Consider the following 111292-nt stretch of genomic DNA (forward strand, 5'->3'; position numbering starts at 1 on the left):
AGCGTCGCACGACATGGGGGACAGCAGACTCATCCACGGCCGGTACCGGCTGCTGGACCTGATCGGGCGCGGCGGCATGGGCGAGGTGTGGCGCGCACGGGACGAGTCCCTGGGCCGGCACGTCGCCGTCAAGTGCCTGAAGCCGCCGAGTCCGCACCACGACCACGCCTTCACCCGTGTGCTGCGGGAGCGGTTCCGCCGTGAGGCCCGGGTGGCCGCCGCGCTCCAGCACCGGGGCATCACCGTCGTCCACGACTTCGGCGAGTCCGACGGTGTCCTGTACCTCGTCATGGAACTGCTGGACGGCCGCAACCTCAGCCAGCTCCTGGAGGACAACGGGCACGATCCCCTGCCGCTCGCGGACGTGGTCGAGATCGCCGAGCAGGTCGCCGCCGCCCTCGCCTACTGTCACGAGCAGGGCATCGTCCACCGCGACCTGAAGCCCGCCAACATCGTGCGGATCAGCGACGGCACGGTGAAGATCTGCGACTTCGGCATCGCCCGCCTCGGCCACGACATCGGCTTCACGTCCCGGCTGACCGGCACCGGCATCACCATGGGCACCCCGCACTACATGTCCCCGGAACAGATCAGCGGCACCGAGGTCGACCAGCGCAGTGACCTCTACTCGTTCGGCTGCGTGCTCTACGAGATCGCCACCGGCGCACCGCCGTTCGACCTCGACGACGCCTGGGCGGTCCTCATCGGCCACCGCGACACCCCGCCCCGCCCGCCGCGCGAGCACCGGCCCGAACTGCCCGAGTACCTCGAGCGGATCGTCCTGGACCTGCTCGCCAAGGAACCCGGACGACGTCCCGGCGACGCCCGCGAGCTGGCCCGCCGGATCAGCGCGCACCGGGCCGCGCCTGCGTACGTGCCGACCGTCCCGGCGGTCCGGCACGCCCCGCAGGTCATGGCGCACGAGGGACGTCTGCCGTCCTGGACCCGCGGTATGACGACCGGTCACAAGGCGGCCGGGGCCGGGTCGCTCACCGGTCCGCCGGACCCGGGCGCCGGACTGTCCGGCGAGTGGATCGCCCGGCCTCCCGCCGGCCCCGTCCAGGACCCCGTTCCCGAAGTCCGGCCCGCACCGTCACCGCAGGTCCTGACCGCCCTGGCCGGGCGGCACAACGCGGGCCTGAGCCTGGGCCGCCTCGGCCGCTGGGCCGAGGCGGGGGAGGTGCACCGGGCGGTCGCCGCCGAGCGCGGGCACCTCCTCGGACCCGATCACCCCGACACCCTCGCCAGCCGCTACGAGGTCGCCTTCGCCCTCAGCCGTACCGGCCGCGCCCAGGACGCCCTGCGCGAGTACAAGCACGTCGCCGAGGCGAGGATCCGCACGCTCGGCGCCGACCATCCCGACACCCTGGCCGCACGGCAGGAGATGGCGTACGTGCTCGGACGGCTGGGCCGTCCCTTCGACGCCCACCGGGTGTACACGTCGGTGCTCACCGCCCGTGAACGCGTCATGGGCGCCGATCACCCCGACACCCTGCGCTGCCGGCACAACCTCGCCTTCAACCTCAGCCGCCTCGGCCGTCTGGAGGACTCCCACCGCATGGCCCGCGAGGTGGCCGCCGCCCGTGCCCGGGTGCTCGGACCCGACCACCCGGACACTCTCGTCACCCGCTTCGAGGTCGCCTACGCGCTCGGCCGGCTGGGCCGCTGGGCCGAGGCCCTGGAGACCTACCGCGAGGTCGCCGAGGCCCGCGCCCATGCCCTCGGACCCGACCACCCCGACACCTTCGCCGCCCGGCACGAGATCGGCATCAGCCTGGGCCGCCTGGGCCGCAGCGCGGAGGCCCTGGACGTCTACGACGACCTGACCGAGGACCGTACCCGCGTCCAGGGCCCCCGCCACCCCGAGACACTGCGCGCCCGCCACGGCCGCTGCGTCAACCTGGGGCGGCTGGGCCGCTGGGAGGAGGCCCTGGCCGAGTCCCGCGAGGTGAGCGAGATCCGCGAGCGGGCCCTCGGCTCCGACCATCCGGACACCCTGGTCAGCCGTCGCGAGGTCGCCGTCGGCCTGGGCTGGCTGGGCCGCTGGGCCGAGGCGCTCACCGCGTACCGGCAGGTGGCCGCCGCTCGCGAAGACCTCCTCGGCGCCGATCACCCCGACACCCTCGCCAGCCGCGACGACGAGGCGCACTGCCTCCAGCGACTGGGCCGCAACACCGAGGCGGCGGCGCTCTACCGCAGAGTGGCCGACCTGCGCCAGCAGCGCGCGTAGCAGGCGCCGCGCGGCCGGTGGGCGCGCCGGTGGCGGGTTCCCGCGAGGGTGGGGGTGAGGTGCCGGTGGGGCGGGTGCGCTGGGCTTCGTCGGTAGGGCGCGCCGGTGGTGATCGTGTGGAGGCTGCCGACGGGGCGAGCGCCTGGCCGCCGTCTGTCCGAGCGGGATCACCCCGTGCTACGAAGAACCATGACCGCACCCGAGGGACCCCGCGCACACCGGACGTACGACGCCGTCATCGTCGGCGGCGGCCACAACGGCCTGGTCGCCGCCGCCTACCTGGCCCGGGCCGGGCGCTCCGTGCTGCTCCTGGAGCGGCTGGACCACACCGGCGGCGCGGCGGTGTCCACCCGGCCCTTCGCCGGGGTCGACGCCCGGCTGTCCCGCTACTCCTACCTGGTCAGCCTGCTGCCGAAGAAGATCGTCCGGGAGCTCGGTCTGGACTTCCGGGTCCGCACCCGGACCGTCTCCTCCTACACCCCGGCCGAACGCGACGGCCGGCCCACCGGGCTCCTCGTCGGCGGCGGTGAACGGCGGACCAGGGAGGCCTTCGCCCGGCTCACCGGCTCCGACCGCGAGTACCGGGCCTGGCAGGAGTTCTACGGCATGACCGGCCGCGTGGCCCAGCGGATCTTCCCGACCCTCACGGAGCCCCTGCCCACCCGCGAGGAACTGCGTCGCCGCCTCGACGACAAGGAGGCCTGGCGGACGCTGTTCGAGGAGCCGATCGGGGTCGCCGTCGAGGAGCGCTTCGCCGACGACCTGGTGCGCGGCGTCGTCCTCACCGACGCGCTCATCGGCACCTTCGCCGACGCCCACGACCCGGCCCTGAAGCAGAACCGCTGCTTCCTCTACCACGTGATCGGCGGCGGCACCGGCGACTGGGACGTGCCGGTCGGAGGCATGGGTGCCCTCACCGACGCGCTGGCCGACGCGGCGCGAGCGGCGGGCGCCGTCATCGCCACCGGCCACGAGGCGCTGCGTGTCGTCACGGACGGCCGGACGGCAGAGGTCACCTACCGCACGGCCGACGGCGAGGGCACCGTCGCAGCCCGGCACGTCCTGGTGAACGCCTCACCGCAGGCCCTGGCGGAACTGACCGGCGACACGCCCCCGGAGCCCGCCGAGGGCGCCCAGCTGAAGGTGAACATGCTGCTGGAGCGACTGCCCCGGCTGCGCGACAGCGCCGTCGACCCGCGCGAGGCGTTCGCCGGCACCTTCCACATCGCCGAGGGCTACGAGCAACTGGCCGCCGCCCACGCCCAGGCCGCCGCCGGTGAACTGCCCGCGGCGCCGCCCTCCGAGATCTACTGCCACTCGCTCACCGACCCGACCATCCTCGGCCCCGGCCTGGCCGAGCGCGGCTACCAGACACTCACCCTCTTCGGCCTGCACACCCCGGCCCGCCTCTTCGAGCGTGACAACGACGCCGTACGCGAGGACCTCCTCAAGTCGGTACTCGCCCAGCTCGACGCCCACCTGGCCGAACCCCTCGCCGACTGCCTGGCCACCGACGCGGACGGACGGCCCTGCATCGAGGCGAAGACGCCGCTCGACCTGGAGCGGGACCTCGGGCTGCCCGGGGGCAACATCTTCCACCGTGAGCTGAGCTGGCCCCACGCCCAGGACGGAACCGGCCGCTGGGGTGTGGAGACCCGGCACCCGAACGTGCTGCTCTGCGGGGCCGGTGCGGTGCGCGGCGGCGGTGTGAGCGGGGTGCCGGGGCACAACGCGGCGATGGCCGTGCTGGAAAGCGGAACCGGCTGAATCACACCCCCCTGGCAGGGGCACTCCGGCAGAAGGAACAAATCCGCACAAGCCGGTCGCCCCGCGCGGACGGCCGCACCACCCCCACGGGAGGCTCTCATGGCCGAGCTCAGCCCGACCGACCTCCAGAAGGCCCTCAAGGGCATGGACTACCCCACGGACAGGCGGCACCTGGTGGAGCGTGCCCGCAGCAATCACGCCGACGAGAAGGTCGTCAGCACCCTCGACCACCTGAAGGAGGATCGTTTCGACGGACCGAACGAGGTGCAGAAGGCCGTCTTCAACCAGTGACCCGACCGCCTCAGTCGGCCGACGGGGTCCACCCCACCGCCTCGACCCGCGACGCGTCCGCCGGGCGCGTCCCGTCGAACAGGACACCGTCGGCCGTGGTCACACGCAGCCCGTCCACGTAGCAGCCGCGGCCCACGTACCGCTGGTCCGTGGCGTACCGCCAGCGCAGGGTGAGCCCGCGCTCGGCGGGGAGTCCGGCCGTGAGCAGGTGCCAGACGCGGCCCGACCAGCCGGTGACCGAACCCGACGGGTGCTGCCGGGGTTCCTCGTCCGGGCGGGACGTGGTGAAGGGCACCGGGCGCCAGGCCGCGCCGCCGTCCGTCGTCGCCTCAAGGACCAGGGCGTCGGCCTTCGGCTCGGTGTCCCACCACAGCGCGCACCGCAGCCGCGCCCCGCCGGACGAGGTGTCGAGCGCGGGCAGCGTGAGCGTCGCCACCGCGGAGACGGCCATCCCGGAGAACCAGGCGGTGCGTCCCCGTACCGGCCGCACCGGCACGGCGCGTGCCAGATGGTTCGCCGCCGCGACCCTGGGAGCGGACCCGGAACGCCAACTTCGCACCGGGTGCACGGAGTTCCCGAGAAGCACGAGAAACGAGTCGGTCGTCGGGTCGAGCACCAGGGAGGTCCCCGTGAAACCCGTGTGGCCGGCGCTGCGCGGCGTGGCCATGGCGCCCATGTACCAGTGCTGGTAGAGCTCGAAGCCGAGCCCGTGCTCGTCACCGGGGAACGCGGTGTTGAAGTCGGTGAACATCAGCTCCACCGACTCGGGCGCCATGACGCGGGTCCGGCCGTAGACACCGCCGTTGAGCAGCGTCCGGCCGAGGACCGCGAGGTCCCACGCGTCGGAGAACACGCCCGCGTGCCCCGCCACCCCGCCCAGGCTGAAGGCGTTCTCGTCGTGAACTTGGCCCCACACCAGCCCCCGGTCGAGACCGGACCACGGTGGGCGCGCGTCCTCCGTGGCCGCGATCTCCGGGCGCCAGGAGGCGGGCGGGTTGTAGCGGGTGCGGCGCAGGCCGAGCGGCTCGGTGATCTCGTCCCGCAGCAGGGCGTCCAGGGTGCGGCCCGTGATCCGCTCCAGCACCAGCTGGAGCGAGATGAGGTTCAGGTCCGAGTACAGATACGCCGTGCCCGGCGCGCTGACCGGCTTCTCGTCCCAGACGAGCTGGAGCTTCTCCTCGTAGGTCGGCGCGCTGTACAGCGGGATCCAGGCGCGCAAGCCCGAGGTGTGGGTGAGGAGCTGACGGACCGTGATGTCCTGCTTGCCCGCGCGCGCGAAGTCCGGCAGGTACGAGGCGACCGTCGCCTCCAGCCGCAGCTTGCCCCGCTCCATCTGCTGCACGGCGAGGAGCGAGGTGAACAGCTTCGACACCGAAGCCAGGTCGAAGACGGTGTCCTCGGCCATCGGGATCTGCTCGTCCGCCGGGAACTCGACGCCGGTGCCGGTCTTCTCGTCGTAGGCCCGGTAGCGCACCGCCATGCCGATGGCCCGGTGCAGGGCGACGGTGCCGCCCCGTCCGGCGAGCAGCACGGCGCCCGCGTACCAGGGGTGCGTGGGGGAGGGGCCCAGGAAGGCCTGCGCGTCGCTGACCAGTCGGTGCAGATGGGAGCCGAGCAGTCCGGCGCGGGCGGCGGATCCCTTCCGCAGGGTGGGGTGGTGGCCGGCCGGTGCCGGGGCGGCCGCGGCGGGGCCGGCGGGCAACGGCGCGAGAGCGAGCGCACCGCCCAGGGCCATGCCCGCTCCGCACAGTTGACGTCGGGTCAGTTCGCCGCTCGCCGGTCTGTCGGCCACCGCACGCCCCTCCTCCTCGACCGCCCCGCATGTCCCATGAAGTATGTCCGCCGCGCGCCCCCGCACATAGACGGCGCGCACGAACCGGCGAGTCCCGGCTCCTGAATCTGACGATGCATCAGAAAACCCCTTCCGTCCTCCGGAGGACTCGGGCATCCTGCGCCCATGCAGACGGAGCTGAGCCAGCAACTGGGAGTCGAGCACGCCGTCTTCGGCTTCACGCCGTTCCCCGCCGTCGCCGCGGCCATCAGCCGGGCCGGCGGCTTCGGCGTGCTCGGCGCGGTGCGCTACACCGACCCCGACGAGCTCAAACGCGACCTGGACTGGGTCGACGGGCATGCCGACGGCCGTCCGTACGGCCTGGACGTGGTGATGCCGGCGAAGAAGGTGGAGGGCGTCACCGAGGCCGACGTCGAAGCGATGATCCCCGAGGGGCACCGGCAGTTCGTCCGGGACACCCTCGCCAAGCACGGTGTGCCCGAACTCGCCGAGGGTGAGGCGTCCGGCTGGCGCATCACCGGCTGGATGGAGCAGGTCGCCCGCACCCAGCTCGACGTCGCCTTCGACTACCCGATCCGGCTCCTCGCCAACGCCCTCGGCTCTCCCCCCGCCGACGTCGTGGCCCGGGCCCACGACCGCGACGTCCTCGTCGCGGCCCTCGCGGGCAGCGCCCGGCACGCCCGGAAACACAAGGACGCCGGGATCGACATCGTGGTGGCGCAGGGCTACGAGGCCGGCGGCCACACCGGCGAGATCGCCTCCATGGTGCTCACACCCGAGGTCGTCGACGCCGTGGCCCCGCTGCCCGTCCTGGCCGCCGGCGGCATCGGCAGCGGCCGGCAGGTGGCGGCCGCGCTCACCCTCGGGGCTCAAGGGGTGTGGCTGGGATCCATATGGCTGACCACCACGGAAGCGGATCTCCACTCGCCCGCCCTGACCCGCAAACTGCTCGCGGCGGGTTCCGGCGACACCGTGCGCTCCCGTGCGCTGACCGGCAAGCCGGCCCGCCAGCTGCGCACCGAGTGGACGGATGCCTGGGACGACCCGGCAGGGCCCGGCACGCTGCCCATGCCGCTGCAGGGCCTGCTCGTCGCCGAGGCCGTCTCACGCATCCAGAAGTACGAGGTCGAACCCCTGCTCGGCACCCCCGTCGGCCAGATCGTCGGCCGGATGAACAGCGAACGCAGCGTCCGGGCCGTCTTCGACGACCTCACCCGCGGCTTCGAACAGGCCGTGGACCGCATCAACCGCATCGCCGAAGGGAGCGGCCCGTCATGAGCACACCGGTGAGCACACCCCCGGCGGGCTTCTGGGCCCAGGCCGCACTGGATCCCCGACGCGAGGTGCTCGTCGCACCCGACGGCGAGCAGTGGACCGCCGGACGGCTGCACGCCGACGCCAACCGCCTCGTGCACGGCCTGCGCGCGGCCGGGCTGGAACGCGGCGACACCTTCGCGGTGGTCCTGCCCAACGGTGTCGAGTTCCTCACCGCCTATCTCGCCGCCGGCCAGGCCGGGTTCTACCTCGTCCCCGTCAACCACCACCTGGTCGGGCCGGAGATCGCATGGATCGTCTCCGACTCCGGCGCCAAGGTCCTCCTCGCCCACGAGCGCTTCGGCGAAGCGGCACGCGCCGCCGCCGACGAAGCCGGCCTCCCGGCAACCCACCGGTACGCGGTCGGCCCGGTCGAGGGATTCCGCCCGTACACCGAACTACTCGACGGACAACCCGAGTCGGCACCCTCCGACCGCACCCTCGGCTGGGTCATGAACTACACCTCGGGCACCACCGGCCGCCCCCGCGGCATCCGCCGCCCCCTGCCCGGCAAACCACCGGAGGAGGCCTACCTCGGCGGCTTCCTCGGCATCTTCGGCATCCGGCCGTTCGACGACAACGTGCACCTGGTGTGCTCACCGCTCTACCACACGGCCGTCCTCCAGTTCGCGGGCGCGTCCCTGCACATCGGTCACCGCCTGGTCCTGATGGACAAATGGACACCCCAGGAGATGCTCCGTCTCATCGACGCCCACCGCTGCACCCACACCCACATGGTCCCCACCCAGTTCCACCGCCTCCTCGCCCTGCCGGACGAGGTGAAGGACGGCTACGACGTCTCCTCCATGCGGCACGCGATCCACGGCGCTGCCCCGTGCCCCGACCACGTGAAGCGGGCCATGCTCGACTGGTGGGGTCCCTGTGTGGAGGAGTACTACGCGGCCAGCGAGGGCGGTGGTGCCTTCGCCACCGCCGAGGACTGGCTGAAGAAGCCGGGCACCGTCGGCAAGGCCTGGCCCATCAGCGAACTCGCGATCCTCGACGACGACGGCAACCGGCTGCCGCCCGGTGAACTCGGCACCGTCTACATGAAGATGAACACCGGCGGCTTCTCGTACCACAAGGACGAGGCCAAGACCCGCAAGAACCGCGTCGGCGACTTCTTCACCGTCGGCGACCTGGGTCACCTCGACGAGGACGGCTACCTCTTCCTGCGCGACCGGAAGATCGACCTGATCATCTCCGGCGGCGTCAACATCTACCCGGCCGAGATCGAGTCGGCGCTGCTCGCCCACCCCGCCGTCGCGGACGCCGCCGTCTTCGGCATCCCGCACGACGACTGGGGCGAGCAGGTCAAGGCGGTCGTCGAACCGGCCCCCGGGCACCGGCCCGGGCCCGCCCTCGCGGCCGACATCCTCGACCACTGCGCACACCGGCTCGCCGGTTACAAGCGGCCCAGGAGTGTCGACTTCATCGCCGACATGCCCCGCGACCCCAACGGCAAGCTGTACAAGCGGCGACTGCGTGAGCCGTACTGGGAGGGCCGGACCCGGCGGGTGTGAGGGGGCCGCCGCCCCACCGGAAGCGGCGCCCCGTCGTGCCACTTCTCGCCGGAGAACAGCCGGGTCTGATCGGCGAAGTGCGGCGACCCCGGTTCGACGACGGGGAGCAGGTCGGCAGAGTGCGTGCCACCGGGCAGCGGCTGCCGTGCCAGCCCACCGCCCGCAGGCCAGGCCCCCGGACACGTCGACGGCCTTGCCGTCGCTGCCCGTTGCCGCGCCGCCGGGCAGTTGCGGCGCAGGCTCGTGTCACGCACGGCCGGTGCTTGACCTCACTCGGCGGGAGACCGAGGATCATGTGTCATGACGACGCCCGGACACGGAAGCACGGTCGACGGCATCCTGCGGCGCAGCGCCCGGCGCACCCCGGCCCGCGTCGCGGTCGAGTACGGCGAACGGACCTGGACGTACGAGGAACTGGACACGGCAGTCTCCCGCGCGGCGAGCGTCCTGCTCGGTCAGGGACTGTCCCCGGGAGACCGGGTCGGCGCCTACGGCCACAACTCCGACGCCTACCTGATCGCCTTCCTGGCCTGCGCCCGCGCCGGGCTGGTGCACGTACCGGTCAACCAGAACCTCACCGGTGACGATCTCGCCTACATCGTCGGCCAGTCCGGCAGCTCCCTGGTCCTCACCGACCCGGACCTCGCCGGGCGGCTCCCGGACGGAGCGCGCACGTTGCCGCTGCGCGACGCCGACGACTCGCTGCTCGCACGGCTGACCGGGGCGTCCGCGTACGACGGGCCCGAGCCGCGCACCGAGGACCTGGTGCAACTGCTGTACACCTCGGGCACGACCGCCCTGCCCAAGGGCGCGATGATGACGCACCGGGCGCTGGTGCACGAGTACCTGAGCGCCATCACCGCCCTCGACCTCAGCGCGGGTGACCGCCCCGCACACTCGCTGCCCCTGTACCACTCGGCGCAGATGCACGTCTTCCTGCTGCCCTACCTCGCGGTCGGCGCGACGAACATCATCCTCGACGCCCCCGACGGCGACCGGCTCTTCGACCTGGTCGAGGCGGGCCGTGTGGACAGCCTGTTCGCCCCGCCCACCGTCTGGATCGCGCTGTCCGACCGCCCCGACTTCGCCACCCGCGACCTGAGCGGCCTGCGCAAGGCGTACTACGGGGCATCGGTCATGCCGGTCCCCGTGCTGGAACGGCTGAAGGAACGCCTGCCGGAACTGGCCTTCTACAACTGCTTCGGGCAGAGCGAGATCGGCCCCCTCGCCACGGTCCTCGCCCCCTACGAACACAAGGGGCGCATGGATTCCTGCGGCCGTCCCGTGCTGTTCGTCGACGCGCGCGTGGTCGACGAGGACGGCAAGGACGTGCCCGACGGCACGCCCGGCGAGATCGTCTACCGCTCTCCGCAACTCTGCGAGGGCTACTGGGACAAGCCGGAGGAGACCGCCGAGGCCTTCCGCGACGGCTGGTTCCGCTCCGGCGACCTCGCCGTGCGCGACGCGCACGGCTACTACACGATCGTCGACCGGGTGAAGGACGTCATCAACTCCGGCGGCGTACTGGTCGCCTCCCGCCAGGTCGAGGACGCCCTGTACACGCATCCGCGGGTGGCCGAGGCGGCTGTCGTGGGCCTGCCCGACGAGCGCTGGATCGAGTCGGTCACGGCCGTCGTCGTCCCGCGGGGCGAGGTCACGGAGACGGAACTGATCGGCCACGTCCGCGAGAAGCTCGCCCCCTTCAAGGCCCCGAAGCGGGTGCTGTTCGTGGAGAGCCTCCCGCGCAACGCCAGCGGGAAGATCCTCAAGCGGGAGCTCAGGAACCGTTTCGGGAACGGAGCGGAACGCGCGGCATCGGACGGCTGACGCGCGACCTCGCCGGCGAACCCCGGGCCCACGCCGACCGCGAGGGGGACGAGACCAACGACGACGCGGCGGACCGGTACGGGGCGGACGGCGCCTACGACCCGGACGGCACACGATCCGCGCTCGCCCGCGTCACCGCACCGGTGCTCGTCCTGGCCGGTGAGCTGGACGGCGGCCCGTGTCCGGGTCTGGCCCGGCGTGCCGCCGAGGTCTTCGAAGCGGGCGAGCCCGCCGTTCAGCCCGGTGCGGGGCACTACCCCTGGCTCGACGACCCGGACTGGTTCGTGGGGCGAGTCTCGGGCTTCTTCCGGGCGGAAGACTGAGAATTTCTGCTGGAAGCAGACCGGGCCCGGCCGCCCACGATCATCGTTACCGTACCCGGCATGGACACCGAGCAGCGCACCGTAGGAGCGAACGGCATCACTGTGGCCTACCGCGCCTGGGGGCCGCGGGACGCACCGCCCGTCGTGCTGCTGCACGCCCGCGGGGCCGACGGTGCCGACTGGTCGGAGATCGCCTCCGCGCTGGCCGCCGGACCCCGCCGGGTGTACGCCCCCGACCTGCGCGGGCACGGCCGCAGCGATTGGCCCGGCGGATACGCCTACACGGCCATGCGCGACGATGTGCACGCTTTCCTGGGCGCGCTCGGCATCGCCCGCGCCGACGTCGTGGGCCACTCGCTCGGCGGCATCGTCGCCTGCCTGCTCGCCCAGCACAGCCCGTGGCTCGTGGAGCGGCTCGTCCTGGAGGACGTGCCGGCGCCCTTACCGCTGGACCCGCCGCGCCCGCTCGCCGAACGTCCGAGCGGTGACCTGCTGTACGACTGGGCGATGATCCTCGCCACCGACGAACAGCGCAACGCTCCGGATCCCGTGTGGTGGGACCACATGGAGCGGATCACCATGCCCACGTTGCTGATCGGTGGGGGGCCGACCAGCCTGATCCCCCAGAGCCAGATCGACGCCCTCGCCGAGCTGCTCCCCGATGCCCGGCGCGTCACCATCGACGCCGGGCATCTCGTGCACGAGGCACGGCCGGGGGAGTTCCTCGCGGTGGTGGCGGAGTTCCTCAGCCCTGCGGACCGTAGGCCGTCATGAAACGGTCGCGGAACTTGTCCATGCCCCACCGGGGCGCGTCCGGGGCGGGCTTGAGACCGTCGCTCCAGCCCCAGTCGGCGACCCGGTCCAGGACCTTCGGGTCCTTGGCGACGATGCTGATCGGCACGTCCTTGCCGGTGTCCCCGGCGAGGACGGTCGGCACCGGCTGGTGGTCGCCGAGGAAGACGAGCACCGTGTCCTCGTCGCCGTAGCGCTCGACCCACTCCGTCAGGCTCCGCAGCGAGTACTCGATGGCCTTCCGGTACTCGGCGCGCACCTTCTCCGGGTCCTTCCAGACCTCCGCGGGATCGGTGCCCTCCTTCTTGATCCGGTGGAAGACCGAGCCGTCGCCGAGGTCCTCCCAGTCGATCATCCGCGCGATGGGCGACCAGGGGTTGTGGCTGGAGGCGAGGATGATCTCCGCCATGATCGGCTCACGGTCCTTCCTGCCGTGCTCCAGACGCTGGAACGCCTCCATGCTGAACTGGTCGGGCACCGGCGTCCAGCTGAAGTACGGGCCGTGGTAGCCGAGGTGCTCGGAGTCGTAGATGTGGTCGAGGCCGAAGAACTTGCCCTCCGGCCAGGCCCGGCGCACGCCGGGGACGACGCCGACGGTCCGCCAGGCACCGGTCTTGCCGAAGTACTTGGTGAGGGTCATGCGGTCGCTGGTGGTCAGGCTGCGGTACCGCTGCTGGTTCTTGATCCACAGTCCGGACAGGAAGGTCGAGTGGGCGAGCCAGCTGCCCGCGCCCGTCACCGGCGAGCGCAGCCAGCCGCTGCGCGAGGCGAACCCGGCCGCCTTCAGCCTGCCGGTGCCCTCCTTGAGTGCCGCGTCGGTCTGCTCCGCCATCGCCGGATCGTCGATCGCGACCCGGCCGTAGCTCTCGATGAAGGTGAAGAGGACGTCCTTGCCCCGCAGGCCCGTGAGCAACTGGTCGGGGGGCGTCTTCGCGAAGGCGTCCACCGCGGCCTGCTTCTGGAAGATCCGCGTGTCCCTCAGACCGGCCCGGACCTGCTCCACCCGGTTCCCGAGGAACTCCGCGTTGCCCTTGGTGGCGATCGGCACCGTGCCGATCTGCAGGCCCAGCGTCATACAGGTGATCCACGCCGTGCCGAGGATCAGCGTCGTACGGGCGGCGACCGGCCGGTGCCGGACCATCAGGTTCGTCAGCCGCACCACGGCCAGCGTCGTCAGGACGAGCACCGCGACGAACAGGACGACCACCGCGATCACGGCCAGCACCTGGCCGGTCCGGCCGAACGACTCCCGCAGGAAGTCCGTCGCGTCGTCGAGCAGGATCCAGTCCAGCACCAGGTCGAAGGGGCGGGCCAGCACCTGGTAGAAGCCCATGTCGACGAACTTCAGGACGGTGAGCAGCCCGAGGGCCAGGCCCGAGACGACCGCCATGATCCGCCGCGGCTTCGGCGGCAGCGCCAGCAGCAGCCCGGCCAGCAGCACGCCCTCGGCGGGGACGCGGACGAACGAGGCGAACTCGATCTTCTCGGTCCGGTTGGGGACGAGGAGCGCGAACAGTACGAGCGCTCCGGCCAGGACGCTCGCCCCCACGGTGACGCCCCGGGCCGTACGGGGCCAGCGACGCCGCCAGCCGAACCAGCCGGGCCGCGCGGCGTCCGGGGAGGTGTCCGGTTCCGTCTCCGGTTTCTCCGGCTCGGCTCGTTCCCCGGTCCCAGGCCCGGCCTGTTCCCCGGTCCCCTCCCTCGCCGGCGCGTCGTCGTCCGGTTCCGCCCCGCCCTCGGTCGTGTCCGACTGCTGACGGGAGCGAGTGAAGAGCGACACCCGGCGGTCCTTCCGTGCGGTCTTGCTAGGCATGGCAAACAGAGCCCGGTGGGCCGGGCCTGCCACCACCAGTACGTCCGCACGTCACCTTAGGTTCAATCCACGGGCCGGAGAATCACCCGTCCGCCGCCACCGCCACGTCCCGCGCCCACCGGTAGTCCGCCTTGCCGCTCGGCGACCGCTGGACCGACTCCGTGATCACCAGCCGGCTCGGGATCTTGTAGCCGGCGAGCCGGTCGCGGCAGTGCGTGCGGAGGTCCTCCAGCGACAGCCGCGCCGCCCCCTCGCGCAGTTGCACCACGGCCGCCACGTGCTGCCCCCACCGGGGGTCCGGCACTCCGGCCACCAGCGCGTCGTAGACGTCCGGATGGGACTTGAGGGCCTGTTCGACCTCCTCCGGGTACACCTTCTCGCCACCGGTGTTGATGCACTGGGAGCCGCGGCCGAGGACCGTGACCACGCCCTCCTCGTCGACGGTGGCCATGTCGCCGATCAGCACCCACCGCTCACCGTCCTTCTCGAAGAAGGTCTCGGCGGTTTTCTCCGGGTCGTTGTAGTAGCCGAGCGGCACATGTCCGCACTGGGCCACGCGGCCCACCTCGCCGGGCGCCACCGGCTCGCGCGTGGCGGGGTCCACCACCCGCGTCCGGGCGTTGACACGGACCCTGAAGCCCCGCTCCGGGCCCGCGTCCCCGGTCGCCGTACCGTTGAAACCGGACTCCGACGAGCCGAAGTTGTTGAGCAGCGTGGCGTTGGGCACCAGCTCCTGGAACTGCCGGCGCACCGTGTCCGACATGATCGCGCCGGACGACGACACGCTGAACAGAGACGAGCGGTCGATGTGCCGCAGCGGGCCGCGCAACGCGTCGACCAGCGGCCGCAGCATCGCGTCGCCCACCAGCGAGATACTGCTGACCCGCTCCTTCTCCACGGTCCGCAGCACCTCCTCGGGTACGAACTTGCGGTGGATCACGACCCGCTGCCCGAAGTAGAAGCCGATGAACGCCGTGAGCGTGGAGGTGCCGTGCATCAGCGGCGCCGTCGGGAAGAAGGTGATTCCGGTACCGCCGGCGGCGACCCGCTCGGCGAGTTCCTCCGGTTTCTTCACCGGCTCACCGGTCGGGGCGCCTCCACCCAGACCCGCGAAGAACAGATCCTCCTGCCGCCACATGACGCCCTTCGGCATCCCCGTCGTACCACCGGTGTAGATGATGAACAGGTCATCGCCGGAGCGTGCCGGGAAACCACGCGCCGGCGACCCCGAGGCCTCGGCGTCCGCGAACTGCGTGCAGGGCACATCGGCGGCCCCCGGAGCGGGAGCACCCACCCGGATCAGATGGCGCAGCTTCCCCGCCCGCGGCCGCGCCGCGGCCACCCGGTCCGTGAACTCCGCGTCGAAGACCAGCGCCACCAAGTCCGCGTCCCGGTAGAGGTAGACCAGCTCCTCTTCCACGTAGCGGTAGTTGACGTTGACCGGGACGATCCGGGCCTTCAGGCAGCCCAGCACCGTCTGCAGGTACTCCACGCCGTTGTAGAGGTGGAGCCCGAGGTGCTCACCCGGCCGTATCCCGCTGTCGAGCAGGTGATGGCCGACACGGTTGGCCGCCGCGTCCAGCTGCGCGTAGGTCAGGCGGCGTTCCGCGCCCGTTCCCGGATGGTCGGCGTGGACGAGTGCCTCACGGTCCGCGGCGACGTCGACGACCGACTCGAACAGGTCGGCAAGGTTGTACTCCACCGCTCCTCCTGACCCCGGGACGTGCCTGGCATCGGACGGTTCGCCGGTCATCAGAGCAAAGCGCGGTCCAACTGTGAAGGCCCCGCACCACAAAATCTGACTGTCTGTCAGAAAACCCTTGAAGTGCCTCCCGCCCTACTGCAACCTGTTCTCGTTCCACGAGAGGGGAGTTCGCCATGGGCGGGACGGAACACCTCACCGTGCGGCGCGAAGGCGCCACACTGGTGCTCACGCTCAACAGGCCTGAGGCCAGGAACGCGCTCTCGCTGCCGATGCTCGTCGGCCTCTACGACGGCTGGCTGGAGGCCGACGCGGACGACTCGGTCCGCTCGGTCGTGTTCACCGGCGCCGGGGGCTCCTTCTGCTCCGGCATGGACCTCAAGGCCCTGGCCGGGAACGGCATGGCGGGGGAGGGGTACCGCGACCGGCTCAAGGCGGACCCGGACCTGCACTGGAAGGCGATGCTGCGCCACCACCGCCCGCGCAAGCCGGTGATCGCCGCCGTCGAGGGGTACTGCGTCGCGGGCGGCACCGAGATGCTCCAGGGCACCGACATCCGCGTCGCGGGCGAGTCGGCGACCTTCGGCCTCTTCGAGGTGAGGCGCGGCCTGTTCCCCATCGGCGGCTCCACGGTCCGGCTCCAACGCCAGATCCCGCGCACCCACGCCCTGGAGATGCTCCTCACCGGCCGCCCCTACAGCGCCCGGGAAGCCGCCGCCATCGGTCTGGTCGGCCATGTCGTCCCCGACGGCACCGCACTCGAGAAGGCACTGGAGATCGCCGAACAGGTCAACTCCTGCGGCCCGCTGGCCGTCGAGGCCGTCAAGGCGTCCGTCTACGAGAGCGCCGAGATGACCGAGTCCGACGGCCTCGCGGCCGAACTCACCCGCGGCTGGCCGGTCTTCGACACCGCCGACGCCAAGGAAGGCGCCCGCGCCTTCGCGGAGAAACGCACGCCCGTCTACAAGCGCGCCTGACCGGCCGTCCCCGACCGAAGGAGCCTGCGGCATGCCCGAAGTCCTCAAAGCCCCCCTCGTGGTCGAGTTCCCCTTCACCCGCTCCCTCGGCCCCGTCCAGAGCGCCTTCCTGACCGGCCTGCGCGAACGCGTCGTCCTCGGCGTCCGGACCGCCGGCGGCCGCGTCCTCGTCCCGCCCGTCGAGTACGACCCCGTCACCGCGGAGGAGCTCAGCGACCTCGTCGAGGTCGCCCCCACCGGCACGGTCACCACCTGGGCCTGGAACCACGCCCCCCGCCGGGGCCAGCCCCTCACCGCTCCCTTCGCCTGGGCCCTGGTCCGCCTCGACGGCGCCGACACCGCCCTCCTGCACGCCCTGGACGCCCCGGGCCCCGACGCCGTGCACACCGGCATGCGCGTCCGCGTCCGCTGGGCGGAGGAACGCACCGGCGCCATCACGGACATCGCCTGCTTCGAGCCCTGCGCGGGTGGCCCACAGCAACCCACCGGCATCACGGGCGAGTTCGAGGACCCCGTCACCGGCATCGTCGCCGCCGCCCGCCTCGACTACACCTACTCACCCGGACGCGCCCAGACCGCCTACATCAACGCCCTCGCCGGACGGCGGATCGTCGGCGAACGCTGCCCGTCCTGCCGCAAGGTCTACGTCCCCCCGAGGGGGGCGTGCCCCACCTGCGGGGTGGCCACATCCGAACGGGTCGAGGTGGGGCCGCGCGGCACGGTCACCACGTTCTGCATCGTCAACATCAAGGCCAAGAACCTCGACATCGAGGTGCCCTACGTCTACGCCCACATCGCCCTCGACGGCGCGGGCCTCGCCCTGCACGGCCGTATCGGCGGCATTCCCTACGACGAGGTCCGCATGGGCCTGCGCGTCGAACCCGTGTGGACGGAGGGCGCCCGCCACCCCGATCACTACCGGCCCACGGGCGAGCCCGACGCGGACTACGACACCTACAGGGAGCTGCTGTGACGAGCGCACCGCGGGACCGCGAGATCGCCGTCGTCGCCTTCGCCCAGACCGCCCACCGGCGCACCAGCGAGGACCTCTCCGAGGTGGAGATGCTCCTGCCGGTGCTGCACGAGGTCCTCGACCGGACCGGCCTGAAGACCGCCGACATCGACTTCACCTGCTCCGGGTCCAGCGACTACCTCGCCGGCCGCGCCTTCTCCTTCACCCTCGCCCTCGACGGCGTGGGCGCCTGGCCGCCGATCTCCGAGTCGCACGTCGAGATGGACGGCGCCTGGGCCCTCTACGAGGCCTGGACCAAACTCCTCACCGGCGACGCCGACACCGCCCTCGTCTACTCCTACGGCAAGTCCTCACCCGGCTCGGTCCGGGACGTCCTGACCCGCCAGCTCGACCCGTACTACGTCGCACCCCTGTGGCCCGACTCCGTCGCGCTCGCCGCCCTCCAGGCGCAGGCCCTGATCGACGCCGGTGACACCGACGAGCCCGCCCTCGCCGCGGTCGCCACCCGCAACCGCGAGGCCGCGAACGACAATCCGCACGCGCAGCTCAAAGGCCCCGTCCCGCAGGGCGACTACCTGGTACGGCCACTGCGCGCCGGTGACTGCCCGCCGATCGGCGACGGCGCCGCCGCGGTGATCCTCGCGGCGGGGGACCGGGCCCGTGGACTGTGCGCACGACCCGCCTGGATCCGCGGCATCGACCACCGCATCGAGGCCCACGGCCTCGGCGTGCGCGACCTGACCGCGTCACCCTCGGCCCGCCTCGCCGCTGAACGAGCCGGCGCCTTCGAACGGCCCGTCGACACCGCCGAGTTGCACGCTCCGTTCACCGCGCAGGAGATCGTCCTGCGCAAGGCCCTCCGGCTCGGCGACGACGTACGCGTCAACCCCTCCGGCGGAGCCCTCGCCGCCAACCCGATCATGGCCGCCGGCCTCATCCGCATCGGCGAGGCCGCCGCCCGCATCCACCGCGGCGAGTCCGATCGCGCCCTCGCCCACGCCACGTCCGGCCCCTGCCTCCAGCAGAACCTGGTCGCCGTACTCGAAGGGGAGCCCCGATGAGCAAGGAGCCCGTGGCCGTCGTCGGCATCGGCCAGACCGCGCACGTCGCGGCACGCCGGGACCTGTCGATCGCCGGACTGGTCCGGGAGGCGGCCGGGCGCGCCCTTGAGGACGCCGAGCTGACCTGGGCCGACATCGACGCCGTCGTCATCGGCAAGGCACCCGACTTCTTCGAGGGCGTCATGATGCCGGAGCTCTACCTCGCCGACGCGCTGGGAGCCGTCGGCAAACCCATGCTCCGCGTGCACACCGCCGGCTCGGTCGGCGGATCCACCGCCCTCGTCGCCGCGAACCTCGTCGCGGCCCGCGTCCACGGCACGGTCCTGACCCTCGCCTTCGAAAAACAGTCCGAGTCGAACGCGATGTGGGGCCTGTCCCTGCCCATCCCGTTCCAGCAGCCCCTGCTGGCCGGGGCCGGCGGGTTCTTCGCCCCGCACGTGCGCGCGTACATGCGGCGCAGCGGGGCGCCCGCGACGATCGGCGCCCTGGTCGCCTACAAGGACCGGCGCAACGCGCTGAAGAACCCCTACGCCCACCTGCACGAACACGACATCACCCTGGAGAAGGTGATGGCCTCGCCCATGCTGTGGGACCCGATCCGCTACTCGGAGACCTGCCCGTCCTCCGACGGCGCCTGCGCCATGATCCTCACCGACCGGGCCGGAGCCGCCCGGGCACCGCGGCCGCCCGCCTGGATGCTCGGCGGCGCCATGCGCAGCGAACCGACCCTCTTCGCCGGCAAGGACTTCGTCTCACCGCGGGCCGGGCGGGACTGCGCGGCCGACGTCTACCGGCAGGCCGGGATCACCGACCCCCGCCGCGAGATCGACGGCGCCGAGATCTACGTGCCGTTCTCCTGGTACGAGCCGATGTGGCTGGAGAACCTGGGCTTCGCCGACGAGGGCGAGGGCTGGAAACTCACCGAGTCGGGCGTGACCGAACTGGACGGGGACCTGCCCGTCAACATGTCGGGCGGGGTGCTGTCCACCAACCCCATCGGCGCCTCCGGCATGATCCGCTTCGCGGAGGCCGCCCTCCAGGTGCGCGGCCAGGCCGGAGAACACCAGGTGGACGGCGCCCGCCGGGTCCTCGGCCACGCCTACGGCGGCGGATCGCAGTTCTTCTCCATGTGGCTGGTGGGAGCGCAACCGCCCCACCGCTGAAAGGTCCCCGTCACGTGCCCTGTCGGCCGTGGGACGCGATCGCTAGGCTGACCGCGTTCGACGAATCGGGAGGAGCACGGACGTGGCCGAGACCACCACCCAGCAGCGCCCGCTCACAGGCTGGGACAAGCCGGAGCTGGACCTCACCAACGCACAGTGGCAGTCCAGCAGCCGGGGGAGGGGGGATGTCCAGATCGCCTTCGTCGAGGGCTTCATCGCCATGCGCAACAGTGCCCGCCCCGAGAGTCCTTCCCTGATCTTCACGCCCGCCGAGTGGGGCGCTTTCGTGTCGGGGGCGCGGGAAGGGGAGTTCGACCTCACCTAGTGCCGGGGCGAACGTTGCCTGCCGCGGCACCACAGGCTCAGGTGAGTCAGCCCTGGCGGCCCTGACTTGACGGCCGATCCGGGGGTGTTCCGCCCGCATGTGCGGACACGCGATCTGAGACATCCTCCCGGGACCGGCCCCCTGAGCCAGGCCGGCCCCCGGAGGCACGGTCGGTGTCCCGGAGGTGAGGAACGCATGAGCACCCTGCCGGTCATCGCGGCGGCCGACGGTTCGGACGGCAGCCTGCGCGCCCTGGAGTGGGCCCTCGACGCCGCCCGCAGACGCTCGGCACCCCTGCGTGTGGTGCACGTACGCCAGTACGCCCCCTGGGCGCAGCCCGAGGTGCTCACCGCCGGGCCGCCCGACCCGCAGGACGATCCGGTCCTCGAGCGGATCCGCACCCACCTGCGGGGCCGCGCCGGCCTGCCGGACACGGAGTACCTCGGGCTGGAGGGGGCGCCCAGCGCGGTCCTGCCCGGACTGAGTGCTTCCGCGCACCTGCTGGTGCTGGGATCACGGGGCCGCGGCGGATTCGCCGGTCTGCTGCTCGGCTCGAACAGCATGGCCGCCGCCCGTGACGCCGAATGCCCCGTCATCGTGGTGCCGCGAGCCGGCCGGGAGGCGCCCGAGGACGCCGGCGTGGCCGGACCCGGCTCGCCCGTGGTCGTCGGTCTGAAAGCGGCCGGTCCCGACGAGGCCACACTCGAGTTCGCCTTCGCCGAGGCAGCCCGGCGAGGTGCCCGGCTCCGGGCGGTCGCCGCCTACCCGTGGCCGGCTCAGCCCTGGATGATGCCCGGCGAGATGCCGCCGCCGATCGTCGACCAGGACGTCGTCGAGGACGAGGCCAGGGTCCTCGCCGACGGCTTCCTCGCTCCGTACCGCGAACGGCACCCCGACGTGGCGACCGAGACGGTCACGGCGGCGGGCGACGCCGCCGGCCACCTGGCCGCGGCCTCCCGGGACGCCGGTCTCGTCGTCGTGGGCCGCCACCGGCGGCACCTGCTGGCACCCGCCCGCATGATGGGCTCGGTCACCCACGCCGTCCTGCTGCACGCCGCCGGCCCCGTCGCGGTGGTGCCCCCGTCGCGCCTGGGCGACTGATCTCGCGGTTCCGGACGCCGGCAGGCCTATCATCGGCCCCATGCGGGAACCGATCGGCAGGGACGCCCGGCTGGCCCTCGACCTGGCCCTCACCATCCGGCACGACGGCGACGGCGGCGTCACCGACGACCTCACCGACCCGGCGGGGCTGACCGCCTGGGTGAGAGCACACCCCGAGCTCCTCCCCGCCTCCCGCGACCGAGCCGGCAAAGAGGGGTTCACCGCCGGCGCCGCCCAGCTCACCGCCGTGCGGGAACTGCGTGCCGCCGTGCGAGCGCTCTTCGCCCGCGCGGTGCGGCCCGGCGAACCGAGTCCCGCGGACGCGGCCCGGCTCATACCCGTATCCGAAGCCGTGCGGCGCCTGAACGAGGCCGCCGCGCGGACCCCCACCGTGCCGGTCCTGGACTGGCCGGAGGACGCCGGACCAGCCCTTCGCCGGCAGCCTGCGCACGGCTCCGCCGACCTGACCGCCGCCCTCGCGCACGCCGCGATCGCCTTCCTCACGGGCCCCGACCGCGACCGTCTGCGGGCCTGCCACGCACCGCGCTGCGTGCGGTACTTCCTCAAGGAGCACCCACGCCAGGAGTGGTGCGAACCGTCCTGTGGCAACCGGGCCAGGGTGGCCCGCCACCACCGGCGGCACAGGGCGGCGGCCTAAGACCCTGGGTGCGGTGTCAGGGAACGACGGACGACGCCCCGGCCCCGAATCGGTCCGCCGCCCGACCGGCACTTCCCTGGCCGGGACACGTACCATGGCGGCATGTCGTTCCTCCGCCGCCGCAGCGCCACACCCGCCGGGCCCGACTTCGACGTACTGGCCATGGACCCGGGCGACTGGCCCGGCAACCTCGGTGCGGGACTGCTGCCCGCCCCCGACGGCACCTGCCAGGGCGTCTTCCTGCGCTACGACCTCTTCGGCGGCCGCGGTCCCGCCATGATCATCGGCAATCTGCCGGAGGGCTCCCCGGCCCGCGACGTCCCCGAGGGACAGGTTCCCTTCGAGGTGGCGCAGCTGCTGCTGGCGCTGGAGAACGACGAGGAGGTGACCGTCGTCGGCACCGAGGACGTGCCGGTGATGCAGGGCGACAACCTCCTGATCGTGCGCCGCGTCAAGCTCTCCGAGGGGCGGATCTCCTGCGTCCAGTTCGACCGCAGCGACAACGTCCTGGTGACCATCGCCTCATGGGACCGCCCCATCACGGACGACCTGTACGCCCTTCTCAAGCCGCTCCCGTCGGAACTCTTCCAGCAGGGCTGATCGGCGGCGCACGCCCCGCACGCACGAAAGGGCCGCTGTGCGCCTGACCAGGCACACAGCGGCCTCTTCGTCCCCGTCAGCGAGTCCCGACCGCCGCACGCACGGCCCGCCGGGCCAGCTGACAGTCGTCGTGCAGCCGCCGCAGCAGCAGCCGCTGTTCCTCGCCGGACGGCGCAGCACCGGACTGGGCCGTGCCCGATGCCGCCGGGGTCGCGTCGTGCAGGGAACGCTGCACGGCCGTCTCGTAGGTACGGATCTCCCGGGTGAGCACCAGCATCAAGTTCACCAGGAAGGCATCCCTGGACGCCGGCCCGGCCGCCTGGGCGATCTGGCTGATCTGGCGACGAGCCACCGGTGCGTCCCCGAGCACCGCCCACAGCGTCGCCAGGTCATAGCCCGGCAGGTACCAGCCCGCGTGCTCCCAGTCCACCAGCACGGGACCGGCCGGTGACAGCAGGATGTTCGACAGCAGCGCGTCGCCGTGGCAGAACTGACCCATGCCCTGGCGTCCGGCCGCCTGCGCGATGCCGTGCAGCAGCTTCTGCAAATCGCCCAGGTCGCGGTCGGTGAGCAGGCCCAGCTCGTGGTACCGCGAGATCCGGGCCGCGTAGTCGATGGGGGCGTCGAACGTGCCCGCCGGCGGCCGCCAGGCGTTCAGCCGGCAGATCGCGCCGAGTGCCGCCCTGATGTCCGACCGCGGCGGCGCCTCGGACGGATGCCGCTGGAGCGCCGCCACCCGCCCGGGCATCCGCTCGATCACCAGTGTGCAGTTGTCCGGGTCCGCCGCGATCAGTCTCGGCACGCGTACCGGAGGGCGGTGCCGGACGAACGCGCGGTACGCCGTTATTTCGTGGCGGATCCGCTCGGACCAGGCGGGGGAGTGGTCCAGTAAACACTTGGCGACGGCCGAGCTGCGGCCGGCCGTACCGACCAGGAGCACGGACCGTCCGCTGCGGCGCAGGACCTGCATCGGGGCGAACTCCGGGCAGATGCGGTGTACCGCGGCGACCGCCGTGCGCAGCTGCGCGCCCTGGGGGCCGGACAAGTCGAGTCTCCCGCTGAGCGGTTGGGTGCCGAGAACCGCGCCGCGCCGTGTCCTGCCCGCACCGAGGACGGGGGCCACCGGACGCGCGGGGGCGAGGTAGGGGCCGCTGTCCGCGGGACGCGGGTGCAGCGACCGGGGCGGTGCGGACACGGAGGACGATGCTGCGTACATGGGCGAGACAGATCCCTTCGTGTGCCTGCGACGACAGCGCACCACCCGGCCCGGACGCCCGGGGACACCCTGGGGAATGCCCCTGCGGCGACCGGGTCGGGGTGGCGCTTTCCTACCTGACACCCGATGACCAGTGGCACACCATCTGGCGCACCCTGGCGAACCCTGGCGAATAGTCGCCCGGCATGTCCGGCCGGGCTACTGTCAACTCAGCCGAGAACCTGGGGGCTTGACGTGAGCGGACAACCCAACACCCGGCTCGCGGACCTGTTCGGCCTGGCCGGCTGGTCCAAGGGCGAACTCGCGAGGCTGGTCAACCGGCAGGCGGCGGCCATGGGCCATCCCCAGCTGTCGACCGACACCTCCCGGGTGCGGCGGTGGATCGACATGGGAGAGATCCCGCGCGATCCGGTGCCGCGGGTGCTGGCGGCTCTGTTCACCGAGCGTCTCGGCCGTGTCGTGACCATCGAGGACCTCGGTCTGGTCCGGCGCGGGCGTGCGGGGAAACGGCAGTGCGGCGGGAGCGCGGATGCTCCCGACGGTGTGCCGTGGGCGCCCGAGCGGACCGCCGCGGTCCTGACCGAATTCACGGGAATGGACCTCATGCTCAATCGACGCGGCTTGGTGGGCGCGGGCGCCGCGCTCGCCGCGGGATCCGCACTCAGCAGTGCCATGTACGACTGGCTGCACACCGACCCTGCCCTGGCTGCCGACGCCCCCGACCCCGATCGTCCCCTGCACGCCGACCCAGCGGGGTTCGACCGCTATGAGGCAGCCCCCATCGGGTCGCAGGAGATCGAGGAACTGGAGCGCTCGGTCGAGGTGTTCCGCGCCTGGGACGCGGCCCGCGGCGGCGGGCTCCAGCGCAAGGCGGTCGTGGGCCAGCTCAACGAGGTGGGCGGCATGCTCGCCTACCGTCACCCACCCCATCTCCAGCGGCGCCTGTGGGGCGTCGCCGCCAACCTCGCCGTCCTCGCGGGCTGGATGTCACATGACGTGGGCCTGGAGCCGACGGCCCAGAAGTACTTCGTCATCGCCGCGCACGCGGCGAGAGAGGGCGGGGACCGGCCCCGCGCGGGCGAGGCGCTCTCCCGCGCGGCCCGCCAGATGGTCCACCTCGGCAGGCCCGACGACGCCCTGGACCTGATGAAGCTGGCCAGGTCGGGCTCGGGTGACGAAGTGCTGCCCCGCACCCGGGCGATGCTCTACACCATCGAGGCCTGGGCACAGGCGGCCATGGGCAAGGGCCAGGCCATGCGCCGCACGCTCGGGCAGGCGGAGGACCTGTTCGTCTCCGACAAGGCCGACGTACCCCCGCCGGACTGGATGCAGACCTTCAAGGAGGAGGACCTGTACGGCATGCAGGCCCTGGCCTACCGCACGCTCGCCGAGTTCGAGCCGGGCGCGGCCGCGCATGCCCAGCACTACGCGGAGAAGGCGCTGGCCCTCAGGGTCGACGGCCGGCAGCGGTCGAAGATCTTCGACTACCTGTCGATGGCCTCGGCCTGCTTCATCGCCGACGACCCCGAACAGGCGGACCGGTACGCGCGCCTGGCCCTGGTGTCGATGGGATCCAACTCCTCCCACCGAACCTGGGACCGGCTGCGCCAGATGTACCGGCTCACGGCCGAATACTCCGGTTACCCGTCGATCCAGGAGCTGCGGGAGGAGATCAAACTCGCTCTGCCGAAGACGAAGAACAGCGGCCCCGGCAAGGCACAGGCGTGAGTACTCCTATGCGGTGACCTTGGCGACGAGCACACAAGCGCTGTCCTCGCGCTCGCCTTCGCCGAACTCCCGGACCACCGTCCGCAGACAGTCCTGGGCGGTGCCGGTTCCGTTCAGGCGCGGTGCCAGGTCGAGGAGGAGGTTCACGGCCTCCGCTCCCGTGCGCCCGGGTACCAGCCCGTCCGTGTGCAGGAGCAGCAGGTCGCCCACCACGAGCGTCTCCTCGGCCTGCCCGTAGGCGGCGCCCGCGGTGGTTCCGAGCAGAGCGCCGTCCGGTGGGCTCAGCGCACGCCCCGTCCCGTCCCGGAACAGCACAGGGGCGGGGTGTCCGGCCTGCGCCCACACCAGGGTGCGCGTCGCGGACCGGTAGCGGCAGCAGACCGCGCTGCCCAGGGCGGGTCGCACAGTGGCGTCGAGTAACTGGTTGAGCAGGGACATCAGTTGTCCCGGCCGTGCACCGGCCATCGCCATTCCGCGTACGGCACCGAGCAGCATGGTCACGTTCGAGGTGACGCCGGCGCCGTGCCCGGTGAGGTCGCCGACGCTGAGGAGGGTCTCCCCGTCTCTCAGTTCGAGCGCGTCGTGCCAGTCGCCGCAGACCAGCGTGCTCGTGGACCGGGGCAGGTGGCGGGCAGCGACGTCCAGGGCGCTCGGGGCCCGGGGCGGGAACCGCAGGGAGCCGCGCCACGGCGGCGGCACGGCCTCCTGCAGCTCGACCGCGAGCCGGTGCCCGGTCCGCGCGGCCTGCCCCTGGTCGTGGAGCGAGTCACGGGTCTCGCTCACCGCCCTTTGGCTGCGGCGCAGTTCGCTGACATCGCGCAGCACGGCCCACATCGAGGCGGTACTCCCGTCAGCGTCGAGCACGGGTTCGCCCATCATGTGCACGGTCCGCACCTCACCGTCCCGGCGTGCGATGCGGAACTCGCCGTCGATGGGCCGGGCGTCGACGAGGCAGTTCGTGACCATCGCCGTCAGCTTCGGCCGGTCCTCGTCGAGCACGATCGACGGCAGCTCGTCGAGGGTGAGCGGGGGAGCGGCGGGGTCGCGGCCCAGGATCCCGTAGAGCTCCCCGGACCAACTCGCCTCGTCCGTCAGCAGGTTCCACTCGGCGCTGCCTACCCGGCTGAGCAGCGAGCCCCGGGGGTGCGCGGTGGGTTCCGGCGTGGCCGCCGTGGGCAGGGGGCCGTCCCGCAGCTGGGCCAGATGCTCGTCCAGGTCGTTGAGCTGGTGCAGGGCCAGGTCGCACAGAGCGCGCTGCCAGCGCCCCTGCGGATGGTCCGCTCCGTCCCCTTCCGTGTCACGGCGCACCGCGTCCACGTCGCCCTTGAGCCGCCGCGTCTGCGAGATGAGGGCGTCGACCGAGCCGCGTCCGGGCGGCTGGGCGGCGGGGCGGTCCGCGGAGAGGTGGGACGGCATGACGCACTCCGATGCGGGGACGGTGGGGCCAGGGCGGACGGAGGGACCGTTACGACTGTCGCACAGCCCGCGACAGCCCGTAAGGGAATCGGCAACACACGATACGGTGGTGCTTCCGGCATATGCCACAGTCTTCTCGAGTTACTCCGAGGTAGGTGCGGAGTGCCCCGGCGGAGAGTCAAGTCGTAGATTACACAGGGGAGTTCACGACTCGCCGGTAACGTGGCGGCGAGGTTGCCGCAGGTGTTCGACGGCCCCTTGTTCGAGGCCTGGCGACCCCTTGTTCGAGGCTTTCAGTACCGCAGGACGCCGGCGATGCCCTCGGCCTCTTTGAGCGTGCCGTCCGGTACGAAGCGGACGTCGGCTCCGGTCTCCAGGCACTGCTCGACGATCTCGTCCACGATGTCCTCGCGGGAGCCGATGTCCCCGTTCGCGGCGAGGGCCAGGTGACTCCCGGCGTCCTCGACCGTCACGCTGTAGTTCTCCTCGACGGCCAGCAGCCGGACGCGGCCGTCCCGTGCGCTCTGCCACAGTTCGTCGACACCGGCGGCGAACTCCCGTCGTCCACGGGCGGTTTCGAGGCTGCGGGCCACCGCGTCGGTGCTCCTGCGGGCCTCGGCCTCGATCACCGGCCGCACGGCCTGCCAGACCGACTCGGGCGTCCCGTGCGCGAGCCCGCCGTGCGGGACGTGCACCGCACCCTTCGCGGCGCTGCCGACCTCGTCCAGCAGCGACAGCGCGGCCGGCTCGCCGGTGACGTACAGCCGCCGCGGACGGTCGCGCAGGAGTGCGCTCAGCGCGATGCCGGTCTCGCGCAGGAACCGGCGGGTGCGCTCCTCGCGGAAGGCGCTCGGCGGGTCACCGGTCCGCTGCTGCCGTTCCGGATCGAAGTTCTCCACGCGCCGGGTCAGCGGGAAGCCCCCGACGCGAGCCTCGGTGACCCGGTCCACGCCGCCGTCCCACAGCGTGACGCGGTCGGCGGCGAGCGACAGCACCCAGAACGGCCGCCCGGCAGTCTGAGCCGCGACGAGATTGCGGGTGAGGAACGTGTCGGAGAGCACCACGCGTTCGGGCACGGTCCGGGTGAGCGACCACACCTGGTGCTCGCCGGAGGCGGCGAAGATCACCAGGCCGTCCCCGGCATGTGTCAGGTCGACCTCGGACAGGGCCTGGTCGAGGTGCCGGGCGACGTCGGCCCGGCGCTCCCGGCTGACCGCCGGATCAGCCTCCAGTCGCCTTTTCGCCTCGGCCACCGTGTTGCGCAGCCTGACCTGGTCCTGGGCGTTGTAGGGCTCGCGCCGGTGCGTCGGCGTCAGTACGGAGACGGCGGGGTAGGGGCGCGGGCGCCGCAGCTCGGCGAGGGTAGCGGGACTCAGAACGTGCTCCATGACAGCACGATAGAGCCGATTCACGATGCGGGCATTTGGGGTGATCACCTGCCGGTTCGGTTCATCGGTCCCCACGCCGGAGGGCTGCTGCAACCGGTTGCATCCGCTCACTCGGTGTCATGGTCCGAGCCGCAGGAGCTGCCGTCGGGGGGAAGGGTGCCGTACAGCAGGAACGCGTCCACCTTGCGATGCACGCACTTGGAGGAGCCGTAGCCGGTGTGGCCCTCGCCGCGGTTGTCGAGCACCACGGCCGACGATCCGAGCCGCTCGGCCGTCTCCACCGTCCAGCGGTACGGAGTGGCGGGGTCGCCCCGGGTGCCGACGAGCAGCATCCGCGGGGCGTCGACGTCCTTGACCTCCTCCCGGATGAAGTCGGTCCCCTTGGGGCGGCCGTAGCACATCAGCACCTGCGTGAGCCGGTACCGGCCGAAGACCGGCGACGCCTGCTCGTACCGGGCGCGCAGCCGGCCGAGATCCCTGGTGACCTGTGCGGCGGAGGGGCGGTCGGGATCGTCCGCGCAGTTGACCGCCATCAGGGCTGCCGGGAGGTTGTCCAGGGGTATGTCCTCCGGGTCGACGAGCCTGCGGTGCGGGGCCCGCTGCGGCGGGAGGACGACGCCCCCGTACGCGAAGGCCTCCAGGCCGCGCGTGTCGCCGTCCTCCAGCAGCTGCGCGATGGCCCGCTGCAGCGAGGGCCACAGCTCCCTGCTGTGAAGCCCCTGGGTGAGGGCACCCGCGAAGTCCTGTCCGGAGAACGCCTCGCCGAAGTCGGTCGGCACCGGGTCCGCGTCGAGCGACTCGACCACCTGGACGACGTGTTCCCTGGCCTCTCGCGGGTTCTGCCCGAACGGGCAGGCGATGTCCTCCGTGCACCAGGTGAGGAAGTTCTCCAGCGCGGTCTGCAGACCCCGCGCGCCCACCACACCCTGCTCGGTCAGCGGCTCGGTCAGTGTGTCGACGCCGTCCAGCACCATCCTGCCGACCTTGCCGGGGAACTGGGCGGCGTACACCGCGCCGAGCCGGCTTCCGTAGGAGAAGCCCAGGTAGTTGAGCTTGTCGTCGCCGAGCGCGGCACGGATGACGTCCATGTCGCGGGCCGCGTTCACCGTGCCGATGTGGGGCAGCACAGGTCCCGAGTGCTCGGTGCACTGCGCCGCGGCGTCGCGCAGCTTCTCCAGCACGGCCTGCGGATCGGCGACGCCGGCGCTGTCGTCGGTCGCGCCCAGTGTCCCGTCGGAGGCGTTCCCGCAGCTGACCGGCGCGGAGCGGCCGACGCCGCGGGGATCGAAGCCGACGACGTCGTAGCCGTTCGTCAGCCCCATGAACTCCTCGCCCACCATGGCGAGTTGACCCACGCCCTGGCCGCCCGGGCCGCCGAAGTTCAGCAGTACCGAACCCCGGGACTTGCCGGTGGCCCGGTACCGGGCCACGGCCAGATCGAGAGTCCCCTTCCCGGGCTCGGCGTAGTCGAGCGGGACGGTGACCTTCCCGCACTGCAGGTCCTTCGGCATGTCCTGGCCCTCGCAGGCCGACCAGGTGACCTTCTGGTCGTGGAAACGGGCCATGCCGGGCCGGGGACCGTCCGCGGCCGGCAGCCCCGCACCCAGCAGGGCCAGCCCGGCCGCCGCGGCGACCGCGCAGTGCCGCAGCGGGGGGCGCGTGGACAGCTTGACCAGCATCGATGCCTCCTGGGGCGCACCACAGCGGACCGGGTACCGGCGCCCTCGCTCACCATATGCGGGCCTCGTCCGCCCCGCCTCCGGGCGAGCGGGGCCGGGCGGCGCGCCCTGCCCCGTGCGGCCTTCCGGCGCATACGAAGGGCTTTACCGCTAGTTCGACAACCGGGCCGCTCGATGGAGTGAAAGGCCGATTAGCCACTAACCCGGATCGGGCGACCGCGTTCTACCTCGTGCGGGCGAGCGTCCGCGACGATGTCTGGAAGGCAGGGCCTATGAAACGGGTTACCCGAAACGGTGTGATCGCCGTCGTCGCCGCATCGGGCGCGATGGCCGTGACCGTCCCGGCGTACGCCCATTCCGGGGCGGACGGCTCGGCGGCCGGTTCGTCCGGGGTGGTCTCCGGCAACACGGTCCAGGTGCCGGTGCACGTGCCGGTGAACGTCTGCGGGAACACCGTGAATGTGGTGGGGCTGCTCAATACGGCCGCGGGCAACAGCTGCGCGAACAGGGACGGCGAGCGGTCCGACCGGCCGGGCGGGTCCGGCGGAGCGGTGGCGGAAGGCGACGGAAAGGATTCGCCGGGCGTGGCCTCCGGCAACAGCGTGCAGCTGCCCGTCGACCTGCCGGTCAACGTCACCGGTAACAGCGTGAACGTGGTCGGCGTCGGCAACGCGTCGGTCGGCAACGAGTCTTCGAACACCCCGGGCGACCGCCCCGTCCGCCCGGGCCGCCCCCGCCACCCGGAGCCCGCTCCGGAGCCGTCCACCCCGCCTCGGGCCCACCCCGCTCCCGAACCGGCCCCGCACACCCCGCAGGCGACCGGGACCCTGGCCCACACCGGTGCGGACCACACCCTCCAGGCCGTGGCGGCCAGCGCGGCGCTCGTGCTCGGCGGAGTGGTCCTCCGCAGGCGCTTCCGCCCCGGGGCGGACGGCTGAACGCACGGCTGGGGCGGGACCGACACGTCCGGGAGACCGAGCGGGGCCCGGCGGCGGCCGTGCCCCGCTCATCGCGGCGGAACCCAGGCCGCCCGCTGCGGGCCGGTCTTCGGCGGTGGGGCGGGCCGCTCGGGGCAGCTCGGCCGCGGCCGCGATGGAACCGCACGGGGAGCGCTGCACCGGCGGGGTCCGGGGCTCCGTTCCCAACTCGCGCAGCGCGGCGGGCGACTTGCTCGGAGGACACGGCGTAGGCAGTGCGCTTTGGGCCTGCCCGGGCGTGCGCGGCCGTGCACGCCCGGGCTGTGCGGCCGGCGGGCCGGGACGCCGAACCGGAAAACGCGTTGCCCGGACGCCCGGCGGGGTGCTGGGGTGTGCCCATGCCTCATGGAGATCACGCCGCGCTGCTCGAGCTGCTGGACCGAGAGCTGCGCCGGGGAGCGCGGCCGGACGGCCCCGGCGCCCGCATCGAGCGGACCGGCCGCGTCGTGCGTCAGGTCGCCACCGGGCAGGGCTGCTGGAACGGTGTCGTGTGGTCCGCCCTCGACGAGGCCACGGTGGACGCGGTGATCGCGGAGCAGGTCGGCTACTACAGCGCGCTCGGCCTGGATTTCGAGTGGAAGTCGTATGGGTACGACGGGCCGGCCGATCTCGGACGGCGGTTGTGCGCCGCCGGGTTCACACCCGGCCCCGAGGAGACGCTGATGGCCGCCCGGATCGCGGACCTGGACCTCGACGCCGATCTGCCGCACGGCGTGCGTGTCGAGCCGGTCACCGACTCCGCCGGCGTCGATCTCGTGGCCGACGTCCATGCGAAGGCGTTCGGGGCGGACAGCTCCTGGCTGCGCGACCGACTCCTCGCCCGGCTCTCGGCCGCCCCGGACACCGTCGTCGCCGTCGTCGCCATGGCCGGTGACGAACCGGTGAGCGCGGCCCGCATGGAACTCCCGCCCGGGACCCGGTTCGCCGGCCTGTGGGGTGGCGGCACCGTGGCGGACTGGCGCGGTCGTGGCATCTACCGCGCCCTGGTCGCCCACCGGGCCCACGCCGCCGCGGCACGCGGCTACCGCTGCCTCCAGGTCGACGCCTCCAGCCGGAGCCGTCCCATCCTGGAGCGCCTCGGCTTCGCGTCACTGACCACGACGACGCCCTACGTGTACGCACCGTAGCGCCATGAGCCACCGGGCTCGGCAGAGGACGGGGGGCCATGGGATCCGCGCGGACCTCATGAAAGGCGACGTGCTGCTGGAACGTCCGCGTGGGCACCGCTTCGGCACCGTCCGGAAACCGCCCACGCCGACACCCACGGCAGGCCGCTGCCGTGGGTGTCGCTCACCGGCACCGCCAAGGCGGATCGTGAGCCGGGCCGGACCGCCTCAGCGGCGGGCCTTCGCGCGGTCCAGCGCGACGACGCCGAGCGCGGCGAGGCCGATCTGGATGAGCCATTCGACCCAGTCGACGCCCTTGGTGTCGGCCACACCGAACGCGGCGGCGAGTGCTGAACCGATCAGCGCGGCAATGATGCCGACGAGGATCGTCCACAGGACTCCGATCCGCTGACGGCCCGGGACGACGAGCCGGCCCAGGATGCCTATGACGACGCCGATCACGAGGGCACTGATGATGCCGTCGATCTCCATCTCCGCCCCTCCTCCTCAGGACTTCCGCTGTGATGCGGGTGCCCTGATGCGGCCGGGACACTCCAGGACCCGGGCCCGGCGGCCGCTCCACGCCCGGTACGCACTGAAAGGGCCGGTCCGGGGAGCGGACCGGCCTTCGGCTGCCTTCCGGCCGATATCCCTCTCAGCGGGTCTACGGCCTCGGGGTGGCTTTCGCCGCCGTGCCGGCGCACACCAGCCCCAGGATCACGGCCAGTGCACCGATGATGACGTTGTTCCACACGACACCGGCGTCCGGACTGTCCCCGACGATCCACGGCGCGATGATCATCCACACCCCGAGGGCGCACATGGCCCAGCTCAGGCCGTACATGCGTTCCGGGGCGCGAGTGAACCCGAGCGCCAGCAGGCCGATCGCGATCCCCATGATCAGGTTGTGGGTGGCGAGCGGCGGCTGGCTGGTCGTGTAGTGGACTATCCACGGGGAGGCGGCGCAGTACAGACCGAGCAGGAACACCGGTCCGTCCACGAGCGCCACTTCGCGACCACCGAGCATGCGGGCGTACCGAGCCCTCATTTCGGAGGCATCAGGGTGGCTGGCTATGTCCCCTCTGGTGGGCGAGACGTTGGCCATGAGTCGTCTCCTTCGTCTTGCAGGGCGACCGCGTCTGGTGGGGTATGCGGTATGCGCCAGGTAAGCCCATTCTGCTCTTATTTTTCCTTTATGTGTAGAGGTCGGGGTGGAGTCGGGCTCGGCGTACATGTCCGGGCGGATCGGGGGCAACCGGATGAGCACGACAGCAGCCGACGGACGCCGCCACTGCGGGGCGGCGCGGAACAGGGAGGGCAGCGACGTGTCAGCGGCCGTGAGCGCGAAGGTGTTGGAACGGTTCCCGGCGGGAGCCCCGCGCGGATCGTGGCCGGCGGAGGAGTACGCGGCGCGCCGCCGGGCGGAGGGCGAGCCGGCCACCGTCGTGATGGACCTGGAGTCGGACGCCTTCCTCGTGGTGGTTCCGTCGGACGGCGACTGAGTGCGGGGACCGCGGCACGCACCGCGGAAGTGATGGGCCGAAAAGGCCGCCGCACCTCGCGGTCCGTCAGCCGGACGCCAGCGCGCCGAGGTGCGCTCGGCGGGCATCGGCCGTCTGTCCCTGCACCAGCAGGAACATCCCCTCGCGGGCCAGCCGCTGGGCGCGGCTGTCCAGGGCCATGGAGCGGCCGCCGCCGGCCACGATCGCCGCGGTCGTGGCCGCGCGCATCACGTCGTACGCCCGGGTCTTCACCGCCAGACGTTCCGGGACGGTCTCGTGCGGGACGGGGTGGTCGGCCAGGGCATAGGCCTCCCGCCGGACCTGGTCGAGCCGGGCCCGCAGCGACCGGGCCGGCTCGTCGCCTTCCCGGGCTCGCGCCACCAAGTCCAGCGCCGCGGCCGCGACCCCGAACACGGCCGGACTGGTGTTGGCGGCCCTGGGCAGGTCCACCAAAGCGAACTCCTCCTGTGAGGCGCGCAGCACGACGGACTCCTGCGGCGCCCACAGGCCGTCCAGCTCCAGGGACACCGTGCGTGCGGCGCTGAGGGCAGCGAGCCGCATCGGCGCCGACGGGCGCATCCCCGGCTGCTCGCGGGCCCCCACGACGACGAACACCACCTCGGCCGTGTCCGTCACACCCGCCAGCAGCATCACGTCGTTCAGGCCCCACCCCGTGTACCAGGGCACCTTGCCCTCGAAGCGCCAGCCGCCCCGGTCCGCGGCGGCCCGCACGGGGACCCGGGGGAAGGCCCGCACGTGGGCGTAGGCGATGCCCGCCAGCAACTCGCCGGTCGCCAGCGGGCGCAGCAGCCGCGCCCGGACCGGCGAGTCGTACGTGGCGAGCAGCTTCACCGGTGTGTGGTGCTGTGTCTGCACGAACCAGGTGGAGCAGCACGCCCCCGCCAGGATCTCCGCACTCTCCCGCGCGACGGTGACGGGCGCGTCCGCCCCGCCGTACTCCTCCGGCGCGCTCACCCCGAGCAGGCCTGACCGCTTCACCGCGGCGATGTGGCTCGCCGGGACCTCCTGTTGGTCGACGCGCTCGGCGTTCGGGACCAGGAGTTCGCGCGCCAGCCGCTGTGCTCGGGTGACGAGGGGGTGGGGGGTGGAGGGCAGGGGCGGCGTGGAGGTCATGCGGGGAATTCTGGCGGCCAGGCGGCGCGGGGCGTCGATCCGGGGGGCGTGTCGTTCGCGCGGGAGCCCGAGGCGCTGTCCGGGGCGGCCGTCGCACGATGACTGGTCTACACCCTTGACTGGTACAGACCAAAACGCTTGAGTATGCCTCACACCCTCCACCACGGCCGCCCCACGCCGCGACCGGGCCACCGGTGCGTGCGGTCAAGGGCCTGCTCCGCCTTGCCCTCGTCAGGGTGCGGCCGTGCTCCGCGAAGGAGTTGATCCCGTGTCGAGACGCCGTGTCTCCGCAGTCCTTGCCACCCTCGTCCTCGCGGGCGCCGCGCCGGTGCTGCTGCCCGCCTCCACCGCCTCCGCAGCCGCCTGTTCCAGCTATCCGAACTGGGTGGCGGGAAAGTCGTACGCCGCCGGCGACATCGTCCGCTACACCGACGGCAAGGCTTACATCGCCGAGCACGCCAATCCGGGCTACGACCCGACCATCAGCACCTGGTACTGGGAGCCGTACGCCTGTGACAGCGGCCCGGGCACGCCCGACGCGCGCTTCGTCGTGTCGGAGGCGCAGTTCAATCAGATGTTCCCGAACCGGAATCCGTTCTACACCTACCGCGGCCTCACCGCGGCCCTGAGCGCCTACCCCGCCTTCGCCAACACCGGCAGCGACACGGTGAGGAAGCAGGAGGCGGCCGCCTTCCTCGCCAACGTCAGCCACGAGACCGGCGGGCTGGTGCACGTGGTGGAGCAGAACACCGCCAACTACCCGCACTACTGCGACTGGAACCGCCCCTACGGCTGTCCGGCCGGCCAGGCCGCCTACTACGGGCGCGGCCCGATCCAGCTCAGCTGGAACTTCAACTACAAGGCCGCGGGCGACGCGCTCGGCATCGATCTGCTGAACAACCCCTGGCTGGTGCAGAACGACGCGGCCGTGGCCTGGAAGACGGCCCTGTGGTACTGGAACACCCAGACCGGCCCCGGCACCATGACCCCGCACAACGCCATGGTCAACGGCGCAGGTTTCGGCCAGACCATCCGCAGCATCAACGGCTCGCTGGAGTGCGACGGCAAGAACCCGGCGCAGGTGCAGAGCCGTGTCACCAACTACCAGCGGTTCACGCAGATCCTGGGGACGGCACCCGGCGGCAACCTCTACTGCTGACGCCCGGCGCGTGGTGTCATGCCGGGTGTCATGCACCTGACCGATCGTCGGATGAAGGGCACCTCCCATGCGCACCCCCCAGGCCCTGCTCGCCACGACCGCAGCGCTGGCCGCCGCGGTCGTGGCACCCCGGACCTCTGCCGCCGCCGTTCCGGCACCGGGCACGTACTACGTCCAGAGCGCGACGACCGGACTCAACGCGGCCGGCACCGGCGGCGCGGTCGAGCAGCACAGACCCCGCGGCGACGAGGACCGTCAGCAGTGGCGGTTGAAGGCCGGCGGATCCTCGTACCTGCTGGAGAACACCGACGCGCCCGGCACCTGCCTCGGCCGCGCGGGCGACCTGGCCGCCACCGTCGCCTGCACGAGCGGCGACGCCGCCTGGGAGATCTCGGCGACCGGCGCCGACCGCTACCGGCTCACGGTCCCGGGGACCGCGCGTCACCTCACGGTGGCCCCCAAGCCGGCCGGGTCCACCTACCCCGCACGCCTCACCCTGGGCGGCCCGGACGACCTCGCCACCTGGTACCTCACGCCTGTCGACCCGGCCACCGCCCCCATGCCGCCGCAGGACCGCCGCACCCTGGACCAGGTCACCTTCCTCACCACGCACAACGCGTACGCCAACGGCGTCGACGGCGGCTTCGCCCCGCCCTTCGTCAACCTCGTCCCCAACCAGACCCGCGGCATCGAACGCCAACTCGCCGACGGAGTACGAGGGTTCATGCTGGACATCCACCAGACCCGGGACGGCGCGATCCTCTGCCACAACAGCTGCGCCCTCGTCAGCAGGCCGGTCGCCCTCTCGGCCGACCTCCAGCGCATGGTCGACTTCCTGAAGGCCCACCCCGAAGCGTTCGTCACCGTCTTCCTGGAGGACTACGTCGACCCGGGCGTCCTGCGCGACGAACTCGCCCGCGTCGACGGGCTGTCGGACGTGCTGTACCGGCCCGACCTCACGGGCGTCCGGCAGAACGGCTGGCCCACCATGGCCGGCCTGATCGCCGGCAACGACCGGCTGCTGATCTTCACCGACCGCAGCCGTGTCGCCGACCAGGCCGCGGGTCTGACCCGGGACAGCTTCGGCGTCATGTACCAGTCGGAGTGGACCGTCGAGAACCACTGGTCCATGGGCCCGGGCGTCGGTTCATCCGACTGGTCCTGCTACAGCCGCTGGTACGACGCGAACACCAACATTCCGCTGACCCGTACCGAGCCCGGTTTCCGCCCCCTGTTCGTCATGAACCACTTCCGCGACGTCCCGGTCACCGGCACCGCCGGCACGGACAACACCAAACTCGCCGACCGTGCCCGGCGGTTCTGCCAGCCGGCCGCCCGCAAGAAGCCCACCTTCCTCGCCGTCGACCACTACGACCGCGGCAACCCGGGCTCCGCCGTCGCCGCCCTCAACTCGTACACGTATCCGTGAACCGGCCGCACCGGTCCGCGGCCTGTGTGAAACTCCACCGATGAGCTCAACCACGATCACCGCGGACGCCGCCGGCACCTGGACCCTGGGCGACCTGCCCGTCCACCGCCTCGGCTTCGGCGCGATGCGGCTGGCGGGCAGCGCCGCCTTCCACCACGGCACCCCGAGCGACCGGGACCGGTCGATCGCCGTCCTGCGCGGGGCGGCCGGCCTCGGTGTGAACCACATCGACACGGCCGCCTTCTACTTCTCGTCACTGCGCTCCGCCAACGAACTCATCAACAGCGCCCTCGCGCCCTACCCCGACGACCTCGTCATCGTCACCAAGGTGGGCCCCCACCGGACCTACGACGGTAAGTGGGGCACCTCGGCGCGTCCCGACGAACTGCGCGGGCACGTCGAGGAGAATCTGCGCCAGCTCGGCCGCGACCACCTCGACGTGGTGAACCTGCGCCGGATGCCGAAGTGCGACTCGATCGCCGAGCATTTCGGCGCCCTCGCGGAACTGCGTGCGGCTGGTCTGATCCGGCACCTGGGCATCTCCAACGTCGAGTCCCGGCACCTCGCCGAGGCGCAGGCCATCGCGCCGGTGGTATGTGTGCAGAATCGATATGCCATCGACCGCCCCGACCCCGCCGCCGACGAACTGCTGCGGATCTGCGGGGAACAGGGCATCGCCTTCGTGCCGTTCTACGCCGTCGCCGGCGAGAGCGGGGAGCTCGGCGCCACCACGGCCCACGACGAGGACGTACGAGCCGTGGCCCGCGCCCACGGTGCGAGCCCCGCGCAGATCCGCATCGCCTGGACCCTGCACCAGGGCCCGCACGTCCTCGTCATCCCGGGCACCGGCAACCCCGAGCACCTCGCGCAGAACGTGGCAGCGGGTGCCATCCGCCTCACCGACCAGGAGCTGGACAGGTTGGGCGCGTCGCGGCGCAGCGCGGAAAGGTGAGGCGCTCCGGACGCCGGCAGGGATTCGGGCGGCGACCGCCGCGGTCGTACGGCTCGCCGTCGCACGTCCACTGCCTCACCGGTCATGCCCGTCGTGTTCAGATCACCCAGGCCCCGTCCCGCATGAGGTGCCGCCGGGGCAGTTCGTGCACCTCGCACCACGCCTGCACCGCGTGTGGGCGCACCCGGAAGAACGCGTACGAGGCGTCGTCCTCGCGTGGATCCCAGCCGGTCTTCGCACGGAACGCCTCGGCCGCGGCGCGTGGCACCTCGGGGGCCGCGAAGGTCTCCACCTCGCCGTCGATGAGCACGACGTCGCGCGTGTCGCCGAAGGCCAGCCGGGTCCGCCGGCCGTTCCGCAGGTTGCGGCCCGTGGGATTGTTCGGCCGGGTGCACAGCCACACGGCCTCTTCGTGCCATACGAACCACAGCGGTACCAGACAGGGCACTCCTGCGCCGTCCGCGGTGGCGGCCCAGATGTCGATCTCCCGCTCCAGGCGGTCCAGCAGGTCCGCCTTGCGCTGCTCGGGAGGGCGAGGGGGTTCGGTGATCTTCATGTGCGGGACGTTAGCGGGGGCACTGGCATCGCACCTCGGGCCATGGGCGTAGGCCGGAGACCTACGTCCTCGGTCCTTCCAGGTACTGCGCCGCCCCCCTCTCCGAGGGACCAGTCGGCCGACTCGTTCTCCGTCAGCACGACGAACACGTTCCGCGGCTCGGTGCCCGCGTAGGCGTGCGCGAGCTCGGCGATCCTCCGGTACAGCGCCCGCTTCCGCGCGGGCCCGCGGCCGCTGCGCAGCGTGATCGCGACGTAGGCGATGCCGTCGTCGCGACGGACGCCGAGGTAGTCGTCGTAGCGCAGGGTGCCGCTGGTGCCGTCGTGATCCACCAGGACCTGGAACCGGTCGTCGGGCGGGATGCCGATCGTCTCCGCCAGGGCGTCCTGGACGGCGCGGCCGGGTGCGGCGAGGCGCTCGGGGCCTGCGCGGAGCGTGTCTATGCGGACGAACGGCATGCGGCCTCCGTAGGGTCGACGATCATGAGTGTACATACTAGTAGTTACAGAATTGCCGGGCCTAGTTGGCGTGTGGGGGGTTTTACGTATAACCTCTCCCGTCAACCACCCGCTCCGAGAGGTCGCGATGAGACGAATCGCCCTGGTCGCCCTCGTCGTCGACGACTACGACGAGGCGATCCGCTTCTACACCGAAGCCCTGGGGTTCCGGCTTGTCGAGGACGCGCCGAGGCCCGACGGGTCCCGCTGGGTCGTCGTCGAGCCCGGGCCCGCGGGCATGGGGCCCGGGCTGTTGCTCGCCCGTGCCAAGGGGGAGGCGCAGGCCGCCCGGATCGGGGACCAGACCGGCGGACGCGTCCGGTTCTTCCTGCACACCGACGACTTCGCCCGCGATCACGACCGTATGGCCGCGGCGGGCGTGACGTTCCTGGAGGAGCCGCGCCACGAGCCGTACGGAACCGTCGCCGTCTTCCGGGATCTGTACGGCAACCGCTGGGACCTGCTCCAGCCCGCCGTCTGACCCCTCTCTCTCCGCTTCAACCACCCGCCCGAGGAAAGACCCGCCATGACCGCTACGCGCGTAGAAACCGAAGTGATCCGCCGCCTCCCCAAGGCCGTGCTGCACGACCACCTCGACGGCGGCCTGCGCCCCGCCACCGTGGTGGAGCTCGCCGACGCGATCGGCCACACCCTGCCCACCACCGACCCCGACGAGCTCGCCGCCTGGTACTACGAGGCCGCCAACTCCGGTGATCTGGTGCGTTACATAGCCACCTTCGAGCACACCCTCGCCGTCATGCAGACCCGCGAGGGCCTGCTGCGCACCGCCGAGGAGTACGTCCTCGACCTCGCGGCCGACGGGGTCGTCTACGGCGAGGTGCGCTACGCCCCCGAGCTGAACACCAACGGCGGGCTCACCCTCGCCGAGGTCGTCGAGACCGTGCAGGAGGGCCTCGCCGCCGGCATGGCGAAGGCCGCGGCCGCCGGCACTCCGGTGCGCGTGGGAACCCTGCTGTGCGGCATGCGGATGTTCGACCGGGTCCGCGAGGCCGCCGACCTGGCCGTCGCCTTCCGGGACGCCGGTGTCGTCGGCTTCGACATCGCCGGGGCCGAGGCCGGCTTCCCCGCCGCGGACCACCTCGAGGCCTTCGAGTACCTGCGCCGCGAGAGCGTGCCGTTCACCATCCACGCCGGCGAGGCCGACGGCCTGTCCAGCATCCACCAGGCCCTCCAGATCTGCGGCGCCCAGCGCATCGGCCACGGCGTGCGCATCACCGACGACATCCCCGACCTCGCGGCCGGCAAGCTCGGCCGCCTCGCCGGCTGGGTGCGCGACCGGCGCATCGCGCTGGAGATGTGCCCGACGTCCAACCTCCAGACCGGTGCCGCGGCCTCCATCGCCGAGCACCCGATCACCGCGCTGAAGGACCTGGGCTTCCGCGTCACGCTCAACACCGACAACCGGCTGGTGTCGGGCACCACGATGACCCGCGAGATGTCCCTGCTGGTCGAGCAGGCGGGCTGGACCGTCGAGGACCTGCGGACGGTGACGGTGAACGCCCTGAAGAGCGCGTTCCTCCCGTTCGACGAGCGGAACGCGCTCATCCGGGACGTGGTGCTGCCCGGCTACGAGGCCGCGCTCTGAAGCAGTCCCCTGAGGTAGGCGGCCTGTCCGATGTGCTGGAGATCGTCGGACAGGACGCTGACCAGTCGCACGCCCAGACTGACCGGCGGGTCCCAGCGCTCGTCGACGATGCGGTCCAGATCCCTGGCCGCCAGGCCGTGCAGGGCGTCGAGGGTCTGCGCGTGCACCGCGTCGTAGTAGCCGGTCAGCATGTCGCCGGAGTCGACCCGGACCTTGGCCACCTTGGCCGGACTGTGCCCGTAGCCGGTGTCGTGCCGGGGCAGGCCCAGCCCGAAGCGCTTTTCCCAGTCCTGGGACAGCCACACCTGGTCGAGGCCGAAGGCGTCGGCGACGTGGTCGTCCTGGACGCGGGTGAGATGCCAGACCAGCCAGGCGATGGAGTTGGTGTCGGGGGAGGGGCGGGCGCTCAGCTCGTCGGGCCCGAGTCCCCCGACGGTGGCGTGGACTTCTTCGCGGATGCGGTTGTAGCCGTCGATGAGGATGTCCTTGGCATGCATGGCTCCACCATCGCGCATCACCGCGTCCCGTGCGTCCCGGCCTGCCCGCCGGTGGTCTCCAGCAGCGCCATCAGCGCCCGGGCCGCCGGGCTGGTGGCCTGCCGGGGCGGCAGCAGCGCCACCGTTTCGTAGACGGCCTCACCGGTCCCCTTCACGGGCAGTGCGGCCAGCCAGGCGCGCTTGTGCGCGAAGTGCCGCGGCACGACGGCGATGCCGAGGTTCTCGCCGACCAGGTCGAGCAGTGTGTGCACGTCGTTCACCTCGAGGGCCACGGTCCGTCGCACCCCCGCCGCGGCGAACACCGTGTCGGTGGTGCGCCGCGGCCCCCAGTCCGGCTGGAAGTCCACGAACACCTCCCCGCCCAGTTCCTCCGGCGTGATGGCCGCACCGGCGGCGGCGAGCCGGTGGCTGGAGTGGCACAGCAAGGTCATCGGCTCACTGGTCAGCGGCACCGACCGCAACCGGTCGCTGTCCGCCTGGGTCCGCACGGCGAAGGCCAGGTCGAGCCGCCCGGCCGCGACGTCGTCCGCGAGCACGCCCGACCCCGCCTGCCGCAGACAGATCTCCACGTCCGGATGACGGTGCCGGAACGCGGCCAGCAGCCCCGCCACGTGCACCCCGGCGATGCACTGCTCGCTGCCCAGTGCGAGCCTGCCGCGCAGCACGCCCTGCACCGCCGCCACCGCCTCGTGGGCCGTCCGCACCTGCGCGAGGATGCGCTCCGCCTCGACGAGCAGCGCCCGGCCGGCCGGGGTGAGCGTCACCCGCCGGGTCGTGCGCACGAACAGCGGTGTCTGCAGTTCCCGCTCCAGCGCCCGGATCGAGGCCGACAGACCCGACTGGGACACCAGGAGACGCTCCGCCGCCCGTGTGAAGTGCTGGTCCTCGGCGACCGCGACGAAGTGCTGCAGGTGACGCAGTTCCATGACTGAGAAGCGTAGTCGCTGAATTCCATCGGATTCTTCTGTTGGACGCATGGGAGCAGGTCACGCCAGAGTGGACACCGGTTCTTTCCCGACTGCGCCAACCCTTCTGGAGTCGCGTTGTACACCGCAGATCCCGACCGCTACGCGGACATGCCCTACCGGCGCACCGGACGCAGCGGCCTTCGGCTCCCCGCGCTCTCACTCGGCCTGTGGCACAACTTCGGCCCGGACCGGCCCGTCGAGACACAGCGCGCCATCCTGCGCCGCGCCTTCGACCTCGGCGTCACCCACTTCGACCTCGCCAACAACTACGGCCCGCCGCCCGGCGCCGCCGAGTCCGCGCTGGGCGCGTTCCTGAAGTCGGACTTCGCGGCCTACCGCGACGAGCTGGTCATCTCCACCAAGGCCGGCTACCTGATGTGGCCCGGACCGTACGGCGAGTGGGGCTCGCGCAAGTACGTGCTGTCCTCGCTCGACCAGAGCCTGAAGCGGATGGGGCTCGACTACGTCGACATCTTCTACTCGCACCGCCCCGACCCGGACACCCCGCTGGAGGAGACCATGGGTGCCCTGCACTCGGCGGTGCAGCAGGGCAAGGCGCTCTACGTCGGTGTCTCCAACTACTCCGCCGAGCAGACCCGCGAGGCCGCCCGCATCCTGGGTGAGCTCGGCACCCCGCTCCTCATCCACCAGCCGCGCTACTCGATGCTGGACCGCCGCCCGGAGGACGAGGGCCTGCTGGACGCCCTCGACGAGCTCCAGGTGGGCTCCATCGTCTTCTCCCCGCTGGAGCAGGGCCTGCTCTCCGCCCGCTACCTGGACGGCATCCCCGAGGATTCCCGGGCCGCGAGCGACAGCCCGTTCCTGAACTCCGACGCGGTCACGGAGGAGCTGGTGGGCCGGCTGCGCGACCTGAACGACGTCGCCAAGTCGCGCGGCCAGACCCTGGCCCAGATGGCGCTGGCCTGGGTGCTGCGCGGCGGCCGGGTGACGTCCGCGCTGGTCGGCGCGAGCAGTGCGCGGCAGCTGGAGGACAGTGTCGGCGCGATCGGCAACCTGGACTTCGACACCGACGAACTGGCCAGGATCGACGCCATCGTCAGGCCGTGACCCGCTCCTCCAGGCGCACGGTCACCGTGTCGCCCTCCTGCTTGCCGATGGCCTTGCGGACCTCGGCCTTCACGGGCAGCTTGTGCGTGCCGTCGCCCAGGGCCATGAACGAGCTGCGGAAAGGATGCCCGTCGATCGTCCCGCGGACCTTGACCAGGCCGCGGGTGCCGAAGAACTCGACGGACCGGGGCCAGACCAGGTAGGTCCAGCCGCCTTCGGCGGGGCTCTTGCGCAGGACGGCGGTGAATTCCGCGTCCAGTCGTCCGGTCGTGGCCATGGTGTTCCTCCGGCGTCCGGTGGTCTCCCGTATTCCGGACCGCCGGACTCCGGAGAATTCATCGCCGGCCGCACACCCCGGCGGGCCGGCCGTGGTGCCACCGGAGGTACGTGCACCGGTTTCGGCCAATTCGGGGTGTGAATATGCCAGGAGACTGGCCGGAAAGTCGTGGTGACAGTGGTTCAGTAGTGAACATACTGACCTCCGAGAGCGCTTCACATCGAGCGACGGCGCCCTTACGCACAGCACGTGAGCCGCGGCAGGACGCAGCCGGGCCGGCAGACGGGCGGGCAACGGGGGAGGGTCACGTGCACGACGAGTTTCTGTGCCACGTCACGGCGTACGGAGTCTGCGGCGGCCGCCGCATCGGAGTGCCCCTCGGCACCTACCGGGCTCCCACCCTCGCCCTCGCCCTGTGGTGGCTGCGCGATCGCGCCTCCTGGATCGCCCAGCGCCTCGACCCCCGGCCCGAGGCCGAGCACTTACCGCCGGGCGCGCTCGTGCCGGTCCCCGAGACCGTGACGGACGTGCCCACGCTGCTGCGCGCCTGGTGCGCCGATCCCGCCCAGCAGGAGCGGGTCGCCGAGGAGTTGGCGGCCGGGCGGCTGGTGCGGATCGCCACCAGCGACGACACCACCGAGTACGAACTGCTCGCCGAGTCCGTCGACGCCCTGCGGATGCAGCGGACGGCTCCCGTTCTGGGCGTGCCCGTGGCCTGAGCCGTTCACCGAGTCAGAAATAGGCCATATCGGTAGAATCCTGGTCATGGCGCAGTCGTCGGTGACACCAGAACTCGTCCTGGAGACCGAGACGGGCTCCACGGTGATGATGCCGGGCCACGACTACCACGTAGGGCGCGACCCGTTGAGCGACATCGTCATCGACGACGACCGGGTCTCATGGCACCACGCCGTGCTGCGGCCGGACGACGGGCACTGGACCATCGAGGACCGGAACAGCACCAACGGCACGTACGCCGACGGCCGGCGCATCCGTGAATCGGATGTCGGACCCGGCAGCGTCATCCGCTTCGGGGATCCGGCCGACGGGCCGCGCGTCATCGTGCTGGGCCGTCCCGCACCGGCCCCGGAACGCCCCTCCGTCGTCTCCATGCCGGCCTCGACCGGAACCTACCGGCAGCCGACGACCGTACGCCCGCTGCCCACCCGGACCGTCCGCATCGGCCGCGCGACGGACAACGACCTGGTCATCGACGACCTGGTGGTCTCCAGGCGGCACGCCGAACTGCGCGCCCTGCCCGACGGGACGTACGAGATCACCGACCTGGGCAGCCACAACGGCACGTACCTCAACGGCAGCCCCGTCACCAGCGCACCGGTCGGCCAGGGTGACATCGTCGGCATCGGCCACTCGGCGTTCTGCCTGGTCGGCGAAGAACTCCAGGAGTACGTCGACACCGGCGAGGTCTCGCTCGACGTGCAGGACCTCGTGGTCACCGTCGACCGCGGCCGCAAGACGCTGCTCGACCACGTGTCCTTCCCGGTGGAGGAGAAGTGCCTGCTCGCCGTCGTCGGACCGAGCGGCGCCGGCAAGTCCACGCTCCTCAACGCCCTCACCGGCCAGCGGCCCGCCGGCCACGGCACCGTCCTCTACGACGGCCGCGACCTCTACCACGACTACGCGGAGCTGCGCCAGCGCATCGGCCTGGTGCCGCAGGACGACATCCTGCACGCCCAGCTGACCGTCCGCAAAGCCCTCTCCTACGCCGCCGAGCTGCGCTTCCCGCAGGACACCGCCAAGGCCGAACGGCGCGCCCGGGTCGACGAGGTCATCCGGGAACTGGGCCTGGAACAGCGCGCCGACCAGCCCGTGCACAGCCTCTCCGGCGGCCAGCGCAAACGGGTCAGCGTGGCTCTGGAGCTGCTCACGAAGCCGTCGCTGCTGTTCCTCGACGAGCCGACCTCAGGACTCGACCCCGGCATGGACCGCTCGGTGATGCACATGCTGCGCGGTCTCGCCGACGACGGCCGTACCGTCATCGTCGTCACCCACAGCGTGCTCAGCCTCGACGTCTGCGACCGGCTCCTGGTGCTCGCGCCCGGTGGCAGGACCGCCTACTACGGGCCGCCCGAGGACGCCCTGCCCTACTTCGGCTTCGAACAGTGGCCGGAGGCCTTCGAGGCCTTCGACCGGGACACCGACCGGGACTGGGCGGGGGAGTACCTCGGATCGCCCTTCCACGCCCGGTACGTCGCCGACGCCACCGCCCAGCCCCGGCAGCCCCGGTCCGGGCCCGTCGTCATCACCGCGCCGCCCCGGCCGCGCAGCCGGTCCGCCCAGCTGAACACGCTGGTGCGCCGGTACGCCTCCGCGCTCAGCGCCGACCGCACGTTCCTGATCATCATGATCGCCCTGCCCTTCGTGATGGGTGTGATGGCGCGGGCCCTGTCGGGCGGCGAACTCACCGCCGACACGGCGATGAACACGCTGCTCATCCTGTGCGTCGGCGCGGTGCTCACCGGCGCCGCCAACGCCGTGCGCGAGCTCGTCAAGGAACGTGTGATCTACCAGCGGGAGCGGACGGTGGGCCTGTCCAGATCGGCGTACCTGATGTCGAAGGTCGTGGTGCTGGGCGTCATCACCGTGCTGCAGGCGGTGGTGCTGACCCTGGTCGCCCTGCTCGGCGTGGACCTCGGCGCGCCCGGCGGCGAGGGTGTGCTGATGCCGCCCCTGGTGGAAATCGCGATCGCGGTCGCCCTGCTGGCGTTCACGGCGATGATGCTCGGGCTGCTCATCTCGGCGCTGGTGCGCAAGGAAGAGGTGACGATGCCTCTGCTGGTGCTCGTCGCCATCGTCCAGGTCGTCTTCTGCGGCGCCCTGCTGAAACTGGACGGCGTACCCGGGCTGGAGCAGCTCGGCTGGCTGGTGCCGGCGCGCTGGGCGCTGGCCGCGATGGCCGGAACCGTCGACCTGGCCCGGATCGTGCCCGACGACCTGACGAAGGACCCGCTCTTCGAGCACTCGGCGGGCACGTGGCTGCTCGACGTCGGGATGCTGGTCGTGTTGTCGGTGCTCTTCGGGTTCCTCGTGTCCCGGCTGCTGCGCCGGCACGAACCGGCCGTGATGCGGAAGTAGGGGGCGCCCGTGACGACACCCGGTTTCCGGCCCACCCACATCGTCCCGCAGCACGGGATGCCGGCCTGGGAAGCACCCGACCCGGCCCGGCCCACCGTCGACCTCGACCCCCTGCTGCCGGTACAGCTCCTCGCACGGCAGGGCGACTGGGGTCATGTGCTGTGCTCCAACGGCTGGTCGGCCTGGGTCGACGGCCGCCGCCTGGTCGCCGTACCCCAGGACCCGCCCTCGGCGGACGGTGCGCTCACGCGCGGCGCGGACCCGCGTCCGCTGCTGGGGCGCGCGCAGGAGGCCCTGGCGCGCTACCGGTCGGCGGTGGAGGACCTCGCGCACGGCATGGACCGGGAGTCCTTCCACACCCGCACGCACGGTTTGCGGATCGGTGTCGTCGTCGACGGCGAGTCCGTCTGGCTCTACGACGCCGCGCACGGGCACTGGGTGTACTCCGAGGGCGCGGGGACGACCACGTACGCGACGGACGAGACACCCCGGGCCGACCCCGCGTCGCACCCTGCCCGGCCTCCGGCGCCGGTCCCGACACGGGTCGTGCCGCCCGAGGCCGCGGGGGAGGCGCCTCGGTCCGAGTGGGCACCTCCCGCCGCGCCGGAGCCGACGCGGGTGGTGTCGCCCGAGGCTCGGGAGCCGAGGCCTGCTGGGCCGCCCGAGGCACCGGAGCCGACGCGGGTGGTGTCCTCTGCGGATCCCGGGTCCACGCGCCTAGACGAGGACAGGGACCGGCCCGCACAGGCGCCGCCCACGCGTGTCGTGTCGCCCGGCCCCGAGGACGAGGACCAGGAGGCCGAGGAGGCGGACCGGCCCGCTGAGGCGCCGCCGACCCGGGTCGTGGGGGCCGAGCCGACCAGGGCCGTCTCGCCCGAGGGTGATGCCCGTTGAACCGCGAGACGAGTCTTTTCTCGGGGCGGCCGTCCGAGCTGATCGGCCAGCAGATCGCCGGGTACCGGATCGAGCAGGAGATCGGGCGCGGCGGCATGGCCGTGGTCTACCGCGCCCGCGACCTGCGTCTGGAACGCACCGTCGCGCTCAAGCTGCTCGCCCCCGAGCTCGCCCGCAACGACACCTTCCGGCGCCGCTTCACCCACGAGTCCAGGGCCGCCGCCGCGATCGACCACCCGCACATCGTGCCGGTCTTCGAGGCCGGCGAGACGGACGGCGTGCTGTACATCGCCATGCGGTTCGTCGCCGGCAGCGACCTGCGCCATCTCCTGGACCGGGAGGGCCCGTTGCCGCCCGCGACGGCCCTGCGCGTCGCCGCGCAGGTCGCCTCCGCGCTCGACGCGGCCCACGAGCACGGGCTGGTGCACCGGGACGTCAAGCCCGGGAACATCCTGGTGGCCCGCGGCACCGACAGCGACCACCCCGAGCACGTCTACCTCACCGACTTCGGCCTGACGAAGAAGTCGCTGTCGCTGACCGGATTCACCACGGTCGGCCAGTTCGTCGGCACACTCGACTACGTCGCCCCCGAGCAGATCTCGGGCAAGCCGGTCGACGCCCGCTGTGACGTCTACGGCTTCGCCTGCGTCGTCTACGAGATGCTCACCGGCCATCCCCCCTTCCGCCGGGACGACGACATGGCCCTGCTGTGGGCCCACCAGTACGACGACCCGCCGCCGCTGACCGAGGACCGGCCCGGCATCGACCCGCAGGCCGACCCGGTCTTCGCCAAGGCCCTCGCCAAGAGCCCCGACGACCGGTACCCCTCCTGCCTGGACTTCGTCGCGGCCCTGCGCGCCGCGACGACCGGCGGCGTCCCCGATACCGGGCGCGCCCCCACCCGGGTGTCCCGGCAGCCGGGGAAGGAGCCGCCGAAGCCGCCCCCGCGCTGGGCCGAACCGGTCTTCGCGGAGCGGATGTAGCGGCGGCCTGCGGAGGGCCGGATGCCGACGTCAGGCCACCCGCTCGGCGCGCACCTCGCCCCGCCGCCGTACCCGCCGTGCCAGCAGCGCCCCGGCGAACCCGGTGACCAGCCCCCAGGGCACCGCCAGACCGACCGCACCCCACAGCCGGGGCCTGAGGAACAGCTCGCCCGTCAGACCACCGCCCAGGTCGCCGAGGCCGAGCACCGACAGGCCGAAGTGCGCGGAGACCCGTCCGACGAGGCAGATCATGAACACGGTCAGCACGAGGGCCACCGCCATGTGCACGGCGTGCTGCCAGGCCCGGATCCGGGCCGGTGACCGGGCCGCCATCACGAACGCGGCGGCGACCAGCAGCACCACGTCGACGACCAGCAGCCACCACACCCTGCCGTCGTACTCGGAGAGCGTCCGCAGGTTCAGCTCGGAGATGTCGGGGGTGCGCAGCACCTCGTCCAGCACATGGGGCATGGGCAGCCCGAACGGCCCCTCCACCCGGCCGTTCCAGGTGGCGCCGAGGCCGATCGTGAACGCGAGCCAGACCAGGTTGGGCATGCCGAGCAGGATCACCGCGAACGTCTGTCTGGCGTGCCCCTTGGTGGCCGCGACGACCAGGGCGATGACCACGCCGATGGCGACGCAGGTCAGCAGCAGCGCCACCATCGCGTACGCGGCCGGCCGCACCGACGCCTGGAAGCGCAGCAACCGGGCCGGCAACGGCGCCCCGCGCGACACCAGCAGGGCCAGCACCAGGACACCGGCCAGCCACACCACGCCGACGAAGACGGACAGCGGCACGTCGGTGGTGAAGCCGATCCTCGGTGAGGCGCCGAAGAGGTCGCCGAGTTCGCCCAGCGTGTCGTCGCCGAGGGAGATGTCGAAGGTGTGGCGGGCGGCGAGTGCCAGGGCGATCAGCGCGAGGAGCCACAGGGAGGCGATCCGGCCGGCCCAGCCGGCCAGCTCCGCGGTACCGGCGACCGCGCGGTGCCGCAACGGCCGGAGGAATCCCCAGGCGACCACCAGTGCCCCGGTGAGCGTGACGGACAGCGGGATCACCGTCAGACCCGCCTGCGTGTCGGCGAGATCGCCGGCGCTTCCGGAGAGCCGAACCGCGCCCCCGACGGCCGTGACCATCGTCGCCGCGACGACGGGCGCGAACGCGCCGTCCGGGAGATCCGCGGCCCCGGCGGCCCACAGGCCGAGCGCGGCCACCACCGCCATGGCGAGCAGTGCGCCGACCACCGTGACGAGGGCGTGCGCCCAGCCGTGGCGGGCGACCGCCCGCTCGCCTGAGGTACGAGCCTGGCCGAAGGGGGTGCGCGAACTCACGCTGCCACGCTAAGCAGCACCGGTGCCGGCCGCCCGCCGGGAGGTCCGTCCGCGTCAGCTTGCGGGGCGTACGGGACCGGAGCACACAATGAACTCGTAGTGGAATCAAGCGGTATACACCATGACCGGACGGTCAGGTGCGTGAAGGCCGCAGAGAACCACATGGGAAGAAGAGCTCGTGAGCGTCGAACCGCCGTCGTCCGGCCGCCCCACAGGGCCTCCCTCCGGCCCGCTGTCCGGCCCCTCCCAGCCGCCGCCGGGGGGCGGCGGGCCGCCCTCCGAGCCGCCGAGCGGCGGCGGCACCTCACCGGGGCCCCGCCGTCCGTGGTGGGGGTCCGTGCCCCGGGTCGCGCTGATCGCCGGCGCCGTCGTGGTGGCCGTGATCCTGGCCGTGGTGTTCACCCGGTCAGACGGCGGCACCGACGCCTCCGACGGTGCCACCAGCACGTCCGACGGCGACGTCTTCCTCCAGCCGGCGGCCGACACCGGCCCGGACCCGTTCACCGACTCGACGGCCGAGCAGAGCTCCGCCCCGCCGGTCACGCCCTCGCCCGCCGGGACGGCGTCGCAGAACGCCGTCCAGGGCGTGCAGGGCGGCACGCCCGGCCTGTACGGCGGTACCCGCAACGTCTCCAGCTGCGACGTGGAGAAGCAGATCACGTATCTCGGGAAGACCCCGGACAAGCAGCGTGCGTTCGCCTCGGTCCAGCGCATCGAGCCGTCCGGCGTCCCCGCCTATCTGCGTTCGCTCACACCCGTGCAGCTGCGTATGGACACCTGGGTCACCAACCACGGTTACCAGGACGGCCGGGCGACCAGCTACCAGGCCGTCCTTCAGGCCGGCACGGCCGTACTCGTCGACGACCGCGGCGTGCCCCGGGCGCGCTGTGCGTGCGGCAACCCGCTGAGCCCGCCGGTTCCCCAGCAGAACGCGCCGAAGACGGCCGGCGACAAGTGGCCGGGGTACAAGTCGTCGGGCATCGTCAGGGTCATACCCGCGCTGGAGCCGGTCGACGTCTTCGTCCTGTGCGAGCCCGACGGCGAGTGGTTCGAGCGCCACGAGGGCGACACGGGCAAGAAGGACCGCAAGACCGAACCGCCGGACAAGTCGTCCCCGCCGGTGACCACCCCGACGTCGCCGACCGACTCGACCTCGTCGAAGCCGCCCACGAGCGAACCGCCGACCTCGGACACGGAGACGTCGTCGGAGCCGCCGACGGACCAGTCGCCGCCACCGACCGGGAACGAGACCGGCAACGACACCGGGACCGGCACCGGGGGAGACACGTCGGAGCAGGCCCCGGCATCCTGACTCAGCCGGCGCGGACCACCAGCGCGTACTCGCCGAGCCCGAGCAGACGATCGGCCGGCAGATCGCCCTGGACGGTGCGGACCGCCTCGATGCGGCCGGTCTCCGGCTCGAACACGACGTCCTGGACCGTGCCGAGCTGGTCGCCCGTCTCGGCGAGGATCCTGAGACCCGGCAGTTCGTGGTGCGGCGGCGCCTCGGCCGGGGCGGCCACCGAGCGGACGAGCACGGCGTCCGGTCCCACGGCGTGCAGCGCGCCCCAGGCCAGCACCGTCTCCTTGCGGGCGTGCCTGCCACGTACCCGCACGTGGGTGACCACACCCGATCGGGCGTCGACCGTCAGCGACCTCAGGACGCCGATCTCCTCAGCTTCGGTCAGCGTCAGCACCGGCAGCCCCCGTGTCTGCGAGAACAGCATCATGACGGCGCCTCCTTCCGGCCGTCGTGGAAGGCGCCGAGCCGGGCCGCGAAGGAGGGCAGGTCGTCGGCGACGTAGCGGGTGGCGTCAGCGGGGATGACCAGCGCCCGGCCCGAAACGGCGAGCGTCTCGCCCCGTGGGACGTACACCCGGTGCCGACGGCGCCTCGAACCCCGCACCAGCGACTTGTCCGCGGCGATCCGGAAGCCCACCACCCGGCCGCTGGTGCCGCCCTCCACGACCACGTCGAGGACCGTGCCGACCTCGGTGCCCTCGTCCGTCAGCACCCGTGCGTGCAGCACCCGGCCCTGCTGGGCCTCACGGCGCGCCACCACGACGGGCGTTTCGGCCAGGACACCCGCATCGGCGATCATGACCGCGTCATGGCCCAGCGCGTGCACCCCGGACCACGGCAGGCTCTGCTTCAGCGGACCCGACAGCAGCCCCCGGCCGCTGAGTGTGAAGCCGGTGATCCGCCCGGCCGCGGCATCGAAGACGGTGTCCTTGACCTGGGCGACCGCATCGCCGCCCAGGGTGACCACCGGCCGGGTCGTCAGGCTGCGTGCCGCCATCAGCTCGTTCATGGCAGGCCCTTCCCACCGCGCCGGCGCCGGACCGCGATGACCGTGCCCGACCGCCGCCCGGCCTGCACGGCGAGCGTCACCACCGTGACGGCGGCGAGCGCCGCGACCACCATTACCAGCCACATCCACCAGACCACCGCGCACCTCCGGCGATCCGCACCGGCCGCCCTCGACCGGTCCCTGACTTCCGGGTGCCCCGCGCGCGGGGCACAATGCCCTGCGGGACGCGCCGAAGACCCGGCAGGACTGCAAAGCCCGGCTCGGGGTACGAGCACTGGTGCAGAGCGTCCGGCCAGTCCGGCTTCCCAGAGAGAAACGCATGATCGACCACCTGGACGGGGCAGTGATACCGACTGGTTTCGACGTGCCCGTGGAACCGCTTCGGCGGGCGGCGCACTATTCCGGCGAGCAGGGATGTATCGCCGACGCGCGGTCCTTCGCCGCGCTCTTTCTCGACCAGCTCAGGACCGAGTGGTGCGCGCGCATCGACGACCGGTCCGACGGCGCGGTACAGCTCGTGGTGAGCGAGCTTGTCACCAACGCGGACCGGCACAGCAACGGGCCGTACATCCTGGAACTCGTCGGGACGGACACCTCGGTGACGGTCTCGGTCTACGACAGCAGCTCCGCGCTGCCCCGCATCTTCCCCCGCAACCCCGAGCGCATCGGGCGGCACGGTCTGGAGATCGTGCACGCGCTCGCGGAGCAGGTCAGCGTGGAACGGGTGCCGGTGGGCAAGCGGGTGCGCGCCGTGCTGCCCCTCGGCAGCGAAACCAGCGGATAGGCCCTCCGGAAGGCAGGAGCGTCCGGCGGGCCGCCTGCGAGCCGTCCGCTTCTGCGTCGCGTCGTCGGCGGCAGCCTTCAGTCGTGCGCGGCGACCACTGCGCCCCGGACACACTCGCGGGTGCCGCCCCACTCCGGAAAAGAAGAGGGACGGCACCCGCCGGCTCCGTCCTGGCCGGCCGTGTCAGGCGCAGCCCAGCTCGCCGAGCATGCCCTGGCGCAGTCGCGTGATGATCCGCTTGATCAGCCGGGAGACGTGCATCTGGGAGCAGCCGAGCCGCTCACCGATCTCCGCCTGGGTGGCCTCCTCCACGAACCGCATGTGGATGATCTGCCGGTCGCGCTCGCTGAGCTCGGCCATCAGCGGGGCGAGCGAGTGGAAGTCCTCGACGAGCCGCAGACCGTCCTCCTCCACGCCGATGAAGTCGGCCAGGACCGCTTCGCCGCCCTCCGGGCCGTCACCGGTGAGCGCGGCGTCCAGCGACGACGAGTTGTAGCCGTTGGAGGCGATCTGCCCTTCGACGACCTCCTTCTCGGAGATGTTCATCAGCGTGGCCAGTTCGGCGACCGTCGGCTCACGGTCCAGCCGGCTGGCGAGCTCCTCACGGGCCTTGGCCAGCTCCACTCGCAGCTCCTGGAGCCGCCGCGGGACGTGCACCGCCCACGTGGTGTCCCGGAAGAAACGCTTGATCTCGCCGACGATGTACGGCAGCGCGAAGGACGTGAACTCGACCTCGCGCGACAGCTCGAACCGGTCGATGGCCTTGATCAGGCCGATCATGCCGGTCTGGACGATGTCCTCCATGTCGTCACCGCGGCCCCGGAACCGGCCGGCCGCGAACCGCACGAGCGACATGTTCATCTCGATCAGGGTGTTGCGCGCGTACTGGTACTCGTGCGTGCCCTCTTCGAGTTCCGTCAGGCGCTGGAAGAACTGGCGGGACAGCTCCCTGGCGTCCCGCGGGGCCACGGACCGGGGGTCCACGACTCCGGGCAGTGCTCCGTCCCCCGCGCCGGCCTCGGCGTTCTGCTCGGCGGCCTGTGCCTTCGACCGGATCACGGCGCTCTCCATTACCTCTCCCACGAAAGTCACGGCGGACATCTGCCTAGGTACTCCCGAGTTGCGGGTACCCGGGTCGTCCCGCACCATGCCCCCTGACTTTACGCCCGGCCGAAAAGGAGCGGAACCCGCCGTTCCGAACGTTGTGGTTCCGGTGATTCCACCCAGGGCGCAACGCCGGGCCCTTCCCTCGGCGGGCGGGATTCCTAGGCTGGAGCAGTGAGCCACCACGTGCCGAACGAAGCCCGAGTCGTCCCGCTGCGCCCGCACTCCGCGCGCCCTGACGGTGCCCCGCCCCGCCGGACGTCCCCCGCGCCCGCCGCGAAGGAGCCCCTGTGGCGCGACCTGATCGGTGACGTCCTGCGCCGTGAACGTCTGGCGCAGGAACGCACGTTGAAGGACGTCGCCGACGAGGCGCGGATCTCCATGCCGTACCTCTCCGAGGTGGAGCGCGGCCGCAAGGAGGCCTCCTCGGAGGTCCTCGCGGCCGCCGCCCGCGCCCTCGGACTGGGCCTCGGTGACCTGTTGTCCAGGGCGCAGGGCGAACTGGCCCGCGTCACCTCGCGGTACGCGGGCGGCAGCCGTCGGGCGGTGTCCCCGCCGTCGCACGACGGACTGTGCCTGGCTGCCTGATCGGTGCTGATCCCCGCGGGCCGGCCGGCGCCTCAGATCTTGACGAGGCGCCGGCTGAGTACCTCGTCGGCCAGCCCGTAGCCCACCGCCTCCTGGGCGGTGAACACCTTGTCGCGGTCCATGTCGGCCCGCAGGGTCGCCACGTCGTGGTGGGTGTGCCGGGCCAGCACCTCCTCGACCTGGGAGCGGATCCGCACCATCTCCTTGGCCTGGAGCGCCAGATCGGAGACCATGCCGCGTCGCCCCCCGGTGGCCGGCTGCCCGAGCAGCACCCGCGCGTGCTCCAGTACATACCGCCGGCCGGGATCCCCGCCGGCCAGCAGCACGGCCGCCGTCGAGGCCGCCTGCCCGACGCACAGGGTGGAGACCGGGGCCTGCACGAACGTCATGGTGTCGTAGATGGCCATGAGCGAAGTGAACGAGCCGCCCGGGGAGTTGATGTAGATCGCGATCTCGCTCTCCGGGGACGCCGACTCCAGATGGAGGAGCTGCGCGATGACGACGTTGGCGACACCGTCGTCGATCTCGGTGCCGAGGAAGATGATCCGCTCGGACAGCAACCGGCTGAACACGTCGTAGGACCGCTCGCCCTGCGGGGTGCGCTCGACGACGTTCGGAATCGTGTACGTCCCCATCACTGAAGCCCCATCCTGCGCCGGGTGGCCGCCGGGCGGACGTCCGTCAGGGACGCCACGACCTGGTCCACCATGCCGTACTCCCTGGCCTCCTCGGCCGTGAACCACCGGTCGCGGTCCCCGTCCCTGGAAATGGTCTCCGGGCTCTGGCCGGTGTGCTCGGCGGTGATCCGCTCGATGGTCCGCTTGGTGTGCTCCAGGTTCTCCGCCTGGATCTCGATGTCGGCGGTGGTGCCGCCGATGCCCGCCGACGGCTGGTGCATCATGATGCGCGCGTTCGGCAGGGCGTAGCGCTTGCCCGGCGCGCCGACACTGAGCAGGAACTGGCCCATGCTGGCCGCGAAGCCCATGGCCAGAGTGGAGACGTCGTTGGGGATGAGGCGCATCGTGTCGTAGATGGCGAGACCGGCGTGCACCGCGCCGCCCGGGCTGTTGATGTACAGGCTGATGTCGGTGCGCGGGTCCTCGGCGGACAGGATCAGCAGCTGGGCGCAGATCCGGTTCGCGGAGACCTCGTCGACCTGGGTGCCCAGCAGCACGATGCGCTGCGCGAGCAGCTGGGCGGCGAGATGGTCGTCGAAGCGGGTCGGAGGGGTGTCGCCCTCCTCCGCCCGCGGGGCGAGTGTCGTGAGTGGAGTCATCGGTTCTCCTCGTCGTGGCAGAAGTGCCGCGGACCGACCGCGGTCGGACCGCGGACGTGCCGTCGGCTCCACTCTTGACCTCGGACGACGACCACAGGCGGTTTCTCTGCCCTGGGCAGATCCGCTGCCGGCGGAGTGCACCGGCTCGGCTCCTGTCGCGCGACCGCCGGAAGAACGCCCCCGCCCGACCGATGAGTTTCGCGGCGCGGGCCGGTCGACATGGATGACAGCGACCCACGCTCCGGGAGGTACTCATGGCATCCGACGGCTTCACCACGTGTCTCTGGTTCGACGGCCAGGCCGAGGAGGCCGCCCACTTCTACGTCTCGGTCTTCAAGAACTCCAGCGTCGGCAAGGTCGCCCGCTACCCCGAGGGAGCACCCCGGCCCGCCGGCAGCGTGATGACCGTCGAGTTCACGGCGAACGGCCACAGGTTCCTCGGGCTGAACGGCGGACCGCAGTTCAGCTTCACCGAGGCGACCTCCTTCATGATCACTTGCGAGAACCAGGAGGAGATCGACTACTACTGGGCAAGGCTCACCGAGAACGGCGGCGAGCCCGGCCCCTGCGGCTGGCTCAAGGACAAGTACGGCCTGTCCTGGCAGGTCGTCCCGGACCGGCTCGACGAGATGATCTGCGACCCGGACCCGGCGAGGGCGGCCCGCGTGACCCAGGCCTTCATGGCGATGGGCAAGTTCGACCTCGCGGCCCTGGAAAGGGCGTACGCGGGGGAGTGACGTATCCCCGAGGGACGGGGCCGCCCGCGAGTGACGGCCTCCGCCCCTACGCCGTCTCGGCCAGGATCTCCCTGATGACATGCCGGGAGTTCGCCGCGACCGGCGGGTTCGTCTCCCAGTAGTACGGCAGCGCGATGACCGCGATCGACAGGGCCCAGCCGCGCCCCCGGGCCCACTCGGCCCCGTCCACGCCCATGGCCTCGCGGAAGACACCACGGGCCCCGGCGGGCAGCAGACACCAGGCGGCGATGAGGTCGACCGCGGGATCGCCCACCCCCACCGTGCCGTAGTCGATCACGCCGGTCAGCCGTCCATCCGTGATCAGCAGGTTCCCGGCCATCAGATCGCCGTGCGCCCAGAGCGGCGGACCGGCGTACTCCGGGGCGCGCAGGGCCTCCTCCCACACCTCCGTCACCGCCGCGGTGTCGACCCGCCCCGCCAGTTGCGCGAGCGCGTCCCGCAGGAACGGGTCCCGGGTCGCCAGCGGCACGCCCCGGTAGCCGGCCGGGCCTTCTGCCGGATCGATCCGGCGCAGGGCCGTGACGTAGTCCGCCAGGTCCCCGGCGAGCAGCTCGGGTTCCTCGAGCTCACCCGGGACCGGGTTGTGGCCGTCCAGCCAGCGGTACACCGACCAAGGCCACGGGAAGTCCTCGCCGGGCTCGCCCCGCCCCAGAGGTTCCGGCGCGGCGGCGGGCAGGCCCGGCCCCAGCCGCGGCAGCCAGCGCAGTTCGTGGGCGATCGCCTCGACGGCCCGGGGATGCCGGGGGAGCCGCACCACCTTGTCCGCACCGAGGCGGAACATGGCGTTCTCGGTCCCCGAGGACGCGAGGCGCCGCACGGGCAGCCCGGCCCACCGCGGGAACTGAGCCCCGATCAGCCGGCCGACCAGCGAGACGTCGACATCCAGTTCGTCCTCATGCATCCGCACCGCGCTCATGGCACCCATTCGAGCGGTCAGGGCGCCGACTGTCGAATGGTTTCGGTGATCTCCCGGGCGATGCGCAGGATGCCGGGGGAGCGAACGGGACAGGGCTTCGGTGTGGACGTGGTGGGCGCCAGGCAGAAGTGCAGGTAGTCGTCGTCCCGGTGCAGGGCCGTCCGGTCACGGCCCGGCTGGGTGCAGTAGCCGGGGCGGGCGCGCTCGTGGGCGGTGCAGGGCAGGTACTGCGTCCAGGTGTAGCGGTCCGGGGCCGGGCTCACCGTCTTCCCGGCATCGGCTACGAGGCCGTCCGAGGCGGCGGCCAGCCGCTCGTAGAGGCCGTTCACACGCCGCACCCGGTCGGGCGTGATCGGGTCCGGCCCCTGCAGCACCCACACGATCCGCGGCCGGTGGGATCCGCCGGCCGCGGTGATCTGCTCGATGAGCCGGTGCGCGTCGGCCTCGTACCGCCTGAAGTACTTCTCCCGGGACGCGTCGTACGTGATGCCGTCCATGCACCAGGTGAAGTCCCAGGCGTTGCCCCAGAACTGCAGCACCACGAAGTCCGGCCGCAGTGAGCGCACCAGCGCGGCCGCCTTGTCCCGTGCCGGTACGAGCGACCGCTCCGCCGTGCCCTCCAGGTAGTCGCACAGGGTGGTGCCCGAGTAGGGGACGCTCCTGTACCCGGCCCTCAGCTCGCGGCGCAGTTCCCGGCCCAGGACGTTCTGGTTCTCCATGGCGAGCGAGTCGCCGAGGTACAGCACCCTGGGCGCCTTCACGGGCGTGCGGGCACCGGGTGAGGCGGGAGCCCGCTGGTGGGTCGTGGCGGACCCGGCCGGGGCGGACGGCGGGGGCGCCTCCGGGCCGGACGACGGATCGCCGCACGCACCGAGCAGCAGCCCCGCCAACAGCACTCCCACGATCCACGGTCCGCGCATACGGCAACTCCCGCCCCGGCCGGCGAAACGGCTCCCCAGGCAAGCACAGCACCGGCCGCAGCGGAAGACGCGGGCCGGCCATCGGCATGCGTTCATGGCCGACGATTTGACGATCGGTCAGGCCACATCGGCCGCGATCAGCCGGCACGGCCTTCGGCCGCCCTTGCCCGGGTCTGCGCCACGCCCTGACCGGAGCCTCCTCACGTCCAGTCGTTCACCAGCACCGCCGCCCCGTCGAACCGCCCCGCCTTGAGATCGCCGAGTGCCTCCGCGGCCCGCGACAGCGGATACCGGTGCGTCGTCGCGCGTACGCCGTACCTCGCCGCCAGGGACAGGAACTCGCGGCCGTCCTCGCGGGTGTTGGAGGCGACGCTGCGCAGCTGTTTCTCGTGGAACAGCTCCGTCTCGTAGTGCAGCGGCGGCGTGTCCGTGAGATGAATGCCCGCGATCGCCAGGACGCCGCCCCGGTCGAGGGCCCGCAGTGCGACCGGCACCAGCTCGCCCGCCGGCGCGAACAGGATCGCGCTGTCCAGCGGCTCGGGCGGCTCCGCGTACGCGTCCTGCGCGGAGGCCGCGCCCAGCTCCAGCGCCAGCCGCCGGGCGTGCGCACCGCGCGTCATGACGTGCACGGTGGCACCCTCGGCGATCGCCACCTGCGCGCAGAGATGGGCGCTGCCCCCGAAGCCGTACAGCCCGAGCCGCCCGCCGGGCGGCAGCGCGGCCCGGCGCAGCGCGCGGTGGCCGATGATGCCCGCGCACAGCAGGGGCGCCAGCGCCACGTCCGGGACGTCCTTGGGCAGCCGGTACGCGAACGCGGCCGGCACCGTGGTGTACTCCGCGTAACCGCCGTCGGCGTGCCAGCCCGTGTACTCGGAGCGGGGACAGAGGTTCTCCGCGCCGCGCACGCAGTACGCGCAACCGCCGTCCGTGTGCCGCAGCCAGGCCACGCCGATCCGGCAGCCCGCCTCGAAGCCGCGAACCCCCGCACCAGCCCCGGCGAGCTCGCCGACCACCTCGTGACCGGGCGTGACGCCTGGCCGGTGCACGGGCAGGTCGCCCTCGGTGACATGCAGGTCGGTGCGGCAGACGCCGCAGGCGCGTACCCGCACGAGCAGCTCGTCGTCCGCGGGCACGGGCACCGGTTTCCGGACCGGCCGCAGGTACCCCTCCTCGACCGGACCCGGCCGGACCACCGACCACGCGCGCATCGTCCCGTCCGCCATGCCGTCGCTCCTCGTCCCGCCGAGGTGGCCTCCCAGCCCAGTCTGCGACGGAACCGCCCGCTCGGCGCGCGGGCCGACCCACGGGTGACTAGCGTGAGGAAACGGACTGTCCGCTCATTTCGAGAGGGTCGTGGTCATGGCCGTGCAACCCGAAGGAACCCCGTGCTGGGCCGACGCGATGTTCAGCGACCTCGAAGGCGCCAAGAACTTCTACGGAGACGTCCTCGGCTGGACCTTCGCCGAGGCGTCGGCGGAGTACGGCGACTACACCCAGGCGTACGCGAACGGCAAGGCGGCCGCCGCGGTCGTCCCGCCCATGCCCGGGCAGGAGGGCCAGTCGCAGTGGTGCCTGTACATCGCCGCCGAGGACGCCGCCGCCACCGCCGCCCGCATCCGCGACAACGGCGGCGAGGTGCTGATGGAGCCGATGCGGGTCGGCGACTTCGGCAGCATGTGCCTGGCCCGCGACCCCGGCGGCGTGGTCTTCGGCGTCTGGCAGGCGGGCACCCACGAGGGCTTCGAGGTGGTGGCCGAACCGGGTGCCTACACCTGGGCCGAGGTCTTCACCCGCGAACCTGAGAAGTCCGACGCGTTCTTCCCCGCCGTCTTCTCCTACCGGCAGCGGGACATGGAGGACGGCGAGATGGACTTCCGGATCTATGACCTGGGGGAGCGCAGCGTGCTGGGCCGGATGAGGATGACCGGGGAGTTCCCGCCCGAGATGCCGCCGTACATCAACGTCTACTTCGCCGTCGAGGACTGCGACGAGGCCGTGGCGAAGGCCACCGAGCTGGGCGGTGTGCTGCGCTTCGGGCCGATGACCACCCCGTTCGGCCGGTTCGCCGCGATCAGCGATCCGCAGGGGGCCGACTTCTCGGTGATCGACACCACCACGACCGAGGGCGACATGCCGAAGCTGACCGACGTGTCCTGAGCAGGAGGAGTGTCCGCGGCCCCTCCCGGCCGGGCGGCCCGTGCCGCCATGGCATGATCGGGCCCATGTCTGAACGTGTTGTGGCCGCGTGTGACGGGGCTTCGAAGGGAAACCCCGGGCCCGCGGGCTGGGCCTGGGTCGTCGCCGACGCTTTTGAGAGCCCGGTGCGCTGGGAGGCCGGGCCGCTCGGCAAGGCCACCAACAACGTCGCGGAACTCACCGCGCTGGAGCGCCTGCTGGCCGCGACCGACCCCGGCGTGCCGCTCGAGATCCGGATGGACTCGCAGTACGCGATGAAGGCCGTGACGACCTGGCTGCCCGGCTGGAAGCGCAACGGCTGGAAGACCTCCGCCGGCAAGCCGGTCGCCAACCAGGACCTCGTCGTGCGTATCGACGAGCTGCTGGACGGCCGCTCGGTCGAGTTCCGCTACGTGCCCGCGCACCAGGTCGACGGCGACCGGCTCAACGACTTCGCCGACCGCGCCGCCAGCCAGGCCGCCACCGTCCAGGAGCCCGCGGGCAGCGAGCTCGGTTCGCCCGAACCGCCGCCCGCCCCGGACGCCCCGGTCAAGGCCCCGCGCTCCCGGTCGCGCGGCGGGACGGCGCGCACCGCGAAGAAGACCTCGTCGCGCACCATCAAGGCGAAGTTCCCCGGCCGCTGCCAGTGCGGCCGCTCCTACGCCGCGGGCGAGCCCATCGCCAAGAACGACGCGGGCTGGGGCCACCCGGAGTGCCGGACGGCGGCGACCGTCTGATCAGCCGGTCCGGAGCCGGTCAGACGTCGAACGTGTAGTGCGGCGTGTGGTCCAGCAGATCAGCCGGACTCGTGTCGTGCCACGGCCGCATCGTCTCGTGCAGGTCGATCACGTTCGGCGTGCCCGCGACCGGCAGATAACCGGAGCCCGGGTGCCGGCGCTGCCACTCGGCCCACAGCTTGTCCACGTACGCGTGGTGCAGCCAGAACACCGGGTCGTTGGGAGAGGCCCCGGTGGCCATGTGCCCGCCGACCCAGACGTGCACCCGGTTGTGCAGATTGACCCCCCGCCACCCTTCGAGGTGGTTGCGGAAGCCGTCCGAGGCACTGTTCCAGGGCGCCATGTCGTACGTCGGCATCGACAGCACCGACTCGACCTCGGCCGCCGTCGGCAGCGCGCGTCCCCCGGAACCGAGGGTGCGACGCAGGAACGTACGGCCGTCGACCCGTACGTTGATCGGCCAGTTGCCGCCGGCGGCGGCGAACGGCCCGTCCGGCACCCGGCCGTCACGCTCGCGACCGGTTCCGCCGAGGAAGTCGGGCGCCCACAGCGAGGCGCGCGGCGAACGGTCCACGGTCCAGTCCCAGTACGGCAGGGCCACCGACGCGTCAACCGCCTGCAGCGCCCGCTCGAACTCCAGGAGGAATCTTCGGTGCCAGGGCAGGAAGGACGGTGAGCGGTGTCCCGTCCGCTCGCCGTCGTCGGTGTCGGAGACGATGAACGCGTTGTGCGTCGTGACGAACTCGTCGTAACGGCCGCTGCGCTTCAGCTCGACGAGGGCGGTGACGAAACGCCGCTTCTCGTCGGCGGTGAGGGCGGACTGGTTCTTGCGGACGGTCATGTGCGGGTGCTCCAGGTGCCTTTCGGGACGGGTCAGCCGGCGGCGGGGAAGGGCAGCAGGGGCGCGCCCTGCAGTTCGTCGACGGCTGCGCAGGCGGCGGCGCGTGGGGTGGCCACCGGGGCGTAGTGGCTGACGACACTGATCCAGGTGCCGTCGGCGTTGCGCATCACATGCAGCTCCACGCCGTCGACGAGGACCGTGTATCCGGCGCCGTGATGGTGGTGACCGGCCCCGGTCGTCGGCCGGCCCTGTATCCGGCGGCCCTTGTAGACCTCGTCGAAGGTGGCCGGCGAGCCGTGGTGCCCGGCGGCTGCGGCCGGGGTCATCCCCGGCAGTGTGCCCGCGGACGCGGCGAGGACGGCCGCGGCGCTGAGCGCACGGCGACGGCTGAGTTCCGGCATACGGATCTCCTGGTTTCGTTCGGTGATGGCCCCGCATGCCTACCGCCACCTCCGGTACCGGGAGAAATCCCCGCGAGCCGGTTGGCCTTGTTCCGGGCAATTCGCCTCATGTGGTGCAAGGTTGAACCAGGATGATCTTGTCGTTCGTGGGCACCCGCGCGGGATCGGAAGGGGAAATTCCGCCCCGGAAGGGACGGTGTGCCGGTCTTTCTCCCCGCCCCGCCCGCCGCTCGTGGTGCGCGTCACGATGCGAAACTGGCGCGATCTCTCGCGGTGCGGGCACACCTCGCCCCGGGCGCCACGGATGACAGACTGGGGCTCATGGACGAGCGCACATTCGACAGGTCGGGTCAGCACGCTTCCGTCGTCGGTCTCGGTACGTGGCAGCTGGGTGCCGACTGGGGCGACGTCGACGACAAGGACGCCCTCGCGGTACTGGAGACGGCGGCCGAGTCCGGAGTGACCTTCTTCGACACCGCCGACGTGTACGGCGACGGCCGCAGCGAGCAGACCATCGCCGCGCTCCTCAGCGGCAGGCCGGACCTGCACGTCCTGGTGGCCACCAAGATGGGCCGCCGGGCCGACCAGATCCCCGGGAACTACGTGCTCGACAACTTCCGCGCCTGGAACGACCGTTCCCGGCGCAACCTCGGCGTGGACCGCGTCGACCTGGTGCAGCTGCACTGCCCGCCGACGCCCGTCTACTCCAGGGACGAGGTGTTCGACGCCCTCGACACCCTCGTCGAGGAGGAGCGCGTCGCCGCCTACGGCGTCAGCGTCGAGACCTGCGAGGAGGCACTGACCGCGATCGCCCGGCCGGGCGTGGCCAGCGTGCAGATCATCCTCAACCCGTTCCGCATGAAACCCCTGCGCGAGGTGCTCCCGGCCGCCCGCGAGGCGGGCGTCGGCATCATCGCCCGCGTCCCGCTGGCCTCCGGTCTGCTGTCGGGCAAGTACACGAGGGAGACGGTCTTCCCCGACAACGACCACCGCACCTACAACCGGCACGGCGAGTCCTTCGACGTCGGCGAGACCTTCTCCGGCGTCGACTACGTCACCGGCGTCGAGGCGGCCGCCGAGTTCGCCGCGCTCGCCCCCGAGGGGTACACCCCGGCCCAGCTCGCGCTGCGCTGGATCATCCAGCAGCCCGGTGTGACCACCGTGATCCCCGGCGCCCGCTCACCCGAGCAGGCGCGCGCCAACGCGGCCGCCGCCCGGCTGCCGGAGCTGTCCGACGAGACGATGGCGGCGATCCGCGACCTCTACGACCGGCGGATCAAGGATCAGGTGGAATCGCGCTGGTAGAGCGCCTGGCTCCGCTCACGGCACCAGGAGCAGCTGCCTCTCCTGCTCCTGGTCGCCGGACGCGGCACCGTCGTCGCGGGCGGTGAAGGCCCGGGCGAGCGTGTCGCTCGCCCGCCGCACGGCCTCGGGGGAGCCCTGCACGGTGACGGTGACCGGCGCCGACAGGCGCTCGGTTCCCCTCTCGGTGCTTCCGGCGGGACCGGCGTCCGTGCCCCCGTCGAAGGTCGCCATGTGCACCGTCGCGTTCTCGTCGGCGGGAAGCTCGTCCGGCGCCCCGAACGTGCCTTCCAGGGCCCGCACGACCGCGCGGGCGTCGTCGGCGCCCCCGCCGCTGAGCGTCACGGTGAGCTGCGTACCGGACATGCGTCCACGACCTCCTAGAGCTGTGCGTCAGGTCGCCGTCCGTGTAACCGTCCGCTGATCGCTCAAACCGCCGCGTGGCCGGGACGGCAGTGGCTTTCGGGGAACACGCGTGAGGGAAGCACTTCGGCTCACACACCGGGGAGGAACAGTGGCGGACGCGGCAGAGGGCGGGCCCAGGCGCCGGGGGCGCAACGAGACCGAGGAGGAGAGAGCGGACCGGATGTGGCAGGAGCTCATCCAGGAGGTCCGCGTGGCCCAGATGGGCGTGCAGATCCTGTTCGGTTTCCTGCTCACCGTGGTGTTCACCGAGAAGTACGACGACCTGACCGGCACGGACCAGACGATCTACATGGTCACGGTCGTCCTCGGCGCGTGCGCGACCGGGGCCCTCATCGGACCGGTGTCCCTGCACCGCCTCGTCTCCGGGCGGCGCATCAAACCCCAAGCGGTGCGGCTCGCCTCCCGGCTGACCCTGCTCGGCCTCGTGCTGCTGCTCGCGACGACGACCGCCTCACTGCTGCTGATCCTGCGCGTGGCCACGCACGACGGCTTCGTGCCCTACCTGGTCGCCGGCGTGGTCTGCTGGTACCTGCTGTGCTGGTTCGTCCTGCCGATATGGGCCCGATACCGTCACACGTCGGAGTGACGGGCGGTCCTCACCGGCACGGCCGGGGCGAGCCCTGCGCACCAGTGCGGCTCCTCGGCTCGCCCCCGCTCAGCCCCCGGCGATGACGTCCGCGAGGAAGTCGTCCACGTGGACCTCCTCGCGGCCCGGCGGGACCAGCTCGTGGGTCTCCCGGAGGAACGCCGCCAACGCCGGGGCCCAGGCGAACACCACCGCGTGATGACGGCCGCCGTCGGGCCGGGCGTCACCGAGGAACTCCATGCGCAGTTCCCGCCACACCCCCCGTGACTCGGGACGCATCCGCACGTCCCCCACCCCGACGGGACGCCGCAGCGCGTCACCGAGCATCTCCCGGTCGAGCTGCCACCGGGCGAGGACGCGGCCGTCGTGGCTGAAGACGACCGTGACGGCGAACGGGTCCGTGGTGTCGTAGCTCAGGTGGGCGAGCACGGAGAAGCGGTCCGTGCGGTCCGTGCCACCCGTCTGCAGCTGCACCACCAGGGTCTTGTGGACGAACGAGTTCACGAGAGGGGCCTCCGGAAGGAACCGACGTAGAGCCCTCTAGTACCCCCGATCTCCGCGAAATGCTCAGCCCTCCGGGTGATTCCCGCGGACCCCGCGCAGCGACTCGATGCAGACGGCCACGGCCCGCTGGAGATCTTCCAGACGCTCGACCATGTCGTCCTCGTAGAACTCCCCGGCGTCGTCGAAGGTCAGTTCCTCGAACACCTTCGTCGCCTTCTGGAGGCTGCTGTAGAACTTCGTGCGCCGCTCCCGCACCCGCAGGCCGGGGTCGGTCTCCACGGCCTCGACGACGAGGGACTTCATGGTGTCGTAGGCCTCGGCGGCCCACTCCCCGGAGTCCTCGCCGTCGTCCAGCTCGTCGATGAGCGACAGGTGCCGCTCGGCCTCCTGGCGGAGGTCGGCCGGTGCCTCGACGGTCTGCCCGGCGGGCGTCTTGATCTGCCCCGACTCGGCGATCTGGCGCACGTACCCGATCCGGTCGGCCACCCGGCTCTCACCGGCGACGGCCTTCTTCAGCTCGTCGGTGCGCACCACGTCACGGGCCAGCTCGGCCTGGAGGTCCGGATCCTCCCGGACCCGGTCCAGCAGGGCCTGGCGGGCGGCACGGGCGGTGGAGGGGTCGGCGAGGATCGCGGCGCGCAGGGCGGTGGGGTTCTCCGCCACCTCCAGCGCCTTGGTGGGCCGGATGCCCTCCGCCTCGGCGGCCTCGGTGATGGCGGTGCCGCGTTCGGATGTGGCGCTGTTGCGGGAGACGTAGTAGCTGAGCCATACGTCGCCGTCCGGCAGCTCCACCTCCTGGCCCGGCGTCAGGGCCTCGAACTGCGGGACCAGACCGTCGTCGGCCGCCCGGTCCCACGCCTTGTAGTAGCGCATGACACGCTCCGGGGAACACCCGGCGAGCTCCGCGAACTCCTTCGCGGACACCTTCGGAGTCTCGTCCGCGCCCTGCCCGCCCGGCCGCACGCTGCGCGCCACCTTCAGCCCGAACGCCCACCCTCCGGTCCGGGCGTACACCCCGAACTCCCGCGCGTCCCGCGCGATCAGGTCGCAGGCGGGCGCGCCGGTCGCGGGGGACGTCTCGGGCGGAGTGAGGGCAACGGTCACGGACGACTCTCCTGAGAGGGTGCGGACGGGGCGGCACGACGTGCGGACGGAAGACTACCGGCACCCGCTGACCTCGCCGTTCACCGCCCATGGTGCCCCTGGCCGTACATCGTTTCCCGCACCGTTGACGGATGTGCGACGATGCGCGGCGTGGTGCGACCCGAGGTCGGTGCGCCGCTGCGTCGCTGCGCCCGGTGCGGCGGATACGAGTACGGCGGCGCCCCCGCGTGTACCGCCTGCCGTGAGCTGGTGGACGCCATCGTCGAGGGGGAGTGGGCCGCCTTCCTGCGGCACTTCGACGCCGTCGGCGGCGAGGAGCGGACCTTGGCCGAGATGGTCGCGGCCGAGCCCGAGCGGCACGACTGGCGGGTGGTGGACGCCGCCCTCGACCGGCCGGCTGCCCGTCCTGCGACCTGGCGCACGGTTTCCGCTACGCCGCGATCGAGACGGACCGGCCGGGCGTCCCGCCGGGCAACGAACACGCGATCCGGGTCGGCGTCTCGGTGGTGCGCAGACCGCAGGTCACCTCCGAGGGCGAGGTGCTCGTGCGGCGCCTGGTGCTGCCCCTGCTGCTGGCGGGGATCCTGCCCACCACCGAGGAGGCGCAGCGGATCAGCTCACTCGTGAAGGAGAGCCCCCCGCAGCGGAGGGCTCAACTGGCCGAACAGGCTGTCGAGACGCTGGCGGCGGACCTCAGCCGAACGCGTCGCGCAGAGCCGGCAGCAAGGTCTTCTCCGCCCAGTCCAGATACGCCGGCTGCGACTCGCCACCGATCTGGACCAGGGCGACCTCGGTGAAACCGGCCTCGGCGTACGGGCGGACGGCCTCGACGAACGCCTCCGGGTCGTCACCGCACGGAATGGCCTCGGCCACGTCGTCCGGCGTGACGAACTGCGTCGCCGCCTCGAAGGAATCCGGGTGCGGCAGCTCCGAGTTGACCTTCCAGCCGCTGCCGAACCAGCGGAACTGGGAGTGGGCGCGCTTGACGGCCGTGTCCCGGTCCGGGTCGTAGCACACCGGCAGCTGGCCCACCCGGGGCTTGCCCTCGCCGCCGTGCCGGTCGAACGCCTCCAGCAGCCCCGCCTTGGGCTCGGTGGCGATCACCAGATCGCCGAGCCGGCCGGCGAGTTCGCACGACCGCTCCCCGGAGACGGCGACACCGATGGGCGGCGCCTCGTCCGGCAGATCCCACAAACGGGCCGACTCCACGTCGAAGTGGGTGCCGTGGTGATTGACGTGTCCGCCCTTGAAGAGGGCACGGATGATCTCCACGGCCTCCTCGAACATCTCGTGCCGTACGTCGACGGAGGGCCAGCCGCCGCCCACCACGTGCTCGTTGAGGTTCTCGCCGGAGCCGAGACCCAGCCGGAACCGGCCCTCCGACAGCAGCTGCAGCGTCGCCGCCTTCTGCGCCACGACGGCGGGGTGGTAGCGGAACGTCGGGCACGTCACGTACGTCATCAGCGGGATACGTGACGTGGCCTGGGCGGCCGCACCGAGCACGGCCCACGCGTAGGGCGAGTGACCCTGCGAACGCAGCCACGGGAAGTAGTGGTCGGAGGTCACCGAGAAGTCGAAGCCCGCCTCCTCGGCCCGCACCACGTGGCCGACGAGGTCACGCGGACCGGCCTGTTCGGTCATCATCGTGTATCCGATCGGCACCATGGTCGCCGGGTCCCCTGGCAGCGGGCGCGGAAACGGCTCGATCAAGGTCCGCCGACGGGTACAGGATGGGCTCATGAGTGCCTTCGCCCTGCCGTCCTCCGGCCCCGCCGCCCAGGGTGTCGACGCCTCGGGCGTCCACGCCTTCCTCGACGCCCTCGAAGCGGCCCCGGAGATCGAGCCGCACAGCCTGATGATCCTGCGGCACGGACACCTGGTCGCCTCCGGCTGGTGGGCGCCGTACACGCCCGACCGCCCCCACCTGCTGTACTCGCTCAGCAAGAGCTTCACCGGTACCGCGGCCGCCCTTGCCGAGGCCGAGGGGCTGCTGGACTTCGCCGCGCCGGTGATCTCGTACTTCCCGGAGTTCGAGGCCGACATCACCGATCCGCGCAGCCGGGCCATGCTCGTACGGCACGTGGCGTCCATGTCGAGCGGCCACGAGCGGGAGACCGTCGACGAGGCCTACGGGACGGACCCGGCGGAGCCCGTCCGCGGGTTCCTGCTGACCCCGCCCGACCGTGACCCGGGCACGGTCTTCGCCTACAACCAGCCCACCACGTACACCCTGGGCGCGATCGTGCAGCGGGTGACCGGACAGCCGCTCAGCGCGTACCTGCGGCCCCGCCTGCTGGACCCGCTGGGCATCGGCGAGGTGTTCTGGCTGCGGGACCGCACCGGGCGCGAGATCGGCTTCAGCGGGCTGCACGCCACCACCGACGCCGTCGCGCGGCTCGGCCGGCTGTATCTCGACGACGGCGTGTGGGACGGCCGGCGGCTGCTGCCGGAAGGGTGGCCGGCCCGCGCCTCACAGCCGCACATCGCGACCGCAGGAGCCATGGGGGAGGTGGACCGGCAGGACTGGGACCGGGGCTACGGGTACCAGTTCTGGACGTCCCGGCACGGTTACCGGGGCGACGGCGCCTACGGCCAGTTCTGCCTGGTGCTGCCCGAGCACGACGCGGTGATCGCCGCGACCGCGGCCACCGAACGGATGCAGGACTTCCTGAACCTCGTGTGGAGGCATCTGCTGCCCGCCTTCGGCCCCGGTCCGCTGCCCGGCCGTGCAGCCGACGCGAGTCTGGCGGAGCGGCTCGCCGGCCTGACGCTGCCCGCCGCCGCGGGCGGCCCCGCACCCGCGGAACGCGGCGAGGACTGGGATGCCGCGCAGTTCACGGCCGTCGGCGACGGGCCGGTCCGGGCGGCCGGTCTCGCCCGGGACACGGACGGCTGGACGCTGACGCTCACCGGGGCGGGGGACGGGGACGAGCTCGGCCTGCGGATCGGAGCGGGGGGCTGGACGGTGGCTGAGGAACCCCTCCCCACGGCGGTGAGCGGCGGCTGGACCGACGCCGGCACGCTGGCCCTGGACGTGGTGTTCCTGGAGACCCCGCACCGCCTGGCGCTGAGCTGCTCCCTCGCCGACCGGACCGTCACCGCGCACTGGCGCACCCAGCCGCTGCACGGCGGCCGCCTCACCTCCCAGCGCGCCCCGCGCGGCTCAGTGTGATTCCGGCCGGAACGTCTTGAGGACGGTACGCAACGCCTCCTGGTTCGCGCCGTCCTCCCACTCGGCGTCTGGAGCCGTCCAGCGCAGCGAGAAGCTCCGGCCGCCGCCCAGCAGGAAGCCCCTGCCGAAGGTGTGCACCCGGGTGCCGCCGACGTCCGCCGTCCACTCCATGTCGGCGGCCTCACGTCCCTGGTACGTCGTCGCGTGGATCTCGCCGATCCGCTTGTAGTGGCCCGACTGCTTCAGGTTCGGTTCGACCTCGTTTCGCCACACGGCCACCGGGTCCGGGCCCACGCGTTCGCTGTAGGTGACGGCCAGCGTGCGGTCGTCGCCGTCGGCACCGAAGACGACCCGGTACCGCAGATCGCCCTGACGGTCGGTGTCCAGCCGCTTCCAGCCCTCGGGCAGCGCGACGGAGAAGCCCTCCGGCGCCCGGTAGCGCTGGAAGCCGGACGGCAGGGCCGTGGCCGGGGCGGACCGGGTGGGCGAGGCGGACCGGGTGGGCGGGGGCTTGGGCTTCGGGGACGGCTGGGTGGGTTCGGGCGAGGGCGACTTGGCCGTGCTGGACCCCCCGCCGGACGGAACGGGCCCGGCCGAGCCGCCGCCCTCGCCCGGCGAGGCGGCCGAGGCCGGCGGCCGGGCCGGCGCGTCGGCCGCGTCACCGCCCGACTCGCCGCCGGGCAGTCCCTGCGTCGCGGCGAGCACGGCTACCGCGACCGTGACGACGGCCAGCGCGGTACCGGCCACCATGGTCCGTCTGCTCCACGCCGCACCTCCCGGCCGGACGGCGGCGTACGCCCCGCGCAGCCGCGGAGCCGGAACCGACGCCAGGCCCGCCTCGGGATCCTCGCTGAGTGCGCGGGTCAGCGCCTCACGGACCACCGGGCGGGTCAGCCGTTCCCGCGAGTCCTTGCGCAGCAGTCCCTGCACGACCTGCGTCAGCGGCCCGGAGCGCACCGGCGTGCGCAGCGGCAGGCGGTCCACGCCCTTCAGGGTGTTCTCCGGACGCCCCCGGTCCCGGAAGGGCGGGCGCCCCTCGACCATCGTGTACAGGATCGCGCCGAGCGCCCACAGGTCGGCGGCGGGCCCGATGCGCTCGTCACGGGCCTGCTCCGGGGAGGCGTACGCGGGCGCGGTGAGGCGGGGCGCCAGGGTCGCACCGGCCAGGCCGTAGCCGGTGACGACGATCGAATGGTCCTCGCGTACGAACACCTGGCCGGGGCTCAGCTCACCGTGGGTGATGCCCTCGGCGTGTGCGGCGTCCAGCACGTCGAGCAGCTCCAGGCCGACCCGGGCGGCCCGCACGTAGTTGAACGTGCCCTGCTCCGAGAGGAGTTCGCAGAGGGGGGTGCCGTCGATCCACTCGTTGACGATCCACAGGGTGCCGGCCTCCTCGGCCGCGTCCACGACCCCGGCGATCCGGCCGGGGCACAGCAGCGCCATGTTCTCGGACGTGCGCATCAGACGGGCGGCGGCCCGCCGCTCGGTCTCGTACGCGCTGTCCGGGAGCCCGACCTGCGTGACGAGGCACGGCCGGGAGAACTCGCCGGTGCCGATGTCCTCGGCGTACCAGCAGATGCGATTGGTCTCGCGCTGGACGATCTCGAGCAGCCGATACCGGCCGACGACCAACTGGTGTGTGGAGACGTGCGCCCTGCCCATGGCCATCCCTCGCTGGAAACTGGCTCTCACCTTTTCCAGAGGTACGAGGCGTGAGGCGTGCTGCGTTCAACGGGATCACAACTCCGTGTTCATTCTTGTCTTTTATTCAAGAACTGGGAGCGCGTGTGCGAGAGAAAACGGTCTTTGGCGGGGCCCGAGGCGGCTCACCTCGGCCGCCCTGGGCTGCCGGAGGCCGGGTGAATTCACCCACCGAAGCCCGGGGATTCGCAAATCCGGGGCCGGCCAGGTGGTAACCGACGGTAAATGCGGAAGCGTTCGACGGATGAACTCGAATGCCTCCGGCGAATTCGGCGGCGGATTCCGCACGGTGGGGACGGCTCAGGAGTCGCGTCGTACCAGGAAGCCGAGCAGCGAGCGCAGTTCACCGGCGGCCCCGGCCTCCCACGGCAGGCCGGCGAGCGCCGTCTCGACGGCGGCGAGGTGACTGCGGGCCTCCGCCATGGCAGCCGAGCGCCCGCCCGCCCGTTCGATCAGCTCCGCCGCCGCGTCGGGCGCGTCACCGGACTCCAGCAGCGTGGCGAGCCGGCCGCCCAGGGGAGAATCCAGCGCGATCAGGACGGGGAGGGTCTTCTTCCGTTCCCGCAGGTCACCGTGGACCGGTTTACCGGTGACCCTGGGGTCGCCCCAGATGCCCAGCACGTCGTCGGCGATCTGGAAGGCGATCCCGAGGTGCCGGCCCATCCGGTCCAGAGCGGTGACCGTCTCCGGCGCGGCACCGCCGAGTACGGCGCCCAGCGCCGCCGCGCAGCCCAGCAGCGCGCCGGTCTTGTGTTCGGCCATCGCCCGGTACTCGTCGGGCAGGACCCGTTCCTGCCCCGTCCAGGGGCGGGCGGTGAACAGCAGGTCGTCCGCCTGCCCGCGCACCAGGTCGCCCAGCGCGGCGGACAGCGCCCGCATGCCCGCGGCACCGCCCGGCTGCCCGGCGAGGGTCTCGACGGCCAGCGCGAACAGGGCGTCACCGGCGAGGACGGCCGGGCCCGTGCCGTAGGCCTTCCACACGGCCGGGCGGCGTCGCCGGTCCGCGTCGCCGTCCATGATGTCGTCGTGCAGCAGGGAGAAGGTGTGCACCAGTTCCACCGCGACGGCCGCGGCCACGCCCGCCCCGCCGGGCACGCCGGCCGCCTCGGCGCCGAGCACCGCGAGTGCCTGCCGCACGCCCTTGCCGCCCGGGGCGACGGTCGGCGCACCACCCACCTCGCACCAGCCGAAGGCGTAGGCGGCCATCTCGCCGACCCAGGGGTGCAGCCGGCCGACGGCTTCGGCGAGGGCGGGGCGCACGAGTGCGCGGCAGCGTTCGAGGGTCCGGTGGGGGTCGGCCGGTTGGCCGGGGCCGCCCGTGCGCCCCTGCCGCTCGGCGTGCGTTGCCGTGCCCTGCCGGGGAGCCTCCGCCGCGATGGAGGACGCCGTCACCGTGCCACCTCCGCCGCCTTCGCCTCCGCCGACCGGGGATCCGGTACGCCGAGTTCGTCGTACGCGCGAGCCACCATCCGGTGGGCGTGCCGCAGGCCGATCCGCTCCAGCGTGCCGGCGAGGTCGGAGAGTTCGGCCGCCGTCTCGGCACGGTCACGGCCCAGCCGGGCCAGGGACTTGGCGAGCCCCAGCCGCGACAGCGCCTCGCCGCGCGGCTCGCCCATGGTGCGGAACTCCGCCAGCGCCTGCTCGTACAGGGCGCGTGCCTCGGCGTAACGCCCGGCCCGGTACAGGACGTTGCCGCGCATCTTGTGGTTGTAGGCCAGCGCGCTGGACAGCCGCATCGCACGGCACGTCACCTCCGCCTCGCTCAGCAGCTCCAGCGCTCGCCCGGTGTCCCCGTCCCGCACCGACACGACGTCGGCCAGACCCCGCAACGCCCAGGCGTGGCCCCGCCGGTCGTCGGCCCCCGCGGCGATCTGGGCCGCCTCCTCGAACAACGCGTACGCCCTGTCGTACTGCCCGGTGTTGCGATGCATCTGCGCTATGCCCTCCAGCGCCCACACGGTGTGGCGGGCCTCCCCGCGCCGCCGCGCCTCGGCGAGCAGCTGCTCGTGCAGCCGGCCGACCGCCTCGTAGTCCCCCTGGATGCGGCCCGTCTCGGCCAGGCCGGCCAGCGAGTAACTGCGTACGACGATGTCCCCGCCCCGTTCGCCCAGATCGGCCGCGAGCCCGAGGAGTCTGCGCGCCAGCGGGAACGCGCCGCGCTGCCGGGCGAGGGTGCCGCCGCTCCACAGCGCCCACGCCATCGCCGAGACGTCCTCGGCCCGGCGGGCGGCCCGGTAACTCGCCTTCCAGGCGCGGTCCGCGTCCTCGACCCGGCCCAGCCGGCGGTGCGCCTCGGCCACCGCCAGTCCGGAACGCGCCTCCTCGCCGGGCTTTCCGGCCCGCTCGGCCGCCCTCAACTGCTCGATGCCGGCGGCCAGCACGTCGGTCAGTGAGGAGTTGACGGACAGGGAGGTGAGCGCTCCCTGGTACTCGGGGGCGAATGCCTTGCCGTACATCGATGCCTTTCCGTCTGTGGTCACATCGGTATACACGCCATGTATACGTGCTGTGTATACAAGGCGTGTATAGACGGGTGGGAACCTGCCCTGGCCGCCAGGCCAGGGCATCACCTGTTGTCGATCAAGACGTGGACGGGACGGGCGGGGTTGCCTGTGAGGCGCAGATCACCACAGAGGTCCTCAGTGCTGACCGGCCTTGTGAGGTGTCGCCTCGCTCGGCCGTACGACGACGTACCCCTCGCCCTGGAGCACGAGTTGCACGGCTTCCCCGGAGCCGCCGCGCAGCATCGACCCGATGGACTGGGAGCGGTGCAGGGAGGTCTGCAGACCGGCGGTCCAGCCGACGACGGCGTCGGTGTCCACGTACACCGGGTACTGCGTGGAGACCGGGATGACCAGGGGGTTGCCCTCACAGACCAGGCCCAGCTTGCCGTGCCCGGCGAAGACGCTGTTGAACAGGCCGCCGCCGGTGATGCCGGCGCCCTTCACGGTGGCGATGCGGTACGACAGCGTGGCGTCGAAGCACAGGACGTTGCGGCCGTTGACCGTGAACTCGTCACCGGGTTCGACATCGACGACGAAGCAGTTCTGGGCCTCGTGGGCGAACCAGGCCTCACCCTGGCCGCGCACCGCCATCAGCGGCAGTCCCTCCCCGGTGACCGCGCGCTTGAGCATGCCGCCCACGCCCTGGCCCTTGCGCTCGAACTGGAGGTTGCCGCGGTAGGCGATCATCGCGCCCTGCCGGGCCAGCATCTCGCCGTTCACCGTGTACCGGACGCACTTGGCGTTCTCGACCGTCATGCCCGGTGCGACGGCCGGCCGCACCATGTGCCCGCTGGAAAAAAGCTCACCCTTCATGCGGGCATCCTCGCCCGGAGCCTCACCCTCCGCCAAGATCGCGGCAGATCGAACGGGCCCGATGCGGGTGGCTCCGCCCGGGGACGCCGCCCCGTCGCCGGGGCTGCGCGTCCGGCCGCGCGGCCTCGGCGGGGGAGTGTCGGCCGGAGGTGGTGCCCCCCGGCCGGCCGGAACGCCGGGCCGAACCCGCGGCCGCCGCCCGGCGGCGGTACCGGCTACCGTGTCGTACTCCGGGAGGGCACAGCGGCTCCGGCTCGCTCCCGGTACCCTCGCGACCTGCGGAATCGTTCCCCTGACACCGTCCGCCGTGCACCGGCCGAAGGAGCGCCCACCTTGCCACGAACCGCACGCCCAGGCCGCCGTACCGCCCTGGCCGCACTCTCCTCGTGCCTCGCGGTGGCTTGCGCGTCCGGCGATCTGCCTCAGGGCCCCCAGGGGCAGGAGCCGCCCCGGAGCCCCGGCGCCACCGCGCCGGCCGGGGACGGCGTGGTCACCTGGGCCTCCTCCGCCGACCGCGTCGGCACGGCGGCCGACGGCCGCGGCTACCGGCTGGTCGTCCACACCAGCGTCGGTGGCACCGGCCTCAGGGTGCGGCTGTCCAACGCCTTCGGGGACCGGCCGGTGACGTTCGGCAACGTCCACGCGGGTCTGCGACGCGACGGTGCCGCCCTCATCCCCGGCAGCAACCGGCGACTGACCTTCGGCGGCGCGCGCTCCGTCACCGTGCCCGCCGGCGGCATCGTCTACAGCGACCCGCTGCCCGGGTACGTCCCCGCCGCGAGCGCGCTCGCCGTCAGCCTCTACGTGCCCCGGGCGCAGGGGACGCGCACCGGGCACTGGCTGGCCCTGCAGACGTCGTACACCACCGACGGCGACCACACGGCGGAGGAGGGCGCGGCCCACTGGACCCGGCGGACCGGCTCCTGGTCCTACCTCGACGCCGTCACCGTCCGCCCCCGGCCCGAGGCGGGCGCCGTCGTCGCCCTCGGCGACTCCATCACCGACGGGTGGCACTCCACGACCGGCCTCAACCGCCGCTGGCCGGACTACCTCGCCCGGCGGCTGCGCGAGTCACCCACGGCGAACGTCAAGGGGGTGGCGAACGAGGGGCTCGCCGGCAACAGGGTCCTGGCAGACGGCCCGGGGCAGAGCGCCCTGAACCGTCTGCCGCGGGACGTGCTTCCACTGCCGGGTGTGCGCACGGTCTTCCTCTTCCAGGGCGTCAACGACATCAAGGCGGAGCCCGGCGCCACCGCCGAAGCGCTGATCGCCGGGTACCGCGACCTGATCCACCGGGCGCACGCCTCCGGGAAGTGTGTCGTCGCCGCCACGATCGCCCCGTTCAAGGGCTGGCGGGAATGGGACCCCACCGGGGAAGCCGTACGCCAGGAGGTCAACGACTTCATCCGTACCGGTGGCGAGTTCGACGCGGTCACCGACTTCGACCGCGTCCTGCGCGACCCCCTCGACCCGGAGCGGATCCTCCCCGCGTTCGACGGCGGCGACCACCTGCATCCCAACGACAAGGGAATGCGGGCGATGGCCCACGCCGTGGACCTGGAGAGCCTCGACTGCGAAGGCGGGTAGCCCGGCGGCACCCCTCGGGCCTGTCGTTTGGCTCACGCCGCAGACGCGGGGCCTGGCACGCGCATCTGCCGCGTTGTCGCCGGTCGCCGAACGACAGACCCTAGGCCCGCAACACCTTCGCCCAGTCCACCGGCACCCGCCCCGCGGGGCCGGGGGTCGGCTGATCGGCGGGATGACTCGCGGGCGGAGCCAGCTCGGGGCCCGACTCGTACAGCTCGTTCGTCGAGTAGTCCCAGTACCAGCCCTCGCCCGGCTCGAAGCTCTGCACCAGAGGGTGCCCGGTCGCCCGGAAATGAGCCGTCGCGTGTCTCGCCGGTGAACTGTCGCAGCACCCCACGTGCCCGCACTGCGCACACCGCCGCAGATGGAACCACCAGCCCCCGTCCGCGTCACACTCCGCGCAGCCACTGCCGCTCGGCGGCACACTCGGATCGATCCCGTTCCCGCCACTCATCCGGATTCCTCCTCGACAGCTGTCAGCGGAAGGAGCACCTGGAAACGCGTGTCCCCCGGCTCCGACTCCACCTGAATGCTCCCGTGGTGCTTGTTGACCACGATCCGCCAGGAGATGTCCAGCCCCAGCCCCGTCCCCTCACCCACCGGTTTCGTCGTGAAGAAGGGGTCGAAGATCCGGCCGCGGTCATCGGCCGGGATGCCGACGCCCGTGTCCCGGAACTCCACCAGCAGCCGGTCGTGGTCCCGCGCCGTCCGCACGGTCAGCGTCCCCTGCCCGCCCGCGCTGTTCATCGCGGCGACCGCGTTGTCGATGAGGTTCGTCCACACCTGGTTGAGCTCCGCCGGGTACGCCGGGATCCTCGGCAGCGTGCGGTCGTAGTCCTTGACGACCTTGATCTCCTGGCCGATCTTGCCCGACAGCATCAGCAGGGTGCTGTCGAGGAGTTCGTGCACGTCGGCGTCCTGGAAGGGCGCCCGGTCCAGCTGCGAGTACTGCTTGGCCGCGTCCACGAGGTGCGAGATGCGGGTGGTGGAGTCGTTGATCTCGTCCATCAGCAGCTCGGTCTCGACGGTGTAGTTGAGCCACCCGATCGCGCTCGGCAGAATCTCCTCGTCCACCGCCGCCGCCACCTCTTCCAGCCAGTCCACGTCCAGACCGGCCTGCACGAAGGTGGGCGCGATCCGCCAGCCTTCGGCGATGCCGTGCTCGTCGAGCCAGTCGGCGACCGTGTCCTCCCGGTCGGAGGCCTCCAGCGGACTCAAGCCGGGCGCCTTGGCGACGCGTTCGGCGGTGCGCTCCTGGAAGTCGATGAGGCCCGCCATGACCTCGGGGGAGTACGAGCCCTGTGCGATGATCGCCAGCTTGTGGCGCATCTTGCCCACCCGCTCCCGCAGCGTCGCCGTCGCCCGTACGGCCGCCGCGGCCGGGTTGTTGAGCTCGTGCGTGAGACCGGCGGACAACGAGCCCAGCGCCAGCAGCCGTTCGCGCTGCCCGACGGCCCGCTGGGTGCTCTTGGTGCCGAAGAAGAGCCCCTCCAGCAGATGCACCGCCATCGGGAACCAGTCCTGCATGATCTCCGCGAACGTGGCCGCGGGGAGCACGAAGAACCGCGTCGGCTCGGTGACGCGCATGGAGTTGTTGTAGACCTGCCGCACCCGGTCGCCCAGATACGCCTGCATGGACCCCGCGTACACCCCGGGCTGAGAGGTCCGGGTCACCTCCACGTCGTCCCCGCCGACCCGGCGGTACAGCACCACGGTGCCCTCGACCATCACGTAGAAGCAGGTGGCGGGGTCGCCCTCGGTGTACACGGGACCGGGCTCGAACCGTTCCAACCGCCCGGCGGCGCACAGCCGGCCGAGCTGTTCCGGGGTGAGCTTCTCGAACAGGAACAGAGCCCCGATCTCCTCGGGGTCGCACGGCATCGGCTGCCCGCTCACGACTGCTCCAGATAGCGGTGGACGAGCATCACGGCCATGGCTCCCTCTCCGACCGCCGACGCGACCCGCTTGGCGGACTCGGAGCGGGCGTCACCCGCCACGAACACGCCGGGCACATTGGTCTCCAAGTGGTACGGCGGCCGGTCCAGTTCCCAGCCCTCCGGCGGACGGCCGTCGGCGGTCAGGTCGGGCCCGGCGAGAATGAACCCGCGCTCGTCGCGCAGCACCGTGCCGTCCAGCCAGTCGGTCAACGGGGCCGCGCCGATGAACACGAACACCCAGTGCGCGTCGACCCGTTCCATCGCGCCGCTGTCCACGTCCCGCAGGGTCAGGTGCTCCAGCCGGCCGTCGCCGTGCGCCTCCTCGACGACGGTGCGGCAGCGCACCCGGATGTTGGGGGACTCCTCGATCTGCTGGATCAGGTAGTGCGACATCGACGCCGCCAGCGACTCGCCGCGCACCAGCAGGGTCACCGACTTCGCGCCCCGGGACAGGTACATCGCCGCCTGCCCGGCGGAGTTGGCACCGCCGACGATGTACACGTCCTGGTCCTGGCAGGAGGGCGCCTCCGTCAGGGCGGACCCGTAGTACACCCCGCATCCGGTCAGGTCCTCGCAGCCGGGCGCCGCGAGCTGGCGGTAGGACACGCCGGTCGCCAGGATCACGCTGTGCGCGGCGACCGCCGAGCCGTCGGAGAACCGTACGATCCGGGCGGCGCCGTTGACCTCCAGGGCCGTCACCTCGCGCGCGGTCAGGATCTCCGCGCCGAACTTCGCCGCCTGCCGCCGCGCCCGGTCGGTGAGCTGCGCGCCCGACACGCCGTCGGGGAAGCCGAGGTAGTTCTCGATGCGGGAGCTCTGCCCCGCCTGACCGCCCGTCGCCGACCGTTCCACCAGCACCGTCCGCAACCCCTCGGAGGCGCCGTAGACCGCCGCGCCGAGCCCGGCCGGACCGCCGCCGATCACCACCAGGTCGTAGAAGTCGGCCGTCGGAGTGGTGGCCAGACCGACCCGGTCGGCGAGGTCGACCGCCTCCGGCTCGACCAGCGGCGTCCCGTCCGGCGTGATCACCACCGGCAGCCGCATCCCGTCCTCACCGGCGGCGGCCAGCAGCCGCCGCCCCTCCGGTTCGTCCGAGGAGTACCAGCGGTAGGGCACCTGGTTGCGGGCCAGGAACTCCCGTACGTCGGAGGAGCGCGACGACCACCGGTGCCCCACCACCTTCGTGGCGGGCACGGGCCGGAAGTCGCTGCTCCGCCAGGCCTGGAGCAGGTCGTCGAGGACCGGGTACAGCTTCTCCTCGGGCGGGTCCCACGGTTTGAGGAGGTAGTGGTCGAGGTCGACGACGTTGATCGCGTCGATCGCGGCGTTCGTGTCCGCGTACGCGGTCAGCAGCACCCGCCGCGCGCCCGGGTAGACGTCCAGGGCCTGTTCGAGGAACTCGATGCCGTTCATCTGCGGCATCCGGTAGTCCGCCAGGATCACCGCCACGAGATCGCCCCGCAGCTTCAGCTCCCGCAGCGCGTCGAGTGCCGACGCGCCGGACTCCGCGCGCACGATCCGGTACGACGCGCCGTAGCGACGCCTCAGGTCCCGGGCCACGGCCCGGGAGACACCCGGGTCGTCGTCCACGGTCATGATGACGGTCCGCGACGAATCGGCGGCCTGCGCCATACGTCCCCCACGCCGGGCGGTCGACTCACGGCACGGCGACCCGGAGCACCGCGCCGGCCTTCGCCCATCGTATGTTCGATCGCCCCGCGGCGCTCCGTGTCGGGTGAGGAGCCCCGGGGCCGTCCGAATCAGCCGTTACCCGCCCCCACTTCGAGGTCAAGCGGGAAGGTTGGGGAAGACTGATCGACAGCGCACGGACTTCGTCACAGGGAGGCAGTCGGATGACACGCCCGGTCACCGCAGGGGTCGACGGATCGCAGGAGAGCCTGGCGGCTCTCGCCTGGGCGGCCCGTGAGGCGGTGCGGCGGGGCCGGCCGCTGCGCGTGGTGCACGCCTGGCGGGTCCAGGGGCAGGAGGCGCTGGAGGCGGGGATCGAGGGGGACGCGGACAGCCAGGCCGAGTGGGTGCACAGCGCCGTGACCGAGGCCGTGAGGACCGTCACCGAGCGGCACCCGGACCTCGAGGTGACCACCGACGTCGTGGAAGGCGAGGCCGTCGGCACCCTGCTCGCCGCCGCTGCCGACGCCGAACTGCTGGTGGTCGGCTCGCGCGGCCACGGGCGGATCGTCGGCTTCCTGCTCGGCTCGGTCGGCCAGCAGGTCATCGCCGAGGCCGCCCGGCCCGTGGTGCTGGTCCGGGCCGGCGACCAGCCCTCGGGCGAGGCCGCCGGGCGTGAGGTCGTGGTGGGCCAGCAGGGCGACCCGGAGGACAGCGCCGACGCGCTGCGCTTCGCCTTCGAGACGGCCGCCGCGCGCGGGGCGACCGTCCGGGTCGTACGGGCCTGGACGCTGCCGCCCGTCTTCGCCTACAGCCCCGGCTCGCTGAAGCTGGCCGACGAGGCCGGGGGACTGGAGCCGTACGAGAAGAAGGCACTGGCCGCCGCGGTCCGGCCGTGGCGGGAACGCTTCCCCCAGGTGCCGGTGGAGGAGCACGTGGAGATGGGCAGCGCGGGGCAGGTGCTGCTTTCGGTGGCGGGGACGGCGCAGCTGACGGTCGTCGGCCGCCGGGCGCACCGCACGGCCGTCGGCGCCCGGATCGGCTCGGTGGCGCACGGGGTGCTGCACCACGCGGACTGCCCGGTGGCCGTGGTGCCGCACACGTGACGCGGGCTGTTGCTCAGTCCGCCGTCGGCTGCAGCGTCTTGCGGGCCTTGGGGAGGATGTTCTTGATGTAGTCCTCGACCACCGCCTCGATCCCGATGTCCTGCTGGGCCCGCTCGGACATGTACCAGCGGTGTTCGAGGAGCTGGTGGTAGATCTCGGCCGGCTCCATGGCCCCGCGCAGCTCCGGCGGCACGGCCCGCACGGTCGGCCGGAACACCTCCCGCACCCAGCGGTGGGCGAGCACCTCGGGCCGGGCGCCATGGGGGTCCCCCCTGTTCGAGCGAAGCCGAGAACTTGGGGGAGGATCGCCCGGCGCGTAGTCCTCCTGGGTGGCCATCCAGCTCTCCAGGTCGTTCAGCAGCCGCCGGGCCTGGTTCTCCTCCGTGTCGAGGCCGGTCAGGCGCAGCAGCTGCCGCTGGTGATGGCCGGCGTCCACGACCTTGGGCACGAAGCTGACCGTGTCACCGTTCGATGCGTGCTCGATCTGCATCTCGGCGACGTCGAAGCCGAGGTCGTTCAGGCGGCGGATGCGGCGTTCTATGTAGTGGTACTTGCCGGCCGGGTACACCGAGGTGCGGGTCAGCTCGTCCCACAGGCTGCGGTAGCGCGCGCAGATCTCCATGCCGAACTCGATCGGGTCCACGGACGGGTGCAGCGCCCCGGACGCCTCCAGGTCCAGCAGCTCGCCGCTGATGTTCACCCGGGCGAGATCCAGGTCGTACTCGCGCTGCCCGGGGCTGAGCTGCGGATGCAGGTCACCGGTCTCGGCGTCCACCAGGTACGCCGCGTAGGCGCCGGCGTCGCGCCGGAAGAGGGTGTTGGACAGCGAGCAGTCGCCCCACGCGAACCCGGCCAGGTGCAGACGCACCAGGAGCACGGCGAGCGCGTCCATCAGCCGGTGCATGGTGGCCGGACGCATCGTCGTCTCGAACATCGAGCGGTACGGCATCGAGCCGCCCAGGTGCCGGGTGATCAGGACACTCTCCAGCGGGGCGCCGTCCCTGCCGACGCGGCCCGTGACCACGGCCAGCGGGTCCACCGCCGGGATGCCGATCCGGTCCAGGTCGCGCAGCATGTCGTACTCGCGCAGCGCGGGCCGCTCGGCCAGCTCCTTGACGGCGATCACCTCGTCTCCGGCACGGGAGTAGCGCACCACGTGCCGGGAGATGCCGCGCGGCAGCGGTACGAGGTACTCCTCGGGCCACTCCTCCAGGGGAACGTCCCACGGAAGCTCCAGCAAAAGCGCGGGATGCTCAGGGTTGGTCGCGCTGATCTGCAGTGCCATGGGCCGGGTGTCCTCGTCTCGCCGCTGATCGTCACACCAGATTAGAGGGCGCGTTCCCGGGCCAGGTGCGCGGCGTCCCTCACCGGGCCCCGGTGGACCGGCCCGTGCCCGGGCAGCAGCAGCTCGCCCTCCAGCTCCGCGAGGACGTCCAGCGAGGCCACGGCCCGCGGGCGCTCGTGGTGGAACATGTCCGGCAGCAGCTGCGGTCCCTCGGTCCGGGCGGTGGGGTGGCCGCTGACCAGGGCGTCGCCGGAGATCAGGACACCGGTGCCCGGCACGTGGTAGGCGCAGTGCCCGTCGGTGTGGCCCGGCGTGTGCACCGGTACCGGCCGCCCGGGGAGGTCCAGGGCGCCGCGTCGCGGGAACGGCTCCGGTGCGGTGACCGGGTTGTGGGCCGTGCCACCCGACCGGATCACGTGCACGGCCCACGGCAGCACACCCGGCCGCCAGCCGTTCGCCAGCACCGTCCCGACGGACACCTGGTGGAGGAACTCCCGCCGGGCGTGCGGCACTTCGGCCTCGTGGAGGTACACGGGGGTGCCGTACGCGGCGCGCAGGTACTCGGCGGAACCCAGGTGGTCGTTGTGGGCATGCGTGATCAGCACGGCCGCGACCGCCTCCGGGGCGCTTCCCACCTCGGCGAGCGAGGCGAGGACCTGCTCCCGGTCGCCGGGGTAGCCGGTGTCGATCAGGGTGACGGCGTCCCCCTCCGTGAGGATCACCCAGTTGGTGTGGGAGCCGTGCACCAGGTAGGTGCCGTCCGTGACTTGGTGTACGCCTGCCCGCATGATCGCCCGCCTGGGTGTGGTCCGGATCCGACGGGAGAAGGAAAGCAGACCCGGCGGCGGGGGGTACTCAGTGCACGCCGTGCGGCCGGAACTGGATGCTGATCCGCGGGCCCGTGGCTCGGGTGCTCTTGGGCACGGAGTGCTCCCAGGTGCGCTGGCAGGAGCCGCCCATCACGACGAGGTCGCCGTGGCCCAGCGGCCGGCGCACCGTGTCGCTGCCGCCCCCCATCGGGCGCAGCAGCAGATCCCGTGGCGCTCCCACGGACAGGATCGCGACCATCGTGTCCTCGCGGGCCCCGCGCCCGATGCGGTCGCCGTGCCAGGCCACACTGTCCCGGCCGTCGCGGTAGTAGCACAGCCCGGCGGTGGTGAACGGCTCGCCGAGTTCCTCGCCGTAGTGAGCGCTCAGCGCGTCCCGCGCTTCGGCCAGCACCGGGTGCGGCAACGGGTCCTCGGCGCCGTAGAAGGCGAGCAGCCGGGGCACGTCGACGACGTGGTCGTACATCTTCCGCCGCTCCGCCCGCCACGGAACCTCGGCGGCCAGCTGCTCGAACAGCGCGTCCGAGCCGTGGAGCCAGCCGGGCAGGACGTCGAGCCAGGCGCCGGAGCCCAGTTCGGTGCGGCGGATCCCGTCGAGAGGGCCGAGGCGGAGCTCGTCGGCCTGGTCGAAGAGGGAGCCCTGGAGGTGCATGTCTTCAGCCTACCCATCAATCGAAAATGCGTTCCAATGACGGGTTGGGCTTTCGATACATGGATGTATCGAATACAGTCCTGCATCGAAAGGGGGGCCGGGTATGGCCGCGGAGGGAAACACCGGGCGCGTGACCAGGCGCCGCGTCCGCACCCGCGCGAACCTCCTCCGGGCGGCGTTCTCGGTGTTCGCCGCCAAGGGCTTCGGGCACGTGTCGATCGAGGAGGTCTGCGAGGCCGCCGGCTACAGCAGGGGCGCCTTCTACTCCAACTTCTCCAGCCTGGACGAGCTGTTCTTCGCCCTCTACCGCGAGCGGGCCGACCTGATCGCGGAGCAGGTCTCCGGGGCCCTCGCCGCCGACGGGCCCGGCCTCGACGTGCCGGCCGCCGTCGACCGCGTCACCGACGTGCTGCTCCTCGACCGCGACTGGCTCCTGGTGAAGACGGACTTCCTGGTGCACGCCGCCCGTGACCCGGAGGTGGCGCGGAGCCTGCTGGAACACCGCGCGCGGCTGCGGCGGGCCATCGCCGACCGGCTCGCCCGGGCCCGGGGACACACCGCGCTGCCCGCCGTGCTCGGCGACACCGACGCCGCCGCCCACGCCGTCGTCGCGGCCTACGACGGCGTCACCACCCAACTGCTGCTGGACCGGGATGTCGTTGGCGCCCGCTCCTGGCTGAAACAACTCCTCACGGCCCTGCTGACCGACGGCAGCGGCACTCCCGGTCACTCCGCCAACTGAAGAAGGGAACGGTCGCCATGGATGCCGACGTCATCGTCGTCGGAGCGGGCCTCGCCGGCCTGGTCGCGGCACACGAACTGACCAGCAGGGGCAGGCGGGTCGCCCTCGTCGACCAGGAGAACGCCGCCAACCTCGGCGGACAGGCCTTCTGGTCCTTCGGCGGGCTGTTCCTCGTCGACTCACCGGAGCAGCGGCGCCTGGGCGTCAAGGACTCCTTCGACCTCGCGTGGAGCGACTGGCGGGGCAGCGCTGGCTTCGACCGGCTCGACGACGAGGACTCCTGGGCCGTGCGCTGGGCACGTGCCTACGTCGAGTTCGCGGCGGGGGAGAAGCGGTCCTGGCTGAACGGCCACGGCATCACCTTCCTGCCCACCGTCGGCTGGGCCGAGCGGGGCGACCTCACCGCCCACGGGCACGGCAACACCGTGCCCCGCTTCCACATCGCCTGGGGCACCGGCACCGGCGTCGTCGAACCCTTCGTCCGGTACGCCAGGCAGGCCGCGCGAGACGGCCTGCTCACCTTCCATCACCGCCACCGCGTCGACGCCCTGACCGTCGACGGCGGCACCGCACGCGGCGTACGCGGCACCGTCCTGGCCGAGGACCGCTCACCGCGCGGCGTCGCCTCCAACCGCGAGGCCGTCGGCGAGTTCGAGCTCACCGCCCAGGCCGTCATCGTCACGAGCGGCGGCATCGGCGCCAACCACGACCTCGTCCGCCGTCACTGGCCCGAGCGCCTCGGCACCCCGCCGAAGGAGATGGTCACCGGCGTCCCCGCCTACGTCGACGGCCGGATGCTCGGCATCAGCGCCGAGGCCGGCGCGCGGCTGGTCAACCGGGACCGCATGTGGCACTACACCGAGGGCCTGCAGAACTGGGACCCGATCTGGCCCGGCCACGGCATCCGCATCCTGCCCGGGCCGTCCTCGATGTGGTTCGACGCCCTCGGCCGCCGTCTGCCCGGGCCGTGCCTGCCCGGCTACGACACCCTCGGCACCCTGAAGCACCTGCGCACCACCGAGGACATCGCCGGGTACGACCACTCCTGGTTCATCCTCAGCCAGAAGATCATCGAGAAGGAGTTCGCGCTGTCGGGCTCCGAGCAGAACCCCGACATCACCGCCAAGGACCGCGCCGGTTTCCTCAAGGAGCGCATCCTCGGCAAGGGCGCTCCCGGACCGGTCGAGGCGTTCCTGCGCAAGGGCGCCGACTTCGTGACCGCGCCCGGCGTGGAACAGCTCGTCGCGAAGATGAACGAGCTCACCGACGAGCCGCTCCTCGACGCGGCCGAGATCAAACACCAGATCGAGGCCCGCGACCGCCAGATCGCCAACCCCTACGCCAAGGACGCCCAGGTGCAGGGCATCCGCAACGCCCGCCGCTACATCGGCGACCGCCTCGGCCGGGTCGCCACCCCGCACCGCATCCTCGACCCGGCGGCCGGCCCGCTCATCGGCGTCAAGCTGCACATCCTCACCCGCAAGACGCTCGGCGGCATCCAGACCGACCTCGACTCGCGCGCCCTGGGGACTGACGGCAAGCCGCTGGAGGGTCTGTACGCGGCAGGCGAGGTCGCCGGATTCGGCGGCGGCGGCGTCCACGGCTACAACGCCCTGGAGGGCACCTTCCTCGGCGGCTGCCTCTTCTCGGGGCGGGCGGCGGGCCGTGCGGCGGCGAAGCAGACCGCCTGACGACCGTGCGGGACGGCCCGTCTCAGTCCTCGAGGAGGCGGGCCAGCACCGTGGCGTGGCTCCGCTCCGGCGTCTTCGACGCGGTCAGCAGCGTCACCTCGCCCGCGCGGACCAGGCCGCGCACCCGGTCGAGCGCCTCGGCCGCCTCACCGGCGGCGAGCTCCGCCTCGTACCGCTGCGCGAACGCCTCGTACGAGGCTTCGCCCGCGTGGTACCAGCGGCGCAGTTCCGTCGACGGGGTGATCGACTTCGGCCACTCGTCCACCCGCGCCGCGTCCTTCGCCAGACCTCGCGGCCACAGCCGGTCCACCAGCACACGCACCCCGTCCTCCGGCTCGGGCGGTTCATAGACGCGGCGTACGCGAACGCTCATGGCCGGCCCCTTCTGCGACGGACGGTGTGCCGCGAGCCTAACCCCGGTCCCGTGCCCTGGCGCGCCGTGTCCACACCGTGCCGAACGACCGATTCCGCACGCGCCGGGAGGGTACTCCGTCCGCCTGACAGCGCCGAGGGAGGAGGAGACGACATGAGTGGACCGGACGACCTGCCGGTCGTGCGCACTCTCGACGAACTCACCGAGCTCGTCGAACGGCACCAGGGCCTCTACGTCCGCTGGTCGCGCGGCCCGGGGACCGATCTCCGCGAAGTGTCCAGCACGGACGAGCTGACGGGCGTCGCCATGCCGGGCCTGTCCGCCAACCCGCTCGACGTCGAGGAGTGGTGGGCGGACCGGCCCGTCCGGGTGTGGGTGGCCCGCCGCCTGCACGACTACGCCCATCTGCCGCACGACAAGGGCCCGGGCGTCCGGCCCTGGGTTCTCACGGGCCGGGAGACGGGCCGCGGCCCGGACAACGAACCGCTGGTCACCGACGCCCGGCCGATGAGCTGGATCGACCCTCAGGTGATCGACGAGGCGAAGGCGGAGGTGTCGCGGCAGGAAAACCCCTGGGGGACGCTGCGCCGCAGCTGAACCCCCAGGGGTCGGCGCCCGGACGTCAGCCGGAGCGGCGCCGGGCGGCCGCGCGCCGCTTCAGGGCACGCCGTTCCGTCTCACTGGTGCCACCCCACACGCCGATGGACTGCCCCGTGTCCAGCGCCCACTGCAGGCACTCGTCCTGGACGGGGCAGCGCCGGCACACCGCCTTGGCCTGCTCCGTCTGCAGCAGGGCCGGACCGGAGGTGCCGATCGGGAAGAAGAGCTCGGGGTCCTCGTGCCGGCAGGCAGCGTGGTCTCGCCAGTTGTCCATCGAAGTCACCTGCATCACAGTAGAAACGTGCCCGTTCGGATGATTACTCCTTTTCGGGTCACCTGTCGATCCCTTGTGAAACAGCGGTTCCTCGGACAACCGGTCACTGCTCCCGCATGCCCCAGGGGGAGCCGTAGGCCGTCAGCAGGTCCAGGAACGGGCGGGCCGGGAAGGCCTCCGGGCCGAGCACGCCCGCGCCGGACCACGCGCCGGTGGCGAGGAGTTCGAGCGCGACGACGGGGTTGACGGCGGTCTGCCACACCACGGCCTGGGAGCCGTACTCCGCCATCGACCACTGGTTGTCGACCACGTGGTAGAGGTACACCTCGCGCGGCGCCCCGTCCTTCACGCCCCGCACCCACGTGCCCGCGCACGTCTTGCCGCGCATCCGCTCGCCCAGCGTCGCCGGGTCGGGCAGGCAGGCGGCGACCACGTCCCGGGGTGAGACGGCCACCGGGCCGCCCGGCCCCGGCACGGTGACCGGATCTGTGCGGTCCAGGCCCAGCAGGTGCAGCGTCTTCAGCGTCTCGACGAACTCGCGGCCCAGGCCGTACTTGAAGGTGACCCGGCGCGCGTCGACCCAGCGCGGGACCAGCAGCACCTCCTCGTGCTCCACGTTGACGCACTCGACGGGGCCGATGCCCTCGGGGAAGTCGAAGACCTCGGGCTCACTGAAGGGTTCGGTGGTGAACCAGCCCCGGCCTCTGTCGTAGACGACCGGAGGGTTGAGGCACTCCTCGATGGTGGTCCAGATGCTGAACGAGGGCGCGAAATCGTAGCCGTCCACGGTGAGGTTCGCGCCGTCGCGGATGCCGATCTCCTCGATCTCGTCGAAGAGTTCGTCGGCGGCGTACCGCGCGAAGACATCCGACAGGCCCGGCTCCACGCCCATGCCGACGAGAGCCAGCACGCCCTCCTTCTCCCAGTCGGCCGCCTGCGCGAACTGCTCGTCGCCCAGCTTGATCCCGCACTCCTGGTACGGCCGCTCGGCGTGCGGGCGGGACAGGGACATCGCCATGTCGACATAGGTGGCGCCCGCCCGGCGGGCGGCTCGGAACAGGGGCATGACGAAGCGGGGGTCGGTGGCGTTGAGCAGCACGTCGCAGCGGTGCCGCGCCAGCAGGCGGGCCACCGCCGCCTCGTCGCCCGCGTCCACCCCCTCGGAGGTGAACCGCGTGTCACCGCCGAGCGCCGCGACCGCCGCCTCGGCCCGGCCCCGGTCGTAGTCGGCGACCACCATCGCCTCGAAGAACGGCCGCCGGGCCGCGATCCGGGTGATCGCCCCGCCCACACCACCGGCACCCACGAGCAGTACACGCATGTCAGAAACTCCCTTTTCGCGAAGAACGTGGCGCGCCCTCGGGGAGATACAACGCCGCGCTCCGTCGTAAGGTCAATGGCGTTGGCATAAGGAGGGAGCCGTCATGCCGAAGCCCGTGGTGCCCGAGGAGAAACGCCGCCGGCGCAGGCCCACCAGGAGCGGCACCGTGCTGTCGGAACAGCTGATCGTCGAGACCGCGTTGCGGATGCTGGGCGAACACGGCAGTGCCGGTCTGTCCGCCCGCAGGCTGGGACTGGCCCTGGACGCCGACCCGAGCACGCTCTACCGGTACTTCCGGGGCATGGACGACCTCACGCTCGCCATCGGCGACGCGCTGATCGGGCGGGCGCTCGGCGGCTGGGCGCCGACGGGGGAGTGGCGGGCGGACCTGCGGGCCGTCGGACGGCGCATCCACGCCGCCTACGTGGCCCATCCGCAGGCGGCGGTGCTCACCGCCAGTCGCGTCTCGGGCCGGGCCAACGAACTCGCCGCCGACGAGGCCGTCCTGGACATCCTGCGCACGGCTGGTTTCCCCGTGCCGGACGCGGTGCGCTTCTACCACGCCTTCATCGACACCACTCTCGGCATCGCCGCGCTCGACGCCGCCTCGCTGGCCCTGCCGAGTGCCGCGCTCCACGCCGACGAGGAGATGTGGCGGTCGACGTACGCCCGCCTGCCCGCCGCCACCCACCCCCGCATCGCGGAGGCGGCGCCGCTGCTCGCCACCCGCATGGTCACCAGCGCCTACCCGACGGCCCTGGAGATGCTGCTGGACAGCGCGGCGGCGCGGCTGGACGCCGTCAGGGAGCCGGACTCAGCCCCGTAGCGCTCCCGCCGCGGTCGCCGTCACCGTCTCAGCCACCTGTGCCAGCGCGGGGGAGTCGAGCCTCCACTGCTGCCAGTACAGCGGCACGTCGGTGGCCCGGCCCCCGGCGAGCGGGACGAGCCTGCCCGCGCGCAGCATGGGCTCCGCCTGGGCCTCGGGCACCAGGCCCCAGCCCAGTCCGGCGGCGACGGCATCGACGAAACCCTCGGAGGTCGGCACATAGTGCCGCAGCGCGCTCGCGCCCCTCCGCCCCCGCGTGAGCCGGCGGACGAACCCGTCCTGGAAGTCGTCCCGCCGGTCGAAGACCACCACGGGCGCTTCGAGCAACACCTCCTCCAAGGGGCCGTCCAGCCTGCGGGCGGCGAAGCCGGGCGCCGCCACGGGGAGATAGCGCATCCGCCCCAGCGACCTTACGGAACAGCCCGGCACGGGGTCCGGTGACGAGGTCACCGCGGCCATCACCACCCCCTCACGCAGCAGCGCGGCCGTGTGGTCCTCGTCCTCGCGGCGCAGTTCGAAGCAGAGCCGCAGTTCCTCCGGTACGCGGGTGAGCACCGGGAGGAACCAGGTGGCGAGCGAGTCGGCGTTCACGGCCACGGAGACCCGGGTCGGCTCCCCGGTCCCGCTCAGCCCGAGCTCCGCGTACGCGTCGTGCTCCAGCCGCGCCACCTGGCGGGCCAGCCGCACCAGCACCTCGCCCGACTCGGTCGGCCGCACCGGCTTGGTCCGCAGCAGCAGGACCCGTCCGGTGCGCTGCTCCAGCGCCTTCACGCGCTGACTGATCGCCGAGGGCGTGACATGCAGCGCGGCCGCCGCCGCGTCGAACGTCCCCTCGTCCACGACCGCGAGCAGGGTCCGCACCTGGTCCAGCGGAAGATCGGTCATCATCACGTGCGCTAATGATACGTAAGAATCATTAGCTGGACCGGTACCCGGCGCTGCCCTTAGCGTCGGCGCCATGACCAGCACCTTCACCGCCGCGGCCGCGGGGTTCGGAACCGGCCTGTCCCTCATCGTCGCCATCGGCGCCCAGAACGCCTTCGTCCTGCGCCAGGGGATCCGCCGCGACGCCGTCCTCGCCGTCGTCGGAATCTGCGCCCTGTCCGACGCCGCCCTCATCGCGCTGGGGGTCGGCGGGGTGGGCGCGGTGGTGGTGACGTGGCCGGGCGCGCTGACGGCCGTCGGCTGGATCGGCGGGGCGTTTCTGCTGTGCTATGGCGTCCTGGCCGCCCGCCGGGTGTTCCGGCCGGGGGGCGGCGCGCTGCGGGCGGAGGGGGAAGCGGCCGGATCCCGCCGCCGTGCCGTGCTCACCTGCCTCGCGATGACGTGGCTCAATCCCCACGTCTACCTCGACACCGTCTTCCTGCTGGGCTCGGTCGCCGCCGACCACGGTCCGCTGCGCTGGACGTTCGGCATCGGCGCGGTACTGGCAAGCCTCTGCTGGTTCACCGCCCTCGGCTTCGGCGCGCGGGTGCTCGGCCGCTTCCTCGCCAGGCCGGCCGCGTGGCGCGTTCTGGACGGCATGGTCGCCGCCACCATGATCGTGCTCGGTGCCGTGCTCATCGCGGGAAGCTGAGACCTCGGCCGCGGAGCGTCCGGCTGCACCGCCTCCGACGCCTCACAGAACCCCTCGCCGGTGCAGCGTGTACTGCTCCATCAGCTTTCCCCGGGTCATCTCCAGCCGGTGCGCGAGCACCTCGGCGACCGAGCGCACCAGTGTCATACCGAGCTCGGGATCCTCCTCGCACAGCCGCAGCACGGCCCCCGCGTCGAACTCGTAGGCACGTACGGGGCTGAACGCCACCGCGCCGAAGTCCCATGTGCGCGGCTGGAACAGCCAGGACCAGCCGAGCAGGTCGCCCGCGCCGAGGCTGGCCACGGTCACCCGCCGCAGGGAGTTCACCCGCTGGTCCAGGGAGACCGCGCCGGAGCGTATGACCCAGAAGCGGTCGGCGGTGCCGCCCGCCTCGAAGATCCGGGTGTCCTCGGGGAAGGACACCTCCCGCGCGAGCGTCATCAGGCGCTGCCGCTGGGGCGGCGGCAGGGCGTTCAGGAGTTTGATCGCTTTGGTCATGCGGAGCTCCTCGCCGGCTGTCGACTTCCGGTGCTTGTGCCTACGCCCCATTTCAGCCGCTGGCACGGCCCCGGGCACCTCGGCGTGGGGAACTTTCTCCGGGCATGAAAAAGCCCTGGCTGGACGGGGGAGACCAGCCAGGGCCGTAAGTGGTGATGCACGGAGGACGGGGGGGGTCGACTCCGTCACCACGTATGAATGAACGATAAACCATCTAGTGGTCGCACGCGAAACCGGAGACCGGGTCACGTGACCCGTTTCACTTCACCGCCTGTCCTCGGCAAGGACCCGGACCGTCTCCAGCTCCGGATCCGCGGGGTCGGGCAGGTGCATCCCCGCAGCGAGTCCCGTCCGCAGGTACGCCAGCACAGGCTCGGTGAGGAGCTCACCCGGAAGGACGGCCGGAATGCCCGGCGGGTACGGAGTGATCATCTCCGCCGCGACCCGCCCGGCCGCCTCGGACACCGGCACGTCCTCGGCCGGGCCGAAGAACGCGTCACGAGGCAGCACCGCCTGCTCCATCCGCAGCCCCGCGGGCGAGGGCACCTCAACGCGCGGCGCCCGGGGCAGATCCCGTGCGGCCACGGCGAGGTCGCGCAACGCGTCGAGCAGCTGCCCGGTCGTCTCCCGGTCGTCGCCGTGGGTGATCTGCGCGCCGATACGACGATGGTCCACCAGGTGCGCGTCGATGTGCCGGTGCTCGCGCAGCCAGTCCGCCGCCTGGAAGCCCGTGATGCCCAGTGCGTCGAGGTCGATGACGCCGGGCAGCGGATCGAGGTCGTCGGCCAGGCCGGGCCCGCAGAAGTCGTCCCGGCCGTTGACGTGCAGCCCGTCGATCTCCTCGACGGCGTCCCGGACCTCGGCCGCGAGGTCCAGCGCGCCGCCCATCAACTCCTCGCCGTGCAGTGCCATCTGCCGCCGCCAGCCGTCGAGACCCGCGAAGATCAGCACCGATGGGCTGGTGGTGCCCAGCAGGTCGGCGCGCATCCCCAGCAGTGCCGGCGGGACCAGGTCGCCCTGGAGATGGAAGACGGAACCCTGTTCGAGACCGCTGCCCATCTTGTGGATGCTCGTCACGCAGATGTCCGCGCCCGCGTCCATCGCCCAGGAGGGCAGCCCGGGGTGGAACGGAAGATGCGCGCCCCAGGCCTCGTCCACGATCAGCGGCCGCGAACGCCGGTGGCACACGTCGGCGATCGCCCGAAGGTCCGCGCACCCGCCGTACGGCGTCGGGCTCGTGACGAGCGCGCCCCGCGCGTCCGGGTGGGCGTCGAAGGCCCGGTCGAAGTCCTCGGCGGACGGGGGATGGGCCAGGTGCCGCTCGGCGTCCCACCGGGGCTCGACCCACACGGGCTCGATTCCGGAGATGATCAGTCCCGCCACCACCGACTTGTGGGCGTCCCGCCCGATCAGCAGCTTCTCGTGCGGCCCCGCGACCGCCAGCATCGCCGCCTTCACCGACAGGGAACTGCCGCAGGTGCTGAAGAAGGTGTGGTCGGCGTGCACCGCGTCGGCCATGAGTTCCTGGGCCCGCTGGAGCACCCGGCCCCGGGTGAGCCGGTCGTCCAGACCGCCGGAGGCCAGCACGTCGCCGTGGAACACGGCGTCACCGAGGACCTCGCGGACCGCCGGGTCGGCACCACGGGCCTGCTTGTGTCCCGGCGGCGTGAACGAAAGCCGCCCCTTGCGGCGGTACTCGTCCAGGGCTTCCAGGACCGGTGCGCGGGAGTGGTCGACTGTCATGCGCACCGGGTTCCCGGCACATGCCCCGGCAATCAGCCCGTGCCCGTCGTCGGGCACGGGCTCACCCGTTCAGCCCTCGGTCGCGTGTTTGCCCGGTGTCAGGATCTCGTCGAGCACCCTGAGCACCGCCTCGTAGGACATCTGCCGCACCGTCGCGTCCCTCGCTTCCTGCGGGTCGGTCGCGCCCAGCTCCTCGCTCCTGTTCCGCCACGCCCGTTCCTCGCGCACCGCGCAGGCCCTCGCACGCTGGATGCGCCGCAGGAGTTCGTCAGAATCCACCACATCAATCATGTGGACCGCGTACCCCCGCAACGCGCGGAGATGGCACCGGGTCGCGGCCGTCGACGGACTTCCGCCGTTCCGGGGGGCTTTTCGGGCGAACCGGAGGTTTGCAGGTGCGGCGACAGGTGAGCCGAAGAGTGAGACCCCGCGGCGCCGCGCGGTGTGCGCGCCCCAGCGCCGTGGGCGGTGGAAGGCAACAGCGGGTCCGTGAGCCCGGGGTATGCCCGCGCGGCGGCCGCGGTACGCGGTCCGGATCCGGTTTCGTCCTGACCGACCAGGGAGCTTAAGGATGTGCGACGAGCACATGATCGAATCGGTATTCGAACCGCCCGGCGCGGACCGAGTCCGGCCGCGCAAGCCCGCCGAGGCGCGCCGGGCGGTGGAGCGGGCGGTCGCTGAACGCTGCCGGGCCACCCACACCCCTTGTGACGTGAACGCCCTGTCCGACGCGCTGCTGGTGGCGTCGGAGCTGACGACCAACGCCATCCTGCACGGCGGTGGCGTGACCGACTTCCAGGTGGACATCGACGGCCCCGGTGTGCGCGTCTCGGTGAGCGACCGCAGTGACGAACTGCCCGTGACGGCGCCGCGCGCCGACCCGCACGGACGGTTGCGGCACGGCGGCCACGGCTGGCCCATCGTCTGCAGGCTCGCGCGTGACGTCCGCGTGTCGGATCTGCCCGCCGGGGGCAAGTGCATCACCGCCGTCGTACCCCTCTCCTGAAGATCGTGTGCGGATTCCCCGCAGATTGCATTGCAAAGTGGAGTTTGTTCCACCGGGGGCAGGGCAGTCGCAGTTTCGTGCTTCGGACCGGAGGCGCGCCAGCGGGAGCGGTATGACCGCCCCGGAGGCCCTCCAGGCGATCCGGGTGGCGACGTTCCCGCGGTAATCCCTGAAACCCCCGTTGTTCAGGAGCGAATCCGCATGCTCATCGATACGCCCACGAACCGTCCCGGCACGCCCGAAACGGCGACCACCGCCACCCGGCGGCGGCACGACGACGCTCCGGACACCGCCGAGCTCTTCGCCCGGATGGCGGAGCTCGAGGAAGGGCCCGAGCGGGAAGCCGTCCGTGACGAACTGGTCACGCTGTGGCTGCCCATGGCCCACCGCATCGCCGGCCGCTTCCGCGACCGCGGAGAGTCGATCGAGGACCTCCGGCAGGTGGCCGCCCTGGGCCTGGTCAAGGCCATCGACCGCTTCGACCCGAGCCGGGGCGCCTTCGAGAGCTACGCCGTCCCGACCATCACCGGCGAGGTCAAGCGGCACTTCCGGGACCGCATGTGGGCCCTGCGGGTCCCCCGCCGTGTGCAGGAACTGCGCAACAAGGTGCGGGTGGCGCGCCGTGAACTCACCCAGAACCCGGGCAGCCCCGAGCCCTCGGTGGCGGACATCGCCGCCCACACCGGCCTGACCGAGGAAGAGGTCAGTGCCGGCATCGAGGCCCTGGAGAGCTTCAGCACCCTGTCGCTGGACGCCGAGCTCTCGGCCGACGACGACGGCTACAGCCTCGCGGACACCCTCGGCGCGTCGGACTCCTCCTACGACGTCGTGGTCGACCGCGAGTCCGCCAAGGAAGGCCTGCGCCGGCTGCCGGAACGCGAGCGGGCCATCCTCTACATGCGGTTCTTCGAGGACATGACACAGAGCCGCATCGCCGACCGGCTGGGCATCTCCCAGATGCACGTCTCCCGCCTCATCAGCCGCAGCTGCGCCCGAGTACGGGACGAAGTCCTGGGAGAGCGCGCGGCGGGCCGGGGCACCGGCGGCACCTCGACGACGGCCTGACCGACCGACCCACCAGGAGCGAAAAGACAATGCTGAGGCCCAACCCCGCCGTGCTGCGCCGCCTCGTCGAGGAGTACGAGGCCCTCGCGGCCTCGGAAGCGGCGAGTGAGCCGGCCGTCCGGAGCGCACGGACCCGCGACCTGGCGTACACGCTCTGCGTGTCCACCGGCACCCGGGACGTCGAGCTCGCCCTCGAGCTCGCCCACCAATGGCTCGCGGCCGCACCGCCGGTGGCCCGGGGAACCGCCCTGCTGACCGCCGCGGAGCACCGCATGCCGACTCCGGAGCCCGCGTGACGTACGTGTCGGCGTGACACGACGGGAGACGGGTGGCACCACAGGGCCCGGCCGACGGCGCATGCCGCGGCCGGGCCCACTCGCGTGCCGGAGGGCTCGCGTCACGAGCCGCGCCCCCGCCCTGACCGGAACGCGCTGGTCCGGCGGCTACGCCGCGTATGCGGCGTCGAACCCGGGGCATCCGCACTCCGGGAGGTCTATATGAACACGAGTGCGATGGCACGTACCGGAGGACTTCAGGCCCGGCGGGCGGCGCGGGGCTCGGTGACCGAAAGTGCGGCACGGGCGGGATTCGCCGCACGAGGGGTGATCTACCTGCTCGTCGGCGCGCTGGCGCTGCAGATCGCCTTCGGCGACACGCATGAGCAGGCCGACCGCGGCGGCGCCCTGGCGGAGTTGTCGCAGAAGCCCTTCGGCGCGGTGCTGCTCTGGGCACTGGGCATCGGGCTCGCCGGCATGGCCCTGTGGCGGCTGTCCGAGGCGCTCTTCGGCTCCGTCGGGAAGGACGGCCGGAGCCCCCGCAAGCGGCTGCTGGCGGCGGTCCGGTTCGCGTTCTACGTCTTCGTCGCCTACTCCGTGCTGTCGTTCGCGGCGACCCGGAACCAGAGCGGCGGCTCAAGCGACCGGCAGTCCCGGGACGTCACCGCCAGGGCGCTGGACATGCCCGCCGGTCAGTGGCTGGTCGGCGCGGCCGGGATCGCGATCGTCGCGGCCGGCGGCTGGATCGGCGTACGGGCGGTTCTGCGCAAGTACCACGACAAGCTGCGGATGGGGCAGATGAGCCCACGGACCCGGCAGCTGGTGGACGTCACGGGCGTGGCCGGCGGCGCCGCCCGCGGGCTGGTGTTCGCCGTGGCCGGCGTCTTCGCCGTCCGCGCGGCGATCGACTACCAGCCCGACCGGGCCAAGGGCCTCGACGACACCCTGCGCACCTTCGCCGGCACTCCGCTCGGCCCCTGGCTGCTGGTGTGCGTCGCGGCCGGGCTCGTGCTCTTCGGGATCTTCTCCTTCGCCATGGCCCGCTGGCGGCGGGTCTGATCGGCTCCGCGCGGGGAACACGAGACGAATGAGCGATTCCGAGATTCCGCAAGACGACGGCCGTCCCGTGGACGTGTACCTGGACCTCCTGCGCATCCGGATGGACACGGAGGACTACCGCCTCCTGATGCGTGTGGTGGAACCGGTCCTCGAGGCGATCGACGAGGAGCGCCTGTCCAGCCTCGACTTCGCGCTCGACTCCGGGGCCAATGACGAGCTGCCCCAGGAGGTCCGTGATGAGGTGGCCCTCGTCATCGCCACCGCCGTCACCGGCCGCCTGGACAACGAAGTGATCGAACTCGACGTCGACGACACCGGCCCGGTCAGGATCGTCACGGACGCCACCACGGCGTCCGACCCGGTCCGCCTCGGTGAGATCGCCGACTACATCAGGGAACGCCACCGGCAGACGGAGGAACTGCGCGGCATCGCCGAGGTGAGCGGACTGCCCACGGACTTCTGAGGCGGCCCGTGCTCCCCGCGCCTTCTCACCCCCGGGGCCCGGCCACCGGCACGCCCAGCGGCCGGGCGAGACCCACCACGGCCTCGTCCAGCCGCTCCAGATGCCGCAGCACGCGATCGGTGATCCGGCCGTAGCGCGGTGTCCCGGCGTCGGACCCGAGCAGCGAGGCGATGCTCGGCCCGGTCACCACCCGCGCGGCGGCGTGCTCGTCCGCGACCCGGGCCGCGATGGTCTCGATGTTGCGCACGGTCCGGGCCGCCGCCCCGCGCAGCCGCGGGTCCGCCGCGATCGAGGGATGCGTGGGCAGCAGCTCCGCGGTAGCCGCCAGCGTCCGCGCGTGGTACGCGCAGGTCTCCAGCAGCGCCACCACGTACCGGGCCGTGTTCCGCCGGGCCCGCAGCGGCGTCACCGGATGGGTCAGCGGCTGCGTCGCGGCCCGCAGATCGGCCAGCGCCTGGTCCAGGTCGCGTGACCTGTCCAGCAGTTCGTCCGCCGGCCCGCCGCTCAGCTGTCCGACGGCGGCCTCGGTGACATCGGCCAGCCGGTCCAGCACGGTGCCGAGCAGCTCGTTGGTCCGGCGGTCGGTCTGCACCGGCAGGACCAGCGCCGCCGCGACGACGCCACAGGCCGCGCCGAGCGCCGTCTCCTCCACCCGCAGCACGAGCACCTCGAGGCTGTAGGTGTGCAGCAACGTGTACAGCAGCCCCAGCATCGCGGTGACGAAGAACGACATCAGCGTGTAGGACAGCGGCGCCGTGTAGAACATCGCGAAGATCAGCACCAGCACCAGCGCGAACGCCGTCCAGGTGTGCTGCCCGACCAGGCCCGCCAGAACGATCCCGGCCACCACCCCGAACACCGTGCCCAGCAGCCGGCGGTAGCCCTTGACCAGGATCTCGCCGGTCGAGGCGGTGTTGAGGAAAACGATCCAGCACGTCAGCACCGCCCAGTACCAGCGCTGCGTGGACAGCAGTTCGCCCCCCACGATGGCCAGCGTCGAGCCGACCGTCACCTGGACCGCCGCGCGGGTGGTGGGCCGCCGCAGCCCCGTCTGCTCCTCCTGCGCCGCCTCCTCGCCGCCGTCGATCGCGGCGTCCTCGGCGTCCAGTTCCTCGCGTGAGCGGGCCGTGGCGGGAGTGTCGTCCGACTCGTCCTGCGGGCCGTCCAGTGCGATCCGCAGCCCCAGCACCGACCGCGCGGACTCGCCGATGCCGCGGAAGACGTCCTGGACGGCGGCGGGCGCGGACGGCAGGTTCTCCTCGTCCCGGTAGCCGAGCAGCCGGTTGCGCACATGGGCCAGCGCGGTCCCCGAGTCGCCGCTTCCGGCCCGCAGCACCAGGGTGCGCAGTGCCTGCAGATCACGGCGGAGCGTGGCGGTGGCCTCGTCCGGCACCGCCAGACGCCCCACCGCCGGAGCCGGGGCGCCCGGCAGATGCAGGGTGAGCGTGTCGGCCCGTTCGGCGCTGCGGGCGGTCAGCAGCAGCAGCCCCAGCCGCTCGGCGGCGATCTCGGCGTCCGCGATCCGGCGCTGCACCAGCCGCGCCGCCGACTCGTCCGGGGTGCCCTCCTCCAGCCGCCCCTGGATCATCATCGCCGTCTCGTGCAGCCGCGCGGTGCCCTCCCGCACGGCCTCGAGGGCCTTGTCCATCTCGTCCGGGCCGGCGTCGAGGAGATCGAGCTGCGCGGACACCAGCTGCGCCAGCCGGGCGCGGAAGGCCAGCCGCAGCCTCATCAGGACCCGCGTGGGCGTCGCCGGCACGACCGCGAAGCGCAGCAGGGCGCTGGAGCAGAACGCCAGGGCGATGGCCCCGCAGAGGGCGGGCAGCGAGGAGACGGTGGCGCCGACGAACAGGAACACGAAGTAGACCTGGAAGCCGATCAGCCCCAGCGCGGTGCCGCGGTCGCCGAACCGGCGCCCGTAGACCGCGCAGAAGATCAGGACGACGAAGAAGACGTCCCCGGCGAGACGCGCGTTGAGCACCGCGCCCAGGGAGACGGAGGCCAGCGCCACCGGCAGGCCCAGCGCCAGCGTCACGGCCTGGGCGCCCAGCTGCTTCTCCCGGATGGCGAAGGTGGCGACCATCGCCGCCATGGCCCCCGCCACCAGGAGGTGCACATCCACCCGCAGCAGCGCGAGGACGGCGAGAGTGAGGGCGATGGCGCCCACCGTCCGCAGCCCCGCGGTCAGGCGCAGCAGTCCGGGGTCGGACGCCGCGATCCGGTTCCGCAGTCGTGTCCGCACCGAGCGTCCCGCTGCCCTCACGCCGCCGCACTCTCTCCCGACTCACACCAAGATCCGGTTCTCAGCATGTCATGCCGCCGGCCGAGGCTCCCGTCCGGCCCGGTCCTACTCCCTCCGGGCGGCTCCCTCCACGCGCTCCCGCACCTGTTCCGGCGTCAGGTAGGCGTCGGTGTACTCGAAGTCCTTCAGCCTGGCGGCCTTGCGGGCCTGGAAGCCGGTCCGCACGAAGTCGTCGCCGGCCACCGCGTTGAGGAGCCAGTTCGTCATCACCCGCGTCTTGGCGACGTTGGTGCGCAGCGCCGACCAGTGGTAGCCGCGGGCGACGGCCTGGGCGGGCAGGCCCCGCAGTTCGATGCCCAGCGGCTTGGAGACCGCGTCGGTACCGCCGAGGTCGACGACGAGCCCGAGGTCCTTGTGGACGTACGGCTTCATCACCCCGCCCCGCAGCGAGGCGATGACGTTGTCGGCGACGTGCCTGCCCTGCCGCAGCGCGTGCTGCGCCGTGGGCGGGCACATGGCCCCGTCTCCCTTGGCCAGGTCGGGCACGGCCGCCGAGTCGCCGAGCGCGAACACCCCGTCGTCGCCCGGAAGATTCATCTCGGGGGCGACGGCGAGCCGCCCCTTGACGGTCTCCGCGCCCAGCGTGGCGATGAGGGGGCTGGCGACGACCCCGGCGGTCCAGATGAGCGTGCGGGTCGGCACCACCCGCCCGTCGGTGAAGGTGACCTCCTCGGGGCCCGCCTTGGCGATGGAGGTGCCCAGGGAGATCTCGATGCCGCGCCGGCGCAGGATCTCCTGCGCGCTGCCGCCGAGCTTCTCGCCCAGCTCCGGCATCAGCTTCGGCGCGATGTCGATCAGATGCCACTTGATCAGACCCGGATCCAGCCGGGGGTAGCGCTTGACCGCGGCATGCGTCAGCCGCTGCAGGCACGCCGCGGTCTCGGTGCCCGCGTAGCCGCCGCCGACCACCACGAACTGCAGCCGGGAGGCCCGCTCGTCGGGGTCCTGGCTCGCGTCGGCCAGATCGAGCTGCGAGATGACGTGGTCACGGATGTAGGCGGCCTCGGCGAGGGTCTTCATCCCGAAGGCGTGCTCGGTCAGCCCCGGGATGTCGAACGTGCGGGTGACGCTGCCGGGGGCCAGCACGATGTAGTCGTACGGCTCGTTGACGATCTGGTCGGTGATGGTGCGTATGACGCAGACCTTGGACTTCAGGTCGACGCCTATGGCGCCGCCGGGAATGATGCGGGTGCGGTACTTCTTGCTGCGGCGCAGCGAGACGGCGATCGACTGCGGCGTCAGCACGCCGGAGGCGACCTGGGGGAGCAACGGCAGGTAGAGCTGGTAGGCGAACGGCGTCACCAGCGTGACGTCGGCCTCGTCCGGGGAGAGTTTCCGTTCCAGACGGCGGACGCACTCCACGCCGGCGAAGCCTGCGCCAACCACCAGGATCCTGGGTCGTGTCACGGTGTTCATCCCTTTCTGCGGCTCCAGGCGGTCTGCCTCGAACGCCTTTCGCCTGCCCGGGGATCGCCGGTTCGCACCCCTTCGATCCCACCGCGTCCCGGACCGGTACGCCAGTCGTGGGCGGCGGGCAGACGAACACGTCGATCACCACCATGCCCCTGTCATGGCCGAAAAGCACCAGTCAGGAGTGAAGAACGCGTGCACAGACTCCGGTGGAACGGACCCCGCTCAGGGCGCCGCGTCCCCCCGGACGTGACACAGCAGCAGGCACACGTCGTCGTCACGCTCGGAATCACTCAGCAGCGGATGCAGGAGCCGGTCCGCCGAGCCCTCCAGATCCGCGTCGAGCTCCGCCGAACGGAACCCGCCGAGCGCCCGCGCCAGCCGCTCGATGCCCGGGTCTATGCCCTGCGCACGCCGCTCGACCAGCCCGTCCGTGTACAGCGCGAGCGTCGAGCCCGGAGACAGCCGCACCGTATGGTCGGAGATCTCCTGGGTGAGAGGAATGCCGAGCATGGCGCCCGGCTTGGCGTCCAGCGTCCGCACGGTCCCGTCGGCCAGCCGCAGCACCGGCGGCGGATGGCCCGCGGCGGCCCACGTCACCGTCGGCTCGTCCGGATGGAACCGGGCGATGACGGCGGTGGCGTACAGATCGGGCTGCAGATGGTGCAGGAACCGGTGCAGGCGGGTCAGCAGCCTGCCCGGGCTGTCGCCGTCCACCGCGTACGCCCGCAGCGCGGTGCGCAACTGGCTCATCATCACGGCCGCGTGCAGGCCGTGCCCGGTCACGTCACCGATGACGGTGATGAGACCGCCGTCCCGCTGCGGGAACGCGTCGTACCAGTCACCGCCGATGTTCAGCCCGTGGGTGGCCGGCAGGTACCGCGCCGCCAGGCTGAGCCCCGGCGTGGCCGGGAGATCCGTGAGCAGGGCGCGCTGCAGCGTCTCCGCGATGTCACGGTTGTGCTCGAAGCGCCGGGCGTTGTCGATCGCGATGCTGGCCCGCCGGGTGAGCTCGATCAGCATCACCGCGTCGTCCGGGTCCCAGCGCTCACCCGGCGGCGACAGGGTCAGGACCCCCAGCGGTGCCCGCCGCGTCGGCAGCGGAACGCACAGCAGCGGCCGCGTCGGGTCGAGCGCCGACGGCGGGTGGTCGTCCACACCGGGCAGGCCGCCGGGGTGATCGGCGGCGTACTGGGGCCGTCCGGTACGGGCCGCGACCACGGCGGCGGCCGGGTGCGACGCAGGCCCGCCCTTGTCGTCCTCGTGCTCGAACAGCCAGACGTCGACGCTGCGCGCGTACTCCGGCACCAGCAGGTCCGGCAGCCGGCGCACGATCTCCTCGTGGTTGAGCGAGGCCGTCAGCACGGCGCTCGCGTCCGCGAGGAACGTCAGCCGGCGACGGGCGCTCTCTGCCTCGTTGCGTGCGCTGCGCTCGGCGGCGAAGGCCTCACGCTGGGCCCGCCCGGCCGCGTCCAGCTCCGCGTGCAGCGCCAGGACGCCCTGGTTGGTCTGGTGCAGCTCCTCGCGGTGGAAGGCGACCAGGTCCTCCTGCTCGCTGAGCTTGTCCAGCACCGCGGCGGTGTCCTCGTCGGCGCCGAGCAGCGCCTCCGCCAGCGCCGCGGGGTCGTCGGCGACCGTGCCGTCCTCCGCGGCCGGGGACGCCTCGGGGCAGGGGACCGTGACCTCCCACGGTGGCTCACCGGCGGCGCACGCGTCCGGCGAGGGCGTCACCACGGCGTGCAGCAGACCCTCCTCGGCGGGGTCTCCCGCCAGGTCGAGGGTGAGCAGCCAGGTGCCGCCCTTGGTCAGGCACTGCCGCAGATGGGCGCTGAGGGCGGCGGCGAGCCGGGTCCGTTCGACGGTGGGCACACCGAACGCGGCGGCCAGGCGCGCGAGGGCGATACGAGCGCGTGCCGCGTCGGTGACGGTGGTGATCTGCCAAGTGCGCATCATGGGTGTTCCGGCGGGTTCGGAGTCAGCACGGCCACGGCGGTGTCGTCCCGCACCGGCCGGGCGGGACTGCTCGCGTCACGTATCGTCACGGCGGCCGTCACGGCCGGGTCGACCGCCCCCGCACCGGTGCCGGGCGGCGGCGTCCAGCGGCTGGGCAGACCGTCGGTGTGCAGGATCAGCAGCCGGTCCGCCGCCCAGTCGGCCTCCTCCTCGCGGAGGGTGGCGGGGCGGTGCACCCCGACTATGCCCGGCCGGGACAGCAGGGGACGCCAGGTGCCGTCCGTGCGCAGCCGCGCCCCCACGTTCCCGATGCCGGCGAACCGCAGCCGCCAGGACCGCAGGTCGAGCTGGGCCAGGGCGACGGCCGCGCCCCGGGTGCCCCTCAGCGCCTCGTGCAGCCGCCGCAGCGACTCGGCGGGGGCGAGGTGGGCCCACCGGTGCAGCGCCGCGACAGCGGCGGACGAGGCCCGGGCCGCCTCCGGGCCGTGCCCCAGCCCGTCCGCCAGCATCAGCGTCACCCGGTCTCCGGAACGCACCCAGGTCCACGCGTCACCCGAGTACTCGGCTCCGGCGTAGGGGATGTTCACGCCACCGGCCCGCACGCCGGCGACCGGTACGGAGCGACCCCGCAGGGAGTCGGCGTCCGCGAGGCGTTCGAAGGCGCCGTCCGCCGGCGCTCCCCGGAGACCCGGCTCGTTCCGCTGCGCGCCGCCGTCTCCCGCACCCGGCTCCCGCGGACCGGAGGCGTGCGCTGTCCGGGAGCCCGGTGTGTCTGCCGGCGCGCCACCGCCGGCGAACCCGGCGCCCGGCAGTCCGTGAGCCGGTCCGGTCCGGGAAGCCGGCTCGTCCGCCCACGCGGGGCTGTCCGCCGCGGCGCCCCCCGGCAGGCCACCGCCCGGTACGCCGGAAGGCCACCGACCGCTGCCGCCGGACCGCACGGAACCCGGCGCGGCGGTCAAGGGCGCTTCGCCCCAGGTGCCCGACACACCGTCGGGCCGCACCGTCACCGCCGGGCCGGCGGGCGCGCCGTCGCGGCGCCGCGTGGTGCCGACCCGGGCCGCCGCGACCGTGCCGCGGCCGGGCGTGCTGTGCAGGTGGAAGTCGTCGGCGAGCCGCAGGCACGTGCCGAGGCCCGCGCCCAGCGAACCGGTCGTGGAGAAACCGTCACGCAGCGCCGCCGGCACGTCGGGCACACCCGGGCCGTGGTCGAACGCGACGATCTGCACGACCCGGGGCCGCTCACCGCCCGGGCGCAGCACGGGCGGGTCCACGACGTCGATGAGTACCTGACCGCCCTCGGCGTGCTTGAGCAGATTCGTGGCGAGTTCGGTCGCGACCAGCGCGGCGGCCGCGGTGCGCCGCTCGTCGAGCCCGGCCAGCGCCGCCGCGCCCTCCGCGGCGGCCCGCGCGTCGCGTACCCGGGTCGAGTCGCGCACCGGGACGTCCCACACCCTCGGCATCAGGCCTCCTCGCGCGGACGCGGCGGCCGGCTCACCCAGCAGGTGACCCGCACGGTGGTGCCCGCGCCCGGTGCGCTGTCGATGTCGAAGTCGTGCACCAGGCGCCGCGCGCCGCTCAGTCCCATGCCGAGCCCACCGCCGGAGGTGTAGCCGTCGGTGAGCGCCTGGTCCAGGTCGGCGATGCCCGGCCCCTCGTCGGTGAAGGCCAACCTCAGGCCCCGCACGCCGCCGCCGCTGACCTGCGTCGCCTCCATCCGTCCGCCACCGCCGTGCACGAGGGTGTTGCGGGCCAGCTCACTGGCCGCCGTGACCAGCTTGGTCTGCTCCACCAGGCCGAAGCCGAGCCGGGCCGCGGCCTGCCGTACGTGCTGGCGCACCCACACCAGGTCCATGTCCGACCGGATGGGCAAGCAGGCCTCCACACCCGCGGCAGTGTGCATCACGGACTCTCCCGACGCGCACCGCCGGCGCGGGAGGCCGGGGCCTGCTGGGAGAGGAGTTCCATGCCCGCCTCGGTGCTGAGCGCGGTGCTCAGCCCCGGCAGCGTCAGGCCCAGTTCCACCAGTGTGATGGCGACCGCCGGACGCATACCGGCCACCACCGTCCGCGCGGCCAGCAGCTTGGCCTGCGCGGCGATCTCGGCCAGCACCCGGCCGAGGAAGGAGTCGACGATCTCCACGCCGGAGATGTCGATCAGGACACCGCGCACCCCGGTACGCACGATGGTGTCCGAGAGGTCCTGCTGAAGCTGCTGCGCCGTGCTGTCGTGCAGGTCTCCCTGCAACGTGACCAGCAGGACGTCGCCGAGCCGCAGGACCGGAACGTGGCCCGTGACGGGACGGGAGTGGGCGTCGTTCACCGCTGACCCGCACCCGGGTTCACGATGGCCGCGCCGAGCTGGTGCAGCGCGTAACCCAGCGCGTCCGAGAGGCTCGCACGGGTGATCACGTCCAGGTCCAGGCCCAGGTGGACCATGGTCTGCGCGATGGCGGGGCGGATGCCCGAGACGATGCACTCGGCACCCATCAGCCGCGCCGCCGCGACGGTCTTCATCAGGTGCTGCGCCACCAGTGAGTCGACCGTGGGCACCCCGGTGATGTCGAGGATCGCGAACCGGGCGTGCTGCTCGACGACGGCGTTCAGCAGCGTCTCCATCACGATCTGGCTGCGGGCACTGTCCAGCGTCCCGATCAGCGGTACGGCCACGATGCCGTCCCACAGCCGGATGACCGGGGTGGCCACCTCCAGCAGCTGCGTCCGCTGCCGGTCGCTGAGGGCCTGCCACTCGTTCAGTGCCGTCTGCATCGCCACCAGCCGCAGGGTGCCCATCAGCACCGTGAGCGCCGTCGAACACGCCCGCAGGTGCTCGGGCGGCGCCTGCTCCAGATCGGCGGCCAGCAGGTTCTCGACGGGCGGCCGCAGCGCGGCCAGCTCGCTGGAGACCTGGGTGTTCGACAGTCCGGCGCGGGAGCGGGCCGCGCCCATCCGGGCCAGCTGCTCGCGCACCGCGCTGAACCCCGCCGAATCCGGGTCCTCGACCTGCCCCGACTCGGCCACCTGCGCCAGCGCGTCCACGACGACCTTGCCCGCCTCCACCGCCTCGTCTCGGGAGACGGTGAACACGGTACGGAACAGCGGCTCGTCCGCCCACCGCTGGGCGATCTGCTCCTGCCGTCGCCGCAGGAAGTCGCTGACCTCGTGCGTGGGCGTGGCGAGCTGTCCGTCCGCTTCGTGCTCCGGCACCTGGTTCTCTCCTCATCCGCGTTGCGTCGGCCGAACCCGCTTCGGGCAACGAGACGGCTCTGTGACACTTGCCGGGCGACAACTCTAACCATGCGCCGACCTCGCACGACACCAGATCGGTAGCAAGCGATCCGGTTCAGGGCGACAGCGGTTGGCCGCCGCGGTCACCGGCGCGGCGCGGGGGAGGACCGACGTCCGGGCAGGGCGGAGCGAGGGCACCGGGCCGCCGGTCGAGCCGGGGCCGTGCCCGCTGGGGAACCTCGTTCGTCAGACGCCCTCGTCCCCCATTCCGTCGGGGACGGCCGGCCCTTCGTCGACGCGGGCCAGGGCCTCGTCCAGACTCTCCGATATCGGCACCGTGATGCTGACGCCGGTCAGTTCCAGGACGCGGCGTACGGCCGGGGTCGGGCTGATGACGTGCACGCTGCCGGCGTCCCCGCGGGTCTCCTGGTACACCCGCAGGATGATGTTCATCCCCGACGAGTCCATGAACGGGACGGACGAGAGGTCGAGCAGGAAGTGCCGTCGGCCGTGGTGGAGTTGGTTGGCCAGATGGGCCTGGAACTCGGTCGCGGTGTCGACGTCCAGGTAGCCGTCGACCGTGATCAGGGCCACGTCCTCCCTGGGCAGCTCGACTTCCACGGACAGCGGGTTCTGGGCGAGGGGCACGGGTACCTCCAACAAGTGCTACGGCCTGGGCAGGTCACCTCTGCGGATGACCGCGGTGCGGGGCGATGCCGGTCCTGGGGCGGGCTCTGATGCCTTTTCTCATGTGCCTCCCTTCGCTGCCGGGCTCCGTTCTCACCGCGCCCCGCGATTACCCCGGAAACCGCCCTCCATGCCTGCCGAACACGAAACGGCCCGGGCTCCCGGTACGGGCGTGCCCCCCGGGTCGCACGGCCGTGCGCCGAATGCGCTTGCGGCGGGAGGGTATTTGGTGCTGTGGAGAGGGGCGGGCGGGAGCCGTCCGCCCGGACTCGAGGGATCCGCACACCGCCAGGGAGGATGGAGCAGCGTGACCATCGACAGAATCTGGTCGTACGCGCCGGGCAGCGGTCACGTGGAGGGGGTGGACCTGACCGGGTTCACCGTCGCCGCGACCGACGGCACGATCGGGCACGTGGACCGGGAGGCGGCCCCGCACGGCATGCGGCACCTGGTCGTCGACACCGGCGTCTGGGTGTTCGGCCGCAGCGTCCTGGTGCCGGCCGGGGTGGTCACCGTCGTCGACGGGCAGGCCCGGAAGATCACGCTGGCGTGCAGCAGGTCAGACGCCAAGGCCGCGCCTCGCTTCCAGACGGACAGCGAGACCAGGGACCGGGAGTACCTGACCGCCGTGGGCGACTACTACGACCGGCTGCCTCCGCGCGAGACGGCCCCGGCCTGAGCGAACCGGGTCCGGGGAACCGGATCCGCGAACCGGTCACGGGCGCGCCGCGCCCGTGACATTCCCGGTTCACCAGGGCAGGAAGACGTGCACGTCCTTGCCGCGCTCGTCGGTCACCACGCTGACCTGGTCGCACAGGGTGTGGATCAGGTGCCAGCCGATGCCTCCGCCACCGCTGCGCGGATCGAAGGGACGGGGGGCGGGTTCCGTGGTGCTGCTGTCATGAAGGACCACATGCACCCCGTCGTAGGTCCGGCGCATCCGCAGCGCGAACGGGCCCGGCGCGTACTGGACCGCGTTGGCGGCCAGTTCCGTCACCACCAACAGAATGTCGTCCCAGTACTCGGGGGCAGAGGGTGGCGAGGAGCGTGCCAGATCGCGCAGGAACTCCTCCGCGGCCAGTCGCGCACCCGTCACGTCGTGCGGCTCGCCCACGAAGCTGTTCGTGCGGCTCGGGATCTCCTCGGAGGTCAGTGCGTCATCCCCACGCGGCTCGGTTGACATATCGCCTTTCCGGCCCGGCGTCAGCAAGGGCTGTCGTCAGGGCTGTCGTCCTTTCTCTTGCGTCGCCACTGTTGCGTGTTCCCGTGGGGGCGGGGCCTACTCGTCCGGCTCCATCTCAGCGGAACACATTGTCGGAGTCGTCCCAGTTCGAGGGTTCCTGCGGGGTGCTCGCCCGCCCGGGACGCCTGCGTGTGTCGTACATCGCGTCGATCTCGGACGCGTAGTGCCGCGCGATCTCGTCCCGGCGCAGCTTCATCGAGGGCGTCAGCATCCCGTTGGCCACGTCGAACGGCTCCGGCAGGACCCGGAACACCCGGATCGACTCCGATGGTGAGACGGAGCTGTTGGCCGCCGCCACGGCGCGCGCGACCTCCTCACGCAGCGCGTTCTCCTCGCGTGCCTCCCGCAGCTCACCCTGGAGCGCCAGCGCTGCCCGCCAGTGCGCGAGGAACTCCGGATCCAGCGTGATGAGGGCACCGACACACGGCCGGTTGTCGCCCACGACCACGGCCTGGTGGATCAGCGGATGCATCCGCAGCCGCTGTTCCAGGGCGGCCGGGGCGACGCTCTTGCCGCCGCTGGTGACGATGATGTCCTTCTTGCGGCCGGTGATCGTCAGATAGCCCTCGGAGTCGAGCTGCCCCAGATCCCCCGTGGCCAGCCAGCCGCCGCGCAGCGCGGCCCGGGTGGCGGCCTCGTCGCCCAGGTAGCCCTGGAACACCGACGGCCCGCGCACCAGGATCTCCCCGTCCTCGGCCACCTGGATCTCCGTCCCCGGCAGCGACTGCCCGACGGTCCCCGACTTCTCCCGGCCCAGCGGCTGCATCGTCACCCCGCCCGCCGTCTCCGTCAGACCGTAGCCGTCGTGCACGTAGATGCCGATGCCCTCGTAGAAGAGTGACAGGTCCCGGCTGAGGGGGGAGCCGCCCGACGTCGCCCGCCGTACCCGGCCGCCCAGCGCGGCCCGCAGCCTGCGGTACACGGTGCGCTCGTACAGGGCGTGCTGGAGCCGCAGGTCCAAGCCGGGACCGCGGCCCCGGCCCAGCCGCTGGCGTTCCACAGCCGCGGCGAAGTCCCGCGCGGTCTCGGCGGCCCGCTCGAACAGCGCGCCGTTACCCCCCTGCTGGGCCGTGCGCAGGAAGTTCTTGTAGATCTTCTCGAAGACCGACGGGACCGCGTAGAAGTACGTGGGCCGGAAGGACCGCAGTGCCGACGACAGCGCCTGATCGCCCAGGTCGCACTGGTGCCCCATCAGCAGGCCACCGCGCAGGCACAGGCCCTGGATCATCAGCCCGTACACGTGGGAGAAGGGCAGGAACGCCAGCACGGAGCCCTGCTCGCCGGGCGGAGCCGCGGTGTGGCCCCAGCCCCTCAGCAGCGTGTCACAGGGCGCGGCCAGGTTGCGGTGGCTCAGGGCGCAGCCCATGGCGTGGCCGGAGGTGCCGGAGGTATAGGCGATGACGGCGGTCGAGTCCGGCAGCACGATGCGGCGCATCGAGTCGACCGTGGTGAGCGGGACGGGCTCGCCGCGTACCGCCAGGTCCTCCAGCGCGCCCGCGTCCAGCTGCCAGACGTGGCGCAGCAGCGGCAGCGACGCGCACACCGAGCCGACCGTCATGACGCCCTGTTCGTCCTCGACCACCACGCCCACACAGCCGGCGTCCCGCAGGATCCACTCCACCTGGTCGCGCGACGACGTCGGGTAGACCGGTACGACCTCGGCCCCCACGGCCCACAGCGCGTAGCACAGGACCGTCCACTCGTAGCGGGTGCGTGCCATGATCGCCACGCGGTGGCCGGGCGCGATCCCGGAGGCGATCAGCCCCTTGGCCACGTCCACCACCTCGTCGCGCAGCTCGATCGCCGTCACCTCCTCCCACGTGGCGGAGGCGGGAGAGGCGCGGCGGGCCAGCAGCGGTCTGGTGGGTTCGCGGTCCGCCGCCTCGAAGACACTGTCGGCGAGCCCCCCGGTGAGGGGCGGGACGGCAGGTGGAGCGAGGGCGAGGTCACGCATGCACTGCTCCTGACATGTACGGGGTGTGACGTTGCCGACGGGTACCGTCATCGGCGGGGCTCGAATGTAGTCGAGGCAGGGCTCGAAGGGGTCCGGAAATACGGAAGTGGTCCCCACTGATGATCTCGGCGGGATCGGGGGACCCGGACGGCATGAGTCACTACAGTCCTGATCCCGAACCCGAACGCTCCACCGGTCTGGAGCCCGGCGGCGGGGTGCCGCCGGGCGAGACCCCGCCCGCGGAGAGCAGCATGCCCGAGGCGCTGCCCCGGGAGACGCACAACCCGCCCAAGGGCTGGGCCAAGGCACCACTGACCCTGATCATCGTCCTCGCGGTGCTGATCGCGGCGTTCTTCCTGGCCTACGCCCTCGTCCTGATCCTCTGACCCCGTATCCCCTGACCGCCCGCCCCGACCCCCACCGCGCGACAGGCGGGACGCCTCACGCCTGCGTGTGGCGCACGCACTCGGTGACGACGTCCCGCAGGCTCCCCGTGCGCTCCATCAGCTCGCGCTGCACCTGGGCGCCGTTGCCGTCCCGCAGCAGTTCGTCACAGGCTTCCCGGGCCCGCTCGAGGTCACCGGTGTCCGCGAGGGCCTCCTCGACATGGTCCAGCAGGGCACGGACGACATCCTTGGCGGGCATGCGCCGCATGGTCGCCGGGTGCAGCAGCTCGCCCGTCAGACCGGAGCGGGCGGCCTGCCAGTCGGCGAGCTGCAGCAGGCTGACACTGTGGCCGAGTGGTTCCCGCCCGGCCCGCCACTCTCGTGCGGCCGTCTCCACCAGCCCGCGGGCCAGGGTGGCGATCAGCACGGCCGTACCGGCGTGCAGGCAGACGTCCGAGACCCGGATCTCCACCGTCGGATACCGCTGGGACAGCCGGGCGTCGAAGTAGATCATCCCGTCGTCGAGGATGGCGCCGGTGGCCACCATGTCCGCGATCAGGCGGTGGTACCGCTCGGCCGAGCCGAAGATCTCGGTCGGGCCGGCCGACGGCCAGCGCAGCCACACCCGGCTCCGGTAGCTGCTGTACCCCGAGTCGTTGCCCTGCCAGAACGGCGAGTTCGCACTGAGGGCCTTGAGGACCTGAAGCCAGGGCCGCACCCGGTCGATGACCGCGACGCCCTCCTCCTCGGACTCGATCGACACGTGCACATGGCAGCCCAGGACGAGCTGCTCCCGGGTGGCGATGCCGTACTGGTCCGCCATCCACCGGTAACGCCGGCTGACGCCGACCGCCGGGCTGACCGGCAGCGGGGAGGTGGCGAGCGCCGCCACGGTGCAGCCGATCTCGCCGGCGTGCCGGGCGGCCTCCTTGCGGCAGCGGACGATCTCCGCGTGCAGGCTCTCCATCGACGACTGCGGATGTGTG

At 72.3% G+C, this 111292-nt stretch carries 110 protein-coding genes and 3 pseudogenes (1 of these 113 running past the window's edge); 53 read left to right on the forward strand and 60 right to left on the reverse strand.

What is annotated here, in order from left to right; all coding sequences use genetic code 11:
* The first annotated feature begins 13 nt into the window (after window positions 1–13).
* The 3 genes from IE212_RS22920 (at window position 14) to IE212_RS22930 (ending at window position 4288) form a co-directional block, all read left to right on the forward strand.
* Entirely contained in the window at window positions 14–2230 is a 2217-nt protein-coding gene (locus IE212_RS22920; RefSeq protein ID WP_190199789.1) for a serine/threonine-protein kinase, read from the forward strand.
* 189 nt (window positions 2231–2419) lie between these two features.
* Window positions 2420–3997 (forward strand): phytoene desaturase family protein, encoded by a 1578-nt coding sequence (locus IE212_RS22925; protein WP_190199790.1) that lies wholly within the window; start codon window positions 2420–2422, stop codon window positions 3995–3997.
* Between the two features lie 99 nt (window positions 3998–4096).
* A complete protein-coding gene (locus IE212_RS22930; RefSeq protein ID WP_190199791.1) occupies window positions 4097–4288 on the forward strand; it encodes a DUF2795 domain-containing protein in 192 nt (63 codons plus the stop codon).
* Between the two features lie 10 nt (window positions 4289–4298).
* Here the strand turns inward: IE212_RS22930 and IE212_RS22935 are convergent, their stop codons facing one another.
* Complete coding sequence (locus IE212_RS22935) at window positions 4299–6023, reverse strand: serine hydrolase domain-containing protein (protein WP_190199899.1); 1725 nt, start codon at window positions 6021–6023, stop codon at window positions 4299–4301.
* Window positions 6024–6245: 222 nt separating this feature from the next.
* Here IE212_RS22935 and IE212_RS22940 point away from each other — a divergent pair, with 222 nt between their 5' ends.
* From IE212_RS22940 to IE212_RS22960, 5 genes and pseudogenes are all read left to right on the forward strand, one after another.
* Complete coding sequence (locus IE212_RS22940; RefSeq protein ID WP_190199792.1) at window positions 6246–7358, forward strand: nitronate monooxygenase; 1113 nt, start codon at window positions 6246–6248, stop codon at window positions 7356–7358.
* On the forward strand, window positions 7355–8917 hold the full coding sequence (locus IE212_RS22945) for an acyl-CoA synthetase (RefSeq protein WP_190199793.1): 1563 nt from the start codon (window positions 7355–7357) through the stop codon (window positions 8915–8917). The genes IE212_RS22940 and IE212_RS22945 overlap by 4 nt, the downstream gene beginning before the upstream one ends.
* 300 nt (window positions 8918–9217) lie before the next feature.
* Complete coding sequence (locus tag IE212_RS22950; protein WP_190199794.1) at window positions 9218–10744, forward strand: acyl-CoA synthetase; 1527 nt, start codon at window positions 9218–9220, stop codon at window positions 10742–10744.
* Between the two features lie 23 nt (window positions 10745–10767).
* Window positions 10768–11067 (forward strand): annotated as a pseudogene (locus IE212_RS22955) (alpha/beta fold hydrolase); the annotation flags it as partial.
* Between the two features lie 60 nt (window positions 11068–11127).
* Window positions 11128–11841, forward strand: coding sequence for an alpha/beta fold hydrolase (locus IE212_RS22960; RefSeq protein WP_190199795.1), 714 nt, complete (start codon window positions 11128–11130; stop codon window positions 11839–11841).
* Here IE212_RS22960 and IE212_RS22965 read toward each other — a convergent pair.
* Window positions 11813–13639, reverse strand: coding sequence for an alkaline phosphatase family protein (locus IE212_RS22965; protein WP_190199796.1), 1827 nt, complete (start codon window positions 13637–13639; stop codon window positions 11813–11815). The two genes, IE212_RS22960 and IE212_RS22965, sit on opposite strands and share 29 nt — an antisense overlap.
* A 115-nt stretch (window positions 13640–13754) precedes the next feature.
* Window positions 13755–15374 (reverse strand): acyl-CoA synthetase, encoded by a 1620-nt coding sequence (locus tag IE212_RS22970; protein WP_190199797.1) that lies wholly within the window; start codon window positions 15372–15374, stop codon window positions 13755–13757.
* A gap of 176 nt (window positions 15375–15550) precedes the next feature.
* Here IE212_RS22970 and IE212_RS22975 point away from each other — a divergent pair, with 176 nt between their 5' ends.
* From IE212_RS22975 to IE212_RS23010, 8 genes are all read left to right on the forward strand, one after another.
* The gene (locus IE212_RS22975) at window positions 15551–16351 is read left to right on the forward strand and encodes a crotonase/enoyl-CoA hydratase family protein (RefSeq protein ID WP_190199798.1); all 801 of its coding nucleotides are present in this window, start codon (window positions 15551–15553) and stop codon (window positions 16349–16351) included.
* Between the two features lie 31 nt (window positions 16352–16382).
* On the forward strand, window positions 16383–17324 hold the full coding sequence (locus tag IE212_RS22980) for a Zn-ribbon domain-containing OB-fold protein (protein WP_190199799.1): 942 nt from the start codon (window positions 16383–16385) through the stop codon (window positions 17322–17324).
* Window positions 17321–18385, forward strand: a complete 1065-nt coding sequence (locus tag IE212_RS22985) for a thiolase family protein (RefSeq protein ID WP_190199800.1) — start codon at window positions 17321–17323, stop codon at window positions 18383–18385. The genes IE212_RS22980 and IE212_RS22985 overlap by 4 nt, the downstream gene beginning before the upstream one ends.
* Window positions 18382–19548 (forward strand): thiolase family protein, encoded by a 1167-nt coding sequence (locus tag IE212_RS22990; protein WP_190199801.1) that lies wholly within the window; start codon window positions 18382–18384, stop codon window positions 19546–19548. Before IE212_RS22985 ends, IE212_RS22990 begins: the two co-directional genes overlap by 4 nt.
* A gap of 82 nt (window positions 19549–19630) precedes the next feature.
* Window positions 19631–19873 carry a DUF397 domain-containing protein gene (locus IE212_RS22995; protein ID WP_010033039.1) on the forward strand — a complete coding sequence of 81 codons (243 nt, stop codon included), beginning with the start codon at window positions 19631–19633 and terminating at the stop codon, window positions 19871–19873.
* Between the two features lie 195 nt (window positions 19874–20068).
* Window positions 20069–20974 carry a universal stress protein gene (locus tag IE212_RS23000; RefSeq protein WP_190199802.1) on the forward strand — a complete coding sequence of 302 codons (906 nt, stop codon included), beginning with the start codon at window positions 20069–20071 and terminating at the stop codon, window positions 20972–20974.
* Window positions 20975–21014: 40 nt separating this feature from the next.
* Window positions 21015–21632: a CGNR zinc finger domain-containing protein gene (locus IE212_RS23005; protein WP_190199803.1), complete on the forward strand. Its 618-nt coding sequence runs from the start codon at window positions 21015–21017 to the stop codon at window positions 21630–21632.
* Between the two features lie 102 nt (window positions 21633–21734).
* Window positions 21735–22232, forward strand: coding sequence for a hypothetical protein (locus IE212_RS23010; RefSeq protein ID WP_190199804.1), 498 nt, complete (start codon window positions 21735–21737; stop codon window positions 22230–22232).
* 76 nt (window positions 22233–22308) lie between these two features.
* Here IE212_RS23010 and IE212_RS23015 read toward each other — a convergent pair whose 3' ends face one another.
* Window positions 22309–23448 carry an aminoglycoside phosphotransferase family protein gene (locus IE212_RS23015; RefSeq protein WP_190199805.1) on the reverse strand — a complete coding sequence of 380 codons (1140 nt, stop codon included), beginning with the start codon at window positions 23446–23448 and terminating at the stop codon, window positions 22309–22311.
* A 234-nt stretch (window positions 23449–23682) separates the two neighbouring features.
* Between IE212_RS23015 and IE212_RS23020 the strand changes: the two genes are divergently transcribed.
* Entirely contained in the window at window positions 23683–25176 is a 1494-nt protein-coding gene (locus tag IE212_RS23020) for a DNA-binding protein NsdB (protein ID WP_190199806.1), read from the forward strand.
* Between the two features lie 6 nt (window positions 25177–25182).
* Here the strand turns inward: IE212_RS23020 and IE212_RS23025 are convergent, their stop codons facing one another.
* The 3 genes from IE212_RS23025 to IE212_RS23035 form a co-directional block, all read right to left on the reverse strand.
* Window positions 25183–26592 carry a PP2C family protein-serine/threonine phosphatase gene (locus IE212_RS23025; protein ID WP_190199807.1) on the reverse strand — a complete coding sequence of 470 codons (1410 nt, stop codon included), beginning with the start codon at window positions 26590–26592 and terminating at the stop codon, window positions 25183–25185.
* A 293-nt stretch (window positions 26593–26885) separates the two neighbouring features.
* Entirely contained in the window at window positions 26886–27980 is a 1095-nt protein-coding gene (locus IE212_RS23030) for a baeRF3 domain-containing protein (RefSeq protein ID WP_190199808.1), read from the reverse strand.
* A 107-nt stretch (window positions 27981–28087) separates the two neighbouring features.
* Window positions 28088–29659, reverse strand: coding sequence for an alpha/beta hydrolase (locus IE212_RS23035; protein ID WP_190199809.1), 1572 nt, complete (start codon window positions 29657–29659; stop codon window positions 28088–28090).
* 272 nt (window positions 29660–29931) lie between these two features.
* On the opposite strand from IE212_RS23035, the gene IE212_RS23040 reads away from it, so the two are divergent.
* A complete protein-coding gene (locus IE212_RS23040) occupies window positions 29932–30597 on the forward strand; it encodes a chaplin (RefSeq protein ID WP_190199810.1) in 666 nt (221 codons plus the stop codon).
* Between the two features lie 377 nt (window positions 30598–30974).
* Window positions 30975–31763 carry a GNAT family N-acetyltransferase gene (locus tag IE212_RS23045; protein ID WP_190199811.1) on the forward strand — a complete coding sequence of 263 codons (789 nt, stop codon included), beginning with the start codon at window positions 30975–30977 and terminating at the stop codon, window positions 31761–31763.
* 207 nt (window positions 31764–31970) lie between these two features.
* On the opposite strand, the gene IE212_RS23050 is transcribed toward IE212_RS23045, so the two are convergent.
* Window positions 31971–32234, reverse strand: a complete 264-nt coding sequence (locus tag IE212_RS23050) for a GlsB/YeaQ/YmgE family stress response membrane protein (RefSeq protein WP_190199812.1) — start codon at window positions 32232–32234, stop codon at window positions 31971–31973.
* Between the two features lie 172 nt (window positions 32235–32406).
* Window positions 32407–32847 carry an SPW repeat protein gene (locus IE212_RS23055; protein ID WP_190199813.1) on the reverse strand — a complete coding sequence of 147 codons (441 nt, stop codon included), beginning with the start codon at window positions 32845–32847 and terminating at the stop codon, window positions 32407–32409.
* Window positions 32848–33079: 232 nt separating this feature from the next.
* On the opposite strand from IE212_RS23055, the gene IE212_RS23060 reads away from it, so the two are divergent.
* Window positions 33080–33244, forward strand: coding sequence for a DUF8839 family protein (locus IE212_RS23060; RefSeq protein ID WP_506005133.1), 165 nt, complete (start codon window positions 33080–33082; stop codon window positions 33242–33244).
* Between the two features lie 66 nt (window positions 33245–33310).
* On the opposite strand, the gene IE212_RS23065 is transcribed toward IE212_RS23060, so the two are convergent.
* Window positions 33311–34360: an acyl-CoA dehydrogenase family protein gene (locus IE212_RS23065; protein ID WP_190199900.1), complete on the reverse strand. Its 1050-nt coding sequence runs from the start codon at window positions 34358–34360 to the stop codon at window positions 33311–33313.
* Between the two features lie 286 nt (window positions 34361–34646).
* Between IE212_RS23065 and IE212_RS23070 the strand changes: the two genes are divergently transcribed.
* From IE212_RS23070 to IE212_RS23080, 3 genes are all read left to right on the forward strand, one after another.
* Window positions 34647–35537, forward strand: coding sequence for a glycoside hydrolase family 19 protein (locus IE212_RS23070; RefSeq protein ID WP_190199814.1), 891 nt, complete (start codon window positions 34647–34649; stop codon window positions 35535–35537).
* A gap of 67 nt (window positions 35538–35604) precedes the next feature.
* Window positions 35605–36966, forward strand: coding sequence for a phosphoinositide-specific phospholipase C-related protein (locus IE212_RS23075; RefSeq protein WP_190199815.1), 1362 nt, complete (start codon window positions 35605–35607; stop codon window positions 36964–36966).
* Between the two features lie 40 nt (window positions 36967–37006).
* A complete protein-coding gene (locus IE212_RS23080; RefSeq protein ID WP_190199816.1) occupies window positions 37007–37918 on the forward strand; it encodes an oxidoreductase in 912 nt (303 codons plus the stop codon).
* 97 nt (window positions 37919–38015) lie between these two features.
* Here the strand turns inward: IE212_RS23080 and IE212_RS23085 are convergent, their stop codons facing one another.
* Window positions 38016–38474, reverse strand: coding sequence for a pyridoxamine 5'-phosphate oxidase family protein (locus tag IE212_RS23085; protein WP_190199817.1), 459 nt, complete (start codon window positions 38472–38474; stop codon window positions 38016–38018).
* A complete protein-coding gene (locus tag IE212_RS23090) occupies window positions 38471–38932 on the reverse strand; it encodes a tautomerase family protein (RefSeq protein ID WP_190199818.1) in 462 nt (153 codons plus the stop codon). Before IE212_RS23090 ends, IE212_RS23085 begins: the two co-directional genes overlap by 4 nt.
* A gap of 127 nt (window positions 38933–39059) precedes the next feature.
* Between IE212_RS23090 and IE212_RS23095 the strand changes: the two genes are divergently transcribed.
* Entirely contained in the window at window positions 39060–39452 is a 393-nt protein-coding gene (locus IE212_RS23095) for a VOC family protein (RefSeq protein ID WP_190199819.1), read from the forward strand.
* Window positions 39453–39497: 45 nt separating this feature from the next.
* Entirely contained in the window at window positions 39498–40577 is a 1080-nt protein-coding gene (locus tag IE212_RS23100; protein WP_190199820.1) for an adenosine deaminase, read from the forward strand.
* On the opposite strand, the gene IE212_RS23105 is transcribed toward IE212_RS23100, so the two are convergent.
* Together IE212_RS23105 and IE212_RS23110 are read right to left on the reverse strand one after the other, a co-directional pair.
* The gene (locus IE212_RS23105; protein WP_190199821.1) at window positions 40559–41074 is read right to left on the reverse strand and encodes a mycothiol transferase; all 516 of its coding nucleotides are present in this window, start codon (window positions 41072–41074) and stop codon (window positions 40559–40561) included. The two genes, IE212_RS23100 and IE212_RS23105, sit on opposite strands and share 19 nt — an antisense overlap.
* 17 nt (window positions 41075–41091) lie before the next feature.
* Window positions 41092–42000 carry a LysR family transcriptional regulator gene (locus IE212_RS23110; RefSeq protein ID WP_190199822.1) on the reverse strand — a complete coding sequence of 303 codons (909 nt, stop codon included), beginning with the start codon at window positions 41998–42000 and terminating at the stop codon, window positions 41092–41094.
* Window positions 42001–42117: 117 nt separating this feature from the next.
* Between IE212_RS23110 and mgrA the strand changes: the two genes are divergently transcribed.
* Entirely contained in the window at window positions 42118–43110 is a 993-nt protein-coding gene (gene mgrA, locus IE212_RS23115) for an L-glyceraldehyde 3-phosphate reductase (protein ID WP_190199823.1), read from the forward strand.
* Here the strand turns inward: mgrA and IE212_RS23120 are convergent.
* On the reverse strand, window positions 43100–43387 hold the full coding sequence (locus IE212_RS23120; RefSeq protein WP_190199824.1) for a DUF1905 domain-containing protein: 288 nt from the start codon (window positions 43385–43387) through the stop codon (window positions 43100–43102). The two genes, mgrA and IE212_RS23120, sit on opposite strands and share 11 nt — an antisense overlap.
* Window positions 43388–43695: 308 nt before the next feature.
* On the opposite strand from IE212_RS23120, the gene IE212_RS23125 reads away from it, so the two are divergent.
* The 4 genes from IE212_RS23125 to IE212_RS23140 are packed head-to-tail and all read left to right on the forward strand — an operon-like array spanning window position 43696 to window position 48360.
* Complete coding sequence (locus IE212_RS23125; RefSeq protein ID WP_190199825.1) at window positions 43696–44106, forward strand: hypothetical protein; 411 nt, start codon at window positions 43696–43698, stop codon at window positions 44104–44106.
* A gap of 46 nt (window positions 44107–44152) precedes the next feature.
* Window positions 44153–46483: an FHA domain-containing protein gene (locus IE212_RS23130; RefSeq protein ID WP_190199826.1), complete on the forward strand. Its 2331-nt coding sequence runs from the start codon at window positions 44153–44155 to the stop codon at window positions 46481–46483.
* Between the two features lie 9 nt (window positions 46484–46492).
* The gene (locus IE212_RS35555; RefSeq protein ID WP_308430240.1) at window positions 46493–47377 is read left to right on the forward strand and encodes a hypothetical protein; all 885 of its coding nucleotides are present in this window, start codon (window positions 46493–46495) and stop codon (window positions 47375–47377) included.
* Window positions 47374–48360 (forward strand): serine/threonine-protein kinase, encoded by a 987-nt coding sequence (locus tag IE212_RS23140; RefSeq protein ID WP_190199827.1) that lies wholly within the window; start codon window positions 47374–47376, stop codon window positions 48358–48360. Before IE212_RS35555 ends, IE212_RS23140 begins: the two co-directional genes overlap by 4 nt.
* A gap of 30 nt (window positions 48361–48390) precedes the next feature.
* Here IE212_RS23140 and IE212_RS23145 read toward each other — a convergent pair whose 3' ends face one another.
* Window positions 48391–49689, reverse strand: a complete 1299-nt coding sequence (locus IE212_RS23145; RefSeq protein WP_190199828.1) for a streptophobe family protein — start codon at window positions 49687–49689, stop codon at window positions 48391–48393.
* 178 nt (window positions 49690–49867) lie between these two features.
* Here IE212_RS23145 and IE212_RS23150 point away from each other — a divergent pair, with 178 nt between their 5' ends.
* Window positions 49868–51001 (forward strand): DUF6777 domain-containing protein, encoded by a 1134-nt coding sequence (locus tag IE212_RS23150; RefSeq protein ID WP_229864529.1) that lies wholly within the window; start codon window positions 49868–49870, stop codon window positions 50999–51001.
* A 1-nt stretch (window position 51002) separates the two neighbouring features.
* Here IE212_RS23150 and IE212_RS35445 read toward each other — a convergent pair whose 3' ends face one another.
* Genes IE212_RS35445 through IE212_RS35450 form a run of 3 tightly spaced genes read right to left on the reverse strand, consistent with a single transcriptional unit; the run spans window position 51003 to window position 52125 of the window.
* Entirely contained in the window at window positions 51003–51419 is a 417-nt protein-coding gene (locus IE212_RS35445; protein WP_190199829.1) for a PRC-barrel domain-containing protein, read from the reverse strand.
* A complete protein-coding gene (locus IE212_RS23160) occupies window positions 51416–52000 on the reverse strand; it encodes a PRC-barrel domain-containing protein (RefSeq protein ID WP_190199830.1) in 585 nt (194 codons plus the stop codon). The genes IE212_RS35445 and IE212_RS23160 overlap by 4 nt, the downstream gene beginning before the upstream one ends.
* Window positions 51997–52125 carry a hypothetical protein gene (locus IE212_RS35450; protein ID WP_268250781.1) on the reverse strand — a complete coding sequence of 43 codons (129 nt, stop codon included), beginning with the start codon at window positions 52123–52125 and terminating at the stop codon, window positions 51997–51999. Before IE212_RS35450 ends, IE212_RS23160 begins: the two co-directional genes overlap by 4 nt.
* A 194-nt stretch (window positions 52126–52319) precedes the next feature.
* Between IE212_RS35450 and IE212_RS23165 the strand changes: the two genes are divergently transcribed.
* Window positions 52320–52784 (forward strand): ATP-binding protein, encoded by a 465-nt coding sequence (locus IE212_RS23165; RefSeq protein WP_190199831.1) that lies wholly within the window; start codon window positions 52320–52322, stop codon window positions 52782–52784.
* Between the two features lie 183 nt (window positions 52785–52967).
* Here IE212_RS23165 and IE212_RS23170 read toward each other — a convergent pair whose 3' ends face one another.
* Entirely contained in the window at window positions 52968–53855 is an 888-nt protein-coding gene (locus IE212_RS23170) for an RNA polymerase sigma factor SigF (protein ID WP_190199903.1), read from the reverse strand.
* A gap of 207 nt (window positions 53856–54062) precedes the next feature.
* On the opposite strand from IE212_RS23170, the gene IE212_RS23175 reads away from it, so the two are divergent.
* Window positions 54063–54476: a helix-turn-helix domain-containing protein gene (locus tag IE212_RS23175; RefSeq protein ID WP_190199832.1), complete on the forward strand. Its 414-nt coding sequence runs from the start codon at window positions 54063–54065 to the stop codon at window positions 54474–54476.
* Between the two features lie 32 nt (window positions 54477–54508).
* Here the strand turns inward: IE212_RS23175 and IE212_RS23180 are convergent, their stop codons facing one another.
* Both IE212_RS23180 and IE212_RS23185 read right to left on the reverse strand, forming a co-directional pair.
* Window positions 54509–55111 (reverse strand): ClpP family protease, encoded by a 603-nt coding sequence (locus IE212_RS23180; RefSeq protein ID WP_190199833.1) that lies wholly within the window; start codon window positions 55109–55111, stop codon window positions 54509–54511.
* Window positions 55111–55752, reverse strand: a complete 642-nt coding sequence (locus IE212_RS23185) for an ATP-dependent Clp protease proteolytic subunit (RefSeq protein ID WP_190199834.1) — start codon at window positions 55750–55752, stop codon at window positions 55111–55113. The genes IE212_RS23180 and IE212_RS23185 overlap by 1 nt, the downstream gene beginning before the upstream one ends.
* Before the next feature lie 254 nt (window positions 55753–56006).
* Here IE212_RS23185 and IE212_RS23190 point away from each other — a divergent pair, with 254 nt between their 5' ends.
* A complete protein-coding gene (locus IE212_RS23190; RefSeq protein ID WP_190199835.1) occupies window positions 56007–56489 on the forward strand; it encodes a VOC family protein in 483 nt (160 codons plus the stop codon).
* A gap of 46 nt (window positions 56490–56535) precedes the next feature.
* Here the strand turns inward: IE212_RS23190 and IE212_RS23195 are convergent, their stop codons facing one another.
* The 3 genes from IE212_RS23195 to IE212_RS23205 form a co-directional block, all read right to left on the reverse strand.
* Window positions 56536–57426: an aminoglycoside phosphotransferase family protein gene (locus IE212_RS23195; protein ID WP_190199836.1), complete on the reverse strand. Its 891-nt coding sequence runs from the start codon at window positions 57424–57426 to the stop codon at window positions 56536–56538.
* Window positions 57427–57443: 17 nt separating this feature from the next.
* The gene (locus IE212_RS23200) at window positions 57444–58346 is read right to left on the reverse strand and encodes an SGNH/GDSL hydrolase family protein (RefSeq protein WP_190199837.1); all 903 of its coding nucleotides are present in this window, start codon (window positions 58344–58346) and stop codon (window positions 57444–57446) included.
* Window positions 58347–58546: 200 nt separating this feature from the next.
* Window positions 58547–59554, reverse strand: a complete 1008-nt coding sequence (locus IE212_RS23205) for a zinc-binding alcohol dehydrogenase family protein (protein WP_190199904.1) — start codon at window positions 59552–59554, stop codon at window positions 58547–58549.
* Between the two features lie 151 nt (window positions 59555–59705).
* On the opposite strand from IE212_RS23205, the gene IE212_RS23210 reads away from it, so the two are divergent.
* Window positions 59706–60503: a VOC family protein gene (locus IE212_RS23210; protein ID WP_190199838.1), complete on the forward strand. Its 798-nt coding sequence runs from the start codon at window positions 59706–59708 to the stop codon at window positions 60501–60503.
* Between the two features lie 53 nt (window positions 60504–60556).
* Window positions 60557–61258: a ribonuclease H family protein gene (locus tag IE212_RS23215; RefSeq protein ID WP_190199839.1), complete on the forward strand. Its 702-nt coding sequence runs from the start codon at window positions 60557–60559 to the stop codon at window positions 61256–61258.
* A gap of 19 nt (window positions 61259–61277) precedes the next feature.
* Here the strand turns inward: IE212_RS23215 and melC2 are convergent, their stop codons facing one another.
* Together melC2 and melC1 are read right to left on the reverse strand one after the other, a co-directional pair.
* Complete coding sequence (gene melC2 / locus IE212_RS23220; RefSeq protein ID WP_190199840.1) at window positions 61278–62099, reverse strand: tyrosinase MelC2; 822 nt, start codon at window positions 62097–62099, stop codon at window positions 61278–61280.
* Window positions 62100–62131: 32 nt separating this feature from the next.
* Entirely contained in the window at window positions 62132–62500 is a 369-nt protein-coding gene (gene melC1, locus IE212_RS23225) for an apotyrosinase chaperone MelC1 (protein ID WP_190199841.1), read from the reverse strand.
* A 321-nt stretch (window positions 62501–62821) separates the two neighbouring features.
* Here melC1 and IE212_RS23230 point away from each other — a divergent pair, with 321 nt between their 5' ends.
* Window positions 62822–63805, forward strand: coding sequence for an aldo/keto reductase (locus IE212_RS23230; protein WP_190199842.1), 984 nt, complete (start codon window positions 62822–62824; stop codon window positions 63803–63805).
* Window positions 63806–63820: 15 nt separating this feature from the next.
* Here the strand turns inward: IE212_RS23230 and IE212_RS23235 are convergent, their stop codons facing one another.
* On the reverse strand, window positions 63821–64168 hold the full coding sequence (locus tag IE212_RS23235; RefSeq protein WP_190199843.1) for a hypothetical protein: 348 nt from the start codon (window positions 64166–64168) through the stop codon (window positions 63821–63823).
* 148 nt (window positions 64169–64316) lie between these two features.
* Here IE212_RS23235 and IE212_RS23240 point away from each other — a divergent pair, with 148 nt between their 5' ends.
* Complete coding sequence (locus IE212_RS23240) at window positions 64317–64814, forward strand: DUF6328 family protein (RefSeq protein WP_190199844.1); 498 nt, start codon at window positions 64317–64319, stop codon at window positions 64812–64814.
* A 69-nt stretch (window positions 64815–64883) separates the two neighbouring features.
* Here IE212_RS23240 and IE212_RS23245 read toward each other — a convergent pair whose 3' ends face one another.
* The 3 genes from IE212_RS23245 to IE212_RS23255 all read right to left on the reverse strand — a co-directional run bounded on the left by IE212_RS23245 (window position 64884) and on the right by IE212_RS23255 (window position 68087).
* The gene (locus IE212_RS23245; protein ID WP_190199845.1) at window positions 64884–65318 is read right to left on the reverse strand and encodes an SsgA family sporulation/cell division regulator; all 435 of its coding nucleotides are present in this window, start codon (window positions 65316–65318) and stop codon (window positions 64884–64886) included.
* A 63-nt stretch (window positions 65319–65381) separates the two neighbouring features.
* Entirely contained in the window at window positions 65382–66422 is a 1041-nt protein-coding gene (locus IE212_RS23250) for a hypothetical protein (protein WP_190199846.1), read from the reverse strand.
* 693 nt (window positions 66423–67115) lie between these two features.
* Complete coding sequence (locus tag IE212_RS23255) at window positions 67116–68087, reverse strand: LLM class F420-dependent oxidoreductase (protein WP_190199847.1); 972 nt, start codon at window positions 68085–68087, stop codon at window positions 67116–67118.
* Window positions 68088–68160: 73 nt separating this feature from the next.
* Here IE212_RS23255 and IE212_RS23260 point away from each other — a divergent pair, with 73 nt between their 5' ends.
* Entirely contained in the window at window positions 68161–69594 is a 1434-nt protein-coding gene (locus IE212_RS23260) for a serine hydrolase domain-containing protein (protein ID WP_190199848.1), read from the forward strand.
* Here IE212_RS23260 and IE212_RS23265 read toward each other — a convergent pair.
* The 4 genes from IE212_RS23265 to IE212_RS23280 form a co-directional block, all read right to left on the reverse strand.
* On the reverse strand, window positions 69586–71256 hold the full coding sequence (locus IE212_RS23265; RefSeq protein WP_190199849.1) for a serine/threonine protein kinase: 1671 nt from the start codon (window positions 71254–71256) through the stop codon (window positions 69586–69588). The two genes, IE212_RS23260 and IE212_RS23265, sit on opposite strands and share 9 nt — an antisense overlap.
* Before the next feature lie 339 nt (window positions 71257–71595).
* Window positions 71596–72687 (reverse strand): polyprenyl synthetase family protein, encoded by a 1092-nt coding sequence (locus tag IE212_RS23270; protein ID WP_190199850.1) that lies wholly within the window; start codon window positions 72685–72687, stop codon window positions 71596–71598.
* Window positions 72684–73751, reverse strand: a complete 1068-nt coding sequence (locus IE212_RS23275; RefSeq protein WP_190199851.1) for a tetratricopeptide repeat protein — start codon at window positions 73749–73751, stop codon at window positions 72684–72686. Before IE212_RS23275 ends, IE212_RS23270 begins: the two co-directional genes overlap by 4 nt.
* 183 nt (window positions 73752–73934) lie before the next feature.
* Entirely contained in the window at window positions 73935–74612 is a 678-nt protein-coding gene (locus IE212_RS23280) for an AIM24 family protein (protein WP_190199852.1), read from the reverse strand.
* A 333-nt stretch (window positions 74613–74945) separates the two neighbouring features.
* Here IE212_RS23280 and IE212_RS23285 point away from each other — a divergent pair, with 333 nt between their 5' ends.
* Complete coding sequence (locus tag IE212_RS23285; RefSeq protein ID WP_190199853.1) at window positions 74946–76199, forward strand: SGNH/GDSL hydrolase family protein; 1254 nt, start codon at window positions 74946–74948, stop codon at window positions 76197–76199.
* Window positions 76200–76299: 100 nt separating this feature from the next.
* Here the strand turns inward: IE212_RS23285 and IE212_RS23290 are convergent, their stop codons facing one another.
* The 3 genes from IE212_RS23290 to IE212_RS23300 are packed head-to-tail and all read right to left on the reverse strand — an operon-like array spanning window position 76300 to window position 79768.
* Window positions 76300–76653: a UBP-type zinc finger domain-containing protein gene (locus IE212_RS23290; RefSeq protein ID WP_190199854.1), complete on the reverse strand. Its 354-nt coding sequence runs from the start codon at window positions 76651–76653 to the stop codon at window positions 76300–76302.
* Complete coding sequence (locus IE212_RS23295) at window positions 76650–78095, reverse strand: ATP-binding protein (protein WP_190199855.1); 1446 nt, start codon at window positions 78093–78095, stop codon at window positions 76650–76652. Before IE212_RS23295 ends, IE212_RS23290 begins: the two co-directional genes overlap by 4 nt.
* On the reverse strand, window positions 78092–79768 hold the full coding sequence (locus tag IE212_RS23300) for an NAD(P)/FAD-dependent oxidoreductase (RefSeq protein WP_190199856.1): 1677 nt from the start codon (window positions 79766–79768) through the stop codon (window positions 78092–78094). The genes IE212_RS23295 and IE212_RS23300 overlap by 4 nt, the downstream gene beginning before the upstream one ends.
* Before the next feature lie 221 nt (window positions 79769–79989).
* On the opposite strand from IE212_RS23300, the gene IE212_RS23305 reads away from it, so the two are divergent.
* A complete protein-coding gene (locus IE212_RS23305; protein WP_190199857.1) occupies window positions 79990–80871 on the forward strand; it encodes a universal stress protein in 882 nt (293 codons plus the stop codon).
* A gap of 13 nt (window positions 80872–80884) precedes the next feature.
* On the opposite strand, the gene IE212_RS23310 is transcribed toward IE212_RS23305, so the two are convergent.
* The 3 genes from IE212_RS23310 to IE212_RS23320 all read right to left on the reverse strand — a co-directional run bounded on the left by IE212_RS23310 (window position 80885) and on the right by IE212_RS23320 (window position 83635).
* Window positions 80885–82156 carry a DUF4032 domain-containing protein gene (locus tag IE212_RS23310; protein WP_190199858.1) on the reverse strand — a complete coding sequence of 424 codons (1272 nt, stop codon included), beginning with the start codon at window positions 82154–82156 and terminating at the stop codon, window positions 80885–80887.
* Between the two features lie 41 nt (window positions 82157–82197).
* Entirely contained in the window at window positions 82198–82944 is a 747-nt protein-coding gene (locus IE212_RS23315; RefSeq protein ID WP_190199859.1) for an MBL fold metallo-hydrolase, read from the reverse strand.
* 67 nt (window positions 82945–83011) lie between these two features.
* Entirely contained in the window at window positions 83012–83635 is a 624-nt protein-coding gene (locus IE212_RS23320; RefSeq protein WP_190199860.1) for an alpha-ketoglutarate-dependent dioxygenase AlkB family protein, read from the reverse strand.
* 103 nt (window positions 83636–83738) lie between these two features.
* On the opposite strand from IE212_RS23320, the gene IE212_RS23325 reads away from it, so the two are divergent.
* Together IE212_RS23325 and IE212_RS23330 are read left to right on the forward strand one after the other, a co-directional pair.
* On the forward strand, window positions 83739–84377 hold the full coding sequence (locus tag IE212_RS23325; protein ID WP_190199861.1) for a TetR/AcrR family transcriptional regulator: 639 nt from the start codon (window positions 83739–83741) through the stop codon (window positions 84375–84377).
* Between the two features lie 17 nt (window positions 84378–84394).
* Window positions 84395–86068, forward strand: a complete 1674-nt coding sequence (locus tag IE212_RS23330) for an FAD-binding dehydrogenase (RefSeq protein ID WP_190199862.1) — start codon at window positions 84395–84397, stop codon at window positions 86066–86068.
* Window positions 86069–86090: 22 nt separating this feature from the next.
* Here IE212_RS23330 and IE212_RS23335 read toward each other — a convergent pair whose 3' ends face one another.
* A complete protein-coding gene (locus tag IE212_RS23335) occupies window positions 86091–86441 on the reverse strand; it encodes a DUF488 domain-containing protein (protein ID WP_190199863.1) in 351 nt (116 codons plus the stop codon).
* Between the two features lie 153 nt (window positions 86442–86594).
* Here IE212_RS23335 and IE212_RS23340 point away from each other — a divergent pair, with 153 nt between their 5' ends.
* Window positions 86595–87038 (forward strand): DUF6098 family protein, encoded by a 444-nt coding sequence (locus tag IE212_RS23340; RefSeq protein ID WP_190199864.1) that lies wholly within the window; start codon window positions 86595–86597, stop codon window positions 87036–87038.
* A gap of 25 nt (window positions 87039–87063) precedes the next feature.
* On the opposite strand, the gene IE212_RS23345 is transcribed toward IE212_RS23340, so the two are convergent.
* Both IE212_RS23345 and IE212_RS23350 read right to left on the reverse strand, forming a co-directional pair.
* Window positions 87064–87315 (reverse strand): WhiB family transcriptional regulator, encoded by a 252-nt coding sequence (locus tag IE212_RS23345; RefSeq protein WP_190199865.1) that lies wholly within the window; start codon window positions 87313–87315, stop codon window positions 87064–87066.
* A gap of 103 nt (window positions 87316–87418) precedes the next feature.
* Entirely contained in the window at window positions 87419–88636 is a 1218-nt protein-coding gene (locus tag IE212_RS23350) for a saccharopine dehydrogenase family protein (RefSeq protein ID WP_190199866.1), read from the reverse strand.
* A gap of 103 nt (window positions 88637–88739) precedes the next feature.
* Between IE212_RS23350 and IE212_RS23355 the strand changes: the two genes are divergently transcribed.
* Window positions 88740–89462 (forward strand): TetR/AcrR family transcriptional regulator, encoded by a 723-nt coding sequence (locus IE212_RS23355; protein ID WP_190199867.1) that lies wholly within the window; start codon window positions 88740–88742, stop codon window positions 89460–89462.
* Here the strand turns inward: IE212_RS23355 and IE212_RS23360 are convergent.
* Complete coding sequence (locus IE212_RS23360; RefSeq protein ID WP_190199905.1) at window positions 89451–90350, reverse strand: LysR family transcriptional regulator ArgP; 900 nt, start codon at window positions 90348–90350, stop codon at window positions 89451–89453. The genes IE212_RS23355 and IE212_RS23360 overlap by 12 nt on opposite strands.
* A 70-nt stretch (window positions 90351–90420) precedes the next feature.
* Here IE212_RS23360 and IE212_RS23365 point away from each other — a divergent pair, with 70 nt between their 5' ends.
* Window positions 90421–91038: a LysE/ArgO family amino acid transporter gene (locus IE212_RS23365; RefSeq protein WP_190199868.1), complete on the forward strand. Its 618-nt coding sequence runs from the start codon at window positions 90421–90423 to the stop codon at window positions 91036–91038.
* Between the two features lie 42 nt (window positions 91039–91080).
* Here the strand turns inward: IE212_RS23365 and IE212_RS23370 are convergent, their stop codons facing one another.
* The 3 genes from IE212_RS23370 to IE212_RS23380 all read right to left on the reverse strand — a co-directional run bounded on the left by IE212_RS23370 (window position 91081) and on the right by IE212_RS23380 (window position 93570).
* Complete coding sequence (locus IE212_RS23370; protein WP_190199869.1) at window positions 91081–91536, reverse strand: cyclic nucleotide-binding domain-containing protein; 456 nt, start codon at window positions 91534–91536, stop codon at window positions 91081–91083.
* Window positions 91537–91800: 264 nt separating this feature from the next.
* Complete coding sequence (locus IE212_RS23375; RefSeq protein ID WP_190199870.1) at window positions 91801–93279, reverse strand: aminotransferase class I/II-fold pyridoxal phosphate-dependent enzyme; 1479 nt, start codon at window positions 93277–93279, stop codon at window positions 91801–91803.
* 69 nt (window positions 93280–93348) lie between these two features.
* Complete coding sequence (locus IE212_RS23380; protein ID WP_190199871.1) at window positions 93349–93570, reverse strand: nucleoside-diphosphate kinase; 222 nt, start codon at window positions 93568–93570, stop codon at window positions 93349–93351.
* Window positions 93571–93850: 280 nt separating this feature from the next.
* On the opposite strand from IE212_RS23380, the gene IE212_RS23385 reads away from it, so the two are divergent.
* From IE212_RS23385 to IE212_RS23405, 5 genes are all read left to right on the forward strand, one after another.
* Window positions 93851–94285, forward strand: a complete 435-nt coding sequence (locus tag IE212_RS23385) for an ATP-binding protein (RefSeq protein WP_190199872.1) — start codon at window positions 93851–93853, stop codon at window positions 94283–94285.
* Window positions 94286–94486: 201 nt separating this feature from the next.
* Window positions 94487–95350: a SigB/SigF/SigG family RNA polymerase sigma factor gene (locus IE212_RS23390; RefSeq protein WP_190199873.1), complete on the forward strand. Its 864-nt coding sequence runs from the start codon at window positions 94487–94489 to the stop codon at window positions 95348–95350.
* A 29-nt stretch (window positions 95351–95379) separates the two neighbouring features.
* Window positions 95380–95646, forward strand: a complete 267-nt coding sequence (locus tag IE212_RS23395; protein WP_190199874.1) for a DUF5133 domain-containing protein — start codon at window positions 95380–95382, stop codon at window positions 95644–95646.
* A 201-nt stretch (window positions 95647–95847) separates the two neighbouring features.
* Window positions 95848–96684, forward strand: a complete 837-nt coding sequence (locus IE212_RS23400) for a DUF1206 domain-containing protein (protein ID WP_190199875.1) — start codon at window positions 95848–95850, stop codon at window positions 96682–96684.
* Window positions 96685–96712: 28 nt separating this feature from the next.
* A complete protein-coding gene (locus tag IE212_RS23405; protein WP_190199876.1) occupies window positions 96713–97147 on the forward strand; it encodes a hypothetical protein in 435 nt (144 codons plus the stop codon).
* Window positions 97148–97172: 25 nt separating this feature from the next.
* Here the strand turns inward: IE212_RS23405 and IE212_RS23410 are convergent, their stop codons facing one another.
* The 9 genes and pseudogenes from IE212_RS23410 to IE212_RS23450 form a co-directional block, all read right to left on the reverse strand.
* A complete protein-coding gene (locus tag IE212_RS23410) occupies window positions 97173–99410 on the reverse strand; it encodes an FUSC family protein (protein WP_190199877.1) in 2238 nt (745 codons plus the stop codon).
* An 84-nt stretch (window positions 99411–99494) separates the two neighbouring features.
* Window positions 99495–100865: an NAD(P)/FAD-dependent oxidoreductase gene (locus tag IE212_RS23415; protein ID WP_190199878.1), complete on the reverse strand. Its 1371-nt coding sequence runs from the start codon at window positions 100863–100865 to the stop codon at window positions 99495–99497.
* A gap of 219 nt (window positions 100866–101084) precedes the next feature.
* Window positions 101085–102812: a PP2C family protein-serine/threonine phosphatase gene (locus IE212_RS23420; protein WP_190199879.1), complete on the reverse strand. Its 1728-nt coding sequence runs from the start codon at window positions 102810–102812 to the stop codon at window positions 101085–101087.
* Window positions 102809–103420: pseudogene (locus tag IE212_RS35040) on the reverse strand (SpoIIE family protein phosphatase); the annotation flags it as partial. The gene IE212_RS23420 and the pseudogene IE212_RS35040, both read right to left, overlap by 4 nt.
* Before the next feature lie 434 nt (window positions 103421–103854).
* A pseudogene (locus tag IE212_RS23430) lies at window positions 103855–104272 on the reverse strand (anti-sigma regulatory factor); the annotation flags it as partial.
* The gene (locus tag IE212_RS23435; protein ID WP_190199907.1) at window positions 104272–104712 is read right to left on the reverse strand and encodes an anti-sigma regulatory factor; all 441 of its coding nucleotides are present in this window, start codon (window positions 104710–104712) and stop codon (window positions 104272–104274) included. The gene IE212_RS23435 and the pseudogene IE212_RS23430, both read right to left, overlap by 1 nt.
* A complete protein-coding gene (locus IE212_RS23440; RefSeq protein WP_190199880.1) occupies window positions 104712–105131 on the reverse strand; it encodes an STAS domain-containing protein in 420 nt (139 codons plus the stop codon). Before IE212_RS23440 ends, IE212_RS23435 begins: the two co-directional genes overlap by 1 nt.
* Window positions 105128–106015 (reverse strand): STAS domain-containing protein, encoded by an 888-nt coding sequence (locus IE212_RS23445; RefSeq protein WP_190199881.1) that lies wholly within the window; start codon window positions 106013–106015, stop codon window positions 105128–105130. The genes IE212_RS23440 and IE212_RS23445 overlap by 4 nt, the downstream gene beginning before the upstream one ends.
* A gap of 267 nt (window positions 106016–106282) precedes the next feature.
* On the reverse strand, window positions 106283–106684 hold the full coding sequence (locus IE212_RS23450) for an STAS domain-containing protein (protein ID WP_190199882.1): 402 nt from the start codon (window positions 106682–106684) through the stop codon (window positions 106283–106285).
* Window positions 106685–107030: 346 nt separating this feature from the next.
* Between IE212_RS23450 and IE212_RS23455 the strand changes: the two genes are divergently transcribed.
* Window positions 107031–107402, forward strand: a complete 372-nt coding sequence (locus tag IE212_RS23455; RefSeq protein WP_190199883.1) for a PRC-barrel domain containing protein — start codon at window positions 107031–107033, stop codon at window positions 107400–107402.
* A 69-nt stretch (window positions 107403–107471) separates the two neighbouring features.
* Here the strand turns inward: IE212_RS23455 and IE212_RS23460 are convergent, their stop codons facing one another.
* Entirely contained in the window at window positions 107472–107906 is a 435-nt protein-coding gene (locus tag IE212_RS23460) for an ATP-binding protein (protein ID WP_190199884.1), read from the reverse strand.
* A 115-nt stretch (window positions 107907–108021) separates the two neighbouring features.
* Window positions 108022–109920 (reverse strand): AMP-dependent synthetase/ligase, encoded by a 1899-nt coding sequence (locus IE212_RS23465; protein WP_190199885.1) that lies wholly within the window; start codon window positions 109918–109920, stop codon window positions 108022–108024.
* 152 nt (window positions 109921–110072) lie between these two features.
* Here IE212_RS23465 and IE212_RS23470 point away from each other — a divergent pair, with 152 nt between their 5' ends.
* Window positions 110073–110306, forward strand: coding sequence for a DUF6480 family protein (locus IE212_RS23470; protein WP_190199886.1), 234 nt, complete (start codon window positions 110073–110075; stop codon window positions 110304–110306).
* 55 nt (window positions 110307–110361) lie between these two features.
* Here IE212_RS23470 and IE212_RS23475 read toward each other — a convergent pair whose 3' ends face one another.
* Window positions 110362–111292, reverse strand: the 3' portion of a protein-coding gene (locus IE212_RS23475) for a glutamate--cysteine ligase 2 (protein WP_190199887.1). It continues 158 nt past the right edge of the window; the window shows 931 of its 1089 coding nt (coding positions 159–1089); its start codon lies beyond the right edge, outside the window; the stop codon is at window positions 110362–110364.

It is taken from the genome of Streptomyces djakartensis (assembly GCF_014651075.1).
Classification (GTDB): Bacteria; Actinomycetota; Actinomycetes; order Streptomycetales; family Streptomycetaceae; genus Streptomyces; species Streptomyces djakartensis.

What these genes read in the sequence shown, in the direction of transcription:
- IE212_RS22920 (WP_190199789.1), top strand. Translation starts at nt 14, where the DNA reads ATGGGGGACAGCAGACTCATCCACGGCCGGTACCGGCTGCTGGACCTG.
- IE212_RS22925 (WP_190199790.1), top strand. Translation starts at nt 2,420, where the DNA reads ATGACCGCACCCGAGGGACCCCGCGCACACCGGACGTACGACGCCGTC.
- IE212_RS22930 (WP_190199791.1), top strand. Translation starts at nt 4,097, where the DNA reads ATGGCCGAGCTCAGCCCGACCGACCTCCAGAAGGCCCTCAAGGGCATG.
- IE212_RS22935 (WP_190199899.1), bottom strand. Translation starts at nt 6,023, where the DNA reads ATGGCCCTGGGCGGTGCGCTCGCTCTCGCGCCGTTGCCCGCCGGCCCC.
- IE212_RS22940 (WP_190199792.1), top strand. Translation starts at nt 6,246, where the DNA reads ATGCAGACGGAGCTGAGCCAGCAACTGGGAGTCGAGCACGCCGTCTTC.
- IE212_RS22945 (WP_190199793.1), top strand. Translation starts at nt 7,355, where the DNA reads ATGAGCACACCGGTGAGCACACCCCCGGCGGGCTTCTGGGCCCAGGCC.
- IE212_RS22950 (WP_190199794.1), top strand. Translation starts at nt 9,218, where the DNA reads ATGACGACGCCCGGACACGGAAGCACGGTCGACGGCATCCTGCGGCGC.
- IE212_RS22960 (WP_190199795.1), top strand. Translation starts at nt 11,128, where the DNA reads ATGGACACCGAGCAGCGCACCGTAGGAGCGAACGGCATCACTGTGGCC.
- IE212_RS22975 (WP_190199798.1), top strand. Translation starts at nt 15,551, where the DNA reads ATGGGCGGGACGGAACACCTCACCGTGCGGCGCGAAGGCGCCACACTG.
- IE212_RS22980 (WP_190199799.1), top strand. Translation starts at nt 16,383, where the DNA reads ATGCCCGAAGTCCTCAAAGCCCCCCTCGTGGTCGAGTTCCCCTTCACC.
- IE212_RS22990 (WP_190199801.1), top strand. Translation starts at nt 18,382, where the DNA reads ATGAGCAAGGAGCCCGTGGCCGTCGTCGGCATCGGCCAGACCGCGCAC.
- IE212_RS23000 (WP_190199802.1), top strand. Translation starts at nt 20,069, where the DNA reads ATGAGCACCCTGCCGGTCATCGCGGCGGCCGACGGTTCGGACGGCAGC.
- IE212_RS23005 (WP_190199803.1), top strand. Translation starts at nt 21,015, where the DNA reads ATGCGGGAACCGATCGGCAGGGACGCCCGGCTGGCCCTCGACCTGGCC.
- IE212_RS23010 (WP_190199804.1), top strand. Translation starts at nt 21,735, where the DNA reads ATGTCGTTCCTCCGCCGCCGCAGCGCCACACCCGCCGGGCCCGACTTC.
- IE212_RS23015 (WP_190199805.1), bottom strand. Translation starts at nt 23,448, where the DNA reads ATGTACGCAGCATCGTCCTCCGTGTCCGCACCGCCCCGGTCGCTGCAC.
- IE212_RS23025 (WP_190199807.1), bottom strand. Translation starts at nt 26,592, where the DNA reads ATGCCGTCCCACCTCTCCGCGGACCGCCCCGCCGCCCAGCCGCCCGGA.
- IE212_RS23030 (WP_190199808.1), bottom strand. Translation starts at nt 27,980, where the DNA reads ATGGAGCACGTTCTGAGTCCCGCTACCCTCGCCGAGCTGCGGCGCCCG.
- IE212_RS23035 (WP_190199809.1), bottom strand. Translation starts at nt 29,659, where the DNA reads ATGCTGGTCAAGCTGTCCACGCGCCCCCCGCTGCGGCACTGCGCGGTC.
- IE212_RS23040 (WP_190199810.1), top strand. Translation starts at nt 29,932, where the DNA reads ATGAAACGGGTTACCCGAAACGGTGTGATCGCCGTCGTCGCCGCATCG.
- IE212_RS23045 (WP_190199811.1), top strand. Translation starts at nt 30,975, where the DNA reads ATGCCTCATGGAGATCACGCCGCGCTGCTCGAGCTGCTGGACCGAGAG.
- IE212_RS23050 (WP_190199812.1), bottom strand. Translation starts at nt 32,234, where the DNA reads ATGGAGATCGACGGCATCATCAGTGCCCTCGTGATCGGCGTCGTCATA.
- IE212_RS23055 (WP_190199813.1), bottom strand. Translation starts at nt 32,847, where the DNA reads ATGGCCAACGTCTCGCCCACCAGAGGGGACATAGCCAGCCACCCTGAT.
- IE212_RS23075 (WP_190199815.1), top strand. Translation starts at nt 35,605, where the DNA reads ATGCGCACCCCCCAGGCCCTGCTCGCCACGACCGCAGCGCTGGCCGCC.
- IE212_RS23080 (WP_190199816.1), top strand. Translation starts at nt 37,007, where the DNA reads ATGAGCTCAACCACGATCACCGCGGACGCCGCCGGCACCTGGACCCTG.
- IE212_RS23085 (WP_190199817.1), bottom strand. Translation starts at nt 38,474, where the DNA reads ATGAAGATCACCGAACCCCCTCGCCCTCCCGAGCAGCGCAAGGCGGAC.
- IE212_RS23090 (WP_190199818.1), bottom strand. Translation starts at nt 38,932, where the DNA reads ATGCCGTTCGTCCGCATAGACACGCTCCGCGCAGGCCCCGAGCGCCTC.
- IE212_RS23095 (WP_190199819.1), top strand. Translation starts at nt 39,060, where the DNA reads ATGAGACGAATCGCCCTGGTCGCCCTCGTCGTCGACGACTACGACGAG.
- IE212_RS23100 (WP_190199820.1), top strand. Translation starts at nt 39,498, where the DNA reads ATGACCGCTACGCGCGTAGAAACCGAAGTGATCCGCCGCCTCCCCAAG.
- IE212_RS23105 (WP_190199821.1), bottom strand. Translation starts at nt 41,074, where the DNA reads ATGCATGCCAAGGACATCCTCATCGACGGCTACAACCGCATCCGCGAA.
- IE212_RS23110 (WP_190199822.1), bottom strand. Translation starts at nt 42,000, where the DNA reads ATGGAACTGCGTCACCTGCAGCACTTCGTCGCGGTCGCCGAGGACCAG.
- IE212_RS23120 (WP_190199824.1), bottom strand. Translation starts at nt 43,387, where the DNA reads ATGGCCACGACCGGACGACTGGACGCGGAATTCACCGCCGTCCTGCGC.
- IE212_RS23130 (WP_190199826.1), top strand. Translation starts at nt 44,153, where the DNA reads ATGGCGCAGTCGTCGGTGACACCAGAACTCGTCCTGGAGACCGAGACG.
- IE212_RS35445 (WP_190199829.1), bottom strand. Translation starts at nt 51,419, where the DNA reads ATGATGCTGTTCTCGCAGACACGGGGGCTGCCGGTGCTGACGCTGACC.
- IE212_RS23160 (WP_190199830.1), bottom strand. Translation starts at nt 52,000, where the DNA reads ATGAACGAGCTGATGGCGGCACGCAGCCTGACGACCCGGCCGGTGGTC.
- IE212_RS35450 (WP_268250781.1), bottom strand. Translation starts at nt 52,125, where the DNA reads ATGTGGCTGGTAATGGTGGTCGCGGCGCTCGCCGCCGTCACGGTGGTG.
- IE212_RS23165 (WP_190199831.1), top strand. Translation starts at nt 52,320, where the DNA reads ATGATCGACCACCTGGACGGGGCAGTGATACCGACTGGTTTCGACGTG.
- IE212_RS23170 (WP_190199903.1), bottom strand. Translation starts at nt 53,855, where the DNA reads ATGGAGAGCGCCGTGATCCGGTCGAAGGCACAGGCCGCCGAGCAGAAC.
- IE212_RS23180 (WP_190199833.1), bottom strand. Translation starts at nt 55,111, where the DNA reads ATGGGGACGTACACGATTCCGAACGTCGTCGAGCGCACCCCGCAGGGC.
- IE212_RS23185 (WP_190199834.1), bottom strand. Translation starts at nt 55,752, where the DNA reads ATGACTCCACTCACGACACTCGCCCCGCGGGCGGAGGAGGGCGACACC.
- IE212_RS23190 (WP_190199835.1), top strand. Translation starts at nt 56,007, where the DNA reads ATGGCATCCGACGGCTTCACCACGTGTCTCTGGTTCGACGGCCAGGCC.
- IE212_RS23195 (WP_190199836.1), bottom strand. Translation starts at nt 57,426, where the DNA reads ATGAGCGCGGTGCGGATGCATGAGGACGAACTGGATGTCGACGTCTCG.
- IE212_RS23200 (WP_190199837.1), bottom strand. Translation starts at nt 58,346, where the DNA reads ATGCGCGGACCGTGGATCGTGGGAGTGCTGTTGGCGGGGCTGCTGCTC.
- IE212_RS23205 (WP_190199904.1), bottom strand. Translation starts at nt 59,554, where the DNA reads ATGCGCGCGTGGTCGGTGGTCCGGCCGGGTCCGGTCGAGGAGGGGTAC.
- IE212_RS23210 (WP_190199838.1), top strand. Translation starts at nt 59,706, where the DNA reads ATGGCCGTGCAACCCGAAGGAACCCCGTGCTGGGCCGACGCGATGTTC.
- IE212_RS23215 (WP_190199839.1), top strand. Translation starts at nt 60,557, where the DNA reads ATGATCGGGCCCATGTCTGAACGTGTTGTGGCCGCGTGTGACGGGGCT.
- melC2 (WP_190199840.1), bottom strand. Translation starts at nt 62,099, where the DNA reads ATGACCGTCCGCAAGAACCAGTCCGCCCTCACCGCCGACGAGAAGCGG.
- melC1 (WP_190199841.1), bottom strand. Translation starts at nt 62,500, where the DNA reads ATGCCGGAACTCAGCCGTCGCCGTGCGCTCAGCGCCGCGGCCGTCCTC.
- IE212_RS23230 (WP_190199842.1), top strand. Translation starts at nt 62,822, where the DNA reads ATGGACGAGCGCACATTCGACAGGTCGGGTCAGCACGCTTCCGTCGTC.
- IE212_RS23235 (WP_190199843.1), bottom strand. Translation starts at nt 64,168, where the DNA reads ATGTCCGGTACGCAGCTCACCGTGACGCTCAGCGGCGGGGGCGCCGAC.
- IE212_RS23255 (WP_190199847.1), bottom strand. Translation starts at nt 68,087, where the DNA reads ATGGTGCCGATCGGATACACGATGATGACCGAACAGGCCGGTCCGCGT.
- IE212_RS23260 (WP_190199848.1), top strand. Translation starts at nt 68,161, where the DNA reads ATGAGTGCCTTCGCCCTGCCGTCCTCCGGCCCCGCCGCCCAGGGTGTC.
- IE212_RS23265 (WP_190199849.1), bottom strand. Translation starts at nt 71,256, where the DNA reads ATGGGCAGGGCGCACGTCTCCACACACCAGTTGGTCGTCGGCCGGTAT.
- IE212_RS23275 (WP_190199851.1), bottom strand. Translation starts at nt 73,751, where the DNA reads ATGTACGGCAAGGCATTCGCCCCCGAGTACCAGGGAGCGCTCACCTCC.
- IE212_RS23280 (WP_190199852.1), bottom strand. Translation starts at nt 74,612, where the DNA reads ATGAAGGGTGAGCTTTTTTCCAGCGGGCACATGGTGCGGCCGGCCGTC.
- IE212_RS23290 (WP_190199854.1), bottom strand. Translation starts at nt 76,653, where the DNA reads ATGAGTGGCGGGAACGGGATCGATCCGAGTGTGCCGCCGAGCGGCAGT.
- IE212_RS23300 (WP_190199856.1), bottom strand. Translation starts at nt 79,768, where the DNA reads ATGGCGCAGGCCGCCGATTCGTCGCGGACCGTCATCATGACCGTGGAC.
- IE212_RS23305 (WP_190199857.1), top strand. Translation starts at nt 79,990, where the DNA reads ATGACACGCCCGGTCACCGCAGGGGTCGACGGATCGCAGGAGAGCCTG.
- IE212_RS23310 (WP_190199858.1), bottom strand. Translation starts at nt 82,156, where the DNA reads ATGGCACTGCAGATCAGCGCGACCAACCCTGAGCATCCCGCGCTTTTG.
- IE212_RS23315 (WP_190199859.1), bottom strand. Translation starts at nt 82,944, where the DNA reads ATGCGGGCAGGCGTACACCAAGTCACGGACGGCACCTACCTGGTGCAC.
- IE212_RS23320 (WP_190199860.1), bottom strand. Translation starts at nt 83,635, where the DNA reads ATGCACCTCCAGGGCTCCCTCTTCGACCAGGCCGACGAGCTCCGCCTC.
- IE212_RS23325 (WP_190199861.1), top strand. Translation starts at nt 83,739, where the DNA reads ATGGCCGCGGAGGGAAACACCGGGCGCGTGACCAGGCGCCGCGTCCGC.
- IE212_RS23330 (WP_190199862.1), top strand. Translation starts at nt 84,395, where the DNA reads ATGGATGCCGACGTCATCGTCGTCGGAGCGGGCCTCGCCGGCCTGGTC.
- IE212_RS23335 (WP_190199863.1), bottom strand. Translation starts at nt 86,441, where the DNA reads ATGAGCGTTCGCGTACGCCGCGTCTATGAACCGCCCGAGCCGGAGGAC.
- IE212_RS23340 (WP_190199864.1), top strand. Translation starts at nt 86,595, where the DNA reads ATGAGTGGACCGGACGACCTGCCGGTCGTGCGCACTCTCGACGAACTC.
- IE212_RS23345 (WP_190199865.1), bottom strand. Translation starts at nt 87,315, where the DNA reads ATGGACAACTGGCGAGACCACGCTGCCTGCCGGCACGAGGACCCCGAG.
- IE212_RS23350 (WP_190199866.1), bottom strand. Translation starts at nt 88,636, where the DNA reads ATGCGTGTACTGCTCGTGGGTGCCGGTGGTGTGGGCGGGGCGATCACC.
- IE212_RS23355 (WP_190199867.1), top strand. Translation starts at nt 88,740, where the DNA reads ATGCCGAAGCCCGTGGTGCCCGAGGAGAAACGCCGCCGGCGCAGGCCC.
- IE212_RS23360 (WP_190199905.1), bottom strand. Translation starts at nt 90,350, where the DNA reads ATGATGACCGATCTTCCGCTGGACCAGGTGCGGACCCTGCTCGCGGTC.
- IE212_RS23365 (WP_190199868.1), top strand. Translation starts at nt 90,421, where the DNA reads ATGACCAGCACCTTCACCGCCGCGGCCGCGGGGTTCGGAACCGGCCTG.
- IE212_RS23370 (WP_190199869.1), bottom strand. Translation starts at nt 91,536, where the DNA reads ATGACCAAAGCGATCAAACTCCTGAACGCCCTGCCGCCGCCCCAGCGG.
- IE212_RS23375 (WP_190199870.1), bottom strand. Translation starts at nt 93,279, where the DNA reads ATGACAGTCGACCACTCCCGCGCACCGGTCCTGGAAGCCCTGGACGAG.
- IE212_RS23380 (WP_190199871.1), bottom strand. Translation starts at nt 93,570, where the DNA reads ATGATTGATGTGGTGGATTCTGACGAACTCCTGCGGCGCATCCAGCGT.
- IE212_RS23385 (WP_190199872.1), top strand. Translation starts at nt 93,851, where the DNA reads ATGTGCGACGAGCACATGATCGAATCGGTATTCGAACCGCCCGGCGCG.
- IE212_RS23390 (WP_190199873.1), top strand. Translation starts at nt 94,487, where the DNA reads ATGCTCATCGATACGCCCACGAACCGTCCCGGCACGCCCGAAACGGCG.
- IE212_RS23395 (WP_190199874.1), top strand. Translation starts at nt 95,380, where the DNA reads ATGCTGAGGCCCAACCCCGCCGTGCTGCGCCGCCTCGTCGAGGAGTAC.
- IE212_RS23400 (WP_190199875.1), top strand. Translation starts at nt 95,848, where the DNA reads ATGAACACGAGTGCGATGGCACGTACCGGAGGACTTCAGGCCCGGCGG.
- IE212_RS23405 (WP_190199876.1), top strand. Translation starts at nt 96,713, where the DNA reads ATGAGCGATTCCGAGATTCCGCAAGACGACGGCCGTCCCGTGGACGTG.
- IE212_RS23415 (WP_190199878.1), bottom strand. Translation starts at nt 100,865, where the DNA reads ATGAACACCGTGACACGACCCAGGATCCTGGTGGTTGGCGCAGGCTTC.
- IE212_RS23420 (WP_190199879.1), bottom strand. Translation starts at nt 102,812, where the DNA reads ATGATGCGCACTTGGCAGATCACCACCGTCACCGACGCGGCACGCGCT.
- IE212_RS23435 (WP_190199907.1), bottom strand. Translation starts at nt 104,712, where the DNA reads ATGCACACTGCCGCGGGTGTGGAGGCCTGCTTGCCCATCCGGTCGGAC.
- IE212_RS23460 (WP_190199884.1), bottom strand. Translation starts at nt 107,906, where the DNA reads ATGTCAACCGAGCCGCGTGGGGATGACGCACTGACCTCCGAGGAGATC.
- IE212_RS23465 (WP_190199885.1), bottom strand. Translation starts at nt 109,920, where the DNA reads ATGCGTGACCTCGCCCTCGCTCCACCTGCCGTCCCGCCCCTCACCGGG.
- IE212_RS23470 (WP_190199886.1), top strand. Translation starts at nt 110,073, where the DNA reads ATGAGTCACTACAGTCCTGATCCCGAACCCGAACGCTCCACCGGTCTG.